Here is a 115343-nt window from a genome sequence, read left to right as displayed (position 1 = left end):
CATCCAGGACGTTGCCCGCCGCTTTGCCAAAGCCGGGTACGCGGCGCTGGCCCTTGACCTGCTCAGCAGGGAAGGCGGCACCGCCAGCCTTGACTCCGACGCCGTGTCGGGTGCACTGACCCGAGCCGGGGCACGGCGCCATGTCGCTGACTTCGCCGCTGCCTTTGGCTACCTTCAGGCCCAGGACTTCGTGGACTCCGGACGCATCGCCATGAACGGGTACTGCTTCGGCGGCGGCATCACCTGGCAGGCGGCAACCGAGCTGGCCGGACTGAAGGCCACCGCCGCGTTCTATGGGCCGGCGCCGGACCTGAACAAGGTGCCGGCCATCAAGGCGGCGGCGTTCGGCGTGTATGCAGAACGCGACCAGCGGATCACCGGTGCCATGCCGGCCCTCCGGGATGCCCTGGACGCCACCACAGTGACGCATCAGCTCACCGTTTACCCCGGCGTGGACCATGCCTTCCACAACGACACCGGCGAGCGCTACAACGAAACCCAGGCCACGGCCGCCTGGAACGACACCCTCGCCTGGTTCGGACAGCACGTCTGAGGGGTGACGCCAGTACGTCGGATCTGAGTAGCGCTATCTGACGTTTTGAGCCTCCAGAACGACAGATAGCGCTACTCAGCTGGGAGGGCGGGGCGCTCACCCGCGGCCACGGGTAGTCTTGAAGGATGAGCACCGCAATCCCACTAACGCTCACCTTCGGCGGGCGTTTCGCCCGCGAACTCGAGGAGCTGGCGGTTCCCTGGCAGGCGGAAGAAGCACCTGACCCGCAGCTGCTGGTCCTGAACGAGCCGTTGGCCGGCGAACTGGGCCTGGACCCGTCGTCCCTGCGGACGCCCGAGGGAACGCGGCTGCTCATCGGCAACCAGATTCCTGAAGGTGCCACACCGGTGGCCCAGGCCTATGCCGGCCACCAGTTCGGCGGCTACTCACCCCTGCTTGGCGACGGGCGGGCCCTCCTGCTGGGGGAGGTAACGGACATCCACGGGCAGCTTCGGGACATCCACCTCAAGGGCTCCGGCCGGACACCCTTCGCCCGCGCAGGTGACGGTCAAGCCGTCGTCGGTCCCATGCTGCGCGAGTACATCGTCAGCGAAGCCATGCATGCCATGGGCATCCCCACCACGAGGTCCCTCGCCGTGGTGGCCACGGGCCGGCCCGTCCGCCGCGAAACGATGCTGCCCGGGGCGGTGCTCACCCGGGTGGCGAGCAGCCACCTGCGCGTCGGCAGCTTTCAGTTCGCCCGCGTCAACGGCGAGACGGACCTTCTGCGCCGCCTGGCCGATCATGCCATCAGCCGCCATTACCCGGACGTGGCGCTCGCCGACAAGCCCTATCTCGCGTTCTTCGAGGCGGTCATAGCCGCGCAGGCGTCCCTCGTGGCGCAATGGATGCTGGTGGGCTTCGTCCATGGCGTGATGAACACCGACAACATGGCCATCTCCGGCGAGACCATCGACTACGGTCCCTGCGCGTTTATGGATGCCTTCAACCCCGGCGCGGTCTACAGCTCCATCGACGCGGACGGACGCTACGCCTACGCCAACCAGCCGGTCATCGCCGAATGGAACCTCACCCGGCTCGCCGAAGCACTCCTGCCCCTGCTCCATGAAGACCAGGACCAGGCCGTGGCGCTCGCCGTTGAATCCCTCGGCGCCTTCCGCGCCTTGTACAGCGCTGCCTGGTCAGCCGGCATGAAGTCCAAGCTTGGGCTGCGCCCGGACGCGCACGACGACGTCGCGTCGCCTCTGGTGGACGGCGTGTTGGCGCTGCTCCAGGACGGCCAGGTGGATTACACGTCCTTCTTCCGGAGCCTCGGCTCGGCGGCCCGCGGCACCCCGGAAACTGCGCGGTCCATGTTTGCGGACCCGGGCGCCTTCGACGCCTGGGCCGCACGGTGGCTGTCCCTGGCGCCGGACGCGGACCTGATGGACCGGGTCAACCCCGTCTACATCCCCAGGAACCACCTGGTTGAAGAGGCTCTGGACTCGGCTATCGCGGGCGAGCTGGACCCATTCAACCGGTTGGTGGACGTCCTGGCCGATCCGTACACGCGGCGCCCCGGGCTGGAACGCTACGCCGGCCCCGCCCCTGAAGACTTCGGGAGCTACCGGACCTTCTGCGGGACCTGAGCGAACACCAGGGATGGACGACGGCGGCGCGCGGCTGGGTGCCGCCCGCGGCCGTCGAGCATGGTCGGATCACGCTACGCGGACGAAGGACGCTCCGGCGAGCCAGCTGATGGAGTGCACTTCGGTTTTGTAACCGTCCACCCCGCCACTGACAACCTGGCCGTTGCCGGCGTAGACGCCCACATGGCCGGCCGTGATGACCAGATCCCCTGCGGCCGGTGTGCCCACCACCGGGCCGTACTGGAAGAACTGGCCGGGAGCCAGGTCACCCACGCTTTTACCCACCGAGCGCAGCGCCTTCTCCACCATGGCGGTGCAGTCCTGCTGGATGCCGAGCTGGGAGTTGGCGGAAGCCAGGATGGCCGCGCCCAGCGAGCCGGCCGGAGCCTGGGCCACCGGGGCAGAAGTGGAAGCCGGATAGACGCCGGTGTTGGCCGGCGCGGTGGGGGCTGCTGCTGCCTTCGCCACTGGAGCGGGAGCGGTGTAGCCGGCGCCCGGGATCTGGATCTGGTCGCCGGGGTAGATGATGGTGGTCATCGTCAGGCCGTTGACCGACAGGACGTCGTTGAGGGCAACGCCGTAGGACGCGGAAATCGCACCCAAGGTGTCGCCGGACACGATGGTGTAGACGGTGGCCGCAGCTGCCGGAGCAGCCACGGGAGCTGCTACCGGAGCGCTGGTCTGGCCCTGAACATGGACGGTCCCGGAATTGTCGGGTCCGTGGACGCCGGCCTGTGCGGGGGTGCCTACGCAGAAGAGCAGACCGGATGCGGCAACAGCAACGAGTGCAGGCCGGCCGAACGTCAATGCGCGGGCTTTGGCCATTGCGGACGGGCCGACGGGGACGGTGGAGCGGACAGGAGTCGCATGATGGCGTGCGGCAGTGAAGTTCTTTGACACGGGTGATCGCCTCTCCCATGCCTGCGGGGTGAGCTGTCGGGTTCGGGTCGGAGACACCCGGCCGGTTACGGCTCCGCACGGGACGGAGCGATACCGGCTTAACCCCAAGGCTTCGAACGAAAGCCGTGGAAACGCGGTTCCCCCGTCCCTGCCAGTGGAATGCGCTGGGGTCCCGGTCAGCGGCAGGGCTCGGCATACTGACGGGAATGTCCCGGCTTGAGCCAGGTCACGGGATGACCATAACTTCCAATTATCGGCAATGTCACATTCCGGTAACGGAATGTAGGCGTGAAATCCGCCCGTGCTTCTGCCCGGGTTTTCTCGCTCCTCGGTAACGATGTTGCAGGTCAGGCCCCATAATCCGTATATGCCCGGTAAGCTCACCAACTATGTCCCGGATTGCTCAAAAAATGAGGCTGCCCGCCCTCGCCGGCCTGCTGGCGGTCGCCCTGGTGGGGTCGGCTGCGCTGCTTCCCTCGCATGCCGCCGACGACGCGCCGCCTGGCGGGTATCCCTCGTGGCAGGACGTCCAGAACGCCAAGCAAAGCGAGGCCGGCAAAGCGGCAGAAGTCACCAGGATCAATGGGCTGCTGGGCGGTCTCCAGACTGAGGCAGAGGCGCTGGGCAATGCGGCCGTAACGTCCGCCGCGGAGTACGCCAAGGCCGAAGCGGCACTTCAGGCCGCCACTTCCACTGTGGACGTACTCACGGCCCAGACGGCACGCGCCGCGGCCGAACTGGGACAGTACAAGAAGGAAATCGGTGCCCTGGCGGCCCAGTCGTACAAGACCGGTGGAACCAACATGGGTTTCTTCGTTGCCCTCGACGCCGTGCAGAACAACAGCATCCAAGGCCTGAACATCGTCCAGATCGTCAGCGATAAGACTGCCGCCCTGGTCAACAAATCCGCAGCCGCCGAACGCATTTCCCGTGCCCTGGCCGAGCAGGAGCAGGCGGCCAGGGCCGAGCGCGAGCGCCTGTCCGGCGAAGCCAGAACCAAGCTCGACGCCGCCCAATCCGCCCAGCAGGCCATGTCCCGGCAGATCGCGGAGCAGCAGGAGCGCGGCCAGGAACTGACCGCGCAGCTGGCCTCCCTCAAGGGCACCACCGCTGCGGTGGAGGGGGAGTTCCGGCAGGGCCAGGTGGCCTTGGCCGCATACGAAACGGCGCAGGCCGCCAAGCGGGCCGCGGCGCAGGAACAGGCACGCCAACAGGCGGAGGCGGCAGCCAGGGCGGCGGCCCTCGCCGCTGCCCAGAAACCGGCTCCGTCCCCACCTGCTGTACCGGGCGTGCCCGCCCCGCCTCCAGTCCCGAGCCCGACGCCGGTCCCGCCGCCCGTCGTCGTCGTGCCTTCCGTGCCGGGAGGCGCTGTCAACGACCCCGCCGGCGCAAAAACCTACGCGGCCGGGCAGTTGGGCGCCTACGGCTGGGGCCAGGACCAGTTTCCGTGCCTGGCGTCGCTGTGGACCAAGGAGTCGAACTGGCTGACTACCGCCACCAACCCGTACTCGGGCGCATACGGCATCGCCCAGTCGCTGCCGGCCAGCAAGTATGCCAGCGCGGGAAGCGACTGGCTCACGAGCTACCGGACCCAGGTCAATTGGGGACTGTCGTACATCGCTGACCGCTACGGGTCACCGTGCGGCGCGTGGAACCATTCCGTGGCCAACAACTGGTACTGACCTGCCGGGGACGGCAGCCGGGTCATGTTCCCGGGGCCTTGGCGAATTCCGCGGCGCTGAAGAATTCAATGCCGACGAAGGCTTCGTCGCCGTCCACCCAGGCGTCATGCCCTGGTGGAATGGTGTAAGAGTCGCCGGCGCTGATGCTGATCCGGTTGCCATCGGTGGTCTCGACGTTGAGGGCACCGGCAACGCAGTATCCGACGTGGTTGTTCTGGCAGGACTCGGTCTGGACCACCGGCTTGATGCAGTCCGACCAGCGCCAGCCGGGACTGAACGTCAACCGGCCAACCGTGTAGTCGCCCAGGTTGACGACATCCACTTCGGTTTTCTCCGGCCGGCGCTTCTCATCCGGTGTGTTGTGGGACTTGACTGCCAGTTCTGTGACGATGTTTGTAGGCATGACACGCAGACTTTCTCTGTTGGTTTTGTGTCCGGCAGCTTTCTGTCCCTGGCTGCCAGACCGCATCTGAGGCGCTTACGCTTGCCAGCATCCTCCCGCCGGCGGCGCTTGTCGAGACCCGAACCACTAGGCTTTTCCCATGCCCGATTTTGAACGGTTCCGGGTTCTGCTGGAGGAAGAGCGCACCCGGAAACTCGCGCTCCTCCCCGCCCTCCGTGCGGACATTTCGTCGGCCAACGCCGCCCGCCAGGATTCCAATGTGGATGACGAGCACGACCCCGAGGGTTCCACCATTGCGTTCGAGCTGTCGCAGGCCTCGGCGCTCCTGAAGCAGAGCAGTGCGGGACTTGACCAGGTGGACGCTGCCCTGGCGCGGATTGCAGCGGGCACGTACGGAACGTGCGCCGTGTGCGGGGACCCCATCGCGGAGGGACGGCTCGAAGCCCGCCCGTCGACGCCGTTCTGCATCCTCCACGCGGCCACCGGTAGGGCGCAGTGAATGAGCGTGTGCAGGAGGCTGCCGGCTTCATCGACGCCACCCTGCAGAATGAGGGCGCCTGGTACCGGGCGGAAGACGTGGAGTCCCGGGTTGGCGGGGCACTGGGATCCTACGGATCGTCGGTGGGAGCCGTACGCGGCACCATCCGCGACGCCGGCAGGAAGTTCAAGGACCTTGGCCACGATGAGGTGACCGCTTTGGCATCTCTCCTCTGGGGCCGGCCCGGTCCCGGCAGGCGGCCGGTCTATGAGAGGCGGCTCGCGGCCGTGGTGCTGCTGCAGTCCCGGGTGGCCCTCCTCCGCCACTCTGACCTGACCCGGCTGGAGGGCTTCATCAGAACCGCGCAGACCGGTGAGCTGGTGGACCCCCTGATTGCCAACGTTGTGGTTCCGTTGCTGCAGGCACTGGGCGAAAGCGGCCGCCAGCGCGCCGACGTCGTCATCACCCGCTGGCACCGGGACCCCGACGATGCGCTGCGCCACGCTGCCCGGCTCATCGCGTCTCAGGGACCTGACCTGCAGCGTATTTCCGGGAACCGCGACGCGGAACGCGACTGACCCCTGTTCCGCGGTCCCCGTCAGTCGTACTCTGGGGCTTGGAGGTGATTGCCATGGAGGCAGCGCAGGGCGACAGGATTATCGTCCGGGGGAGGACCGTCGGGTCTTCGGACCGGCACGGCGTGATCGTGGAAGTCCGTGGGCAGGAAGGTCATCCGCCCTACCTGGTCAGGTTCGACGACGGACACGAAACCGTTATGTACCCGGGCGGTGATTTCGCCGTCGAACGCGGTCACGCGGGACAGGCCGGCTGACGCGCCGCGGGCGGCCGCGCGTCCGGGCCACCGGGCACGTGTCAGACTGGTGAAATGGATCACTCCTTGGCTGCCACGTCCCCTGACGCGAACCTCACGATTCCGCCGGTCCGGACCGGTCCGCGGGACCCCGGTGACGCCTGGGTGGACGGCGGGCGCGGCAAGTTCTGGGGCAGGTTCGGTGCCGCCGGCGTGCTGGCTTATGACCCCGGCAAGGGTGTTCTCCTGCAGCACCGCGCGCTGTGGAGCCATAACGGTGGTACCTGGGGTCTGCCCGGCGGAGCATTGCACCAGGGCGAGGACGCAGTCACCGGGGCCCTCCGCGAGGCGCACGAGGAAGCCGCGGTACCGGCCGCGGATGTGAGCGTCCTCTTCACGTCTGTGCTGGACTTCGGCTACTGGTCCTACACCACCGTTGTAGTGCTGGTGACCGTGCCTTTTGAGCCCGTAATCAGCGATCCGGAAAGCCTCGAACTCCAGTGGGTTCCGTTGGCTGCGGTGGACCTGAAGGAACTCCATCCCGGTTTCGCAACATCGTGGCCGGACCTGCGGACGCGCATGCTGGAGGGGTGAGATTAGGGTTGCCTAAGTGCGGTGCGCCATAATGGTGTTCCGACCCCCTGCTGCGCGTGAGGAAGAAAATGACCGCCCCGCTCTCCGTGTTGCTCAAACAGTCCACCAGTGCTGCCCACGAAGAAGCTGAGTCGTCCCCGTTTATGGGCGACCTGCTCGAGGGCAGGCTGGACGCGGCCGCCGTCGCTGCCCTCACTGCCCAGCTGTACACGGTGTACGGTGCCATGGAATCGGTGGCGCGGTCCGAGTACGGTTCTGATCCGCTGCTGGCAGGGTGCCTGGACCCCGCCCTGGAAGGCATGGCTGCCCTCGAGGCGGACATGGCGTTCCATTACGGTGCCGGCTGGCAGGACCGGCTGGCGGACGGCCGGATTGTCACCGTCCCGGCCACCACGGCCTACGCCACCCTGATCCGCGAACACCACAGTGCCGAGTTTATGCTCGCCAACCACTACGTTCGGCTGCTCGGGGACCTGTCCGGCGGGCAGATCATCCACCGCCTGGTCCAGCGGCACTACGGAATCCCGGACGACGGCCTGAACTTCTACATCTTTCCCGGCATCGGGAAGATGAAGCAGTACAAGGACGGCTACCGGCTACGGCTGGACGCCCTGCCGCTGGACAAGGACCGGACCGAGGAGGTGCTGGCCCACGCCGCCCACGCCTTCCGGCTCAACGGCAGCATCTTCGCGGACCTGCAGTCCGCCGTCGGGGCCCGACCGCAGCCCGCGGCCTGACCCATGGACCAGTTCCTGGATCTGCCCTTCGGCGTGGCAGCGGCCAGCCTGTTCGCCATTGTTATGCTGCGCGTCAATGTGACGTACTGGATCGGCCGGGGAGCGGCAGCCGGCGTGGAACACACGCGGTTCGCGTCGTCCTGGAACGGCCAGCGCGCCGGCCAGGCGAAGGCGCTCGTTCGCCGGTGGGGACCGTTCGCCGTGACCCTTTCGTTCCTGACCATCGGCCTGCAGACGGCCGTTAACCTCGCCGCCGGTGCTGCGAAGATGCCGCTGCGGCGCTACCTTCCCGCCGCCGTCGCCGGTTCCATCCTCTGGGCCCTGATCTATGCCACCGTCGGGCTCGCCGCGGTGGAGGCGTGGCTGGCGCTGGCTGCCGGGTCCCCGTGGGGGCTTGCCGTGCTGGCCGCCGCGGCCGCGGGACTTATCGCGTGGCTGCTGGTACGCCGGCGGCGCCAGCCGAGGGGGAGCGCTGCCGAGCAGGCGGAGGCGGGCAATGCGGATAGGGTGGGCTGAGCCGCACACGAACAAGCGAAAGGGTCAATGTTGACTGCTGCACTCCCGGAACTGGCCGACGGCGACTTCTACTACCAGGCGCTGGGCGGCGGCCACTTCCGCTCCACCATCCACGCCCAGGGGGCCTGGAACGAGCACGAACAGCACATGGCGCCCGCCTCCGGCCTGATGGCGGACAGCCTGGAGCGCCACGAGCCCCGCGCCGACATGCGGATGGCCCGGCTGAGCTACGAGATCCTGGGCCTGATCCCGGGTGGCGGGTTCCACATCGAAACCACCACCCTCCGCCCCGGCCGGACCATCGAGCTCCTGCAGGCAGAGCTGGTAGCCAACGGGCGGGTGGCCATCCGCGCCACCGCGTGGCGGATGATCACCAGCGACACGTCCGCGGTTGCCGCCGTCGAGGACACCACCATCCCGGCACCGGATGAATGCAAACCGTTCGACGGCGCCGCCATCTGGCCAGGCGGCTACATCCGGTCCCTGGAGATGCGCGTGGCCGAGGGCCACCGGCCCGGAGCCGGCATCGTCTGGCTCCGCACCCAGCACCCCCTGACGGACAAAGCCGACAGCGGCGACCTGGCCCGCCTGATGGGCCTCGTTGACACAGCCAACGGGATCGCGGCCAGGGTCCCGCCGGGCAAGGACAGCTATGCCTTCCCCAACCTGGACCTGCAGATCCACATGTACCGCAGGCCCGAGGACGAATGGCTGGGCCTGGACAACGCGGTCTCCTTCGGAACCGACGGGATTGGCCTCACGTCCACCGTCCTGCACGATCTTCAGGGTCCGTTCGGCCGCGCCGAACAGATTCTGACGCTTCGCCGGACCTGACGGCCTTGCCCGTGACTACCGGGACCGCTGTGGCTACCCGGCCTGTGTGACTATTCGGCGCCGGTAATGCTTTTGTAGCTGTGTACCGCATTGCGCAGGGTGGGGAAGAAATGGTCTTCTGTGAACCGTGCGCTCGCCCCGAACCGGATCAGGCGGTCCTTGATCGGTCCCTTCATTTCTGCGAAGACCAAGCTGATACCGTCCTGCGCCAGTTCATCGTCGAGCCGGATGAGCTCATCCAGCGCTGTCGTATCAAGGCCTGTGATCGGCTCGGCTGCCACAATGACCCACTTCACCGGCCAGGGCGCGGCGTCCACCAGGCCGTGGATGTGCTCGGCGAACACTTCCCCGTTGGCAAAGAACAACGGTGCATCGAAACGGGCAATCACCAGGCCCTCCACCCGCCGGCCTTCGGGATGCCGGTCCAGGTCATGGAAGCCCGGAACGTCCGCCACGCTGGCCAGCTCAGTGCGGTAGGGATCCCAGGCGCGCTGGACAAAGGCCAGAAGGGACAGTCCAATGGCCACGGCAATTCCCGGTAGGACCCCTATAAAGGCGACGCCGAGGAATGTGACCACCAGGAGGAGGGCCTCCAGCCGGCTCATCCTGACGAGGCGCACGAGCGTTCGCACGTCAACCAGCGAAGACGCCGCCACGATCACCACGGCGGCGAGCGTGGCGGTGGGAAGGAAAGCCGTCACCCCCGGTGCGGCGACCATAAAAAGGACCACGAGCAAGGCTGCCACCACACCGCTGAGCTGCGTCTTCGCCCCGGCGTCGAGCACAATCGGGGTGCGGGAGGAGCTTCCGCTCACCGGAAAGCCGCCCAGCACCCCGGTTGCCACGTTGGCGATGCCCAAGGCCCCCATTTCCTCATTGCCGTTGACCCTAACTCCGCGGCGCGCTGCGAGGCTCTTGGACAAGGTGGAGGTGTCCGCAAAGGCAATCAGCGCGATGCCTGCTGCAGGGCCCACGAGCGACAGGACGTCGTCCATGCCAATGCCGCCCAGCGCGGGCGCCGGGAGCCCTTGCGGCAGTGCGCCCACCATGGGCAGCTGTCCGGCCAGGCCCAGTACGGCCACTGCGGCGATGGAGCCGGCCACTGCGAACAGGACGCTGGGCACCTTCCACGGAAGAAAACGGCCGGCGACAATGACGGCCACGCTGCCCGCCCCCACAGCCAGGGAAACGGGATTGATACCGCCGCTGAAGACCGCCCCGGCCAGGGACGTGAGGCGTTCAAAGAGGCCGTCGGCGGAGACATCGATCCCCAGCAGCCGCGGAAGCTGGCTGACGGTGACGGCCAGTGCGATGCCGTTCAGGTATCCAACGCGAATAGGCCCGGACAGCAATCCCGTCACAAACCCCAGCTTAAAGATCCGGCCGGCTATCAGGAAGACGCCGATCAGGATGGCCAGCACTCCGGCCATGGCCACTGCCTGCTCCGGATCCCGCCCGGCCAGCGGAAGGATGGCGGCAGCGATCATGGGTGCCAGCGATGAATCCGGCCCCACGATGACAACCCGCGACGGCCCGAACACGGCATAGAAGATCATGGGCACCACGGAGGCGTACAGCCCGTTCACCGCAGGAAGCCCGCTTGCCTCAGCGTACGCCATCCCTGCCGGCACCAGGGCTGCGCTCAAGGCCGCCCCGGCCACCAGGTCCGACTTCAGCCAGGACCGTTTGTAGCCCCGCGCAACACCAACGCCCGGTAGCGCCTTGTTGATCCAGTCGTGCCGCACTCGGGCCTCCAAATTGGTGAAATCAGGACGCGGGGGGCTCCTGGAACGGTGTCGATTCCTGGCCATATTCGGCGGTCACCAGGATGGGCAGGTGGTCGGAGGCGCCGCGGGGCAGAGTTTCCACATTCTCGATGTTCAGTCCCAGGGACGTGGCAAAGTCGAAGTGGCCCTTGAATACTTTGTAGCGTGTATAGGTCCTGCGGTCACTGAGGGAGAGCTCGTAGCCGGTGTTCTTCATGTGTTCGTTGAGGTTCTTGGTAAAGAAGGGGTAGTTGAAGTCACCCACCATCAGAGTCATGAGGCCGGTGCCCATACCCAGGAGTTCCGCGTGGGCCGCGTGGATCTGGTTGCGCCGCAGCGAGTTGGTGGCGGTCAGCGGAGCGGCGTGGAACGAGGCGATAACCAGTTCGTGATCGGTCTCATTGTCCCGCACCCGCGTGCCGATGAGGCGCTCATGAGCGGGCGCAAGGACCATGTCGTGCAGGGACTTTTTGAGCGCGAAGGTCTTGGTGCCGTGGGCCGTGAACCGGTCAGGCCGGTAGTAAATGGCCAGCCCAAGGCGGTTGCCCTTGGTGGAGTCGGCGAGCTGCAGCGGACCCAGCGTGTCCGGCAGGTCCGAGGTATCACACTCCTGGAGGCATAGGGCATCGACGCCGAAATTCTGGGCAAGATCAACCAGTTCCCCACTGGCCTGGTGCTTGCGGAGGTTGTAGCTAATGACGCGTATCAGTGGATTACCTCTTCTGAGGAGTAGCGGGTGGACCCAGTTCCTGAGTTTAGCCACCCGATGGGGGACCGTGCAGCAATACATCGCTGGATGTCAGGTGGCGCGGAACACCAGCCAGCCGGCGAGGGTGGACAGTCCCGTCAGGACGGCACCCCACAGGATGTCCACAACAATGAGCTGCAGCGGCCACGTCTTGAGCGTGGCGGCATTCGTCAGGTCATACGTCGCGTAGGCAAAGGCGCCCAGTACGGCCCCATAGCCGACGGCGGTCAGCCAGCTGCCGCCGTCGAGCGCCGGCCGCAGCGCAAAGAAGACAATCCCCGCTATGTACATGACATAGAAAGCCACGGCGTAACCTAAGTGTGGCTTGTCTGCGAGCAGGTCACCGATGTGGCTGCGGTAGAACGGGTTCATGAGCTTGAGCCAGACGGCGTCGATGACCGCGAACGCAGCCGCGACGACAAGGAATTGCAATATGACCATAAGGGAGCTTAGCAATATGCAGGACGCCGAAGCGGGACTCCGGACGCTCACTGTGGTGCGGCAGGATCATTCCCTCGGCGCCGCACGTGACCTGGAATTCGGCCTCGAACTGCTGACCCAGGCGAAGACCGGCAGGATCGGCCCCACGCTGCGGCTGTACCGGCCCGCGCCCACTGTTGCCTTCGGCCAGCGGGATACCCGCCTGCCCGGCTTCGACGCGGCCGCCCGGGCCTGCCGCGGGCACGGATTTGAACCCCTGGTGCGGAAGGCCGGCGGACGCGCCGCCGCCTACCACGAGGGCACGCTGGTGGTGGACCACGTGATGCCCCATGCGGACGCCATTGCCGGTTCCAAGGGCCGGTTCAGCTTCTTTGGTGAGCTGCTGGCGCAGTCCCTGCGGGACGTCGGTGTGCAGGCAGCGGTTGGCGAAATTCCGGGGGAGTACTGCCCCGGGGAGTTCAGCGTTCACGGCACCCACCCGGCCGACCCGGCGCACCGGATCAAACTCGTGGGCACAGCGCAGCGCGTGGTGAGCGGCGGGTGGCTGTTCAGTTCCGTGATCGTGGTGGAAAATTCCGCCCCCATCCGCAGCGTCCTGACGGACAGCTATGCAGCCCTGGGCCTGGATTGGGACCCGGCCACCGCCGGCGCGGCCAACGATCTGGTGCCTGGCCTCACGGTCCAGGATGTTGAGGACGCCGTTATTGCCGCGTACGCGGGCCACGCCTCCCTCCGGCATGCAGACTTCAGCAGCTATGCAGGTTTGGATACTCGGGAGGCGTAGCCCGCGTTGGCGGGCTGGGCGGCCGGCTTGACTCAGGGTCCTTAGTGGCCCCGGGCGATCCATTCGTCCAGGTGCGGGGCTTCGGCTCCGATGGTGGTGCTGTCGCCGTGCCCGGTCCGGACCACCGTTTCGGCCGGGAGCGGCAGCAGCCACGTCCGGATCGACTCGATGATGGTGGGGAAGTCGCTGTAGGACCTGCCCGTGGCGCCGGGGCCGCCCTGGAACAGGGTGTCGCCGCTGAAGAGCGAGCCTTCGCCGTCGGGCCCGTCAGCGAGGTGGAAGGACACCGAGCCCGGCGAGTGCCCGGGTGTGTGCAGGGCCGTCAGGCTGGCCCCCGCTACCTCGATGACATCGCCGTGCTTGGTGGCGACGTCGGGCTCCACCTGCGGATACACGCTGCGCCACAGCATCCAGTCGTCCTGGTGGAGGTGGATCGGGGCCTGGACGAGGTCCCAGAAGTCACCTACCGAACGGATGTGGTCGTCGTGGCCGTGGGTCAGCAGGATCGCCTTGAGCTTCCGGCCGCCGACGGCGGCGGCAACGGCCTTGGCGTCGTGCGCGGGGTCGATCACCACGCATTCCTCATCGTTGCCCACGATCCATACGTTGTTGTCCACATCCCAGGTGCCGCCGTCGAGCGAGAATGTCCCGGACGTGACGATTCGCTCGATCCGGAGGCTCACAGTTCCACCACCGAACGCAGCACCGAACCGGAGTGCATCTTCTCGAAGGCTTCCTCCACCTGGTCGATGGTGATCCGTTCGGTCACGAACGCATCCAGGTCCAGCTTGCCCTGCTTGTAGAGGCTGATCAGCATGGGGAAGTCCCGGGACGGCAGGCAGTCGCCGTACCAGGAGGACTTCAGCGACCCGCCGCGGCCGAAGACGTCCAGCAGGGGCAGCTCCAGGGTCATCTCCGGCGTCGGGACGCCCACCAGCACCACGGTGCCGGCGAGGTCGCGCGCGTAGAACGCCTGCTTGTACGTTTCGGGGCGCCCGACGGCGTCAATCACCACGTCAGCGCCGAAGCCGCCGGTGAGTTCCCGGATTTTCTCCACGGGGTCCGTTGCGGAGGAGTCCACGGTGTGGGTGGCGCCGAGGCCCTTGGCACGGTCCAGCTTTTTCGCGTCGATGTCGACGGCGATGATGGTGGTTGCGCCGGCGAGCGCGGCGCCGGCGATGGCGGCCACGCCCACACCGCCGCAGCCGATGACGGCGACCGTATCACCGCGTTTGACGCCCCCGGTGTTGATGGCGGCGCCCAGTCCGGCCATGACGCCGCAGCCGAGCAGGCCTATGGCGGCAGCATCGGCGTCGGGATCCACCTTGGTGCACTGGCCGGCGGCCACGAGGGTCTTTTCGATGAACGCGCCGATGCCCAGGGCGGCGGACAGTTCGGTGCCGTCCTCAAGCGTCATCTTCTGGGTGGCGTTGTGGGTGTTGAAGCAGTACTGCGCCTGGCCGCGGTTGCACGCGCGGCAGTTGCCGCAGACGGCCCGCCAGTTGAGCACCACGCGGTCGCCCGGGGCGACGTCCGTGACGTCGGGGCCCACGGCGCTGACCACTCCGGTGGCCTCGTGGCCCAGGAGGAACGGGAAATCATCGCTGATGCCGCCCAGTTTGTAGTGCAGGTCGGTGTGGCAGACGCCGCTGGTGATGATGTCCACCAGGGCCTCGCCCGGGCCCGGTTCCGGGACCAGGATGGTCTCCAGAGTGACCGGGGCCCCTTTGGAGCGGGCTACGACACCTTTGACTTTATGGACCACGAAAGGCTCCCTCAATGCAGATAGACAGAACGGGACCAACACGGATGTTGGTCCCGTTCTGTCTACCACACGAGCTGCCGTGGTCAGGCTGCGAGTCGGCTCTTGACCTCGGCGGCGGAGGGGTTGGTGGCGGCGGTGCCGTCCGGGAAGAGCACGGTGGGGACGGTGCGGTTGCCGCCGTTGAGCTTCTCCACGAGGTCGGCTGTGCCCTCCACCTCTTCGATGTTGATTTCCGTGTAGCCGATGCCCTGCGCGTCCAGCTGCTTCTTCAGCCGGTTGCAGTAGCCGCACCAGGTGGTGGAAAACATGGTGATGGTGCCGTTCTCGGGGGTAAAGTCCACAGAGCTCTCCTGAAATCGTTGAGGGGGTTCGTTCCCGTCAACGGTAACCCGGGGCGGGCTATTCCCTGAGCCGGCCCGGCGGATGCGGTGCCGGATGACAGTACATAACGCGGATGGCATGCTGGAGCCATGTGTGGACGCTATGTGATGGCACGGGCCGTGGGTGACTTGCTGGCCGACTTTGACGCCCAGCTGGAGGAGGAAGTGCATCTTCCGCCGTCATGGAACGTGGCGCCGACCGACCACGTGCCGATCGTCCTGGAACGGCTGATCGACGACGGCCCCGTGCGGCAGCTGCATGTTGCCCGCTGGGGCCTGGTGCCGTCCTGGGCGAAGGATCCTGGTATCGGCCCCAAGATGATCAACGCGCGGAGCGAGACTGTGCTGGAGAAGCCGGCCTTCCGCAAGGCCGTGAAGTCACGTCGCTGCGCTGTCCCGGCGGACGGGTACTACGAATGGAAGCAGGGCGCCGGCAAAGCCAAGCAGCCCTACTACGTCCATCCGGGCAAAGGCAGCGGGCTGGTGTTCGCGGGCCTGTATGAGTGGTGGAAGGACCCGTCCAAGGCCGAGGGCGATCCCGGGCGGTGGATGCTCTCCACATCCATCCTGACGGCAGATACGCCGCCGCCCGGTGCCGAGTCCACAATTTTCGGCAAGCTCACCGCCCTGCACGACCGCGTGCCGCTGCCCATGGACCGGGCCACGATGGCGTCGTGGCTTGATCCGCAGATCGATGACGCCGCCTTCCTCGTGGACCTGGTCCGGGCCCACGTGAAGGAAGTCGCGGCCGACTGGCATGTGGATTCGGTCGGCACCGAGGTGGGCAACGTACGCAACAACTCCCCGGAACTGATCCGGCCGGTGGAAGCCTTGTTCTAAACCGGCACCCGGGGCGACGTCCCCCTAAACGGTGACCTCGCCGGCGTCGTCCACTGTCCACGTGGGGTTGTAGGCAACTTCCCAGCGGAAGCCGTCCGGATCGGCGAAATAGCCGCTGTACCCGCCCCAGGGCTGGGTGACCGGCGCGGCGACGATAGTGGCCCCGGCCGATGCCGCTTCCGCCATGACCCGGTCCACCGCCTCGGTGCTGGGCAGGTTGTGGCTGAGCGTGATGCAGGGGATCTGGCCGGGGACACCTACCCCCGCCTCGGCGTGCATTTGCGCGGCGTCCCACAGGGAAAGGATGAGGCCGTGGTTGACCTGGATGAACACCACATCACCGGGAAACTCGCGGTGGACAGGCCAGCCGAGGCCCTCCGCGTAGAACCGGCGGGAGGCGTGAACACTGCGAACGCCTAGTGAGATGAGGTCGACTCTGGGCTGCATGCTTCGATACTGTCAGAAGATGGCAACAATTCAAGGAAACGATAGGGACGCTTTGGCCGACAAGGAACAGCTCGCTGCCGTTCGGATTGCGGTAGACGAAGTTGACGAGCAGATTGTCACCCTCATTGCGCGGCGTGAACGCCTGATCCGGATCGCCGGAACCCTGAAGGGGGACGACGCCGAAGTCCGCGCCCCCGGCCGGGTGGAACGGGTGATCGAGCATGTCCGGGCTGCCTCGGAAAAGAAGGACATTGATCCGGACATTGTGGAATCAACCTACCGGGCCATGATCTCGGGGTTCATCAAACTCGAAATGAAGGTTCACAGAGAAAGCAGCTGACGCCTCCGCAGGTGCTGTCCGGACACGGTTCCGGCAGCACCTGCTCGGTGTTCCCTAAAGCGTTTCGTCGACTTACAGCGCTTCGTCGACTTACAGCGCTTCGTCGACGGCGACGCCCGACTGGAACTCCCGGCCGTCAGCCTCGCTGAAGGCCGACATGATGTGGCCCTTGCCCAGGCCATGGACGGCCGCGACGGGGAAGTTGCCGGTGATGGTGCTGCCCGAGTGCGTCACGCCGCCAAGATCATAGTTTTCCTCGGCGCTCTGGTCATGGCTGAACGAGTAGAAGGCAATGGCCTCCCCGTTCATGAACTCAATGCCCAAGCGTCTTTGCGATGAGTAATCAGGGCTCGCCGCCACCAGTCCCACTACGTACGCACCTGCCCCCGGGATGTTGCCGTCGATATCAAAGGTTGCCACGAGCTTTTCGTCCTGGGCCTTGATGCTTACGTGCTTGAGGAGTGCGTCATTGGTGCTCATGCCACAATCCTGCCTCCCTGCTGCCCGTCCGTCCACCCCTGTCTAGGTTTTGTCGGAGCGTCGTCGTAGACTCAAGGTATTCGAACATGTATTCGAATACCTTGCTTTTGCATCAGCATTTTGCATCAGCTCCGTTCAGTTCCGGGAGGCGCCCATGGGTATGTTCAGCGAGTCCGTGGACGTCGTCTGCAACCCCGCCGGGCAGCCGCTGAACCTCCAGTGGGCCGGACGGCACTACACGGTGTGCGCCGAGCCTGTCCGGTGGTATGAACGCCGGCAGTGGTGGGCTGAGGAACGCCGTGCGCCGCTCGGCAGCGGGCCGGGGCTGGTGGACCACGAAATCTGGCGCGTCCAAGTGCAGGCGGACCCGCGGAGTGCCGGCCCCCGGGATGCAGGAGAGCCGCTCACCCTGGACCTGAGCAGGCATGTCGGCAGCGGCCGCTGGAGGCTGCTGCGGATCCACGACGCCCTCCGGCCACAAACAGCATGAGCTTCTCCCACCTTCACGTTTCCACGGCCTTCAGCGCACACTATGGCGTTGCTTGGCCCGACGAACTGGCCCAGGTTGCCGCCGCGGACGGCGCAACCGCGCTCGCCTGCACGGACCGGGACGGCCTCTACGGCACCATCAAACACCTCAAAGCCTGCATGGAAGCCGGCATCGACCCCATCGTGGGGGTGGACCTTGCGGTTTTCGACGACGACGGCGACCACCGCACCCAGCTCGCCGGCAGGGTAGTGGTGCTCGCCCGCGGCCACAACAACGGAGCGGGCTACCGCGCACTGTGCCGGCTGGTGTCCGATGCCCATGCCCGCACCTCCGGCAAAGCCGGGGGAGCGGTGCCCGTGGCGGTCACCCGCGCCGAACTCGCCTCCCGCACGCTCGACCCCAAAACCCTGAAACCGGTCCTGACGGTCCTGATTGGCCCGGATTCCGACGTTGGACGGGCCATGAGCGGCCGGCGCTACCTTCGTCCGCGCACCCTTTTCAAAAGCTGGCTGGACGCCATGCCCCCAAGAACCCTGGTAGCGGAAGTCGTTTCCCAACTCACTGCCCCCGGAGCGCCCCTGAGCACTGCCCACGCAGTACGAATGCTCAAACTCGCGGAAGAACACCACGTACCGGCCGTCCTCACCAACGCGGTCCGCTACTGCGCAGAGGACGGGGCCGCCACAGCGGACGTGCTCGACTCCGCCCGGACGCTGAAGTCCCTCTCCGAACTCGCGGCCGAACCGCTGCTCCAGCCCAACGGGCAGGCCTGGCTCAAATCATCAGCGCAGATGCTTCAGCTCGGCAAGGAAATCATCCGCGCCGCAGGGTATGGCGCAGCGGACCTCAAGCAGCTGATGTCACAGACCGAGGCGCTCGCCGACTTCTGCCGGATTGACCCGGTGACTGACATGGGCTGGAAGCAGCCGGTGGTCCCCGAGGCATCGGTTATTGGCATCAGCCAGGACCCGCACGATGAACTGGTGCAGCGCTGTGAGGCCGGGATCAGCAGGCGGTTCCCCGGAATATCAGGCTCAGCCCACAAGGACATGCGCTCGCGGCTGGAGCACGAGCTGGGAATCATCAGGAACCTCGGGTTTTCCTCCTATTTCCTCACGGTCGCGGAGGTCTCCCGGATGATCATGGACATGGGGGTCAGGGCGGCCGCCCGCGGTTCCGGGGCCTCCAGCCTGGTCAACTACCTGATTGATGTCAGCCAGGTGGACCCCCTGCAACACGACCTGATCTTCGAACGCTTCCTGTCCCGGGACCGGGCCACGTTGCCGGACATCGACATCGACGTCGAAAGCGCCGAACGGCACAACGTGTACCGGCGGATCTTTGACCGCTTCGGTTCCGAGCGCGTCACGCTGATGAGCATGCAGAACGGGTACCGCGCCCGCGGTGCCGTCCGCGACGCCGGGATGGCCCTGGGGATGGACGATGACGACGTCGGTGAGATCGCCAAGCAGCTGTGGCGTTTTTCGGCCCGGAAATTCCGTGAGGCACTGGTTGAGAAACCTGAGTTGCGGGAGTTCGCTGGCCGGGTGGAACAACGGGACTTCGCCGAAAACCAGCAGCTTGACCTGCTGGTGGACCTGACGGAACGGCTGGACCGGCTGCCCCGCCATATCTCCATGCATCCCTGCGGGGTGATCCTGGGCGATGCCACGCTGCTTGACCGGACCCCTGTGCAGCCCAGCGGACTGGGGCTGCCCATGAGCCAGTTCGATAAACACGACATGGATCCCATGGGCATGCTCAAGCTTGATGTCCTGGGGGTCAGGATGCAGAGCGCGATGGCGTTTGCCGTCCGGGAAGTCATCCGGATCCACCCTTCCAAAGCGGAAGTGGTGGCGGCAGGGGCCCACCCTGCAGGTCCTGACGGGACCGGGCCGGACTACATCGCCGAGAACGGCCACATCGACCTCAACGCCGTGCCGCTGGATGATGAACCAACCTACGAACTGATCCGCAGCACCCACACCCTGGGCTGCTTCCAGATCGAGTCACCCGGCCAGCGTGAACTGATCGGCAAGCTGGCGCCGCGTGAGTTCAACGACCTCATCATCGACATTTCGCTGTTCCGGCCCGGCCCCATGAAATCGGACATGGTGCGGCCTTTCCTGGAGCACCGGCACGGCTTCGCGCCGGAGGTCTACCCGCACCCCGACCTGAAACCCGTGCTGCAGGAAACCCATGGCGTCACTGTCTTCCATGAACAGATCCTGAAAACCTTCCACGTAATGACCGGCTGCGGCCTGGCGCGCGCGGATGAGTTCCGCCGGGCGCTCGGCAACGAGGTCCACGAGCTGAAAGTGGAAGAGTTCTTCCGCAAGGAGGCCCGCGTCAAGGGGTGCACCCCGGAAGTAGTGGACAAGGTCTGGGGGACCCTGCAAGCCTTTGGCAGCTTCGGCTTCTGCAAGGCGCACGGTGCGGCATTTGCCGTTCCCACATACCAGTCCGCCTGGCTCAAGACGCACCACCCCGAGGCTTTCCTGGCCGGGCTGTGGGAACACGATCCCGGCATGTACCCCAAACGGCTGCTGGTGGCCGAGGCCCGCAGGCTGGGCATCCCCATCCTGCCGCTGGACATCAACCGCAGCCAGGCCGAGTACCGGGTGGAACGGGTGGCGGACGGGCCGGACGCCGGCAAGCTGGGGATCAGGCTGAGCCTTAACGGAATCTATGGCCTGTCCGGGACCGAGCTCAAGCGGATTGTCGCCGGCCAGCCCTACGACTCCCTGGCTGACCTCCGTGCCCGGTCCAGGCTGAGCAAGCCAAGCATCAAAAGGCTCGCACAGCTGGGTGCCTTTGACTCCCTGCACCGTGAATCGGGCGGCGCCGCCAACCGCGCGGACCTCGTCCAGCACCTGCAACAGCTCCAGGCCGCAGGCGGTACCCGGAAGGGCATCGACATCATGGACGGGCAGCTGTCCCTGCCGCTGGGGGATGTGGAGCTGCGGAACGTCAAGCCCGGGCTTCCCGCGCCCACCCTGGTGGAAAACGTCCGGGCTGAACTGGACCTGATGGCCATTGATGTCAGCGGCCACCTGATGGACAGCCACCGGCCCATGCTGGACCGGCTGGGTGTCACCACTGCAGACAAACTGTTGAGCCTGCGCAACGGCACCGAGGTGCTGGTGGCCGGGGTGCGCATCGCCACCCAGACACCGCCAATGCGCGGCGGCCGGCGGGTGGTGTTCATCAGCATCGACGACGGCACCGGCTGCGTCGATTCCGTGTTCTTCCATGAAGCCCAGGAGCAGGCGGGTCTGTTGCTGTTCGGCACCAGGCTGCTGCTGATCCGGGGCACCACCCGGCGGACAGGTCCCCGGGGAATCAGCCTGAGCGCCAGCATGGCCTGGGACCTGAGCCGGGTGGAATCCCTGCCGTTCGCGGCGGATCGGGTGGAGAGCACCGATGTGCCGCATCCTTTGGACGGGATCAGCCGGAGCCTTGCGATTACCGGAATGGGCGGCTGAAGGGCCGCGGGTCCCGTTGGTCGGCCTCCCGGGAAACCGATAGCATTGACGATGGCTGGCTGTGGTCCCCGTACGCCGCAAGCTATGAAGCCTAAAACTTTGAATAGGAGACACCCGTGTCAGATGCCCAGCAGATCACCCTCATCGTCGATGGCGAAGAGACCAAGGTGACTACCGGGACAACCGGTGCGGAACTCTTCTTTGAGCGCCGCGATGTTGTTGTTGCCCGCGTCAACGGCGAGCTGAAGGACCTGGACCAGGAGCTGCCCGAGGGCGCCGAGATCGAGGGCGTCACCATCGATTCCCCGGACGGCCTGGACGTCCTCCGCCACTCCACCGCCCACGTGATGGCCCAGGCAGTGCAGCAGCTGCGCCCGGACGCCAAGCTGGGCATCGGCCCGTACATCACCGACGGCTTCTACTTCGACTTCGACGTCGCCGAACCGTTCACCCCCGAGGACCTCAAGACCCTCGAGAAGATGATGCTCAAGATCGTCAACCAGAACCAGAAATTCGTCCGCCGGGTGGTCAGCGAGGACGAGGCCCGCGAGGCCATGAAGAACGAGCCCTACAAGCTCGAACTCCTGGGCAAGAAGAACAACGCCGCCGAAGCCGGCGAGGGCGTCAACGTCGAGGTCGGCGCCGGCGACATCACCATCTACGGCAATGTCGAGCGCAAAGAGGGCACCACGGTCTGGTGCGACCTCTGCCGCGGCCCGCACCTGCCCAACACCAAACTCATCTCCAACGCCTTCGCCCTGACCCGGTCCTCCTCCGCGTACTGGCTGGGCAACCAGAAGAACCAGCAGCTGCAGCGCATCTACGGCACCGCCTGGCCCACCAAGGACGCGCTCAAGGCCTACCAGGAGCGCATCGCCGAGGCTGAGCGGCGCGACCACCGCAAGCTCGGCGTCGAACTTGACCTGTTCTCCTTCCCGGACGAGCTGGGCTCCGGCCTGCCGGTGTTCCACCCCAAGGGCGGCATCATCCGCAAGGAGATGGAGGACTACTCCCGCCAGCGCCACGTCGACGCCGGCTACGAGTTCGTCTACACGCCCCACATCACCAAGGGCCACCTGTACGAAGTCTCGGGCCACCTGGACTGGTACAAGGAAGGCATGTTCCCGGCCATGCATGTGGACGCGGAACTCAACGAGGACGGCACCGTGCGCAAGCCCGGCCAGGACTACTACCTGAAGCCGATGAACTGCCCCATGCACAACCTGATTTTCCGCTCGCGTGGACGGTCCTACCGCGAACTGCCCCTGCGTCTCTTCGAATTCGGTTCGGTGTACCGGTACGAAAAGTCCGGCGTGGTACACGGACTGACCCGGGTCCGTGGCATGACACAGGACGACGCCCACATCTACTGCACCCGAGAGCAGATGAAGGACGAACTCACCAAGACCCTCAAGTTCGTGCTCGACCTGCTGAAGGACTACGGCCTGAACGACTTCTACCTGGAGCTGTCCACCAAGGACCCGGAGAAGTACGTCGGCGAAGATGCAGCCTGGGAAGAAGCCACCCGGACACTCGCCGAAGTGGCTGAGGAATCCGGCCTGGAACTCGTCGCGGATCCGGGCGGCGCGGCCTTCTACGGCCCGAAGATCTCCGTCCAGACCAAGGACGCACTCGGGCGAACCTGGCAGATGTCCACCATCCAGCTGGACTTCAACCTCCCGGAACGCTTCGAGCTGGAATTCCAGGCAGCCGACGGCACCCGCCAGCGTCCTGTGATGATCCACCGTGCGCTCTTCGGTTCCATCGAGCGGTTCATGGGTGTTCTCACCGAGCACTACGCCGGCGCGTTCCCCGCGTGGCTTTCCCCCGTGCAGGTGGTGGGCATCCCGGTGGCCGAAACGTTCAACGAATACATGTTCGACGTCGTTGACCAGCTCAAGGCGGCGGGCATCCGCGCCGAGGTGGATACGTCCTCGGACAGGTTCCCCAAGAAGATCCGCACCGCCAGCAAGGATAAGATCCCGTTTGTCCTGATCGCCGGCGGCGACGACGCCGAGGCAGGCGCGGTGTCCTTCCGCTTCCGTGATGGGAGCCAGGACAACGGCGTGCCGGTGGCAGAGGCCGTCAAGCGGATCACGGAAGCCGTCCGTAACCGGACCAGCTAGCGGAAACGGACAACACGGTGCAGGAGAACACAGGCGCAGGCTATCCAGGGGATGCCGGCGTGACAGATGACTTTGAGCTCGCGGGCGTGCCGGATGCTTTCCAGCGCCTGTGGACTCCGCACCGGATGGCCTACATCAAGGGCGGCCAGCACCAGTTCAAGAACGAGAACGACTGTCCCTTCTGCGTGGGTCCGGGCCGGACTGACGAGGAAGCCCTGATCGTCTACCGGGGGAAGACCTGTTACGTGGTCCTCAACCTGTTTCCCTACAATCCGGGGCACCTCCTGGTCTGCCCGTACCGGCATGTCCCGGACTACACGGACCTCACGGTGGAAGAGACCGCGGAATTTGCGGAGATCACCCAGACGGCCATGCGGGTCCTGCGTAAGGTGGCGAACCCGGGCGGGTTCAACCTCGGCATGAACCAGGGCGTAGTGGGCGGGGCAGGAATCGCCGCGCACCTGCACCAGCACATCGTGCCGCGCTGGGGCGGGGACGGCAACTTCTTCCCCATCATTGCCCAGACCAAGGCCATTACGCAGACCCTGGATGAAGTCCGCCAGCAGGTTGCAGAGGCCTGGCCCGGGGAGACGGATGCTGAATAGGCATGCGCGCGGGTTTTTCACCGCGCTTTTCACTCCGCTTGCGCGCTGGCTCCTGAAAATCGGTGTTTCCCCTGATGCTGTGACGGTCATCGGAACTGCCGGCGTGGTGGTGGGTGCGTTGGTCTTCTACCCCCTCGGCCAGCTCTGGTGGGGGACCCTGTTCATTACCGCGTTCATTTTCTCGGACGTGCTTGACGGCATTATGGCCCGGCTGCGGGACACCGGCGGCCGCTGGGGAAACTTCCTGGACTCCACCCTGGACAGGATCGCCGACGGCGCGCTGTTCGCGGGTGTGGCCATCTGGTTCTTCACCGGGGGCGCCGATTACGCCATCGCCGTCGCCGCCATGCTGTGCCTCGTTTTGGGCATGGTGGTCTCGTATGCGCGGTCCAAGGCCGAATCCCTTGGCTTCACGGCGAATGTGGGCATCGCCGAGCGCGCCGAGAGATTGGTTTCGGTGCTGGTGGTCACCGGATTTACCGGCCTGGGATTGCCCCCGGTGGTTCTTCTGGTGACGCTTGGACTCCTGGCCCTGGCCAGCCTCATCACGATCATCCAGCGCGTAGCCACCGTCCATCGCCAGGCCTTTGCGGAGTCCGCGGCTTCTGATTAAGCCCGCCGCCTGCCGTGGGACTAGTATTGTGACTGCCCGGTCAATGGATCCGGCAACCCGGTGCGTGTACTTTCGGTTTCTTGCCGCCCTCACGCCCGGCGAAGATCATCTATCTACCCATAGGGGTTTTTGTGTCTACACCTGATGTAAGCAGCGAAGCCGGTTCGTCCGCGAACAGCGTCACGGGCAGCAACCGCGTCAAGCGCGGCATGGCTGAGATGCTCAAGGGCGGCGTCATCATGGACGTCGTCAATGTTGAACAGGCCCGCATCGCCGAAGACGCCGGTGCCGTTGCAGTTATGGCCCTGGAACGCGTTCCGGCCGATATCCGTGCCCAGGGCGGCGTGTCCCGCATGTCGGACCCGGACATGATCGACAAGATCATCGAAGCCGTTTCCGTCCCGGTGATGGCCAAGGCGAGGATCGGCCACTTCGTGGAGGCCCAGGTCCTGCAGTCGTTGGGCGTGGACTACATTGACGAGTCAGAGGTCCTGACCCCGGCCGACTACGTCCACCACATCGACAAGTGGAACTTCAAGGTTCCCTTCGTCTGTGGTGCCACCAACCTCGGTGAGGCGCTGCGCCGCATCAACGAAGGCGCGGCCATGATCCGTTCCAAGGGTGAGGCCGGCACCGGCGACGTCTCCAACGCCACCGGGCACATGCGCCAGATCCGCGCCGAGATCGCCAAGCTGGCCGCCCTGGCCGAGGACGAGCTTTACGTCGCGGCCAAGGAACTGCAGGCCCCGTACGAACTGGTCAAGGAAGTTGCCGCCGCCGGCAAGCTCCCCGTGGTGCTGTTCACCGCGGGCGGCATCGCCACTCCGGCCGACGCTGCGATGATGATGCAGCTCGGCGCCGACGGAGTGTTCGTCGGGTCCGGTATCTTCAAGTCCGGAAACCCGGCCCAGCGTGCCGCTGCCGTGGTCAAGGCCACCACGTTCTTCGATGACCCCGACGTCATCGCCAAGGCCTCCCGCGGCCTCGGCGAAGCCATGGTGGGCATCAACGTGGACGAAATCCCGCAGCCGCACCGCCTCTCCGAGCGCGGCTGGTAACAGCTCTAAAAGTAGTACGACGGCGGCGGGTCACCCTTCAAAGGTGACCCGCCGCCGTCGTGCGTTGGCTCCCTCAGCCGCCTCTGGATTCGCTGGCAGGAACGGATGGGGCAATGTTGCGGTTGGTTCTGAACAAATTATCGGGATCGTACTTCGTTTTCACCTGAACCAGGCGTTCATAGTTGGTGCCGTAGGCGGCCCGGACCTGTTGTTGCCCCTCGTCCGCTGTCTGGAAGTTGATGTAACTGCGACCGGCTGTGAACGGACGTTGCCGCTCCCATGATTCTCGGATCCACGTTCGGTACGTGTTCGCGGCGGGATCGCCGGGGTCCCACATGCCATTGGATCCGATGACGTACCGGGCGTTTCGGTTGCCCACCGCACCGTCATCCTCAGGGTGCTCATTCAGGGCGCCGGCGAGGTGAAGGATACCGAGCTCGGCCCCCTCTATGGGGCAGCCATCGAAGAGCTCGCGGATGGTGGAGAGCAGACCGTCGCTCAGCCCGTCGGCATACTCCGTCTTCCAGTAGTAGTGGAGGCCCTTCGGCTCACTGTCATCCAGATAGGACTGGACCTGTGTGTACGGCTGCTCCGCCAGGAGATCCACGGCGGGATCACCAATTTCCCGGATGGATGCCATAACTTCCGGGACGTTTTGGAGTTCGCCGCTGTAGCAAACTGCCATGGCGCAGAGCTTCTTGCCCTGCCACCGTACAGGAATGAAAGGTTCCGCCGGGGCAGTCATGAGGATCAGCCACACGGCGAGCTCGCGTGGCGCGCGGGACGTGATTGTCCGGTACGTACCGAGGATTTCGTCGGTGCGTTCGAAAGGCCAGGCGATGAGGCCGCCATACACTGTGGGCCCCACTTGGTGCAGCCGGAGCGCGAAGCGCGTGACCACGCCAAGATTAGCCCCCGCGCCGCGGACGCCCCAGAACAGATCCGGGTTCTCTTTACGGCTGGCGGTGCGGACCAGCCCGTCGGATGTGACAATCTCAACGTCCTCAAGGTTGTCCACAGTCCACCCGAACCTGCGGGTCAGATAGCCGAGGCCGCCCCCGAGGGTCAGGCCGGCCACACCCACTTCGGAGATGAATCCGAGGACAGTGGCCAGCCCGTGTTCCTGCGTGGCCCGGTCTACGTCCTGCAGCAGGCAGCCCGGTCCAACCTGGGCGAGCCTGGCCGCCGGGTCCACTTCGACTGAGTTCATCCTCGACATATCCAACATGAGGCCTCTGTCGGCGATGGCGGTACCGGCGATGTTGTGGCCGCCGCCCTTGGTGCTGATCTGCAGCCTGTGTTCCGCGGCGAACATAACAACGGCCGAGACCTCCCGCGCCGATGTCGGCTGGACCACCAGGGCCGGTTCCTTTGTCACAAGACCGTTCCAGAGCAGGACGGCCGAACCCCAGCCGGAGTCGCCTGGGCGTAGCACTGGCTCTGCCAGCAGTGATGCGAGTTTGGCCAGATCCACCGATGTTAGGATCACCGGGAAGCCATCGAGCCCACCGACTTCTACCTCGGTGGGGCGGCTGCCCGCCTCGGCAGCCTTGTTCGATTCCCTGATCATCACGGCACCTCCATTGGTCTTTCAGACTTCTTAATTAGGATGCTATGGTTCTGCACCCCGCCTCCGCATCGGTAGAACTGCCCGTGATGGCAAGGTGGGAAATTTTGCCCAGTCTGCATCAGCTTCGGTTGATAAGTCCGTGCTCGTAGGCATAGGCAGTAGCGGCGGCACGTGACGTCAGATCCAACTTCGTGAAGATATTACTGGCGTGATGGGCTACCGTCTTTTCGCTGAGGAACAGTTCAGCTGCAATCTCGCGGTTGGACTTTCCACTGGCGACAAGGAGCAGCACCTGAGTCTCCCGGACGGTCAGCGGATTCGCCCTAATAGCCTGTCGCCGGTTCGAATATCTGTCCACGTTCGCTGCATCCGGCCCTGCGCCAAGATGGAGGAAAGCCCATCTGGCGGCATCAAACTCCAGTTCGGCCGAGTGCCCGTCGCCCAGCCCGCGATAAGCCCGTCCCATAAGCACCCTGGTACGTGCTGACTCATAGGGTGCGTCGAGCTGCTGCCATGCTGACCATGCCTGACGTGCCGCTCCCAAAGCCGCCGCGTATTCTTGCTCCGCGAGAAGTAGGGCTCCCTCCCACTGGGCAGTCTCCGCATTCAGCCACAGACTGCCCAAGGCCCCGGCCCTGGCCCCCAGTTCTTCGGCGGCGGCCCGTGCGCCGGAAAGGTCAGCCGATGCCAGCATGATCTCAACGGCACCACCGAGGAGCCGGGAACGCTCCGGCGGAGACGCGGTTTCCGCAAGGGACCGGCGGATCGCGGCCACGGCGGCCTCTGTCCGGCCTTGCGTGAGCAGCAACAGCGCGAGACCGGGCTGCGGATCCCTTACCCAGCGGCTGGCCTGCAGATAGGTGTCCTTGGCTTCGGTGAACTGGCCTCTCAGACGGTGCAGTTCGGCAAGCTGGTATAGCGCAGCACCGATTCCCGGCCGGGTAAGCGGTCCGACGAGCCGGCGGTAGGCATCCTGTGCAGCATCGAATGCATCGGGCCATGCTCCCTGAAATTGCATGATCCGTGCCCGGTGGATCTGGCAATTGCCTTGATAGGGGACCATATCCGGCTGGGCGGCGCACCACCGGGTGAATGCGGCCGTCCACTCCTGTGCCCGAGGCAGATCGAAGGCGTCCATACACGCTTCGATGACCGCGCAATACACAATCCCGGCGGTGACTGGGGAAAGTTCATGGGCGGTCACGCTCACAAAAACTTCATCCAACAGCGGCATTGCCTGCCGGGTATCACCCGTTGCGATCAGCGACTCGCTTAGGCCCGTCCTTGCAAGGGCTGCAAGGTCCTGATGTCCGAAGCGGTGGCCGATTTCCAGTGCGGTCCCGAAACTTGCGGTTGCTGTTGCGGCATCGCCCTGGGCGGCGCTTTCAAGGCCGGCCGGCACAAGTTGCAGTCCCTGCTCCACACAGTCCAGGTCGTCGGGAAGCACACGCCGTGCCCGTTGCAGCCACGCATTCGCCAGCGTTTCTTCGCCGCTGAGGATAAAGTGCAGGGCAAGCCAGATAGCGCTTCGCGCCGCCCCCGAATGGTCCGTGTGGGCCAGTCGTGCCCGATACTCGCGGGCCAGTAGCCTTGATCCTTCGTCGTCGTGGCCGACGAGGTAGGCCGCATTGGCCACGAGCTCGAGATCGTCGGGTTCGAGCAACGACTGGCGGTCAGCATCAGTCAGGAGGGCGTGTGCATTCGCCCATTCCTGTCGCCTGAAAGCCTCCCGGCCCAGACGGAGAGGGTCTGCCGCCATTGCTTCTCCACTGCCGCTGTTCGGTGCGGACGGCGCCGATACGTGAAGCTTAGCGCTTCGGCGTGGACTCAGGCAGAGGACGACGGCGGCGGGGGAGGTCAGTCTGCGCCTGCGGCTTCAAATGTTGCGGGCTCCGGATTGTCCACGATGGCCTGGAGCTCAGCGAGGAGCGGATTTGTCACAACGTCAGGGCTTTCATATCCGGGAGTGTTTCTCAATGAGCCAAATGCGGGCTTCCTGGGACTTCAAAACCTAGAATCACGTCTATGGGGAAAACTCGTGGCATTGTTGCCCGCTGCGCTGCTGCGGTGTCCGGCGGCATCCTGGCCGCGGCGCTGCTGGCGGGATGCGGCCTGATCGCCGAGCAGGGCGTTCCTTCCTCCGGTGCGGCCGCGAGTACCGGCGCCGGGACAGGGCGGCAAAGCCCGACGTCGACCCCCACCCCGACGCCCACGCCCACCCCGGGCGCGGGGCCAGCGTGTCCCACGTTGCGCTGCACGTCCGTGCTGGTGACCGGCGACATGCTGGTGCACGCCCAGCTCTGGCAACAGGCCCGCGATGACGCCGCCGCGGCAGGCAAGCCAGGCCTGGACTTCACCCCGCTCCTCGAAGGCCAGCGCAAGTACATCCAAGCAAGCGACCTCGCCATCTGCCACCAGGAAACTCCAGTGGCCGGCCCCGATGGTCCGTTCTCCGCGTACCCGTCGTTCAACGTCCCGCCCCAGATCATCACAGCATCCAAAGCAGTGGGTTACCAGGCCTGCACTACCGCGAGCAACCACACGATCGACCGGAGCACCGACGGAGTTCTGCGCACCCTGGACGCCCTGGATGCCGCGGGGCTGAAGCACACCGGTTCCTACCGCACCGCGACCGAGTCGCAGGGAATCCTGATCCTGCAGACCAGCGCCGCCAAGATTGCCATCATTCAGGGGACCTACGGCCTCAACGGCCAATATCCGGAATACGACTGGCAGGTGGACATGCTGGACGCGCCCACCATGATCGCCAAGGCCGTGAAGGCACGGGCGCTCGGCGCGGACATCGTGCTCGGTGCCATGCATGCCGGCGACGAGTACGAGAGCCAGGCGAACGCCCAGCAGCAGGATGTGGCCCACGCCCTGGTGGACAGCGGCCAGTTCACCATGATCTACGGCCACCACACCCACTCCGTGCTGCCCATAGAAAACTACAAGGGAACCTGGATCGTCTACGGGCTGGGCAACGGAGTCACCGAACTGTCGCCCTGGTATGTGGTGAACAACGAGGGTCTGCTGGTGCGGGCACAGTTCAGCCAGGACGCAGCAGGGAAGTGGACGGCGTCGGACCTCGCCTGGGCTCCGTCGGTGATTGTCCGCGACCCGTACCGCTGGTGCTCGGTGGCAACCGACGCGCCGCAGGGCGTGTGTGCAACACCCGAGGCCGATGCGGCCACCAGGGTGCGGACTTCCACCGTGGTGGACTCGATGGGCGCGGCTGCTGCGGGCGCGCATGAACTGCTAATCACGAAGGACCCCTGAGGCACTTCGACGGGGAAACCGTCAGCGCAGCGCTATTCAGCGAGGCACCGATCAGCGCGGCCGGCGGGCTGCGTGCTCCCGGGCCAGCACTGCGTAGCGGTCGTCCGGCGCGCCGGCCGTGAAGGTGCCGTATTTACGCTCGGCCGCGGTCCTGATGAGGAAGTCGGCGATGGCAGGGTTCTTGGGCAGCAGCGAACCGTGCAGGTAGCTGGCCACAACATTCTTGTAGCGTGCGCCCTCGTGACCGTCGCTGCTGTTGTTGCCGGTACCTTTCGCGGTGGTCCCCAACGGCCGGACGCCCGCACCCAGCGTGGTCTGCCCGCTGTGGTTTTCGTATCCCAACACCTCGCCGAACTCTTCGGTGGCCACCCGGACGTTGCCGATCAGGCGCTCGTCCGTGCCGTGTGTCTCCACGTCCAGGACACCGATGCCCGGTATGACCGAGCCTAAACGGGTTTTGAAGAAGCGCCCGAACAGCTGGTACAGCCCGCAGATCACCAGCATGGGTGCGCCGTCCTCGGCCAGCTTCGTGAGGACGCCGGCCTGCGACTGCAGGTCGTCCTTGATGACCAGCTGTCCGCTGTCCTGGCCGCCGCCCCCGACAATCAGGTCAACATCGGCGGGAAATTCGTCGCCGACGTTGTACTCCAACAGCTCCGGGGTGTAGCCGTGCCAGCTGATCCGCTGCTTGAGCACCAGGGCGTTGCCCCAGTCGCCGTAGATGTTCATGTCCCGCGGGTAGAGCTGCAGGACCCGGATGGTCCCCTTGGAATTCTGTTCGACGCCGTTCGGCCCGATGCCGGTTGATTCAGCGGTCATGAGACCACCTCCACTGTGGTGATTTTGGACAGCTCGCGGCGGATGGCCAGCATGGCTGTGTAGGTGCAGAAGATCCGCTTCGGTTTGCCCTTGGCGTCCCGGATGAACGCGGCGAGTGCGGGCCCGATCTCAGGCTGGACACCGCCGATCCGGACGTCGTCATACTGCAGCCGCAGCGCCATGTCGTAGGCGCGGGAACCTGTCAGCTGGTCCACGCCGCCGTCGCGGAGCGAATCGAATTCCACGTCCCAGAGCCAGGACATGTCCCGGCCGTCGGCGTAGTTGTCGTTGATGGCGATCATGGTGGCGTAACCGCCTGCGGGGAAGGACTTCAGTCCCAGCCGGAAACCGCTGGGGTTCTTCACCAGGACGAGGTCCAGGGGCTGGCCGTCCACCGTGAGGCTTTCGCCGCGGCCGAACGCCGGCTCCACCTGGGACAGCGCGGTGAGCAGGGTGGCGTGGTCGGCTGTGGCGGCACCGCCGCCGCAGATGCTGCGGGCCAGGGTCAGCGCCGCAGCCGCGTTAAAGATGTTGTAGACGCCGCGGAGCTTCATCGCGGTGGTGACCGTGGCGCCGTCGTACTCAAAATCGGCGGTGTCCGGCCCTACTTTGCGGAGTACGACGTCGGCCGCTGGCTTGTGGGGGAGCGCTGCGGGGGCGGGGCTGCCGGGCGCTGCCCGCATGTCGTCGTCGTTGGGGAAGGTGCTCAGGAGCGAATCGTCCAGGCCGAAGTACTGGACGTCCTGGCCGGTGAGGGTTTCCGCGATGCGGGCCACCCGCGGATCCTCCCGGTTGAGGACTACTGTTCCGGTGGTTTTGTCGGCGATGTGCTGCAGCAGCTGGGCCGTTTTGTCGATCTCGCCGAACCGGTCCAATTGGTCACGCAGGACGTTGAGCAGGAGGCTGTACCGCGGCGGAACACGGTTCACAAAATGCGTGGCGTGGGCTTCGTCGAGCTCCAGCACGGCGACGTCGGCCCTGAGCCTGCCGCGCCAGTCCACTTCGCCCAGCAGGGCGGCCGCCACGCCGCGGGTGAAATTGCTGCCGGTGCGGTTGGTGAAGACCTTCAGGCCCTGGCTTTCCAGGAGTTCCACCACCATCTTGGTGGTGGTGGTTTTGCCGTTGGTTCCGCTCACCACGGCGACGCCGTGGGGGAGCGTGGAGAGCGTCCGCTGCATAAAGCCGGGATCGATTTTTTCGACCACCAGCCCGGGCAGCGCGGACCCTCCGCCCCTGAGCCGGGACACCCGGCGGACCAGCTTGCCGAGCGGAACACTGATGTAAAGCATGCTCTGTAATATATCCCAGCAACGGCATAGAACCCTTCCCGGAAGCGCTTCCGGCGCCGCCCCGGGACCAGCGCACATTATGCTGATTGGATGACAAACCCCCTTTCGGCTGCTTCTGCACGCGTGGGCTCGGGCCTCCGGATCGGCGTCCTGGCACTTCAGGGCGACTTCCGCGAACACTTGCGGGCCGTGGAAGCCGCGGGTGCCGCCGGCGTCGGAATCCGCCGCCCCTCCGAACTGGACGGCCTGGACGGCCTCATCATTCCCGGCGGAGAATCCACGGCCATCGACAAGCTGGCCCGCGCCTTTGAGCTGGCCGGACCGTTGAAGGACCGGATCCGCGACGGACTGCCGGTCTACGGTTCCTGTGCCGGCATGATCCTCCTCGCCGACGAGATCGCCGATCCCGCCACGGACCTGGCCGGCCACCCGCAGCAGACCTTCGGCGGCCTGGACATCACAGTGCGGCGCAACGCCTTCGGCCGGCAGCGCGAGTCGTTCGAAACGGACCTGGATTTCAAGGGCCTGGACTTCAGCGCCACGGAATCCGGTGTCGCTCCAGTACACGCAGTGTTCATCCGCGGCCCCTGGGTGGAACGCGTCGGCGACGGCGTGGAGATACTGGCCCAGGTGGAGCCCGCAGACCCTGAGCACGCGTCCCACGCGGCGACTCTGCCGGGGACAGCTAGAATTGTGGCAGTGCGTTCCGGCCACCTGCTGGCCACCTCCTTCCACCCGGAAGTGACTGGGGAGAAACGCGTACATGAACTTTTTATCCGCATGATCAGAGGAGACGCGTAAAGCATGTCTGGACACTCCAAATGGGCAACAACCAAGCACAAAAAGGCCATTCTTGATAGCCGCCGTGCTAAATCGTTTGCCAAGCTGATCAAGAACATCGAAGTTGCTGCGCGTATGGGCGGACCGGACCTCCAGGGCAACCCGGGCCTGGAACTCGCTGTGACCAAGGCCAAGAAGACGTCGGTGCCCGCTGACAACATCGACCGCGCCATCAAGCGCGGCGCCGGCCTTACCGGCGAAGTGGTTGACTACACCGAGATCATGTACGAATGCCGCGGCCCGCAGGGTTCGGCGCTGCTGATCGAGTGCCTCACGGACAACAAGAACCGTGCCGCCTCCGAGGTCCGCCTGGCCATCTCCCGCAACGGCGGCACCATCGCCGATCCCGGTTCGGTCAGCTACCTGTTCAGCCGCAAGGGCGTTGTCTCGCTGCCGAAGAACGGCCTGAGCGAGGACGACGTCCTGATGGCCGTCCTCGACGCCGGAGCCGAGGAAGTCAAGGACAATGGGGAAAGCTTCGAGATCCACTCCGAGCCGACCGACCTCCAGGCCATCCGCGATGCCCTCAAGGAAGCCGGAATCGAATACGAGACCGACGAGGCCGAGTTTGTGCCGTCCATGCAGGTGCCGCTGGACCTCGATGCCGCCAAGAAGTTCATGAAGCTCGTGGACGCCTTGGAAGAGCTCGACGACGTCCAGAACGTGTACAGCAACGCCGACCTCAGCGACGAAGTCCAGGCCGCCCTGGAAGCTGAGTGACCTTCCGCTTTGTGGCCTAAGGCGGATGTCCCAGGGTGACCCTGCGCGTATTAGGTGTTGACCCGGGCCTCACCCGGTGCGGCATCGGCGTGGTCGACGTCGAGCGGAACAGGCGCGCCACAATGGTGGCAGTGGGGGTGGTGGGTACCTCTCCCGAAGAGACCCTGGACCAGCGCCTGCTGGTTATTGCCTTGGCCATCGACGAGTGGCTGGACCGCTACGAACCCCAGGTGCTCGCCGTCGAACGCGTTTTTTCCCAGCTCAACGTCAGCACGGTGATGGGTGTGGCGCAGGCTTCCGGTGTGGTGATTGCCGCCGCCGCCCGGCGCGGGATCCCAGTGGCTCTGCACACGCCGTCGGAAGTGAAAGCAGCGGTGACCGGCAGCGGCACGTCCAACAAGGAAGCCGTGACCAAACTCGTCACAAAAATCCTCAGGCTGGACGCGCCGCCGCGGCCGGCGGACGCCGCAGATGCCCTGGCCCTTGCCATCACGCATGCTTGGCGCGCGGGCAGCGGAGCCGCGGTGGCCACCACCGGCCCCGGCAGCCTGTCGCTGACGCCGGCCCAGCGCGCGTGGGCCGATGCCGAGGCGAAAGCGCGCCGCGCACGCTGAATGTCCGGGGCGCTTGCTAGGGTATTCGTAGATATGTTCGGATAGCCGGTCCTACCCCCAAGAGCCCGGCAGTACACCAGGAGCCCGGCTTTGATCAGTTTCCTTCGCGGAACCGTAGCGCACGTTGGCCTTTCCGCTGCCGTGATCGACCTCAACGGGGCGGGCATGAGCGTCAACGCCACGCCACAGACCCTCAGCCGCCTCCGCACCGGCGAGGAAGGCAAGCTCTTCACGTCGCTGATCGTGCGTGAGGATTCCCTCACCCTGTTCGGTTTTGCCACCGACGACGAACGCGAAGTCTTCGATGTCCTGCTCAGCGTCAGCGGCGTAGGTCCGCGGCTCGCACTGGCCGTGCTCGCCGTGCACGAGCCTGAAGCGATCAGGGTTGCCGCGCACACGAGTGACAGCAAGACATTCACCACGGTGCCCGGCATCGGCCCCAAAGTGGCCGGCCGGATCGTACTGGAACTGGCCGGCAAGCTGGTGCCCCACGGAACGGCAGGTGCCGCCGGCGCGTCCACTCCGGCCGAAGCGGCCTGGAAGCCCCAGGTAGTGGCGGCCATGACCAGCCTCGGGTGGTCGGAAAAGGATGCCGGTGCCAGCATCGAGAAGGCCCTTGCAGACGATCCCGAGGTGGAATTCCGTGGCAATGTGGCCGAGATACTGCGGACCACGCTGCGCTGGCTGGGCCAGGATGGCGCGCGGGCCGGTAACCGCGTAGGCAGCCGTGGCTGAGCCTTCGGTGGTGGCAGCAGGGGAGGAACCCGAGGAACGGGTGATCGAAGCCGCCCTCCGGCCGAAGAACCTGGATGACTTCGTGGGCCAGCACCGGGTGCGCAGGCAACTCTCGCTGGTCCTGCAGGCCTCCCGGATGCGGGGACGCAGCGCGGACCACGTGCTGTTTTCCGGCCCTCCGGGCCTGGGAAAAACAACCCTGGCCATGATCGTGGCAGCTGAAATGAACTCGCCGCTGCGGATCAGCAGCGGTCCCGCCATCCAGCACGCCGGGGACCTCGCCGCCATCCTTTCCTCCCTTTCCGAAGGGGAGGTCCTGTTCCTGGACGAGATCCACCGGATGTCCAGGCCGGCAGAGGAAATGCTTTACATGGCCATGGAAGATTTCCGTGTGGACATCGTGGTGGGCAAGGGCGCCGGGGCCACCGCCATTCCGTTGGAACTGCCGCCCTTCACCCTGGTGGGTGCCACCACGCGCGCCGGTCTGCTGCCAGGACCGCTCCGGGACAGGTTCGGGTTCACCGGGCATTTGGAGTTCTATAGCGTGGCCGAGCTCGAACTGGTGCTCAGGCGCTCCGCCGGCCTGCTGGACCTCAAGGTCAACTCTGCGGGCTTCAGCGAAATTGCCGGCCGGTCCCGCGGTACGCCACGTATCGCCAACCGCCTCCTCCGCCGGGTCCGGGACTGGGCGCTCGTGCATGGGATTGAGCAGATTGATGCCCGCGCCGCTTCCGCTGCCCTGGACATGTATGAAGTGGACAAGCGAGGCCTGGACCGGCTGGACCGCGCTGTCCTCGAAGCACTCATTACGAAGTTCGGCGGGGGACCCGTTGGGCTTTCCACCCTTGCCATTGCGGTGGGTGAGGAGACCGAGACCGTGGAAACGGTGGCGGAACCGTTCCTAGTGCGCGAAGGCCTGCTGGGCCGGACGCCCCGGGGCCGCATCGCCATGGCTCCGGCCTGGACCCACCTGGGCTTCGCCGTACCGGCCGGAGTTTTCGGGCAGGAGCCGTTGGATCTGTTCGAACCGGACCCGGACGGCGCCGAGTCCGCGGCCGAATGGGCACCGAACGGTCAATAGCACTGTCCTCCCAGCTTTTCCCTTTAGACTGGTATGACACCCGGCACGTTCGGGTCTGTGTTCCCGCGACGGCTCCGAGGAGCCGCTGCCTGCCAGGCAGGATTCTCTGCAACGGGGAACGACGCGGACGCTGCCAAACACCCGATACGCCAGTACAGAACGGAATCTTCCCTGTGGATCCAATGAACATCGTCTTGTTCGCAATGCTCGGAATCTTTATCTTCATGATGTTCCGCCGCAACAAGAAGACCAAGGAGCAGCAGGCAACGCTGCAGTCCCAGTTCGAGCCCGGTGTTGAGGTTATGACCAGCTTCGGGCTCTTTGGCCGGATTGTCTCCATGGACGACGCCGAGAACAAGGTTGTCCTTGAGCTCTCGCCCGGGAACCTGGCAACCGTCCACCGCCAGTCCGTGACCAAGATTGTGGAACCGCCCGTCGAAGCCGAGACTCCGGCCGTCCCGGATGACGCCTCCTCACTCACCACTGAAGAAGCAGGCACCCCGGCAGCATCCGCCGAAACCCCGGACGAGACCCTGAAGCGCCTCAACGACGAGGGCAAGAAGGACAACTAGTCCGCGCCGCACGGCAGCCCGCGTTACAACACCTCTACGGCTGGGGACAACCGCCGGTGGGACAGATAGCTCCCGCCGGTGGTTCCTCCGTAAATAAGAGAAAGATCGACAATGGCACGAACTGGCCCTAACAACTCAGGCCTGAGGGTACTGGTGTGGCTCGGCGTAGTCCTCGCTGTGCTGACCGCCGTCCTGGCCGGCGGCACCCTTGCCGGACAGGCAAGCTGGGCACCCAAGCTGGCACTGGACCTCGAGGGTGGCACTCAGATGATCCTGGCGCCCAAGGTTGAGGGCGGTTCGGACATCAATGAAGAGCAGCTCAACCAGGCCGTAGCCATCATCCGCCAACGTGTGGATGGTTCAGGTGTTGCCGAAGCGGAAATCAGCACGCAGTCAGGCCGCAACGTAGTGGTCAGCCTTCCGGGTACACCCACGAAGGAAACCCGCGACCTGATCCAGGCCTCCGCGGACATGAACTTCCGTCCCGTATTGCTGAATGGCGACGGCGCGCCCGTTCCCACGGAATCCCTCACCCCCGAAGACCAGCTTCCGAAGCCAACGGCGGAGCCCGCCAACGGCAGCGATATCAACTGGATTACCGCGGACATCTACCGACAGTTCGAAACCATGGACTGCAACAATCCTGCGCCGGAGAGCCCGGAGGCCTCCGATCCCACCAAACCCCTAGTTACCTGTGAACCGGCAACGGAGACCACGCCGGCCATCAAGTACATCCTGGGTCCGGTGGAGGTCAAGGGCGGCAACATTGTCACGTCCTCCTTCCAGCTGCAGCAGGGTGCGCAGGGCGCTGTGACCAACGACTGGGCCGTCAACATCCAGTTCGACGACGAAGGCACCGCCAAGTTCAAGTCGGTCACCGAACGCCTAAACCAGTTCTACGTGGCAGCCGGCGGCGAGACCGGCAACGACCCCAAGGCTCAGTTCGCCATCGTCCTCGACGACCAGGTCATTTCCGCGCCGCGCTCCTTGGCCGTCATCACCGACGGACGTCCGCAGATCACGGGCGGATTCACCGAACAGACCGCCAAAGTCCTTTCCGACCAGCTTCGCTTTGGTGCACTGCCCATCAGCTTCGAGATCCAGAGCGACCAGCAGATCTCCGCCACCTTGGGTGGCGAACAGCTCCGCATGGGCCTGCTTGCAGGCATCATCGGTTTGCTCCTGGTGGTGGTCTACTCACTCTTCCAGTACCGGGCCCTGGGCCTGGTAACCATCGCATCGCTGGTGGTGGCCGGCGCCCTTACCTATCTGGCCATCGCCCTCCTGGGCTGGACCGAAAACTACCGGCTTTCCCTGGCAGGCGTGGCCGGCCTCATCGTCGCCATCGGTCAGACCGCTGACTCGTTCATCGTCTACTTTGAACGCATCCGCGATGAACTCCGCGAAGGCCGTGGATTGGTCTCCGCGGTGGAGAACGGCTGGAAGCGGGCCAAGCGCACTGTCCTGGCCTCCAAGGCCGTGAACCTGCTGGCCGCGCTCGTGCTCTACTTTGTGGCCGTCGGCAACGTCCGCGGGTTCGCTTTCACGCTGGGTCTGACGGCCATTGCCGACCTCATCGTGGTCTTTATGTTCACGCACCCGACGCTGCAGCTCCTGGCGCGCACCAAGTTCTTCGGGGAGGGCCACCCGCTCTCCGGCCTGGACCCCAAGCGGCTGGGTGTTGTGCCGCTCTACCGCGGCGCCGGGCGCCTGCGCACGCCGGAGGCCAAGCCGTCCGTGGTCCGCGCCAAGAACACTGGCGCGGCAGCCGAGGCTGAACGACGCATGACCATCGCAGAACGCCGCCTCGCGGAAAAGCAGGAGCAGCTCACCGGCTCCTCCAAGAGCGCAGCCAAGGAGAACAAGTAATGTCCAGCAGCTTCGCCAATTTCGGCAACGAGCTCTACACCGGGAAGCGCTCGTACAACTTCGTCGGTGCCAAGAAACTGTGGTTCATCATCGCGGCGGTGGCGGTGGCGCTGTCCATCCTCATTCCGGTAGCCAAGGGTGGCTTCAACCTTGGCATCGAATTCCGCGGCGGTTCGGAGTTCACCGTCTCCAACGTGCAAAGCACCGACTCGGCCCTTGGTGAAAAGGTTGTCGAAGACGTTGTGGCCGGCAGCGTTCCGCGTGTGGCCAATGTCGCCGGTACCACCATGCGGATCCAGACGGACAAGCTCACGGATGACGAAACCCTCCGGATCAAGGACGGCCTCATCTCGGCCTACGGCGTCACCGACAACGAGGTGACATCCACGTTTATCGGACCCACCTGGGGCGCGGATGTCACTAAGCAGGCCCTGATTGGCCTGATCGTCTTCGTGGCCTTGGCCGCGGTGCTGATGGCGCTGTACTTCCGGACCTGGAAGATGTCGCTGTCCGCGATGGCCGGAATGCTGGTGACAATGTTCATCACCGCCGGCGTGTATGCCCTCAGCGACTTCGAGGTAACGCCCTCAGCCATCATCGGGTTCCTGACGGTGCTCAGCTACTCGCTGTATGACACGGTGGTGGTCTTCGACAAGATCCGTGAGAACACCGCTGATCTCGATGCGTCCACGCGCCGCACGTTCGGTGAGGAAGTCAACCTCGCCGTCAACCAGACCCTGGTGCGTTCCATCAACACCATGATGGTGGCCATCCTGCCGGTCGGCGCCATCCTGTTCATCGGTGCCGGCCTTCTGGGGGCAGGCACCTTGCGGGACCTGTCCCTGGCACTGTTCGTCGGAATCCTGATCGGCACGGCGGCCACCATATTTATCGCCGCCCCGATGTATGCCTGGCTGCGCCAGAACGAACCTGACCTGGTGAAGCAGGCGAAACGCGTTGAACACCGCAGGTCCGCGAACAACGCCAAGACCGAAGAATCGGCTGCGCCCGCAGGGGCCTGACCCATCGCAGCGCAGCGGGCCGGGCGGCGTCGGAATACCGACGCCGCCCGGCCCGTTTCGCATTTGAGCGCCGGTTACATAAGTGAACTGGCGGGGGAATAGACTGGAGTAATTAAACAGTCGTGAGGGGTGCTTCATTGGAAGAACGTTCGGCGTCGGTGCCAACGGCAGGTGGGGATGACAGTCCGGGCCACGGAGTTCAGACCGGACTGACCGCTTCCGTACGCCCGGCGCCGGTTGTTCCCGTGGACAATTCCGGCGCCCGCCCAACATTTCCCGGCCGCCGAGAGCGGACGCGCTCCCGTTTGGCCCGGCTGACCGGCCGCGGCACGGCAACCTATTCGCCCATTCTCGAGCCGCTGCTGCGTACCGTCCGTGCGAACAACCCCAAAGAAGATTTCGATCTTATCCAGCGCGCCTTCGAGGTGGCTGAGCAGAGCCACCGCGGGCAGAAGCGCAAGAGCGGTGATCCCTACATCACCCACCCCGTGGCCGTAGCCACCATCCTCGCTGAGCTGGGCCTCAGTGGAACCACCCTCGCCGCGGCGCTGCTGCACGACACGGTTGAGGACACCCCCTACACGCTGGCGGACCTCAAAAGGGACTTCGGTCCGGAGGTTGCCATGCTGGTGGACGGCGTCACCAAGCTGGACAAAGTCAGCTTTGGCGAAGCCGCGCAGTCAGAGACCGTCCGCAAGATGGTTGTGGCCATGGCCAAGGACATCCGGGTCCTCATGATCAAGCTCGCGGACAGGCTCCACAACGCCCGGACCTGGCGCTTTGTCTCCGCGGAGTCATCGGCCCGAAAAGCCCGCGAGACCCTTGAAATATTCGCGCCCCTTGCCCACCGCCTGGGCATGAACACCATCAAGTGGGAGTTGGAGGACCTGTCCTTCGCGGCCCTCTATCCGAAGGTCTATGAGGAAATCGTCCGGATGGTGGGCGACCGCACCCCGGAACGGGAAAAGAGCCTCGGCGTCATCCGGGACCAGATCACCGAGGACCTCCGTACCGCCCGGATCAAGGCCACCATTACCGGCAGGCCGAAACACTATTACTCGATCTACCAGAAGATGATTGTCCGGGACAAGGATTTCGACGACATCAACGACCTCATGGGCGTCCGGGTGCTCGTCGATTCGGTCCGGGACTGTTACGCCGCCCTGGGCACCATGCATTCGCGCTGGAACCCGCTGCCGGGGCGGTTCAAAGACTACATCGCCATGCCCAAGTTCAATATGTACCAGTCACTGCACACCACGGTGATCGGACCCGGCGGCAAGCCCGTGGAGATCCAGATCAGGACCCACGAAATGCACCGCCGTGCTGAGTACGGTGTGGCCGCCCACTGGAAGTACAAGGATCAGCCCAACCGTACGGCAGTGGGGCCGGGCAGCCCCCGTGAGGGGGACATGGGTTGGCTGAGGTCCCTGGTTGACTGGCAGCAGGAGACGTCCGATCCGGGGGAGTTCCTGGACTCGCTGCGGTTTGAGATCAACGCCCGCGAAGTCTTTGTCTTCACCCCCAAGGGTGAGGTCATGGCACTGCCTGCCGGATCGACTCCGGTTGATTTTGCCTACTCCGTTCACACCGAAGTGGGGCATCGCACCATCGGCGCGCGGGTCAACGGCAAGCTCGTTCCGCTGAACAGCGAGCTGAACCACGGCGACTGGGTGGAGATCTTCACCTCCAAGGCCGAAGGCGCCGGGCCCAGCCAGGACTGGCAGCACTTCGTCAAGAGTGCCCGAGCCCGGAACAAGATCCGTCAGTGGTTCAGCAAGGAACGGCGCGAAGAAGCAATCGACCGCGGCAAGGAACTGCTGACACGGGCCATGCGCAAGCAGAACCTGCCCCTGCAGCGCCTGATGACGCACGAGGCCCTGGCGGCGGTGGCCGCAGACTTCAAGTACCTTGACATCTCCGGCCTCTACGCCGGCGTAGGCGACGGTCATACATCAGCACAGTCGGTCATGGAGAAACTCGTTGAAAGCCTCGGTGGCAACGAGAGCACTGACGACGACATCACTGAAGTCAGCATCCCTACGCAGGTAGCCAAAACCAAGTTCTCCGATTCCGGCGTGGTAGTGCGCGGCGTTGGCGATGTCTGGGTGAAGCTCGCGCGCTGTTGCACGCCAGTTCCGCCGGACCCGATCCTCGGCTTTGTCACCCGCGGCTCCGGTGTTTCGGTGCACCGTACGGACTGCACCAACATTTCGGATCTCCGGGACCAGCCCGACAGGATTGTTGAAGTGGACTGGGCACCCACCCAGTCAAGTGTTTTCCTGGTGGAGATCCAGGTTGAGGCGCTGGACCGGAAGTCCCTGCTATCGGACGTCACCCGCGTCCTTTCCGAGAACCACGTCAACATTCTGGCGGCCAGTGTGAACACCTCCACCGACAGGGTGGCCATCTCCAGGTTCGCCTTCGAGATGGGCGACCCCAAGTACCTCAGCCACGTTCTCAGTGCCGTGCGGCGCATCGACGGCGTTTTCGACGTCTACCGGACCACCGGCAACAAGCGCCGGAGCTAGCAAGGCCAGCTTTTCCAGTGCGGCCCGTTTGTGGGGGACCCGGGGGCTGGCCTCAATGGCCAGGATCAGCAGGCGCAGGCGCACGTCCCGCTCCGGGCGGGCCAGCAACCCGGTCAGGGCCGGCAAGGCCCGGTGGACGTCAACGTGCAGGGCAATATCCACGGCGGTGCGCAGTGGGCTGGACACCATGAGCCCGCCCATGCTGACCACGTCGAACGGACCAAGCCGGACTTCATGGAGCGTACAGCCCCTGGTGTTGCGGAGGCTCGAAATCCGCCGCTTCGCGTCCACAAGCAAGGCCAGCCGGTCCGGTTCGGCCGCACAGCCGTAGATCCAGGCCGCCGTCATGCGCCCCGCCACCACGCGCTGCCTGACAGCTGCCGGAACCGCGTTGGCCACCGTTCTGGCCCGCACGTGGGGTGACGCTAGAGCGTCCGGCAACGTGAAGCCGTGATGGTGGAACTGCGCCAGGACACCGTCCGCTGCCAGTGACTGGAGTTCGGGCCACGCGAAAGGCTTCCCCGGCGAATATAGGTCCGGGTATTGGGGTGGTGAGGAGGTGGCCATCCCTCCATCCTGCCGCGTCTTCCCTTAACGCGCACAGGCCCGGTCCCGGTTATGTGGATAACCGGGACCGGGCCAGTACGTCGTGCGACAGGCGCCTTACAAAGGCACCCTACAAACTACTGACTAGGAAAGCTCGCTGGCCGAGCGCTGGATCTGGTCCAACCAGGCCTGCCTCGCCTCGAGGGCTTCGCGGGCCCCCTTGATCTTGCGCTGGTCGCCGGCTTTTTCGGCCTTGGCGAGGTCGTCCTGCAGGCCGGAAATGGCTGCTTCCAGCTGCGACAGGGCGCTGTTGGTGCGGGCCTTCGTCTCGGGGTTGGAGCGCTGCCAGTTTTCCTCTTCGGCGTTGCGTACAGCGTCCTCCACCTTGCGGAGGCCGGCTTCGATGCGTCCCATGTCGGCGCGGGGGACCTTGCCGGCTTCTTCCCAGCGGTCCCGGACAGACTGGAGCGCCTTCTTGGCCGCGGCCAGGTCCTTGACCGGCAGGATGGTGTTCGCTTCGACGAGGAGCGCTTCTTTCACCGTGAGGTTGGCAGCGTATTCCTGGTCGATCTCCTCGTTGGCTGCCTGCCGGTGCGTGAAGAACACATCCTGGGCGGCACGGAAACGGGCCCAGAGGGCGTCGTCGTCCTTGCGGCTGGCGCGCGGTGAGGCCTTCCATTCATCCATGAGCCGGCGGTATTCGCCGGCGGCAAAGCCCCAGTCTGTGGACGAGGACAGGGCCTCGGCTTCGGCGATGAGCTTCTCCTTGGCCGATTTTGCGGCCGAGTTTGTGCTGTCCAGCTGGGAGAAATAGGCGCGGCGGTGACGGTCGAAAACCGTGCGGGCGGCACGGAACCGCTTCCACAAGGCGTCCTCGTTGCTGCGGCCAAGCCGGATGCCGCCCTTCTGGGCTGTCTTCCAGCTTTCAAAAAGATCGTTCATCCGGGCGCTGGAGGTCTTCCACTGGATCTGGGCGGGATCCTGCCCCGAGATCTCTTCGGCTTCGGCCACGATGGCCTCACGGGCAGCGAGCTCGGCGGAGCGAACGGCGTCGTGTTCGGCCTTCTCTGCCTTTTCGAGTTCGGCGATCTGCGTGGAAACAGCGTCCAGCCGTGCTTCGGTAGAACGGAGGTCTCCCACCATGTTCCGCTCCGCCAGCTGCTCGCGCAGGTGCGTGACGGTCTTCTGCATATCGGTGCTGGGCGCCTTGGAGCTGATGCGCTGCTCCAGGAGCAGGACCTGCGCAACAATGTCGTCATGCTTCCGCGCGAAGTAGGCGAGGGCTTCGTCATTGCTGACACCGGGGTACTGGCCCACCGGGTGCTCATCGCCGTCGATCGTCAGGAATACGTGGCCGTCCCCCTCAACACGGCCCCACTTTGCAGCTTCCGCCAGCGAGGTCGCGGAAGCGACGGGTGCCGGTGCTGCCACAGGTGCGGCCGCTGCCGGCTTGGGCCGGGCGGCGAAGGCTGCCGGCGATGGGGCGGGTCGAGCTGCCGGAGCAGGCACGGGGGCCGGGGCCGGGGCTTCTTCAGCCGCGCTCCCGGCACCGGCCGCACTCTCTTCAACCGGGGCGGCCGGGACCTCGGCACGTTCCACCGGGGCTTCGGCATCTTCGGCCTGGACGGCCACGCCCTCTGGATCCACGTCCGCTTCAGCCACGGTTTCGTCAACCGGGGCCTGTTCGTCGGTTGCCTGGACAGCGTCTGCCTGGTCAGCCACGGGGGCCGTTGCCTCGGTCAGGTCTGCTGCTGTTTCGTCGGATTTCTGACTGTCTGTCACCGCTAAAAGTCTTTCGCTTGGAGGGAAATACTCACGTACTGCACCGTGGCCGTAAAGGCCTGGCTTCCTACTTCAGAGAAACCGAGTCTATCGTGACTGGTTGCACAGGTGCGCCGTCTGATGAGCTGGAGCCGGGGGTGATTCCCGCGGCGGCGATGGCGGTCACTGCCTCCATTCCGGAGGTCACCTTGCCCACCACCGTATAGCCCCCGGCAGAGTCGGCGGGAATCACTGTGTCTTTGTAGACCACAAAGAACTGCTTGCCGTTACCGTAGGCGTTGTCGCCGGACCGGGCTACGGCAATCGTGCCTGCAGGGTAGATGTTGTCTGCGGGGGTGTTTTCGAGGGGTCCCCAGGTGTAGTCCGGGTCGGCGGAGGCCGAGGCGCCGCCGCACTGCAGCAGGGCGAAGGTCTCGCCCGTGGTCAGGCGGTGGCAGGCGCTGCCGTTATAGAAACCTTCATCTGTCAGTGCCTTGAAGACCGCGGCGGCCTGGGGTGCCTTGGTGCCGTCGATTTCGACGCCGAGCACGTTCCCGTTCAGTGCCAGTTCACCAGTGAACACCTTGCCGGCGGCAGTGTCAGGGGCCGGGATGTTCGGACCGTTCGTGGCGGGCGCGGAAGGCGTGGGGGAGTCGGTTGGGCTGGTCAGGCCGGCCTCTAAGGCGGCAAATTCGTCTTCCGTGGGGTTGCCGGCAAAAGCAGTCAGCTGGAGCACGACGGCGAGCAGGACGGCGGCGGTTCCGGCACCGGCGGCGATGAGGTTGTCGCGCTTGCGCCGTTTCTCCTGGTCCCGCCGCAGCTCGCGCTTTGCCTCCATCTGCTGGATGCGCCGTTTGGCTTCGCGGGCGCTGCGTGAACTGGCCGCCACTGGTCCTCCTGTATGTCGGGCCGCGTCCGGTCGAAACTGAATCCGGAGGCGGTTGTCTGCCGGCAGCCCTCTGCTCTGCCGGCCGCCCCATTAGAGATGCCGGCGGATGACGCATAAACTGACTGCCGCACATAGTTTATGCATGAGTTGCCGGACTGCCGCCGTTCCCTGCCCGTTTCGGGCGGAATGCCGGGCAAAGTCCCAGGCACCCTTCATCAAGAGGAGAACATCCACCATGGCACGCACAGCCTCCCTGTCCGGATTCCCCGAGTGGCTTCCCGAGGAGCGGCTGGTGGAGCTGCACGTGCTGGACACCCTTCGTAAGGTTTTTGAACTGCACGGCTTCGCGTCTATCGAGACCCGTGCTGTGGAAACCGTCGGCCAGCTCCTGCGCAAGGGTGAGATTGATAAGGAGGTCTACGGCCTCAGCCGCCTTCAGGACGACGACGACGACACCTCCGACGCGGGCAAGGCCGGCAAATCGGACCCGAACGCCCTCGCGCTCCACTTCGACCTCACGGTGCCTTTTGCACGGTACGTCGTCGAGAACGCCGGGTACCTCGCGTTCCCGTTCCGGCGCTACCAGATCCAGAAAGTCTGGCGCGGGGAACGCCCCCAGGAAGGCCGGGCCCGCGAATTCACCCAGGCAGACATCGATGTGGTGGGCGACGGCGAGCTGCCGTTCCGCTATGACGTGGAGATTGCCCTGGTCATTGCCGAAGCATTGAGCGCATTGCCGATTCCGGACTTCCGGCTGCGGATCAACAACCGCAAGCTTGCCGAGGGCTTCTACCGCGGCATTGGCCTGGACGACACCGCAGGCGTGCTCCGCAGCATCGACAAGCTGGAAAAGATCGGCGCAGCCAAGGTCGCAGAGCTGCTCAAGAGCGAACTGGGTGCCTCCGATGAGCAGGCGCAGGCAGCGCTGAAGCTGGCAGGAATCCGTACCGAGGACACCTCGTTTGTGGCCCAGGTCCGCGCGCTCGGCGTGACGAATGACCTCCTTGAGGAGGGCCTGAATGAGCTGGAACAGGTGATCGAAGCCGCCGTGCAGCGCGCGCCGGGCAAGGTTGTTGCCGACCTCAGCATCGCCCGCGGCCTGGATTACTACACCGGCACGGTGGTGGAGACGGTTCTGGTGGGCCACGAACAGCTCGGTTCCATCTGCTCCGGCGGCCGCTACGACGCTTTGGCGAGCAAGGGCAACCGCAAGTTCCCCGGTGTCGGCCTCTCCATTGGTGTGACCCGGCTGGTGTCGCGGATCCTGAGCCAGGACCTCGCCAAGGCCTCGCGGTCGGTCCCCACCGCCGTGCTGGTGGCGCTCACCAACGACGACAGTTGGGGTGCGGCGCAGGACGTTGCCGCCCAGCTCCGCAGCCGGGGCATCGCCACCGAAGTGGCAGCCAAGGCAGAGAAGTTCGGGAAGCAGATCAAATTCGCGGACCGCCGCGGCATCCCGTTCGTTTGGTTCACCGACGACGACGGCAAGCACCAAGTCAAGGACATCCGGTCCGGCGAGCAGGCCGACGCCGATCCCGCAACCTGGACGCCGCCGTCGGAAGACCTTAACGTCCAGGTCACAACAGCCCAGGTGCCAGCGGCAGCAGCCCAGTCAGCCTGACCGGCTCGGTCTGGCGGCGAGGGGGCCCAGCGGCAGCCTGAACGGGGCACTTCGACACGGACTCACCGCACTCTGGGTGTGTTTCCCTGGGTTGGTGCCCCAAAGTGCCCCACGACGGCGGGACGGGGACCTGCGGGCGGTGTGGCGCTTAGCGGCAGCTAGCGGCGGAACCGAAGCACCACGAACCGGCCGGCCGCGCCGATGGCCAGCACAGCGGCCATCCCCAGCACTGAAGCGGGCGGCAGTGTGAAAGCCAGCAGCAGGCAGCTGGTGAAGCCAGCCACATTGAGCCACCTCGGGCCGTGCGCCGGGTGCTCCTCCAGGGTGTACGCCGCGGCGTTCGTCACCGCGTAGTAAATGAGCACACCGAAGCTGGAGAACCCCACCACCGTCATCACGTCACTGGTCAGGATCAGGAAGATCACGACGGCGGCCACCGCCAGTTCCGCCACGAACGGCACCGTGCGCCCCTCGCCCACGCGGGCGAGGGGCGCCGGCAGATCGCGTTCGCGCGCCATGGCCAAAGTTGTGCGGCCCACGCCGGTGATGAGCGCAAGCAGCGCACCCAGGCTCGCCGCTGCCGCGCCGGCCTGGACGAGCGGCGCACCGGCGGCGAGCTGCGAATTAAGCACAGCGTCCAGCAGCGGGGCCGTGGTGGCGGCCAGCCGGCCATCCGCCAAGTGGTTTTGCAGCAGCAGCGCCAACGCCAGGTAGATGACGAAGGCGCCGGCGAGGGCCGCCAGGATCGCACGCGGAATGGTCCTGGCCGGATCCTTGACTTCCTCACCGAGAGTGGCGATGCGCGCGTAGCCTGCGAAGGCGAAGAACATCAGGCCGGCGGCCGGCAGCACCCCTTCGATTCCGCCGGCCCCGCCAGAGCCGGACGTCCCGAGGGACGTTCCGCTGGCAGGATGCGGCCCCACGATCGCGGCCGCGGCAACAAACACGAGCGTGGCCAGGACAACGCACAGCAGGAGCCTGGTCAGGAGTGCTGTGCGGGTAATGCCAAACAGATTCACAGCCGTCAGCGCCACCACCGCAGCGATGGCGACCGGCACCGCGTAGCCCGGTGACACGTAGTGGCCGAATGTCAGGGCCATGGCGGCGCAGGAGGCCGTCTTGCCGGTGACAAACCCCCAGCCAGCCAGGAAACCCGGCCATTCCCCCAAGCGCTTCCGGCCGTACACGTACGTTCCGCCGCTGGCCGGATACCGTGCAGCCAGTTCCGCGGAGGCCACCGCGTTGCAGTAGGCCACGGCACCCGCGATCAGGACCGACAGGACCAGGAGATTTCCGGCCAGGCCCGCGGCGGGGGCGAAGACCACAAAAACGCCGGCCCCGAGCATGGAGCCCAGGCCGATGGACGTGGCGTCAAGCACGCCGAGCCTGCGTTGAAGCTGCTGGTGTTCGGGCATGGGGGAGTGGGGCCTTTCCAGCGGGTAAACTCAGACGGGATTGTTCCCGGAACGATCCTATGCAGTTTTATCTTTTGTTTTCCTGCTGTCGTCTTCAGAAAGGCGTGCTGTGCTGCGCACACATGACCTCGGATCCCTTCGCTCCGAGCACATTGGACAAACCGTAACCCTGGCTGGCTGGGTGGGCCGCCGTCGTGATCACGGTGGTGTTGCATTCGTGGATCTGCGCGATGCGTCCGGCGTGGCCCAGGTTGTGGTCCGTGAGGAAGAGGTCTTCCACGGCCTGCGCAACGAGTACGTCCTGCAGATCACCGGCACCGTCTCCAAGCGCCCGGAGGGCAACGAGAACCCCGCCCTGGCCACCGGCGCCATTGAGGTCATGGCGGACAAGGTGGTTATCCTCAACACTTCCGATCCGCTGCCGTTCCAGATCGACGAGCACGTGGAGGTCGGTGAGGAAGCCCGCCTGAAGCACCGCTACCTCGACCTGCGCCGCCCCGGCCCCGCCCGTAACCTCCGGCTGCGCTCCGAAGCCAACCGGATTGCCCGCGAGCTGCTCCACCAGGACGGTTTTGTCGAGATCGAGACGCCCACGCTGACGCGTTCGACGCCGGAAGGCGCCCGCGACTTCGTGGTCCCCGCCCGCCTGGCGCCGGGTTCCTGGTACGCACTGCCGCAGTCCCCGCAGCTTTTCAAGCAGCTCCTGCAGGTGGGCGGCTTCGAGAAGTACTACCAGATCGCGCGCTGCTACCGCGACGAGGACTTCCGCGCCGACCGCCAGCCCGAATTCACCCAGCTGGACATCGAAGCCAGCTTCGTGGACCAGGACGACATCATTGCCCTGGGCGAAAACATCGTCAAGGCGCTGTGGAAGCTGATCGACGTCGAGATCCCGACGCCCATCCAGCGCATCACGTACGCCGACGCCATGGCTCGCTACGGCTCGGACAAGCCCGATCTCCGCTTCGGCGTGGAGCTGACTGAGCTTACCGAATTCTTCAAGGACACCGGCTTCGGCGTCTTCAAGGCCCCGTATGTCGGCGCCGTGGTGATGCCCGGCGGCGCTTCCCAGCCGCGACGCACCCTGGACGGCTGGCAGGAATTCGCCAAGCAGCGCGGCCACAAGGGCCTGGCCTACGTCCTCTTCAAGGAAGACGGCGAACTGGCTGGCCCTGTTGCCAAGAACCTGAACGAAACCGAGCGTGCAGGCCTCGCCGACGCCGTCGGCGCCAAGCCGGGCGACTGCATCTTCTTCGCCGCAGGTGAGAAGTCAGCGGCCCGCGCCCTCCTGGGTGCTGCCCGCGTGGAGATCGGCCACCGCACCGGCCTGATCGATCCCAGCGCCTGGGCCTTCTGCTGGGTGGTTGACGCCCCCATGTTCGAACCTGCCGCCGCAGCGGTGGCGTCCGGCGATGTGGCTGTTGGCGCCGGCAAGTGGACGGCCGTCCACCACGCCTTCACCTCGCCCAAGCCCGAGTTCATGGACACGTTCGACAATGACCCGGAATCGGCCCTGTCCTACGCCTACGACATTGTCTGCAACGGCAATGAAATCGGCGGCGGCTCCATCCGTATCCACGAGCGTGACGTCCAGGAACGCGTATTTGAACTGATGGGGCTGGACAAGGCAGACGCCCAGACCAAGTTCGGCTTCCTGCTGGAAGGCTTCAAGTTCGGCGCTCCTCCGCACGGCGGCATTGCGTTCGGCTGGGACCGTGTGGTGGCATTGCTGGCGGGCGTTGAGTCCATCCGCGACGTCATTGCCTTCCCGAAGACGGGCAACGGTTACGACCCCCTGACGCAGGCTCCCGCGCCGATCACGGCGCAGCAGCGCAAGGAAGCCGGCGTGGACTTCAAGCCCCAAACGAAAACGGAAGAGCCCAAAAAGGCCGAGTAATCCAAGCACCGCCGTCGAGAGGCTTCCCGGGAAACCGGGGGGCCTTTCGCATTGGAAGAGTGGTACGCCATGACAGTTTCACGTCCTGCACCAGCCCTGGCCCTGCCTAGGCTCGAGGCGCTGATGGATGCTGCCTGGCCGGCCCCGGACCGCGAGGAATCCGACGGCTGGGTGCTTCGCGCAGCCTCCGGCGTGACCCAGCGCGCCAACTCCGTCTGGCCGCGCGAGCCGGAGGGCGCCGCACGCCAGCAGCACGAGGCCTTGCGTGCGGCGCGGCTCTGGTACCGCGGCCGGCGCCTGCCGCTGATTTTCCAGATCTTCGATGATCCCCGCTCCGCCGGACTGAATGCCATCCTCGACGGGGAAGGCTTCACCCGGCAGTCCGAAACTCTGGTGATGTGCCGGGATGCCGGGGCAGACCGCACTGGGCCGGAGCGCGCGGCTCCGCCACCCGGCGTCGAGATCTCCACGGATCCCAGCGATGAGTGGCTGGAGCTGTGGTGGAGTGTGGATGGCCGTGGAGGTCCGGGCGAGCGCGAAACCGCACGCAGCATCCTGCCAGGTTGCCCGTCGATTTATGCCCTAGTGAGGTCCGACAACGGCGTTCCCGCCGCCGTCGGCCGGCTGGCCGTCCCTGCCGGTGCGGCAGCTAGCGGTCGGGGCGGGCTGTACTGCATGGCTACCCGTCCGGACGCCCGACGGCGCGGCTATGCCCTGCGGATCATGCAGGCACTCCTGCATGAAGGTGCCGCCCGCAGGCTGGCAGGCTATTGGCTGCTGGTCACCGCAGCGAACTCCGGGGCCCAGCAGCTCTACGCCAAGGCGGGATTCCAGGAAGCCGGCCGCTACCTCTACCGGCAGGAACGGCCCAAGCGCCATCTGACCGGCTGTTAAGTGGCCCGGGAATCCGGGTTGTTGGACGGGTTGTTCGCCGGCGCGTCCGCGACCTGGATCCTGACGGCGCAGACATCCGCGGCGGCCTTCCTCAGCACCGAGCCGTTGGGATCGGGCACATCCAGGAAGTCCAGCCGGGGGACTGAGGCGTACAGCTTCATGGCAGGTTGGTCCATGACGAGTCCCGCAAGGGTCCGGTCCCCGCCCGGAGCAAGATACTCGATCGGCTGGCCGCCGAAGACTGCTGCGGCGTGGGCCGCCACTTTCTCCACCAGCTCATCAGCCTGGTTGGCCCGGCGCCGTGCGAACCGCTGCTGCGACTGGCCGCCGGCCGCGGTGCGGGACTGCACGTAGCGGGAGCCCGTCTTGGACGCGAGCATGATGCCTTCCCTGGCCACGGCCGCCGCGTAGCCGCCGCGCCGCACGAGCACCAGTCCGGCCGTCCGTGGCTGGGTGGCGACGGAGGCCAGGCGCTCCAGCGGATCGGCGCCGCGTCCAGGGCGTCCGTCCGGTGGCCAGGGCGCCTGGAGCAAGGCGGTGGTGCCGTCGGCCGCCAGCAGCCGCAGGCCGTCGTCGTCATCGCTGATCCGGAAGCCGCCGTGCGCGGCTCCGAAGCGGTCTGCCCAGCCGGCCAGGCGTCCGCCGGACACAAACGCGGTCCTGACGGACCCCGGACGGCCGGCGCCGGGGGTGCTGCGTGCGCTCATGGCGGGATCCCTTGGGTGGCGGGCGGAAAATGGAGGGCGGAAGTGGGGCAGTGAACTAATGAGTAGCCTATCTATGTGGATGATCTCTTCGCCCAAGGGCATGGCAATGACGACGACGACACTGACGAACCGTCGTCGTCCGGCCGTACCGCCGCGCCCCGCAGTCCGTTGGCCGTCCGGATGCGGCCACGCACCCTGGATGACGTGGTGGGCCAGCAGCACCTGCTGGGGCAGGGATCGCCGTTGCGGCAGCTGGCGGCCGGCACCGACGCCCTGGGTCCCGCAGGCCCCAGCTCGCTGATCCTCTGGGGTCCGCCCGGGACCGGAAAAACCACGCTGGCGCACGTGATCGCCAAGGGCAAGGGGCGGAAGTTCGTGGAGCTGTCCGCCATCACCGCGGGCGTCAAGGACGTCCGGCGGGTTATGGACGAAGCCCTGACAGCGCGGGACCTGTACAAGACCACCACTGTGCTTTTCCTCGACGAGATCCACCGCTTCAACAAGGCCCAGCAGGATGCCCTGCTGCCCGGCGTCGAAAACCGATGGGTGGTGCTCGTAGCGGCAACCACGGAAAACCCGTCCTTTTCGGTGGTCTCGCCGCTGCTGTCCCGCTCCCTCCTGCTCACCCTGAAACCGCTGACGGAGTCGGACATTGAAGGGCTGCTGCAGCGCGCCGTGGCGGACGAACGCGGCCTGAACGGGAAAGTGGAGCTCAGTGCCGAGGCCGTGGCGCACCTCGTCCGGCTCGCAGGCGGCGACGCCCGGCGCGCCCTGACGGCCCTCGAAGCCGCAGCGGGCGTGGCCTTCGGCGATGCGGACGACGCCGCTGCCGACTCTCTGGTTACGGTGGAGCTCAAGCACACCGAACGCGCCCTGGATGTGGCTGCCGTGCGCTACGACCGCGCCGGGGACCAGCACTACGACGTCGCCAGCGCCTTCATCAAATCAGTGCGCGGGTCCGACGTCGACGCCGCACTGCACTACCTGGCCAGAATGCTGGAGGCAGGGGAGGACCCGAGGTTCATTGCCCGGCGCATCGTGATTTCCGCGGCGGAGGACGTGGGAATGGCGGACCCCACAGCCCTGCAGACGGCGGTCGCCGCCGCCCAGGCAGTCCAGCTGATCGGCATGCCTGAGGGGCGGATCGTCCTGGCCGAGGCCGTGGTGCATCTGGCCACGGCCCCCAAGTCCAACGCCGCGTACATGGGAATCAACAAGGCCGTCGCGGATGTCCGTGCCGGCCTGGGCAACGGGATCCCGGCGCACCTGCGTGATGCGCACTACCCCGGCTCCAAGCAGCTGGGCCACGGGCTCGGCTACAAGTACGCCCACGATGCCCCCCATTCCGTGGCCAGCCAGCAGTACCCGCCGGATGATCTGGTGGGTCGGGACTACTACGAGCCCACCGCCAACGGCGCGGAACGGGACATCGCCGTGCGCCTCGAACGCCTGCGCAAGATCATCCGCGGCAACTGACCGGCGTCGTCGGTGGAGTGGCCCGGGCAGTGACGCCACGGGAGTGACCGGGGGAGCAGCGGCCGGAGCGGCCGGCGGAGTGTGGGAATGCAGCCGAATCCTGCTAAGATTGTTCGTTGTCTGGCAAGGCGCGGACGCAATCTCCCCATCCTTCAGTATTTCTGCTGTTTCGTTGGGGTAGCCCTGTGCCCAGTAGCAAAAGGCAGCGGTTGGCCGATGCTCTCCATTATGGAGGCCAGTAACACTGACACACCGCAGATATTGGAAGGACACAAGTGGCTAACAACACTCGTGCTCGCCGTACAGCACGCCTCTCGCGTGCACTCGGCATTGCTCTGACCCCCAAGGCCGCCAAGTACATGGAGCGCCGCCCGTACGGCCCCGGTGAGCATGGCCGTGCCCGCAAGAAGCAGGACTCCGACTACGCCGTACGTCTGCGCGAAAAGCAGCGTCTGCGCGCCCAGTACGGCATCCGCGAAGCCCAGATGACCCGCGCCTTCGAAGAAGCCCGCCGCACCAAGGGCCTGACCGGTGAAAACCTGATCGAACTGCTCGAAATGCGTCTTGACGCCCTCGTGCTGCGTGCCGGCTTCGCCCGCACCATCGCCCAGGCCCGCCAGCTCGTTGTGCACCGCCACATCATGGTTGACGGCATCCGCGTTGACCGCCCGTCCTTCCGCGTCGGCGAAGGCCAGCTTGTCCACGTCCACACCCGCAGCGAAACCATGGTTCCGCTCCAGGTTGCAGCAGCCGGCGCACACCGCGACGTACTGCCCCAGGTTCCGGCCTACCTGGACGTCAAGCTTGACGCCCTGCAGGCCCGCCTGGTCCGTCGCCCGAAGCGCTCCGAGGTTCCCGTAACCTGCGAAGAGCAGCTCGTCGTCGAATTCTACGCACGCTAAATCCCAGCAGCGTATCCAAAGAAGCCCGTGGCAAGCGCCACGGGCTTCTTTGTATGTAAGGTACTTGGGGGACATCTGCGGAACGCATCAAGGCAGCGTACGCCGAGGTAAAAGATCCACGTCAGTTTCAAGGAGTTGAACGTCTATGTCTGGTGGCGATATTGCCGGCCTGATCGCGGCCGGGGTGTTCGCACTCCTGGTGCTGCTGCTCGCCGTGCCCATCCTGAAGCTCGGCAGTGTGCTGGAAGAAATACGGACTTCCATCCGCGCCCTCAGCGACGGCGCCACGCCCCTGATGGACGAAGTCACGGCTACTGTCTCCACCACCAACCAGCAGCTGAAGAAAGTGGATGGCATCGCCTCCAACGTTTCGGATGCGTCGGCAAACCTTTCCGCGCTGTCATCACTCGTAGCAGCGACGGTCGGTTCACCGCTGATCAAGGTAGCGGCCTTCAGCTACGGCGTGCGTTCAGCACTGGCCAACCGCAAGAAGCCCGCACCCGGCCGCCGCAGCCGCTAAGCCACCGGAGAACTGAAATGAAACGATTTGTCTGGATGGGAATCGGCGTGGCCATTGGTGTCATCGCGTTCCGCAAGATCAGCGAAGCCCAGTCCAACCTGGGGCCCGAGGGCCTGAACCGCGCGGTGGGCCGGCTGGCTGACGGCGTGTACGACTTCGCCGACGCCGTGCGTGCCGGAATGCATGAGCGCGAGACGGACCTTCGGGCCGCCCTCGGGGTCGACTCCCCGGCCGTCCCATCGCGGGATCCTGCCCGCCGCTGAACGCGCGGGAAAAACGCGCGAGAATTAAACCAGCAGTCCCGTATGCCGGGGCTGCCCACTGAATCAACACTGTCACGCAGCAGAGACGCGTGAACCAAGAAGGGTAAGTAAACAGCTCATGAAGTCGCAGGAGATCACCAAGCGCTGGATCGACTTTTTCGTCAGCAAAGGCCACACCGCGGTTCCCTCCGCCTCGCTGGTCTCCAGCGACCCCTCCCTCCTGTTCACCGTGGCCGGCATGGTCCCGTTCATCCCTTACCTGACTGCCCGCGAGGAAGCCCCCTTCGCCCGGGCCACCAGCGTTCAGAAGTGCATCCGCACCGGTGACATCGAGGAAGTGGGCAAGACCGCCCGCCACGGCACCTTCTTCCAGATGTGCGGCAACTTCTCCTTCGGTGATTACTTCAAGGAAGACGCCATCAAGTACGCCTGGGAGCTGCTCACCACGAGCGTGGACGACGGCGGCTACGGCCTTCCGCCGGAACTGCTGTGGGTGACTGTCTACGAAGAGGACGACGAAGCCAAGGAGCTGTGGCTGACGAACACCGGCGTCCCGTCCGAGCGCATTCAGCGCATGGGCAAGGCCGACAACTACTGGCACACCGGCCAGCCGGGCCCGGCAGGCCCCTGCTCGGAGATCTACTACGACAGGGGCCCTGCCTACGGCGTCGAGGGCGGCCCCATCGCCGACGAAAACCGCTACGTTGAAATCTGGAACCTGGTGTTTATGCAGTACCAGATCGACAACGTCCGGTCCAAGGACGACTTCGACGTCGTCGGCGAGCTGCCCAAAAAGAACATCGATACCGGCCTCGGCATGGAGCGCCTCGCGATGATCCTGCAGGGCGTCGAGAACATGTACGAAACCGACCAGGTCCGGCCTGTGATCGACAAGGCTGCCGAGCTGTCGGGCCGGGAGTACACCTCGGCCGAAACACCCGAGGATCCGCACCACACGGATGACGTCCGCATGCGCGTTGTGGGTGATCACATCCGTTCGGCCCTGATGCTGATCGCCGACGGCGTGACCCCGTCCAACGAGGGCCGCGGCTACGTCCTGCGCCGCCTGATCCGCCGCGCCGTGCGTTCCATGCGCCTGCTGGGCGTCGAAAAGGCCTGCCTGCCGGACCTGCTTCCCGCCTCACGCGATGCCATGAAGGGCGTCTACCCGATCGTGGCGACGGACTTTGACCGCATCAGCCGGATCGCCTACGCCGAAGAGCGGGCCTTCCTGCGCACCATCGCTTCCGGTACTGCCCGCCTCGAAGACGCCGTGACGGAGTCCAAGGCCGCCGGCACGCCGCTGTCCGGTGCCGATGCCTTCGCCCTGCACGATACCTACGGCTTCCCGATCGACCTCACCTTGGAGATGGCGGAAGAAGCCGGCCTCAAGGTCGATGAGCCGGAATTCCGACGCCTGATGCTCGAACAGCGCCAGCGTGCCCAAGCGGACGCCAAGGGAAAGAAGGGCGGCCACGCCGATCTCAGCGCCTTCCAGGAACTGCTGGCCCAGGGCGAGACCGTCTTCACCGGTTACACCGAACTGGACGGTGAGTCCCGGGTCCGGGGTATCCTCAGCCGCGGACAGAACGTGGGGCACGCCGCCACCGGCGACGAGATTGAACTCGTCCTGGCGGAGACCCCGTTCTACGCTGAGGCAGGCGGCCAGTCGGCTGACACCGGCCTCATCACAGGTGACGGATTCGTCGTCGAGGTCCTGGACGTCCAACGCCCCATCAAAGGACTGAGCGTCCACAAGGCAATCGTCCGCGAAGGCGAGATCGGCTCTGACTCACTGGTCCGCGCAGCCGTGGACCGCGAGCGGCGTCACGCCGCCGAGCAGGCCCACACCGGCACGCACATTGTCCACGCCGCCCTGCACCAGATCCTAGGCCCCGAAGCCACCCAGCGTGGTTCCTACAACAAGGCCGGCTACCTGCGCTTCGACTTCGCCTGGGGCGAAGGCCTCAGCACCGCCACGCGTTCGGAAATCGAGGAAGTCTCCAACCTCGCCATCCGCAACAACTTCCGCGTGGACACGAAGATCATGGGCCTGGCGGAGGCCAAGGCGCTGGGCGCCATGGCGCTCTTCGGCGAAAACTATGGCAGCGAAGTCCGTGTTGTGGAGATCGACGGCGCGTGGTCCCGGGAACTCTGCGGCGGCACGCACGTACCCAACACGTCCTTGATCGGCAGCCTGTCGCTGCTCGGCGAGCAGTCAGTCGGTTCAGGAAACCGCCGTGTGGAGGCGTTCGTGGGCATGGATGCTTTCCGCCACCTGGCCGCCGAGCGCGCCCTGGTGACTGAACTGACCGAGATGCTCAAAGTGCCTTCCGGTCAGCTCGCCGACAGAATCGCCAGCACGCTGAACAAGCTCAAGGCCACGGAGAAGGAACTCGACCGCCTGCGCAAGGAACAGATCGCCGCGGCGGCCGGAAACCTCGTGGGCACAGCCCGGGACGCAGCCGGCGTCCAGGTCATCGCACACGACGCCGGCCAGATCGGCGGCGCTGACGACATCCGCAACCTTGCCCTCGACCTGCGCAACCGCCTCGGTTCGGGAGCGTCCACAGTGGCAGTGGCCGGTGTGAGCAATGACCGGCCCATGATCCTCGTGGCCACCAACGAGGCAGCCCGGGAAGCCGGCGTGAAGGCCGGTGCCCTGGTCCGGCTCGCGGCCGGGATCCTCGGCGGCGGCGGCGGCGGCAAGGACGACGTCGCCCAGGGTGGCGGCACGGACGCCGCCAAGGTCGCACCGGCGCTGGCCGCCGTTGTGGACGCCATCTCCCGGCGCTAGGGAACCTGTGACAGAATCCGCTGGCGCCGCCGTCTACCCTCAGGGCATCAAACTGGGGGTAGACGTCGGCACCGTCCGCGTGGGCGTCGCCATCTGCGACCGGGACGAAATCCTGGCCACTCCGCACAAGACCCTGGACCGCAACGTCAAGAAGAATTCCGACGTGCGTGTCATCGCGTCCCTCGCTGTGGAACTGGGCGCCGTCCAGGTCTTCGTGGGGCTGCCACGCACCATGAAGGGCGAGGAACACGCCTCTGCCAGGATGGCCACCGACTACGCCGAACTGCTGGTTGCGGAGTTCGTTGCCCGGGGGATGGATGTTCCCGTCAACCTCGTGGACGAACGCCTGAGCAGTGTTACGGCGCACCGTAACCTGCACGAAGCTGGCATGAGCAGCCGGAACCACCGTAAAGTGGTGGATCAGGTCGCGGCGGCAGGCATCCTCCAGCACGCCATCGACATGCAAAAAGCCAGGGGAACGGACGTTGGCAGCCGCGTGACTGCGCCGCCCCGTACTCGGCCATCCGGAGCAGGTTCGGCAGTTCAGCCCGAGCATGCGGCCCCGGAAGGCATGATTCGATCTCAGAACACGGAAGGCTACAGTGAGCCCGTCCAATAACGACGACACCTCAGGCGCCACGAGCAACGATGGCGCCAGGCCGCTGACCCGAAAAGAGCTCCGCGCACTGGAGAAGCACACGGGAAGCAGCGATGTGGTTCCCGAGCAGGCCTACGAAACGGGCCATGATGCGCCGGCACCTGCCACGGCTCCTGTTCCCGAAGCTGCACCCGCTCCGGGGCCTGCCGCAGTTCCGGAGCCGCAGCCGGAACCGGTTCACGCTCACGAACCGGTTCACGTGCCCGAACCCGCTCCGGAGCCGGAGCCGGCTATCCCCACAGCCCCGGACACGCCGCCTTCCATCCAGCACGCCGGTCCGGCCGCAGACCACCATCCGGATGACGCCCAGGTTCAGGAACACCACCCCGAAGACCAGCACTTTAATGAAGCGCACGACGCCGGGCACCACCACTTCCCTGACGAAGCGCACGACGCCGGTCACCACTACCCTGACGAAGCGCACCATGACGCCGGGCACCACTACCCGGGCCAAGCCGTCCACGACGCCGGTCACCTTGATGATCACCATGTCGATGACCACGATCCGGATGATCACCATGCCGCCTCCGGCCTGTTCGCCGGCGCAGCCGCGGGTTCCGTAGTGACAAAGCCCTCCAAGAAGGTGCGGCGCCGGCGCCGCCTCCTGGCCCTGTTCCTGACTCTTGTGGTCTTCGTGGCAGCGATCGCCGTGGGTGCGCAGTTCCTGAAGCCCCTGCTGGGAAACGATAAAGCGGCAGACTACCCCGGCCCCGGCACTGGCGAAGTAATAGTTTCCGTCCAGCCAGGTGAAGGTACCCGCTCCGTGGCCACCAAACTGGAGAGCGGGAAAGTTGTGGCCAACGCTGACACATTCCTCCAGGCATTTGCTTCTTCAGGTGGAACGCTGTCGCCGGGGGACTACACGTTCAAGACGGAGATGAAGAACTCCGACGCCGTCAGCATCCTGCTTGGCACCGACAAGAGCAAGGTCATCTACTTCGCCTTGAATGCCGGACTCAGGATCGGCGAGTCGCTGCAGGCCATCTCAGAGGGCTCCGGCGTGTCGCTGCAGCAGCTTAAGGAACTCAGCAACGCTCCCGCTCAGTTTGGCCTTCCGGCCAACGCCAAAAACCTTGAGGGCTTCCTCGCTCCGGGCGAGTACCGCTTCCCGCTCGGCACACCGGCGAAGGAGATCCTCCAGTCGCTGGTCAAGGGAACCACCGACGAACTGGTGGCACAGGGCATCTCCGATCCGGCGAAGCAGTACGAAGCCGTGATTGTGGCGAGCATTGTGCAGGCTGAGGGCGGACAGGCTGAGTACGGTGACGTTGCCGGTGCCATCTACAACCGGCTCAAGCCGAATGACCAGACCTACGGCTACCTGCAGGTGGATTCGGCCGTGACGTACGGGCTGGGCACCAAGAGCTTCAACTTCACCGATGAAGAGCGCCAGGACAAATCCAACCTCTACAACACCTACGCAAACCCGGGCCTGCCGCCGGGCCCCATCGGCTCCCCGGGCAAGACCGCCATCGACGCGGCGGCGAAGCCCAAAACCAACGACTACCTGTACTGGGTAACCATCAACCTGGACACGAAGGAGACAAAGTTCTCCAAGACGCTCGACGAACACAACGTCTACGTCAACGAGTACAACACGTGGTGCCAGGCCAACGTGGGCCGCTGCACATGAGTCTCCGGGCCGCCGTCCTGGGCCATCCGATCAGCCACTCCAAGTCCCCCGCCCTGCACCTGGCGGCCTACCGCAAACTCGGGATGGACATCGGCTACACGGCCCTGGACCTGACCGAGCAGGCGCTGCCCGCGTTTATGGAACAGGTCAGGACGCAGCAGGGCTGGCGCGGCCTCTCAGTGACCATGCCCCTGAAATCAGGCATGTTTGCCGAAGTGGACGAAGTCCGCGGCGTGGCACGGACACTGGGCGTGGTCAACACCGTCGCCTTCGAGGAAGACCTCGGCTCCGTCAGGAGCATCGGCTACAACACCGACGTCGCCGGCATCGTCAACGCTGTCCGTAACGCCGGAGTGGCAGCCAGCCCCGCTGCCGTGGTCCTGGGCGGAGGCGGTACAGCCGCAGCCGCAGTGGCCGCGCTGAAGGATCTGGGCACGCAGCACGCCCAGGTGTTCGTCCGGGATATCTCCCGGGCCGACGAAGCACGCGCCGCCGCGGCCGGAGTAGGCCTTTCCATCGTCGTCCGGCCGCTGACCGAAGCCGCCGTTCCAACAGCAAGTGCCGACGTCGTAATTTCCACGCTCCCGCCGCGCGCAGCGGATGGACTGGCGGTGGAGATCGCCGCTTTGGGAACCGGAACACCCGGTGTCCTCCTGGACGTGGCCTATGATCCGTGGCCCAGCCAGATTGCGTCGGCGTGGCAGTCCGGCGGCGGTGCGGTGGTGCCCGGACTCGAAATGTTGTTGTACCAGGCGGTGGAACAGGTACGCCTGTTCACCGGCCGCGGTGACGACGTTAATGCAGCTGTCATAGATGTGATGTGCGACTCAGTCGGCCTTCCCCGACGGGCGTTCTGACCGCCATACGTGGCAGGATGGAAATTATGTTGCGTTGGTTGACTGCCGGTGAATCCCATGGTCCGGCCCTGATGGGAATTATTGAAGGCGTCCCCGCCGGTGTTGAACTCACCAGCGGGCAGATCGCCGATTCATTGGCACGCCGCCGCCTTGGCTACGGCCGGGGCGCCCGGATGAAGTTTGAGCAGGACGTCGTGACCATTCTCGGCGGCGTCCGCCACGGCCTGACCCAGGGCGGTCCAGTGGCCGTCCAGATCGCCAACACCGAATGGCCCAAGTGGGAGCAGATCATGGCTGCCGATCCGGTGGATCCGGAAATCCTGGCCGACCAGGCCCGCAACGCACCGCTGACCCGGCCCCGTCCGGGCCACGCAGACTTCACCGGGATGCAGAAGTACGGGTTCACCGAGGCCCGGCCCGTCCTGGAACGCGCCAGCGCACGGGAGACCGCCACCCGGGTTGCCATGGGCACCGTGGCGTCCCAGTTCCTCAAGGCGCTCGGCATCGAACTGGTCAGCCACACCGTCTCCATCGCCAGCGTGACCGTGCCCGAGGGCCGTCCGCTGCCCGTTCCGGCCAACGTGATTGCGCTCGACGCCGATCCTTTGCGCTGTTTTGACCGCGAGACCTCCGATGCCATGGTGGCCGAAGTTGACGCCGCCCACAAGGAAGGCGAAACCCTGGGCGGTGTGGTGGAGGTCCTCGCGTACGGACTGCCGCCGGGACTGGGCAGCTATGTCCACTGGGACCGCAGGCTTGATTCGCGCCTCGCCGCCGCCCTGATGGGCATCCAGGCCATCAAGGGGGTGGAAGTCGGCGACGGTTTCCTGACAGCTGCGCGCCGCGGCTCCGCTGCCCACGACGAAATCGTCAAAGACGCGGACGGCAAGATCATCCGGACCAGCAACCGGGCCGGCGGCATTGAAGGCGGCATGAGCATCGGCGACGTCCTGCGCGTGCGGGCGGCCATGAAGCCCATCGCCACGGTGCCCCGCGCCCTGCGCACGGTTGACGTCAGCACGGGGGAGCCTGCCAAGGCGCACCACCAGCGCTCCGACGTCTGTGCCGTGCCGGCTGCCGGCGTGGTGGCCGAGGCGATGGTCGCGCTGGTTCTGGCGGAAGCCGTCACCGAAAAGTTCGGCGGTGACTCCGTGGCGGAGACCGCCCGCAACATCAAGGGTTACCTGGACAACATTCCGGCATCCCTGGACTCGATCGGCCACTAGTGCCCGGGAGCCGTAAGGCCGGGGTGCCTGGCAACCGGCCCATTGTCCTCATCGGACCCATGGCGGTGGGAAAGTCCGCGATCGGGCACGAGTTGGCCAAGCTGCTGGACGTGCCCTTCGTCGATACGGACAACCTGATCGTGGACGCCCATGGCAGCATCGCCTCCATTTTTGCCGGCCGCGGCGAGCACGCGTTCCGGGAGATCGAGGCCCGGACCGTTGCCAGCGCGGTGGAGCATGCAGAAAGCGCGGCCAGCGTGATTTCCTTGGGTGGCGGCGCCGTGCTGGATTCCGGCACGCAGCAGCTCCTGGGCCGCTGCACCGTGGTGTACCTCGAATGTGATGAGGAAACCGTGGCCGCCCGCATCGCCCGGAACTCGGGCCGGCCGCTGCTCGCCGGCGATGCCATGGCCCGATGGTCCGCTCTGTTTATTACCAGGAAACCCGTTTACGAACGGCTGGCCGACCTTGTGGTGGATGTCCGCCAGGGCTCGGTCAGCGAGCTGGGACACCGGCTCGAAGTTGCGCTGCGTGACTACGCGGCCGCCAAACAGGAAGTTGAAAATTGAGCGTCGATTCAACAGTCATCAAGGTCACCGGCGAATCCGCTGGGCAGAATTACGACGTCGTAGTTGGCCGCGGTCTGCTGGGGAACCTTCCGGCGTTGCTGGGGGAGCGGGTCCGGCGTGTGCTGGTCATCCATCCCCGTGCGTTGCGGCTCACCGGGGATACGGTCCGCGATGAGCTGGCTGCAGCGGGTTTCACCTCACTGACCGCGGAAATCCCGGACGCCGAAGAAGGCAAACACATCCAGGTCGCCGCTTTCTGTTGGCAGGTCCTGGGCCAGAACGATTTCACGCGCTCGGACGCCATCGTGGCAGTGGGCGGCGGGGCCGTCACCGACCTGGCCGGTTTTGTGGCGGCTACCTGGCTCCGCGGCGTCAAGGTCATCCACATGCCCACCAGCCTGCTGGGCATGGTGGATGCTTCCGTGGGTGGAAAGACCGGTATCAACACGGCTGAGGGCAAGAACCTGGTGGGCTCCTTCCACCCACCGGCCGGAGTGTTGGTGGACCTGGACACCCTCAACACGTTGCCCAGGAACGAAATCATTTCCGGCATGGCTGAAGTCATCAAGTGCGGCTTCATCGCAGATCCGGCCATCCTTGACCTGATCGAAAAGGACCCCGCGGCGGCCACCGACCCCGGATCGGACGCCCTGCGCGAACTCATTGAACGCGCCATTGCGGTCAAGGCCAAAGTGGTCTCGGAAGACCTCAAGGAATCCGGGCTGCGCGAAATCCTGAACTACGGCCACACCCTGGCCCACGCCATTGAACTCGTGGAGCGGTACTCCTGGCGCCACGGCGCGGCAGTATCGGTGGGCATGATGTTCGCCGCTGAACTGGCCCGCAGCGTTGGCCGGCTCAGCGATGCCGACGCCGACCGCCACCGCAGCATCCTGGAAACACTGGGACTCCCGGTCACGTACCGGCGGGACCGCTGGCAGGGGCTGCTGGACGGCATGCGGCGCGACAAGAAATCACGCGGGGACCTCCTGCGCTTTGTGGTCCTGGATGGCATCGCCAAGCCGGGCATCCTGGATGTCCCGGACACGTCCTTGCTCTTCGCGGCCTACCAGGAAATCGCCTCCTGATGCAGGGCGACGTGGCGGGCACCAGCGACTGGCCCGAGGGTGGCTTCCCCGGAATCCGGATCAACCCGGAGTCCCTGCTGCCGGAGATCGTCAACGAGGATGCCTGCCGCGAGGCCCTCGCGGCGTCCACGGACCCGTCGGACCAGATCTTCGTCCTGATCGTGGAGGGACATGCTGCGGAGGCGGCCGAACTGCTTGCGGAGGCCCGTTTCAAGGACCCTGAGTCCTTCCGCCTCCGTACGTTCGAGGCCGAGGTGCTGCGTGTCTCTCACCGTACGGACCGTGCCCTGGACCTGTTCCGCCAGTTGCTTGCGGAGTTCCACGGAACTGACCGTGAAGCCCTGGTCCTGCAACACCTGGGCAAGACCCAGTACGCCGCCGGACACACGTCGGCCGCGGTGGAAGCCTTTGCCCGGGCACTGGATCTTCGGGTTGCGCAATCGGCTGATGCCGCGCAGATCTACTCATCCACCGTTGCCCTTCAGCGGGCCCGCGACGTCCTGGATCTCGCCTGCTGACACGCCTATCCGGTTCTGAGGTGGGTGGCCGGGAGGCCCGGACGCAAGCCGCCCGGGTTTTACCGGTAGAATGGTTCTTGGATTTTTGATAAACACGCGCTGGCAGGCCGTTCGGCATGCCTGGCCGGCATAGAACGTCTGACAACTGAGCAGACAGATAGAAACCAGAGGATACCAGTGGCAACCACTAACGACATCAAGAACGGAACGGTCCTGAAGCTCGAGGGCCAGCTCTGGAACATCATTGAATTCCAGCACGTCAAGCCCGGCAAAGGCGGCGCGTTTGTGCGGACCAAGATGCGGAATGTGATGTCCGGCAAAGTTGTAGACAAGACGTTCAACGCCGGTCTTAAGATCGAGACCGCCACGGTTGACCGCCGGGACTACCAGTACCTGTACCAGGACGGTGCCGACTTCGTGTTTATGGACACCTCGGACTTCGACCAGCTCACCGTCTCCGGCGCCACTGTTGGTGACGCCACCAACTTCATGCTGGAGAACCAGATGGTGAACATCGCCATCCACGAAGGCAACCCGCTCTACATCGAACTTCCGCCCAGCGTTGTCCTCGAGATCACCTACACCGAGCCTGGCCTGCAGGGCGACCGCTCCTCGGCCGGCACCAAGCCCGCAACGCTGGAAACCGGCTACGAGATCCAGGTTCCGTTGTTCGTCGAGAACAACACCAAGGTCAAGGTCGATACTCGCGACGGCAGCTACCTCGGCCGGGTCAGCGAGTAGTGAGCGCACGCGGTAAGGCCCGTAACAGGGCACTGGATGTCCTCTTCGAAGCCGAGCAGCGCTCGGTTTCCGCCTTCGATGTACTCAGGTCCCGGCGCGAATTGACAGACCAGATCGTGAACCCGTACACCTTGGAAATCGTGGAAGGCGTCGTCTCACAGCAGACCGCCATCGACGAATTCCTCGAGACCTATTCCCAGGGCTGGACCCTGGAACGTATGCCTTCGGTGGACCGCATCATCCTGCGGATCGGCACCTGGGAACTGCTGTACAACGACGACGTTCCCGACGGTGTCGCGGTCAGTGAGGCAGTGGCACTGTCCAAGACGCTCTCAACGGATGAATCGCCGTCGTTCATCAACGGCCTCCTCGGCCGGCTGCAGCAGCTGAAGCCCTCCCTCTTGGCCTGAGCTGCTACGCCGCGGGCCAAGAGCCCGCGCACGGCGTCATAAAGAGCCCCGGCCAGGTCCACCTGGCCGGGGCTCTTTATCTCTCCGGAAACGATCGCTGACCGGCGCTTCCTATAGGATCTGACTATGCAAAACGCGTCCACAGGCCCCCGCGCCGGCAGCAGCACAGATGACCAGACCGGCCCCCGCAGGACCGGCCGCGCGGTCAGCCGCGAGGTGCTGGCGGACCACGTTTACGCGGAGCTCCTGGCCTCCCTTATGGATGGCCGGCTGGCGCCCGGCGCCGTAGTCAGCATTGACGGGACGGCCCGCGAACTGGACGTTTCTCCCACTCCGGTCCGCGAGGCCCTTGCTCGGCTTGAGCACACCGGAATGGTCCGGAGAGTGGCGCTGAAAGGCTACCGCGTGGCTCCCGTTTTTACGCAGGAGGATTTTGCCGAGCTGATGGAGGCGCGGTTGGCAATCGAGCCCGTCAACGCCCGGCTGGCTTGTGAACGCATCAACCAGCACGGCCTGGCCGAGCTCGGGAAGGCCGTCGAGGACCTGAAATCTGCGCCCCGGGGACCTTCGTTTGCCGAGTTCAAGGACTACTTCGAAGCGGACGAGCGGTTCCACCAGCTGATTGCGCGGCAAACCGGAAACCAGTTTATGGAGGCCGCCTACTCAGCCCTCGGGGGACAGGTCCAACGGTTCCGCCTCTTCGGCGGCGTGGGCATTACGGATGCCGAGCACGCCATCGCGGAACACGAGGCAGTCCTGGCTGCCGTCACCACCGGCGATCCCGACAAAGCAGCCGCAGCCATGGCGGACCACATCCGCAAGGTCCGTTCCCGGGCCATTGCCGACGCCGCGGAAAGCTAAACCCGGCGGCGACTAGGTAACAGTAAGTGTCGTTTTGAACCCTCAAAACGACACTTACTGCTACCCGGATGGGATGGGCGGGGCCACTCAGGGAAGTGATCTTGACAACTCTTTTTTGGTAGTAGATCCTATAGGAAAGAGGATTACGAAGGAGTAAAGCACCGTGGCTTACACAGCTGAGAATTGGCCCATCACCGCAGCACTGCTGCAGTTTCCGGGAACTGATGCCAAGGGCACGCAGATCAACGACGCCGACGCGTCCAGTTGGGCGGAAGTCCTGACCGAGGTCAAGGAAGCCGGCTTCGCCAACGCTGACCTGACCGACAGCTGGGTCCGTCCAGGCGATCTGAGCAAAGAGCGGCTCGCCGAGTTCAAGCAGACCGCAGGGAATGTAGGCATCGGGATCCCGGTCATTTCCGCCATCCGCCGCAGCGTGATCCACCAGACGGACTGGGCCGACAACCTCGCCTACAGCCACCGGACCATCGACGCAGCCGCCGAGCTCGGATGCGAAGTAGTGTCCATCGGACTGCACCAAGCCATTACCCCGGAGCAGCAGAAGCAGCTGTGGTTCTGGACCGTTGAGGGCTACAAGGACCCGGTGGGGGACAAGGAAGTGTGGGGCAATGCGGTCTCCCGCATCCGTGAGCTGGGCCAGCACGCAGCAGACGCCGGTGTCCTGCTCTCCCTGGAGATGTACGAGGATACCTACCTCGGCACGGCGGACTCCTCGGTACAGCTGGTGCAGGACATCGGCCTGGCCAATGTTGGGCTCAACCCGGACCTCGGCAACCTGATCCGGCTGCACCGGCCCATCGAGGACTGGCGCGAAATGGTAGCCAAGACCATGCCGTACTCGAACTACTGGCACATGAAGAACTACATCCGGGACGAGGACGTGGCGCGGGACAGTTACATCACCATGCCCGCCCCGATGGAGAGCGGCCTCATCAACTACCGCGAAGCCTTCAAGGTTGCACTGTCCGTAGGCTTCCAGGGCATCCTGTGCACCGAACACTACGGCGGAGACGGGCTCAGCGTTACGGCCAGCAACCAGGAGTACCTGCGCCGCCACATCCTGCCCAAGTCCGATGGCTATGCGCTGGGCCAGAGCCAGGTTGCCCAGGGCCGGCAACTGCCCGCCGCGGAACTGGCAGGAGTCTAGGAAGAGCCATGACGCAGATCTTTGACAATCCCGCTGATTTCGCGGATGAGGCACTGGACGGCTTCGTCGCTGCCAACCGCGCATACGTTGCCCGCGTGGACGGCGGTGTGGTCCGCTCGACTGAGGTGCCCGCCGGCCAGGTCGCACTCGTCGTCGGCGGCGGCTCCGGCCACTACCCGGCCTTCGCCGGTCTGGTTGGGCCGGGGCTGGCAACAGCCTCCGCCTGCGGCAACATGTTCGCGTCACCGGCCGCCGGGCAGATTTACCGCGTGGCCAAAGAGGCAAATGCCGGCGGGGGAGTGCTGCTGAGCTACGGCAACTACGCGGGCGACGTCCTGCACTTCGGCCAGGCGCAGCTGCGCCTGAACGCCGAAGGCATCGAGACCCGCACGGTCACCGTCACGGACGACATCGCCAGTGCACCACTGGACCAGATCGGAAAGCGCCGCGGCATCGCCGGCGACCTCACGGTGTTCAAGATCGCCGGTGCCGCCGCCGAGGCGGGCCTGAGCCTGGACGAGGTGGAACGGCTTGCCATCAAGGCCAATGACCGCACGCGTTCCCTGGGCGTGGCCTTCGACGGCTGCACCCTGCCCGGCGCCAGCGAACCGCTCTTCCACGTCCCGGCAGGCCAGATGTCCCTGGGCCTGGGCATCCACGGGGAACCGGGCATCTCGGAACATCCCATGCCCACGGCGTCCGAACTCGCCGAACTGCTGGTCTCGCGCCTCCTCGCGGACACCCCGGATCACCGCGGAAGCCGCGTGGTGGCCATCGTCAACGGCCTCGGTACCGTCAAGTACGACGAACTTTTCCTCCTGTTCGGCAAGATCGAGAAACACCTCGTCAACGCCGGACTGACCGTGGTGGAACCGGAATGCGGCGAGTTGGTCACGAGCCTGGACATGTCCGGGCTTTCCCTGACGCTGCTCTGGCTGGACGAGGAACTCGAACACTACTGGGCCGCGCCAGCAGACTCACCGGCCTACCGCAAGGGCAACCTGGCTCCGCGTGCCCGCCGCCAGCTGACCGGACCGGAAGACGCCGTGGCCGGCGAAGTGGAAGAAACGACGGCGGCAGCAGCGGACCTGGGCCGGCTGGCAGCCGCCGTGCTCGCCCAAGTGCGGGACGTCGTCGTCGATCACGAAGAGGAACTGGGCAACCTGGACGCCATTGCCGGCGACGGCGACCACGGCCTCGGCATGCGCCGCGGCGTGGAGGCAGCTTCCGACGCCGCGGCACAGGCCGCAGCGTCCGGCGCGTCGGTGGGACGCGTGCTTGAAGCAGCCGGTGAAGCCTGGAGCGAACGGGCCGGCGGCACCTCAGGAGCACTGTGGGGATCTGCGGTCATCGCGTCCGGAGTTGCCCTGGGCAGCCGGGCAACCTACACCAATGAGGACGCGATCGCCGCCGTGGCCGCATTCGTGGGCGCCGTCACTGAGCTCGGCAAGGCCGAGCCGGGCGACAAGACCATGGTGGACGCGCTCCTGCCTTTCCGGGAGGCGTTCCTCCGGGAGTTCGACGGCGGCACCACCCTGGCCCAGGCCCTCACCGTTGCCGCCTCCGCTGCCAGGGCGGCGGCTGCGAAAACGGCGGAACTGCGCCCGCTCAAGGGCCGCGCCCGTCCGCTGGCCGAAAAGAGCCTCGGGCACCCCGACCCCGGCGCGGTCTCCTTTGGGCTGATCGCCGAACGGATTGCCGCATACATCCACTCTGGCCTGGCGGAGCCAAACTTCACGGAGCCAGGGCTGGTCCATTCTGAACTGGCTTACGCGGCCGGAAAAGGAGCAACAACATGAACACCCACGCAGGTTGGCGCATCGTCATCGGCAACGATGAGGCCGGCGTCGAGTACAAGGAAGCCCTGAAGGCGCTGCTCACGGCAGACAGCCGCGTTGCCTCCGTGCTGGACATCGGGGTTGCGGCCAACGATGCCACCGCCTACCCGCACGTCGCGGTCAAAGCCGCCCGCAAAGTGGCGGACGGCGAGGCGGACCGCGCACTCCTCATCTGCGGAACGGGACTGGGTGTGGCCATCGCGGCCAACAAGGTACGCGGAATCCGCGCGGTGACGGCCCACGACAGCTATTCCGTAGAGCGATCCGTCCTCAGCAACAATGCACAGGTCCTCACGCTGGGCCAGCGGGTCATCGGCCTGGAACTCGCCAAGAAGCTCGTGGGCGAGTGGCTCGAGTACCGCTTTGATGAAAGTTCAGCGTCTGCCGACAAGGTCGACGCCATCTGCTCCTATGAGCCCGAATACACGAAGGCAGTCTGATCATGACCACAACACCTAACAGCGCACGCAAGATCGCCGTCGTCGGATCGGGATACATGGGTGGCGGTATTGCCCAGGTCCTGGCACTGGGCGGAGCCCGGGTTGCCCTGGCCGATGTCTCCGCCGAGGTGGCGCAGAACAACTATGAGCGGCTGCTGGCCGAATCGGACCAGTTCGTCGCCGACGGCCTGTTTCCGGCAGGCTCCACGGAAATCCTCAAGCAGAATCTGTGGGCCGCCAAGGACATCGAGGAAGCCGTGGCGGATGCCGACTTCATCGAGGAAGCCGTACCCGAAGTCATCGCCATCAAGCACCAGACGCTGGCACGGATCAGCGCAGCCGCCCGACCGGACGCCATCATCGGTTCCAACACGTCAACCATCTCCATCGCGGAACTGTCCGAGCCGGTCGCCAACCCGGAGCGGTTCCTCGGCGTGCACTTCTCGAACCCGTCCCCGTTCATCCCTGGCGTGGAAATCATCCCGCATGCCGGCACGTCGGCCGCCACCATCGGAGCCGTCCGGGACCTGGTCCATGCCGCCAACAAGCAGACCGCGGTGGTCAAGGACGTCACCGGATTCGTCCTCAACCGCCTGCAGTACGCCCTCTTCCACGAGGCCGCGCAGCTCGTGGAGCAGGGAATCGCCACCGCTGAGGACGTGGACACCCTGGTCCGCACCACCTTCGGCTTCCGCCTGCCGTTCTTCGGTCCGTTTGCGATCGCAGATATGGCCGGCCTGGACGTCTACAACTTCTGCTACAAGTCACTGCAGACCGAATTCCCGGAACGCTTCGCCACGCCCAGGATCCTGAGTGACCTGGTGGAAGCAGGCAAACTCGGCACCAAGACCGGCGCCGGCTTCCTCAACGTCCCGGCCGAACGCACCCCGGAACTCATCGCCTACCGCAACAGGGCCTACGTGGCCATGCAGAAGCTCATCGACGAGCTCGGCCCGGCCCCCATCAACTAAGGAGCATTTCCATGGCCACTTTCCCGGCTGAACGCACCGCCATCATCACCGGCGCCGTCTCCCAACGCGGTATCGGCGGCGCCACGGCCGGCTACCTTGCCGCCCAGGGCTGGAACATCGGCATCATCGACCTGGATGACGCCCAGTCCCAGGCCACCGCCAAGGAAGTCGCCGCCCAGTACGGCGTGAAGGCCCACGGCGTCGGCGCCAACATCGGCGACGAAGCCTCCGTCCGCGCAGCCATCGACTCGATCGAGGCTGAGCTGCCGCAGGTCGTCGCACTGGCCAACGTGGCCGGCGTCAGCTCACCTGTTCCGTATCTTGAACTGGACGCCGCTGAATGGGACCGCGTTATGAGCATCAACCTCAACGGTGTCCATTACGCCACCCGCCGCGTTGCCGAATCCATGGCGAAGAACCGGATCGGACGCATCGTTAACATCTCTTCCGTCTCCGCGCAGCGCGGCGGCGGCACCTTCTCCAAAACGCCGTACTCCGCGGCCAAGGCGGGGGTCATCGGCCTGACCCGCGCCACCGCCCGCGAGCTGGGGGAGTACGACATCACGGTGAACGCCATTTCCCCCGGCCCCGTCGACACGGACATCATGGGCGGCACCCTCAGCCAGGAACGCAAAGACGAACTCACCAAGGACCTCGTGGTCAACCGCGTCGGTTCCACCCGCGACATCGCAGCAGCCATCGCCTTCCTCATCAGCGAGGACGCCGGATACATCTCCGGCCAGACGCTGAACGTGGATGGCGGACTCTACATGCACTAGGAAGGACCACCATGGGCTCCTGGACCAAGGAACGCAGAATCTACCTGGCCGTGGGCGTGTTCGCCTGCCTGGCCGGCGCAATACTCATCGCCTTCTCGCTCTAATCGCTCCACCTTCCACTGATTTGCTCACCTGCTTACTCAACGAGGAGTTTGAATGACTGTCACCACTGGAACAAACGCCACCAAGGAATTACTGGATTCACCGGTCCTCAAATCGGCGATCTCCAAAGCCTCCTTCCGGCTGATGCCGATGCTCGTCATCCTGTACGTCGTGGCCTTCCTGGACCGCACCAACGTGGGCTTCGCCGAGGCAGCACTTGAAGTGGACAGGGGCATTACCGCCGGCGCTTATGCCCTGGGCGCCGGTATCTTCTTCATCGGCTACGCCTTGTTCGAGATCCCTTCCAACCTGCTGCTGACCAAGTTCGGGGCCAAAGTGTGGCTGGCCCGCATCGCCATCACGTGGGGCATCGTCTCCGCCTGCTTCGCCTTCGTCCAGGGCGAGACGTCCTTCATCATCCTGCGCTTCCTGCTGGGCGTTACCGAGGCCGGCCTGTTCCCGGGCGTCATCATGTTCCTGGCCGCCTGGTTCCCCAACAAGGTCCGCGTCAAGATGTTCGCCATCTTCTACCTGGCCCAGCCGTTCTCCCAGATGATGGGCGCCCCGCTGTCAGGGTGGCTCATCAACATTGGTGACCAGGTTCCCGGCGTTGCCGGCTGGCAGGTCATGTTCTTCGTTGAAGGCATGCTGGCGGTACTCGCCGGTATTGCGGCGTACTTCTTCCTCATCAACTCCCCGCAGGACGCGAAATTCCTGGACAAGGACGAGAAGAAGGCGCTTCTGGACGTTATGGCCCTCGAAGACGGGGTCAAGGAAAAGGACGGCCCGCGCGGTGTCCTCGCCGCCATGAAGAACCGCAAGGTCTGGTACTTCACCGCCATCTACTTCTGCCTCCAGATCGCCGTTTACGGCGTGACGTTCTACCTGCCGCAGCAGGTGGCACAGCTCACCGGGCAGAAGGTGGGCATCGAAGTGGGCCTGCTGGCGGCCATCCCATGGTTCTTCGGCATCTTCGCGTGCTACTTCATCGGCAAGGCGGCCAACACCATCGTCCGCCGCCGCGTTTGGGGCACGGGCCTGTTCATCTCCACCGGCCTGTGCATCTTCGGCTCCGCCTGGGCGGGCTCCAATCACCTCCCGGCGCTGGGCATCATCTTCATCACCCTGGCGGTGTGCAGCTTCCTCTCGATCGGTCCCATCGCGTGGTCCTACCCGACGGCGTTCCTCACCGGAACGGCGGCCGCTGCGGGCATCGGCCTGATCAACTCGCTGGGTAACCTGGGCGGTTTCGTGGCCCCCATCCTGCGGACCACGGTCAACCAGGTCACCGCATCGGATACGGGCACCATGGGTGTGTACGCCCTGGGCGTGCTTCCGTTCGTGGCGGCCATCATGATGTACGCCACCAAGAGGTTCCGCAACAAGGCCGACGATCTGCTCGACAACAAGTGACCGGACACCATGACTGACTGCAGCAGCGCTGACCAAAGCGGCACACCGGATATCCTCTACATCGGCGTCAGCACCAAGATGTACATGGGATACCGGGACTGCCTGGACTGGCTCGCCCGCATACAGCATGAAGTGGACTCCCGTCCGGCCCTTGCGGCCGGGCGGGTGGTCCCGTTTGTGATCCCTTCCTTCCCGGTCCTTCCGGCCGTCGGCGGCGTCATCTCAGGATCACCGCTTCTGCTTGGGGCCCAGAACTGCGGCTGGGCGGACGGCCCGTGGACAGGTGAGGTGTCGCCGTCGCTTCTGGCCGAGCTTGGGGTAAGCCTCGTGGAGATCGGCCACGCCGAACGGCGGCGGCACTTCGGCGAGGACAACACCATGATCGCTCGGAAGGTCAGGGCAGCGGACCGCGCCGGCATCACGCCGCTGCTGTGCGTGGGCGAGGAAACACGCAAAGAAAAAAGCGGAACCGGAGCCGACGGAGCGGCTGCGTTTGTCCATCAGCAGATCGACGAGGCGGTCGGCGGTGACTGGGCCTTGGCATCCCGGCTCGTGATCGCCTACGAACCGGTCTGGGCCATTGGCGCAGCGGAGCCCGCCGACGCAGGCTACGTCGCCGCCGTCGTGCGTTCACTGCGAACGCTGCTGGCTGCACATTCTCAAGAGGCAGGCAGCGCGTTGGGGGAGCTGCCGGTCATCTATGGGGGGGCGGCAAAGCCAGGGCTGCTGCCCGTGCTCGACGGCGTCTCCGGGCTCTTCCTGGGCCGGTTCGCCCACGATGCGGCGAACTTCGGCAAAGTCCTTGATGAGGCACTGTCAATGACGGCTTTGCAGGAGGCTCGCCGGGGAACCTGGCCGGAGGAACCGAACGGCGCCCGAGTCAGCCCGCGACGGCGGCGCGCAGGGACAGAATCCGCTGCAGCTGCTGCTGCTCCTCCAGCTGGTGAAGCCGGACGTCGCGGCCGCTGAGGATGCGCTGCCGGATGAAGGCGAGCTGGGTGGCAGCGTGGAGGAACGCCTTCATCTGCGGGCGGCGGTGGTAGCCGGACGCCCACTGCAGGGCGGTCCGCCGGCCGCGCGGGGTGGCCAGCAGTTCCACCTCGGCGGGGCTGAACCAGCCAGCCGCGGAGTATTCCATCAACCGTTGGCGGGTGAGCCGGTTTTCTGCGACGCGGAGCAGGATGATCCCCATAACGGCCAGCACAAAGATGGGCACCTGGATCAGGATGTACTCCGCCAGGAACCCCGCGCCCATGCTGTTCCATCGGTTGTGCAGCAGCATGGCCGGGATCAGTCCGATGACAAAGGCCAGCACCGAGGCCCCGGAGTGCCAGCGGCGGGCGGCGAAACCCATGATGAGTCCGGTGGTTCCGGTGAATATGGCATGCGCGAAGGGCGACATCACCCCGCGGAGCAGGAAGACCTGGGCCAGGTCCGTTCCAGGGTTGGCGGATTCGGCGATGGCCCGGCCAAAGTAGAGGATGTTTTCGGTGAACGCGAAACCGCCGGCGATGGTGAAGGCGAACACCACACCGTCCACCGGCCCGTCGAAGTGTTTGCGCGCCAGCAGCAGGATCAGCAGCAGGCCCAGGGACTTGGCGAACTCCTCCACCACGGGCGCCTGGACAGTGGCCATGAACGTCCGGAAGTCAGCCACGTCGCTGAACTGGAAGGTCAGGGCGAAGAACGGCTGGATGAGCAGCGTGACCGCGATGGACACCGCAGCGCCCCAGGTAAACGCGAAGAACAGGAGCCGCTTGGGTTCCGGTTCCCACCGGTCGATCAGGTAGACAGCCAGGAGCACCGCGGACAGCGGAATCAGGGACAGCACAAACCCCACCAGAAACCCGCCCACGCCGGTGTTGGCCAGCAGGAACGGGACCACCAGGAACAGGCTGAGGAAGACGAGGGCGGCGCCTCCCACCGTGAGTGCCAGAAGGCCGTTGGGCCGCCTGCCCGCCAGACTTGCCGGCGGAGGCCCCAGGGGCGGCAACCGAGCTGCGTTGGTTCCGGGTGCGGGCCGGTAGTACTCCGGTTCAACCCGGCCCATCCAGCTGGGGTTGGCCTGCGTGGGGAAGGGATCCTGTGGACCGGCCGGTCCGCCGGCCTGGCCGGAACCCGGAGGATGAGGGTGCATGGACATACTGGAAGCCTATGATGCCCTTGCCGATGTGGTAATTTTGAAACGCAAATGATCCTTTTTTAATTCCGTCCCGTGAGGCGGGGAAAGGGGAGACGAGAGTTTGACTTCTGTCACAAACGCACCGGTTCCAGCCAGGGTTGTCCTCAACCAGGCGGACATTGACCGTGCACTCACTCGAATCGCCCACGAGATCCTTGAGGCCAACAAAGGGTCCAAGGACCTGGTCCTGCTGGGCATTCCGCGCCGCGGCTACCCGCTGGCCGTCCGCCTCGCCCACAAGATTGCCGCCGCGGACCCCACGGTGGACGCCACCGCCATTGTCGGGCAGCTGGACGTCACCATGTTCCGCGATGACCTTTCCCACCAGCCCACCAGGCCGCCATACCCCACCCAGCTCCCGCGCACGGGAATCGATAACAAGGTTGTGGTGCTCATCGATGATGTCCTGTACTCCGGCCGCACCATCCGTGCCGCCCTTGACGCCATCATCGACCTCGGCCGCCCCCGGATCGTCCGGCTCGCTGTGCTGATCGACCGCGGTCACCGTGAGCTGCCCATCAGGGCCGACCACGTGGGCAAGAACCTGCCCACGTCGTCCGCCGAGAAGGTCCGGGTCCGCCTTGAGGAAACCGACACCGCCGCCGACGGCTCCGTTGTCAACGAAGTGGTTATCGAGGGCGGCGCGTGAAACACCTCCTCTCCACTGAAGACCTCAGCCTGGCCAACGCCATCCGCATCCTCGACACCGCCGAGGAAATGGCTGCCGTCGGGGACCGCGAGGTCAAGAAGCTCCCGGCCCTCCGCGGCCGCACCGTGGTGAACCTCTTCTTCGAAGACTCAACCCGCACGCGGATCTCCTTCGAAGCGGCCGCCAAGAGGCTGTCCGCCGATGTCATCAACTTCGCCGCGAAGGGCTCCTCCGTCTCCAAGGGCGAATCCCTCAAGGACACAGCCCAGACGCTGGCAGCCATGGGCGCGGACGCTGTCGTGATCCGGCACTGGGCCTCGGGTGCGCCGCACCGGCTCGCCGCCACGGACTGGATCGACGCCGCCGTCATCAACGCCGGCGACGGCACCCACGAGCACCCCACGCAGGCCCTGCTGGACGCCTTCACCATGCGCCGGCACTGGTCAAAGCTGGCGGGCTCCTCGTCCATCGGGGCAGACCTCAAAGGCATGCGCGTGGCCATCGCCGGGGATGTCCTGCACTCCCGCGTGGCCCGCTCCAACGTCTGGCTGCTCCGCACGCTCGGCGCCGAAGTCACCCTGGTGGCGCCACCCACCCTGCTGCCCATCGGCGTCGAACACTGGCCGTGCAAGGTCAGCTACAACATGGATGACACCCTGGCGCAGGGTGTGGACGCCGTGATGATGCTGCGCGTTCAGGGCGAGCGGATGAACGCCTCGTTCTTCCCCTCCACCCGCGAATACTCGCGCCGCTGGGGCTTTGATGACAACCGGCTCCGGGCGCTGGACAGCCTGGGACTGAAGGACACCATCATCATGCATCCCGGACCCATGAACCGTGGCCTGGAGATTTCCTCCGCCGCCGCCGACTCGCCCCGTTCCACCGTGCTTGCACAGGTGCGCAACGGCGTCTCGGTCCGGATGGCCACCCTCTATCTGCTGCTCTCCGGGGACACCCGCGAACCAGCCGCCTCCGCGGGCGCGGCCACCAACACAGCCCGCACCAACACAGCCCACACCAATGCAGCGCGTTCGAACGCCGCCCATTCCACCAAGGAGAGCAACTGATGGCAGAGAACAACGGAACCTACCTGATCCGCGGTGCATCGATCCTGGGCGCCGGGGCCGAGGACCTGCTTATCAGTGACGGCATCATCGCCGCCCGGGGCGCAGCCGCTGCCACCCACAAAGACGCGGACGGCGCCACCGTCATCGAAGCAACAGGCCTGGTGGCACTGCCCGGCATGGTGGACGTGCACACACACCTGCGCGAACCCGGCCGCGAAGATGCCGAAACCGTAGAAACCGGCACCCGCGCCGCCGCCCTGGGCGGCTTCACCGCGGTCCACGCCATGGCCAACAGCAACCCGGTGGCGGACACCGCCGGTGTGGTGGAACAGGTCCACAGCCTGGGCCGCGCGGCCGGCTGGGTGGACGTCCGTCCGGTCGGCGCCGTGACCGTCGGCCTGGCCGGCGAGCAGCTCGCCGAACTCGGCGCCATGGCAGATTCCCGCGCCCAGGTCCGCATGTTCTCCGACGACGGCATCTGCGTTCACGATCCCGTGCTGATGCGCCGCGCCCTGGAGTACGTCAAAGCGTTCGACGGCGTGGTGGCCCAGCACGCGCAGGAACCCCGCCTCACCGCAGGGGCCCAGATGAACGAGGGCGCCGTCTCCGCCGTCCTGGGACTCACCGGCTGGCCGGCGGTCGCCGAGGAGAGCATCATCGCCCGCGACGTCCTGCTTACGCAGCACGTGAACTCCCGCCTGCACGTCTGCCACGTCTCCACCGCGGGCTCCGTGGAGATCATCCGCTGGGCCAAGGAACGCGGCATCAACGTCACGGCTGAAGTGACCCCGCACCACCTTCTGCTCACTGACGACCTGGTCCGCAGCTACAACCCGGTCTACAAGGTCAACCCGCCGCTGCGGACGGATGCTGATGTGCAGGCGCTGCGCGCCGGCCTGGCTGACGGCACCATCGACGTGGTGGGCACCGACCATGCGCCGCACCCGAGCGAGCACAAGGAATGCGAGTGGGCGCAGGCCGCGATGGGCATGACCGGGCTGGAAACCGCGCTGTCCGTGGTCCAGCACACCATGATCGAAACCGGCCTCATGACCTGGGCCGATTTTGCCAGGGTGACCTCCACGGCCGCGGCGCAGATAGGCCGCGTGACGGACCAGGGCCGTCCACTGGAAACCGGCGAGCCCGCCAACATCATCCTGGTGGACCCGGCTGCCCGTTGGACCGTTGACCCCGCCAAGATGGCAACCATGGGCCGCAACTCGCCGTTCGCCGGCCTGGAGCTGCCGGGCAAGGTGGTGTCCACCTTCTACAAGGGCCACCCCACCGTCCTGGACGGCAAGCTCAACACGCCGTACCGCGAACCGGCTACGGCAGGCGCCTCCTGATGGACACCAAACTACTCACCGGCCTTATTACGGCCGCGCTCATCGCCGTCGTCCTGGTGATGATCTGGGCAGGCTGGCGTAACCGCCTCAGGCGGCAGGCCGACGTCGGCCGGTTGCCCGACGTGCCAGAGGCGCCCGGCGTGCCGCTCGCCGGGGCCGACGGCCAGTACGTTGCGTCCACCACCGCCGGAGACTGGCTGGACCGCATCGCGGTACACAGGCTCGGCATCCGGACCAACGCGGTTCTCAGCGTGTACCCCCATGGCGTCCTCTTCGACAGAACCGGCGCCCCGGCGATCTACATCCCGGCCGGCAGCCTGACCGCCGTCCGGCAGGAAAGCGGAATGGCCGGCAAGTTTGTTGAAAAGGACGGCCTCCTGGTCCTCACCTGGGACCTCGGGACCCACGAACTCGACACCGGCTTCCGGACCCGCCGGGCCGCCGACAAGGACGCCCTCTATGACTCCCTTCAGCAATTGATCGCCGCAGCCCCCCAGGAACATTCCCAGGATCCCCAGAGTGGAAAGTAAGACAGTGACAGAAACAGCGACAGCAAAAGCAGAGACTGCGGCACCAGCAGCCCTTTCCACCACAGTTCCCACACCGGCGGTACTGGTCCTCGAGGACGGCCGGATGTTCCGCGGCACCAGCTACGGCGCGCAGGGCACTGCCCTGGGCGAGGCAGTGTTCGCCACCGGCATGACCGGCTACCAGGAAACCATCACCGATCCTTCCTACGCCCGCCAGCTGGTGGTGCAGACGGCGCCGCACATCGGCAACACGGGTGTGAACAGCGAGGACGCCGAGTCCCGCCGCATCTGGGTGGCCGGCTACATCGTCCGCGACGCCGCCCGCCGCCCCTCCAACTGGCGCTCCGAACGCTCCCTGGACGAGGAGCTCATTGAGCAGGGGATCGTCGGCATCCAGGGCGTGGACACCCGCGCCATCACCCGCCACCTGCGCGAGCACAAGACCATGCGCGCCGGCATCTTCTCGGGTGAGGCCGCCAAGGCAACGGACAAGGAACTCCTTGACGCGGTCCTGGCCAGCGCCCCGATGGAAGGCGCCCGCCTGGCCGAGGAAGTCAGCGTCAGCGAAGCCTATGTGGTGGACCCCAAAGACCACGGCTGGGACGGCGAGCCGCGCTTCAGCATTGCCGCGATCGACCTCGGCATCAAGGCCATGACCCCCATCCGCTTCGCCGAGCGCGGCGTCCGCGTCCATGTCCTGCCGGCAACCTCCACCCTCGAGGACGTCAAGGCCGTCAACCCGGACGGCTTCTTTATGTCCAACGGCCCCGGCGACCCCGCCACGGCAGACGCCCAGGTCAAGCTGCTGCGCTCCGTCCTGGACCAGAAGCTGCCGTACTTCGGCATCTGCTTCGGCAACCAGATCCTGGGACGCGCCTTGGGCTTCGGCACCTACAAGCTCCGCTACGGCCACCGCGGCATCAACCAGCCCGTCCTGGACCGCCGCACCGGGAAGGTGGAGATCACCTCGCAGAACCACGGCTTCGCCGTGGACGCACCGCTCGACGGCGCCACGCAGGCTCCCGAGGAGCGCTACGGCCGCGTCGAGGTCAGCCACATCAGCCTCAACGACGACGTCGTCGAAGGCCTCGCGTGCCTCGACATCCCCGCCTTCTCGGTGCAGTACCACCCGGAAGCCGCAGCCGGCCCGCACGACGCCGCCTACCTGTTTGACCGCTTCATCGACCTGATGGCCGTCACCAAAACCGGCTCAGAGAACACCACCGATTCCAAGACTGAGGACAAGAAGTAATGCCCAAGAGAACTGACCTTAAGAGCGTCCTGGTCATCGGTTCCGGCCCGATCGTCATCGGCCAGGCCGCGGAGTTCGACTACTCCGGCACCCAGGCACTGCGTGTCCTCAAGGAGGAGGGCCTGCGGGTCATCCTGGTGAACTCGAACCCGGCCACCATCATGACGGACCCCGAGTTCGCCGATGCCACCTACATCGAGCCCATCACCCCCGAGGTGGTGGAGAAGATCATCGCCAAGGAGCGCCCGGACGCGATCCTGCCCACCCTCGGCGGGCAGACCGCACTGAACACGGCCATCGCGCTGGACAAGAACGGCGTGCTGGCAAAGTACAACGTGGAGCTCATCGGCGCGAACATCGCGGCCATCGAGCTTGGTGAGGACCGCGAAAAGTTCAAGGGCGTGGTGGAACGCTGCGGCGCCGAATCTGCCCGCAGCCACATCATCCACACCATGGACGAGGCGTTCACTGCCGCCGAGGACCTCGGCTACCCGATGGTGGTCCGGCCCTCCTTCACCATGGGCGGGCTGGGCTCCGGCCTGGCGTACAACGAAAACGACCTGCGCCGCATCGTCGGCCAGGGCCTGCAGTACAGCCCCACCAGCGAGGTGCTGCTCGAAGAGAGCATCCTCGGCTGGAAGGAATACGAGCTTGAGATGATGCGCGACAAAAACGACAACGTCGTGGTGGTCTGCTCTATCGAGAACTTCGACCCCGTGGGCGTGCACACCGGCGACTCCATCACCGTGGCACCGGCGCTGACCCTGACGGACCGCGAATACCAGCGGCTGCGCGATATCTCCATCGCCGTCATCCGTGAGGTGGGCGTGGACACCGGCGGCTGCAACATCCAGTTCGCCATCGAGCCGGACACCGGCCGGGTAGTGGTCATCGAGATGAACCCGCGCGTCTCCCGGTCCTCCGCCCTGGCGTCCAAGGCCACCGGCTTCGCCATCGCCAAGATCGCCACCAAGCTCTCCCTCGGCTACACCCTGGACGAGATCCCGAACGACATCACGCAGAAGACCCCGGCGTCGTTCGAGCCCACCCTGGACTACGTGGTGGTCAAGGTTCCGCGCTTCGCCTTCGAGAAGTTCCCGGCTGCAGACGACACCCTCACCACTACCATGAAGTCCGTGGGCGAAGCCATGGCCATGGGCCGCAACTTCACCGAGGCCCTGCAGAAGGCCCTCCGCTCCCTGGAACAGAAGGGCTCCCAGCTGGACTTCACCTCCGTCCCCGAATGGGAAGTCCCGGAGCTGATCGAGAAGGCCAAGCGGCCCACCACGGAACGCCTGCACCAGGTCCAGCGTGCCCTGCTCGGCGGCGCCACCGTGGAACAGCTCTTCGAAGCCACCAAGATCGACCCCTGGTACCTGGACCAGCTCCAGCTACTCAACGAGATCTCCCACGAGATCCGCCAGGCCGGAGCCCTGACCGTGGAGATGCTCAAGCGCGCCAAGCGCCACGGCTTCTCCGACGAGCAGATCGGTTCCCTCACGCACAACTCCGAAGCCGTGGTCCGCGGTGTCCGGCAGGCCCTCGGGATCCGTCCGGTCTACAAGACCGTGGACACCTGCGCCGCCGAGTTCGCCGCCTACACCCCGTACCACTACTCGTCCTATGACGAGGAGGACGAGATTGCGCTGCACTCCAAGCCGTCCATCCTGATCCTCGGCTCCGGCCCCAACCGCATCGGCCAGGGCATCGAGTTCGACTACTCCTGCGTCCACGCCTCCATGGCGCTGCGCAAGGCCGGCTACGAGACCGTGATGGTCAACTGCAACCCAGAGACGGTCTCCACGGACTACGACGTCTCCACCCGGCTGTACTTCGAGCCGCTGACCCTGGAGGACGTCCTCGAGGTGATCGCCGCGGAGGAACGCACCGGCGGCGTGATGGGTGTCTTTGTGCAGCTCGGTGGCCAGACGCCGCTGAAGCTGGCACAGCAACTGGCCGACGCCGGCGTCCCCATCCTGGGCACGTCCCCGGAAGCGATCGACCTCGCCGAGCACCGCGGCGAATTCTCCCGCGTGCTCGACAACGCCGGGCTGATCGCCCCGAAGAACGGCACCGCGGTGTCCTTCGACGATGCCAAGAAGATCGCCGACGAGATCGGCTACCCCGTCCTGGTCCGCCCGTCCTACGTGCTCGGCGGCCGCGGCATGGAAATCGTCTACGACGAGGCCAACCTGTCCCGCTACATCGCCAACGCCACGGAAATCACCCCGGACCACCCGGTGCTGATCGACCGGTTCCTGGAGGACGCCGTCGAAATCGACGTCGACGCGCTCTTCGACGGCACCGACATGTACCTCGGCGGCATCATGGAACACATCGAGGAGGCCGGCATCCACTCCGGCGACTCCGCGTGTGTCCTGCCTCCCATCACCCTGGGCAACAACGTGATCGAGCGTGTCCGCACGGCAACCCGTGCCATCGCCGAGGGCGTGGGCGTCCGCGGCCTGATCAACATCCAGTTCGCGCTGGCCTCCGACGTTCTCTATGTGCTCGAAGCGAACCCGCGTGCCTCCCGCACCGTGCCGTTCGTCTCCAAGGCGACCGGCGTCCAGATGGCCAAAGCCGCCGCGCTGATCGGCACCGGCGTCACCATCCACCAGCTCCGGACCGCCTACAAGATGCTGCCGGAAACCGGTGACGGCTCCACGCTGCCGCTCGACGCCCCCGTCTCGGTCAAGGAAGCTGTGCTTCCGTTCAGCCGCTTCCGCACCCCGGAAGGCAAGGTAGTGGACTCGCTCCTCGGCCCGGAGATGCGTTCCACCGGCGAAGTCATGGGCATCGACAAGCACTTCGACACCGCCTTCGCCAAGAGCCAGGCAGCCGCCAACAACGCCCTGCCCACCGAAGGCAAGATCTTCGTCTCCGTGGCCAACCGGGACAAGCGGGCGGTCATCATGGCCGTCAAGCGCCTCTCGGACCTCGGCTTTGAGATCGTCTCCACCGGCGGCACCGCCGACGTCCTGCGCCGCAACGGCATCCAGGCCAGCACGGTCCGCAAGGTCGCCGAGGGCAGCAGTGCCGAAGGTGAGGGCACCATCGCAGACCTCGTCATCGCCGGCGAGATCGACATGGTCTTCAACACCCCCTCCGGCGGCGAAGCCCGCAGCGACGGCTACGCCCTGCGTGCCGCCGCGACCTCCATCGGCATCCCCTGCATCACCACGGTGGCCGAGTTCAACGCGGCGGTGCAGGCCATCGAGGCCATGCGCACCTACGAGTGGTCAGTGACCAGCCTGCAGGAGCACGCCGCCGCTCTGGTGGCGTCCCAGAAGGCAGCTGCGGAGAACGCCGCGGCCGAGTCTGCGGTTTCGCAGAATGCCTGAGGCCGCCTCCACACCATCAAGCCCCGCCCGGGAGTCCTTCGGCTCCCGGCTCGGGGCGGCCATGGCGGCCCGCGGGCCGCTGTGCGTTGGCATTGACCCGCACCCGGCCCTCCTGAAGGACTGGGGACTGGCCGACGACGCCGCAGGGCTGAGGCGGTTTTCGCTGACGGTCCTGGAGGCTGTCGGTTCGCTCGCTGCCGCGGTGAAGCCGCAGGTGGCGCTCTACGAGCGCCACGGGTCGGCCGGGATGGCAGTCCTGGAAGAGGTCCTGGCCGCGGCAACGCAGGCGCAGGTCCTCACCATTGCCGACGCCAAGCGGGGGGACATCGGCTCCACGATGGCTGCCTACGCGGATGCCTGGCTGCGGGACGGCTCGTCCCTGGCAGCCGACTCCGTGACCCTCAGCCCGTACCTGGGGTTTGAGTCGCTCCGCCCGGCCCTTGACCTGGCAGCGGACAACGGGCGCGGCGTATTTGTCCTGGCGCTGACCTCCAATCCGGAGGGGGCTTCCGTACAGCATGTGGGCGGAGCCGACTCCGTGGCCCGGCGGATCGTCGAGGCGGCGGCGGCGGAGAACAGCCGTTATGCCGGCAGCCTGGGGTCCGTCGGACTCGTCGTCGGCGCCACCGTGGGGTCAGCGTTGACTGACCTGCACCTGGACCTCCCGGCAGTGCGCGGGCCCATCCTGGCTCCCGGGCTGGGCGCCCAGGGCGCCACCCCGGCAGACCTGCGCCGGACCTTTGGGGCGGCGTACCCGCAGGTCCTGGGGACGTCCAGCCGGGATATCCTGGCTGCCGGTCCAGGGACCCAGGGTCTCCGTGATGCTGCGTTGCGCACGCTTGCAGGCCTCCGCGGCGAATAGCGGCCCGAAGCTGGCATCCATTGATTCACCGCCCACCAAGGGGTAGGTTTCAGGACAAGTCCAATGGCGGTCGCCGTGGACTCAGCCGATGAATCCGGGGGTGTCCTCCATGAGCCTGCGACCCTTATCTCCTTCGGAACGCGCGGCCGCCCTGAACAAGGCGGCCGCCGCGCGGGCCACCAGGGCGGCCGCGAAAGAGCGCCTCAAAAACGGCAAGACGTCGGCAGCGGACCTTATCGGTGCCGCCGCCGGGGATGACGCCCTGGCCCGGATGCGGGTGGTGGAGCTGTTGGAGGCCCTGCCGGGCATCGGAAAAGTCAGGGCTGCAGCCATTATGGAGCAGCTGGGCATCGCGGCGTCCCGCCGCCTCCGCGGCCTGGGCATTCACCAGCGCCAGGCGCTGGTAGATTTTATAGACGAGAAATAGGGCGTTCCCAGAGGCGCCCGAACCCAAACTCCGCCGCAAAGGAATACGTGAGCAAGAAACCGGGACTGACAGTCCTCGCTGGTCCGACGGCTGTTGGCAAAGGCACCGTGTCCACCTACATCCGGGATAACTACCCCGAAGTCTGGCTTTCCGTATCGGCCACCACCCGCGCTCCGCGGCCCGGTGAGCAGGACGGCGTCCACTACTTCTTCAAGTCCAAGGAAGAGTTCGAGTCGCTCGTTGCAGCCGGCGAGTTCCTCGAGTGGGCCGTAGTCCACGGACAGAACACCTACGGCACGCTGAAGAGCACCGTAAACGAGGCCATCGCCGCCGGCCGGTCCGTCCTGCTGGAGATCGATCTGCAGGGTGCACGCCAGGTCAAGAAAGCCGTTCCGGACGCCCAGTTTGTGTTCCTGGCACCGCCCACGTGGGACGAAATGGTCCGCCGACTGGTGGGCCGCGGCACGGAAACCGAGCAGGAGCAGCAGCAGCGGCTGGAAACAGCTAAACTGGAACTTGCCGCTGAACCGGAGTTTAACCACACCGTCATCAATGATGACGTTCGCCGGGCAGCGGACGAGCTTGTTTCACTCATGGGGCTGACCCCGCACCCGCACTAGTAGCCCGTACCAGTCAGCCCGTTAGAATTTGGAGAATTCGTGTCCACGAACCTTGAAGGCATCATCAACCCGCCGATCGACTCACTGCTTAAGGCAGCTGATTCCAAGTACGGCCTGGTGATCTTCGGTGCCAAGCGTGCACGTCAGATCAACGCTTACTACGCCCAGCTGCACGAGGGCCTGTTCGAGTACGTCGGCCCCCTGGTCGACACCAAGCTGAACGAGAAGTCGCTGTCCATCGCCCTGCGCGAAATCAACGAAGGCAAGCTCGTTTCCACGCCGATCGAAGCCGCAGAGTAAGTTCAGACTGCCCTGTTGACGGAGGTCACGTGCGCATAGTCCTCGGAGTCGGGGGAGGGATTGCGGCCTACAAGGTCGCATCGCTCCTCCGGCTTTTTACTGAAGCCGGCCACAATGTCACGGTGATTCCCACTGAGGCAGCCACCCGCTTTGTGGGTGTCGCCACGTGGGAGGCACTGTCCGGGAACCCGGTCAGCAACAGCGTCTTCGACGACGTGCACCAGGTCAACCACGTCAGGCTTGGCCATGAGGCCGACCTCATTGTGGTGGCACCGGCGACCGCGGACCTGCTGGCGCGCGCGGCCACCGGACAGGCCAACGACCTCCTCACCAACACGCTGCTCATGGCCAGCGGCCCGGTACTCTTTGCCCCCGCCATGCACACGGAGATGTGGCAGCACGCCGCCACCCGCGCCAACGTTGAAACGCTGCGAAGCAGGGGCATCGCCGTCCTCGAACCGGCCAGCGGCCGGCTCACTGGCACCGACTCCGGTCCGGGCCGCCTGCCTGAGCCCGAAGCCATCTTCGACGCCGCCATGGCACTCGCCCAGGGCCAGTCCGATTACCAGCTTCCGCTGGCCGGGCGGACCGTCACAGTCAGTGCAGGCGGAACTCGGGAACCGCTGGACCCCGTCCGCTTCCTGGGCAACCGGTCCTCCGGTAAGCAGGGCGTGGCGCTGGCCGTCGCCGCCCGCAACGCGGGTGCCACGGTCCGGCTGGTCGCCGCCCATATGGAGGTCCCGGCGCCGGCCGGGGTCGACGTGGTGACCGTTGAGACCGCCCTGGAGTTGCGCCAGGCCATGCTGGCAGCCGCGGCGGATTCCGACGTCGTGATCATGGCTGCGGCCGTGGCGGACTTCCGCCCCGCGGAGATCTCCGGCACCAAGATCAAAAAACGTGATGACACCGCGGACCCCGTCATTTCCCTGGTCCGGAACCCGGACATCCTCCAGGAACTGGTCGAGGTCCGGGACCACGCTCCCGAAAACCAGGCCAGCCGCCGCAGCCAGCTGATTGTGGGCTTCGCAGCAGAGACCGGTGACGGCCAGGGCGACGTCCTGACCTACGCGGAGGCAAAGCTCAAGCGCAAGGGCTGCGATCTCCTGGTGGTCAATCATGTGGGATCGGACAAGGTTTTTGGCCAGGACAGCAACTCGGTAGTCATCCTTGCCCGCTCCGGCGCCGAACCACAACTGGCCGCCGGAACCAAAACAGAGGTTTCGGCCGCCGTCATCACGCGGGTCGGCTATGAGCTGAACCACGTTTCGCCACGCGCCTGACCGAAAGCCACGCACCGTTTCCTTAGCACGGGGACACACGCCGCCGGACGTCCGATTCCCAACCAGTAAGGTAGTTGAGTGACTTTACCGCTGCACATTCCCCACACCCACGGGGCCACGCCCTCCGCCCTCCGACTCTTCACGTCCGAGTCGGTCACTGAAGGCCACCCGGACAAAATCTGCGACCAGATCAGTGACGCCATCCTGGATGCACTGCTCGCCGCGGACCCCGAGTCCCGCGTTGCCGTGGAGACCATGGCCACCACCGGCCTGGTCCACGTTGCCGGTGAAGTCACTACCGACGCCTACGTCGAAATCCCGCAGATCGTCCGCGAAACCATCCTCGGCATCGGCTACGACTCCTCGGCCAACGGCTTTGACGGTGCCCGCTGCGGTGTGTCCGTCTCCATCGGACAGCAGTCCAACGACATCGCCGGGGGTGTCTTCAACTCCCTCGAAGCCCGCGAAGGCCGCCAGGAGGACGACTACGACCTCCAGGGCGCCGGCGACCAGGGCCTGATGTTCGGGTACGCGAGCGACGAAACCCCGTCCTACATGCCGGTGCCGATCTGGATCGCGCACCGCCTGTCCGAACGCCTCACCGAGGTACGCAAGTCCGGAGAACTGTCCTACCTCCGCCCCGACGGCAAGACCCAGGTCACCATCGGCTACGACAAGGACGTCCCGGTTTCCGTCGAAACCGTCGTCATCTCCAGCCAGCACGCCGCAGGCACCAGCCTGGACCGGCTGCGCGCGGACCTCGCCGCCTTTGTCATTCGGCCCGTCTTGGCTGCAGCCAACCTGGACATTTCCCGGGCTGCCAACATCTTGAACCCGGCCGGTGAGTTTGTCATCGGCGGGCCCGTCGGTGACGCCGGCCTGACCGGACGCAAGATCATTGTGGACACCTACGGCGGCATGGCCCGGCACGGCGGCGGCGCCTTCTCGGGCAAGGACCCCTCCAAGGTGGACCGTTCCGCTGCCTACGCCATGCGCTGGGTTGCCAAGAACGTCGTGGCGGCCGGACTGGCAAAGCGCGCCGAGATCCAGATTGCCTACGCCATCGGCCAGGCCCGTCCCGTGGGCACGTACGTCGAGACCTTCGGCACCGAGACGGTGGACCCGGCCAGGATCAGCGCCGCCATCGCAGAGATCTTCGACCTCCGCCCGCGTGCCATCATCGATGCCCTGGACCTCAAGCGTCCCATCTACGCGAAGACCGCCGCGCACGGACACTTCGGCCGTGACGATCCCGACTTCACCTGGGAGCGCCTGGACCGCGTGGAGGACCTGAAGGCCTTCTTCAACGCGTAGGCCAGTCCGCCATGGCCTCTGATGAGTCTGTCCCTCCCGGCGCCGTCCAGTTGTCGCTGCTGCAGGGCTTCCCGGCGAAGGCCAGGCCGTCCGGGCCCCCGCTGGCCGCGAACCTTCCGGTGGCCAGGGTCCTCGTGGAGACGCCGCTGCCGCATCTGGACCGGCCTTTCGACTACAGCGTGCCGGCCGAACTGGACACGGCCGCACAGGCCGGCGTCCGGGTCAAGGTCAGTTTCAACGGCCAGGACCTGTCCGGGTTCATCATTGAACGGACTGAAGAATCCGACGCCGGCCACACCCTGGTACCGCTGCAGAAAGTGGTCTCTCCGGTCGTCGTTCTGACGCCGGCTGTCCGGGATCTGGTGTCCGCCGTCGCGGCCCGGTATGCGGGCACGGTCAGTGACGTCCTTCGCGTCGCGGTGCCTCCGCGGATGGCGAGGCTCGAGAAGGACTTCCTCTCGTTGCCGGGAGCAGAGCCTGCGTCACCGGATCCGCACGCCGACGCCGGGGCCTTGACCGGCCCGGACGTCCCCGCCGGGACTGGAGCAGACTGGACCGGGTACCGCAACGGCCCGGCATTTGTCCGCCACCTGAGGGGCGGCGGATCTCCACGGGCGGTCTTCAACCCGCTCCAGGGATTCGGCCCGGCAGCTTGGCCGCACCTGATGGCAACGGCCGTGGCAGCAGTCCGTGCCTCCGGCCGCGGCGCCGTGGTGGTGGTGCCGGACTACCGGGACCTGGACCAGTTGGAAAAGGCGCTCCTGGCGGTGCTGCCCGCCGACGATATCGCCCGCCTGACATCCGACGACGGCCCCACTCCCCGCTACCGGAACTTCCTGCGCCTCCTTGCCGGGTCCGCGCGCGTAGCCATCGGCACGCGCTCGGCAGCGTTTGCCCCGGTCCGGGATCTGGGCCTTGTTGCCTGCTGGGACGACGGCGATGACCTCCACATCGAACAGCGTGCCCCGTATGCCCATGCCCGCGACGTGCTGCTGCTGCGCGCGGACCAGGAAGGGACAGCTTGCCTCATGGCCGGTCATTCCAGGAGCACGGAACTCCAGCGGCTGGTGGAGGCCGGCTGGGCCATGCCCGTTGAGGCCGATCGGGCGTTCGCACGACGGACCGTGCCCCGGGTACTGAACACGGCGGACAGCTTCGAACAGGAACGCGACCCCCTGGCCCTGGTTGCGCGGCTTCCCGGTGCCGCGTGGCGGGCTGCCAAGGACGGGCTGGAACGTGGGCCCGTCCTGGTGCAGGTGGCCCGCGCCGGCTATGCGCCGTCGCTCGTCTGTGAGACGTGCCGCGAACCCGCCCGCTGCCAGGCCTGCCAAGGTCCCCTTGCCCTGGCCGGAGCCACCGGCAGCTCTGCGGTCCCGCAGTGCCGCTGGTGTTCCACGCCGGCGCCGGAGTGGCAGTGTGCCCATTGCGCGGGGCACAAGCTCCGTAAGGGCGCCACCGGCGTCCTGCGCACAGCCGAAGAGCTGGGCAGGGCATTTCCCGGAAAAACCGTCATTACGTCCTCGGGCGGCAACATCAAGGCCGGCGTTGGCAGCGCCAAGACCTTGGTGGTGGCCACCGTCGGGGCCGAGCCCGTGGCGGAAGGTGGTTATGCTGCGGCGCTGCTCCTCGACGGTGACTCCCTGCTCCGCCGGGAGAACCTCCGCGCCGGGGAAGACACGGTGCGCCGCTGGTTCAACGCCGCGGCTTTGGTGCGCCCGGCGTCCGACGGCGGACTGGTGGTCATCACCGCGACGGAAAGTGTTGCTGTTGGCGCGTTGCTGCGGTGGGACCCGGCCGGGTACGCCAGGCGCGAGCTGGAACTCCGGATGGAACTCCAGCTGCCGCCGGCGGTGAGGATTGCCTCGGTCACCGGCCCCCGGGCCGCCGTCGTACATTTTTCCGGGACCGTTGAGAAGGAGCTGGCCGCCGCCGGCGTGACGCTGCGGACCGCAGGACCGGCGCCGCTGGTCCTCACCGGTCCAGCGGCCGCCGGGGGAGCCCAGGGGGCCGGGGAGGATGCGCGGGCCCTGCTGTTCTTCGCGTACGGGCAGGCGGCCACGGTCGCCCGGGTGTTACGTGCAACAAAGGCTGCGGCCGCCGCCAAGAGGACCACGGAACCGGTCCAGGTCAGGCTGGACGGCGTGGACGTCCTCTAACGGCTTCCTTTGGAGGCATCAGTCAGCGGCTGCGCCGCGCCATGATGTCGTGGGCCACGTCCACCAGCTGCTGCGCGGATTCGTCCCAGCTGAACTCCTGCGCACGTGCCACGGAACGGCGGGACACCTGTTGCCAGTGGGCGTCGTCCCGCAGTTTCTGCACGGCAGCGGCGAACTCTGCCGGGGATGCGGGATCAACGTAGGTTGCCGCGTCGCCGCCCACCTCGCGGAATATCGGGATGTCGCTGGCGATGACCGGCGTGCCGAGGGCCATGGCCTCCACCAGCGGAAGACCGTAGCCTTCGGCGCGGGAGAGGCTCACCAGTGCGGTGGCCCGCATGAGCAGGACGGCATATTCGTCATCGGTGACACCGTTGTGGAAGACCACGGTGGCACCCTGCGGCACCATGATCTCCAGCTCGGCCCGGCGCTCGGCGGTGATCCTGCTCAGCAGGTGCAGGGTGAAATCTGGCAGCTCGGACATGCCGGCCACCATTGTTTCAACGTTCTTGTAGGGCATAAACGAGCCCATGTACACCAGCGAATGGTCCGCTCCGGCGGCAGGGTCGCGCGGTTCCTGGGCGGGCTGCGGGGCGTTGCTGATGATCCGCACGGGCCTTTTGGTGAGCCGGTACTTGGCCATCAGCGCTTCCGTGGTCCGGCTGATGGTGGCCACGGTGTCCGCCCGGTTGAGGAGGACGCGCTGCGGCCAGAACGCCTTGTGGTAGAGCCGCCAGAGCACGCGGACGGGTGCCGGCAGGAATCCCGGGGGCGCAGGGTGCTCGTAGTAAATGAGGTCGTGCAGGGTCAGGACCAGGCCGTACTTGCGCCGCCAGCTGCCCATGGTCTGCATGGGGCACACCACAACGTCTGCCCCCAGCGGGTTGATCCTGCGGGCCACGAACAGCTCCAGCGGGGACAGCGGACTGTTTATCAACGTGTACGGAACATCCGGGAGCAGCGCCAGTTGGCGCGTGTCGCTGATAAGCATGGAAACGTCGGCCACCTTTGCCGTGGCGGCGATGAGGCTGGCTCCGTAACGGCTGATGCCGTCGTGATGATCGGTCCGGGTGAATCGTGCATCGATAACAATCTTCACGCGGCGTGGTCCTTAAGGAAGCTGCGGATGAAGCCGGCGGCGGGGCCGGGCGTTTCGTAGTGGATCAGGTGGCCGACGCCGGGAATGACTTTGAGGACGCCGTCGGGGAGGAGCGCGGCGAGACGTTGCTGGTCCGGGAGGGTGGCAATCTCGTCGTTTTCGCCGGCGACCAGGAGCACCGGCAGGTTCAGCTTCCCGGCAACCTCGGCCACATGGCCGCTGACCGACGCCGTGAACGATTCGAGGAGGCTTTCCCGGTCCGCGAACGCGCTGAAGTAGGCATGGTGCTGGCCGTGGACGAAGCGGCGCAGCTCTTTGTCGGACGTCTTGGCCATGGCCTCGCTCATGACCCTGACAATCAGCGGACTGCGCAGCAGTGCCAGTCCCAGCGGGCGGGGGAGCCGGGCCGCCAGCCGGTAGTAGAGGACGGCCAGCTTGGTCATGATGCCCTTGGGGCCTTCCAGGGCAGGCGCGGCGATGGGGTTGATCAGGATCAGCGGTGTGACGGTACCCGGGTGGGTGGCGACAAAATGGGCGGCGACGATCGAGCCGAAGGAGTGCCCCAGCAGCACGGTGTCCGGGCCGAGGCCGAGCGCCGCCATAAAGTCGGTGACAAAGGTGCCGTACTGCTCCACCGAATGTCTCCCGGACACAAACGCGGCGGAGTTGCCGAACCCCGGCAGGTCCGGCATGATGATGCGCATTTCCGGCAACAGGTCTGCAACCCGGAGCAGGCCGTGGTGATCGCCGCGGAAACCATGGATGACCAGAATGGTGCGGGTGTCCGGTGTGGCCTGGATCGGTTCGTAAGTCCAGTACGCCACGGTGCTGCCGTTAATCACGATGTCGGCGGCCCGGGTGCGGGCGGCCAGCCCGGCGCTGAAGAAGGAGGGCGCAGGGGATGGCTGTTGATCGGCGGTTTTCATGACCCTCGGTCCTAGTTGACGTTGTCGGGGTGGGACCCGGTGCGCTGACCGCGGTCAAGCTCGGCAAGGGCTGCCATGTCGCGGTCTGAAAGTTCAAAGCCGAAGACGTCCAGGTTTTCCCGGATCCGGGATTCGGAGCTTGCCTTCGGAATGGCGATGTTCCCCAGCTGGATGTGCCACCGAAGAATGACCTGGGCTGCTGTCCTGCCGTGTTCGGCGGCCAGGGCGAGGACCACCGGATCCGACAGAACGTGTCCGCGTCCCAGGGGACTCCAGGCTTCCGTCCGGATGCCCAGGGCGTGGTGCTTGTCCCTGAGCTCCGCCTGCTGGAGCCAGGGGTGCAGTTCAATCTGGTTCACGGCGGGCACCACTTCGGCGCTATCGAGCAGGCGGTCAAGATGCGCGGGTTGGAAGTTGCAGACACCGATGGCCCGGACTTTGCCTTCGCGATACAGCGTTTCGAGGGCGCGGTAGGTGTCGGTGAACAGCTCCCGCTTGGCGCAGGGCCAGTGGATCAGGTACATATCCACATAGTCCAGGCCGAGGTTGACCATGGAGGTATCGAAGGCACGGAGGGTTGAGTCGTAGCCCTGGTCATCGTTCCAGACCTTCGTGGTGATGAAGACGTCCTCGCGCCGCAGGCCGGGCGAGGATTCCCCGGAGCCGCCGCTTCTGCCTTCGGAATCCATGGCGGGGCCGAGCCCCCGCGCCACGCCGGTTTCGTTTCCGTACATCGCTGCCGTGTCAAAGTGGCGGTATCCGGTGCCGAGGGCTGTGGCCACCAGGCCGGATGCTTCCGCTGCCGGAACTTTGTACAGCCCGAATCCCAACTGGTCGATCAGCACGCCGTTGTTGAGGCTGAGCCGGGGTGAGGTTTTCATAGCATTGACTTTACCCATTGGGTCAGGCGACACCGCCAAAGCCCACCAGGCGGCGCGCGGTGGCTTCATCCACGATCAGGTCGGTGGCAAGGCCAGCGGAGAGGGCGCCCCGCAGGCCGTTGATCTTGGATGCCCCGGAAATCACGCAGATCCGCCGCCGGACCTGACGCAGCTGGGCGAGCGCCGGACCCGTGGAGCGTTCGTTCAGGACGATGCCGTCAGAGGATCCGTCACGCCGGAAAAAGACCGTGGCAACGTCACCCACCACATCTGAATGGGCCAGCATCTGCAGATCGCTCTCGTCCAGGTATCCACCCGCGTAGACGTGGCTCGGGTAATCGGCATGCACGGATCCAACGCCGAAGATCGCGATGCTCATCCGGGCCTGCAGGTCCAGGATGCGCTGCACGCTGCGCTCATTCCACATGGCGGTTTTGGTGGCCGCATGGTCAAAAAACGCGGGAACAGGGAACTGCTCCACGCGTGCGCCGTAGGCACTTCCGAAGCGGCGCATGATGTCACTCGCGTACGTGATACCGGTGGTGTGCATATTGCCGGCGCCGTTTAACTGGACCACCACGGTGTCGTGCGTGATCTTGCGGGTGAGGTGCCTGCTGACGGCACTGAGCGTTGATCCCCATGCGACGCCAATGATCGCATTGGAGTCCACGAGTGGGCCGATGGTGCGTGCTGCCTGAATGGCCACACGGTCCAGGGTTTCCGCCTCGTTCAACGACTCCAGCACCGGAACAACATGCACGTCCACGTTGTACTCGCGCCGGATCATGCTTTCGAGTTCGGGGCCGGTATCCATGGGGTTGCGGATCTGGATCTGGACCAGGCCCGTGTCCCTGGCGGCCGAGAGAAGCCTGGAAACAGTGGACCGGGAAGTCCGCAATTCCCGGGCGATTGCGTCCATGGTCAGGTCCTGGAGGTAATACATCTGTGCAGCCCGCAGCGCATCTGAGTGCCGGGAAGGCGTCATTCTGACTCCATTCTGCACGTTTGTGCATAGTGCTTGACTCCATTTTCCATTACTCCAAACAATAGTTGAAGAACGACGGTGCGTCCGGCGGATGCCGGCACGCCAATAACCCAGGGAGCAGTGTTGGGACTCAAAGATTCATTCGGCCACAGCGGAGCCACGCCCGCCCACAGCCCCGTGCCGCGGGCATCGGTGCAGGGACTTCGGAACCGTCCGCATGCCAAGGTACTGATCGTCGGCGGAGGCATCAACGGCGTGGGAACTTTCCGTGACCTCGCCCTGCAGGGAGTGGACGTTGCCCTGGTGGAGCGTGGCGATTACTGCCAGGGTGCCAGCGGCGCGTCCTCCCATATGATTCACGGCGGCATCCGTTACCTGGAAAACGGGGAATTCCGCCTCGTCCGCGAATCCGTGGTGGAACGCAACCGCCTCCTGCGGATCGCACCGCACTATGTGAAGCCCCTCCAGACCACCATCCCGATCTTCAGCACATTTTCCGGCGTCCTGTCCGCACCCTTGCGGTTCCTCACGCACAAACAGCAGGGCAAGCCCAAGGAGCGCGGCGCCTTCCTGATCAAACTGGGGCTGAGCATGTACGACTCGTTCTCCCGGGATGGCGGCTCCGTGCCGCGCCACCAGTTCCGCGGACGCAAGCGTGCCCTCGCCGAGCTGCCGCAGCTGCACCCCGGCATCAAATACGCAGCCACCTACTTCGACGCGTCGGTCCACAACCCCGAGCGCCTTACGCTCGATGTGCTCCAGGACGGTGAGAAAGCCGGGCAAGTCAGCGGCGGGCCGGAAAGCTCAACAGCACGGGCGAGCAACTACCTTGCACTCCATTCGCTCGGCGGGGTTGCCACGCAGTCCGGCACAACAGAGTCTGGCACCACGGTCCAGCTCCGCGACGAACTGACCGGCGAGCTGTTTGATTTCACCGCGGACGTCATTGTTAACACCACCGGCGCCTGGGTGGACCTGACCAACGAAGCCATGGGGGCGGCGTCGGCCTTTATGGGCGGCACGAAGGGATCGCACATAGTTCTGGACCACCCGGGCCTGCTCGAGGCCTGCAAAGGCCGGGAGATCTTCTTTGAGCACACGGACGGCCGGATCGTCCTCATCTATCCCATGGGCGACCGGGTCCTGGTGGGAACCACTGATGTCCTTGCCGACATGACGAAGGACGCTGTGTGCACGGAGGAGGAGATCGAGTACTTCTTTGACCTGATCGGCCACGTCTTCCCGGACATCACCGTGCAGCGTGACCAGATCGTCTACACGTTCTCGGGTGTCCGCCCGCTGCCACGCCACGACGCCACGCAACCGGGGTTTGTGTCGCGTGACTACCGGATTGAACGGCGCACGCCGGCTGCCGGGGCACCCGGCGCAGGAACCGCCGTCGTACTCAGCCTGGTGGGCGGCAAATGGACCACTTTCCGGGCTCTGGCCGAGCACATGGCAAATGATGTACTCGCCGAGCTGGGGATGGAACGGAAGGTCTCGACGGCGAAACTCGCCATCGGAGGCGGCGCCGGCTTCCCCGAGGATGACGCCGGAATCCAGAAATGGATCAAGGCGCATATGGGTGCCGGCCGGGATGCAGACCGCTCCGCCGTCCTGCTGACCCGCTACGGTACGAGGGCTGACGACGTGATCCGCTATCTTGATGCCGGCCCGGACAGGCTGCTCCGTTCCACCCGTGAACTCAGCGTCCGTGAGCTGGAGTTCATGGCCCGGAATGAGCAGATCGGACACCTCATCGATGTCCTGGTCCGGCGCACGTCGCTTGCCTTCCGGGGGCTGGTGACCGGTGAACTCCTCGTCGAGATGGCCGATGTGCTTTCCGCACCGCTCGGCTGGGACGCGGCAGCGAAGGCTGGCGAGATCCAACGTGCACGGGAGGTGCTGGAGCGCTTCCACGGCGTGCAGATCCACAGCCTGGTGGCCTAGGCAGGCCAGGCTGCATCCGGGGCGTCAAAGCGCTCCGGTTCAACGGTCCTTCAACCCGCGAAGGACCGCACAATAGAAAATAGAGGAGTCAATGATGTCTCTTGGAATTGTTTTTCTTTCCGAAGTCTTCGGAACGGCGATGCTCACCCTGCTGGGTTGCGGCGTCGTGGCCAACGTTGCCCTGAAGGGCACAAAAGGCAACAGCGGCGGGTTCCTGATGGTGACCTGGGGGTGGGGGATCGCCGTCTTCGCGGGTGTTTTTGTTGCCGCCAAATCCGGCGCCCACCTCAATCCCGCCGTCACGCTGGGCCTACTCGCCAAGCAGAGCAAGGAGTATGCCCCCGGCGTCCCGGTAGATGTGGCCTCAACTTTCACCTACTTTGGCGGTGAAATGCTCGGCGCATTCCTGGGTGCTGTCCTTTGCTGGGTCGCATACAAGCAGCACTTCGATGCCGAACCCGTGGAAGCCAACAAGCTGGCGACCTTTTCCACCGGTCCGGCCATCCGCTCCACCCCCTGGAACCTGCTCACGGAGATCATCGGCACGTTTGTCCTGGTCTTCGTCATCCTGACGTTCGGCGGGACGCCCTCGGGCCTGGGGCCGCTGGCGGTGGCACTGCTCGTGGTGGGCATCGGCGTATCCCTGGGTGGACCCACGGGTTATGCCATCAATCCGGCCCGTGACCTCGGGCCCCGCATCGCCCACGCAATCCTGCCCATCAAGGGCAAGGGCTCCAGTGACTGGGCCTACTCCTGGATCCCCGTCGTAGGGCCGCTGGTCGGCGGTAGCCTTGCCGGCCTGGTGGCGTTCTGGGTTCCCGCGATCATGCCTGCCGTCGCCGGCTAGTAACCATTTCAAACTCACACAAAAATACAGACAAGGACGTCACCATGAACCAATACGTCATCGCCATTGACCAGGGCACCACCAGCTCCCGCGCCATCATCTTTGACCACAGCGGCGCTATCGTGTCCTCGGGCCAAATGGAGCACGAGCAGATCTTCCCGCAGGCGGGCTGGGTGGAGCACAACCCGGCCGAGATCTGGAACAACACCCGCGAGGTGATCGCTTCCGCCCTCTCCAAGGCGAATCTGACCCGGCACGATATCGCCGCCGTCGGGATTACCAATCAGCGCGAGACCGCCGTCGTCTGGGACAAAACCACCGGCGAGGCCGTCTATAACGCAATTGTCTGGCAGGATACCCGCACGCAGGACATCGTGGACGAGCTGTCCAAGGACGGCGGCCCGGAGCGGTTCAAGCAGAAGGTGGGCCTGCCGCTGGCCACGTATTTCTCAGGGACAAAGATTAAGTGGATCCTGGACAACGTCGACGGCGCGCGGGCCAAAGCGGAAGCCGGTGACCTGATCTTCGGCAACACCGACGCCTGGGTCCTCTGGAACCTGACCGGCGGCGTGGACGGCGGTGTGCACGTCACCGACGTCACCAACGCCTCCCGCACGCTTTTCATGGACCTCGACACGCTGACCTGGGACGAGGAAATCCTGGGCATCTTCGGCGTGCCGCTGAGCATGATGCCGGCCATCAAGTCCTCCTCTGAGGTCTACGGCACCGTGCACACCTCTCAGCTGCTGCGCGAAGTTCCCGTGTCAGGCATCCTGGGTGACCAGCAGGCCGCCACGTTCGGGCAGGCGGCGTTCGAGGCCGGTGAAGCCAAAAACACGTACGGCACCGGCTGCTTCCTGATCTTCAATACCGGCGAGGAGATTGTTCATTCGAAGAACGGCCTGCTCACCACGGTCGGGTACAAGCTCGGCGATGCCCCAACGCACTATGCGCTGGAAGGCTCCATCGCGGTCACCGGTTCCCTGATTCAGTGGCTCCGGGACAATTTGGGCATGATCAGCAGCGCGCCGGAGGTGGAAACGCTGGCGGCGGCCGTGGAGGACAACGGCGGCGTCTATATTGTGCCGGCCTTCTCGGGGCTCTTCGCGCCGTACTGGCGTTCGGATGCCCGCGGCGCCATCGTGGGCCTGACCCGGTTCGTCAACAAGAACCACATCGCCCGGGCGGCGCTGGAGGCCACAGCCTTCCAGACCCGCGAGGTGCTGGACGCGGTCAACGCGGATTCCGGCGTTCCGCTCACTGAACTGAAGGTCGACGGCGGCATGGTTGCCAACGACGCGCTGATGCAGTTCCAGGCGGACATCCTGGGCGTTCCGGTGATCCGGCCGAAGGTAGTGGAAACCACCGCACTGGGCGCCGCCTACGCAGCCGGCCTCGCCGTCGGCTTCTGGAAGGACCTCGGCGAACTCTCGTCCAACTGGTCCGAGGACAAGAGGTGGGAACCGAAACTTGACCAGGCCGAGCAGGACCGGCAGCTGCGCCTGTGGAGGAAGGCCGTGACGAAGTCCATGGATTGGGTCGACGAGGACGTGCGCTAAGCACTCCGAACCGGTCTCCGGACTGCAACGAAGAGGGAGGGTGGCCCGAGGAGTGCCGCCCTCCCTCGTCTTGTGCGGGTCGGGACCCCCGGTCACCAACCCTCGCCAGCACGGTGGTCAGGGTCCGTCGAGTTCAGCCGGCGGTGTCTTCGCATAGACGCTTCTGCTGACCGAGTATGCCCGCCCATCCAGTTCCAGCGCTTGGGTGTTGACGGCCGCGAACTGCGCGGCGCCCAGCTTCTTCACTTTCACCAGGTCCATGAATTCCTGGTCGGGACCGCCGACGGCGGTGACTTTCACCAGCCCTGTTCCGGCTGAGTAGAACTTCCGCTGGTGGCCTGCCTCAGGCGGTTCCAGCGGGTTGTATTCATCGATCACCAGTACATCGTCGTAGCAGCCAGTCGGGACGCAGACGTGCTGGTTCTTCTTGAACACTGTCCCGCAGTCAAGGAAGTCAACCTTGGGTGCATAGGCCTGGACATAGTCCGGCGTGCCGGTCCGGGGCCTGGCCTGAATGGCGATGCCGGCCTGGGCCCTGGCAAGCCCGCTGATGAAAGTGCTGGGCGCACCAACGAACTCGCCGTTTTCGTATTCCTCCGGATATTCGCCGAAGAGCCAGACCGTTCCCTTTCCAGTCTGCGCAAAGAAGGCCAGTTCGGATTCCACCAGTTCGCCGTCCGAGTAGTCGCGGTCCCACAGGACACGGGTCTTGACGCCGTCAATTACCTTGGTCAGCCCGGTGACTGTATGCACGACGGTGCGTTTGCTGGTCCCTTCGGCAGAGGTCACGGTCCCCGTCGTCGTGTACTGCATGCCGGGCTTGAGCGGGAACCATGTGTTATCGATCCGCGGGGAAGCCTGGAAATCCGAACGGTCAAAGTTGATCGCGGAGCCGGGCCCGCAGAGTTCCGGGGCCGGCGGCGCGGCACCCGCTGTGGGTGCCGACACCACCGTCAGCGATCCGAAGGCCAGCAGTAATGCGGACCCGTATGCCGTAAAACGATGGGCTCGAAAAGCCATCTCACGTGCCTTTCACACTCGTGGCGGATCCAGCTAAACCGAAGGCGCGGGTTCAAGCTCATGTGCCCTGTGCCGGTGGGCGCGGCCACCTTTGGCGAATCGCAGGTACAGCGATGGGACGATGAACAGGTTGACCAGCGTTGACGTTACCAGCCCGCCCAGAATCACCACGGCCATGGGATGTTCAATCTCGTGGCCCGGGATGTTCCCCATCACCACGAGCGGAACCAGGGCAAGGGCAGTAGCCAGTGTGGTCATGAGGATCGGCGACAAGCGCTCTGCAGCCCCCCGAAGCACCAACGCAGGTCCGAAAGGCATGCCCTCGTACTGCTCCAGGTGCTGGCAGTGGTTGATGAGCAGGATGCCATTGCGTGCCGCGATCCCCATGAGTGTCAGGAAGCCAACCAGCGAACCCAGTGACAGGATTCCGCCGCTGAGGTGGGCGGCGATCACCCCGCCCACGAGCGCCACCGGCAGGGTCAGGATGGCCAGGGTGGCCAGCCTCCAACTCTTGAAAGCCGCCTGCAGGAGAAGGAAGACGACGATGACCGCGCCAATGGAGTAGAGCAGCAGCCGTTGGGATGCGGCCTGGCGTTCGGCGTATTCGCCGAGGACAACCGCGCTGTAGCCGACAGGGAACTGAACAGATTCCATATCGGTCTTGAGCTTCTCCACGACCTTCGCCAGATCACCTTCCTTGACGTTGGCACTGACATCGATGCGCCTGGATCCCTCCGAACGCTCAATGACGTTGGGCGTGGGCTTCACCGAAATCGTGGCGACATCAGCCATCCGGATCTTGACCCCGCTCGGCGTATCGAGGGGAAGGTTCTCAATGTTCGTGACACTCGTCCGGGCCTCCGGCGGGCTCCACACCTGGACGTCGTAGGCCTTCCCGTCCCGGTAAATGTCGCCTACCTCTTCACCGGCAACGAAGGTCGCCGCGGCACGCCGCACATCGCCCGGCTTCAGCCCATAGCGGTTCGCCGCTTCCAGGTTCACCTCCACATTGATCTGCGGCACGCTGGCCTGGAGGGCAACCTTCGCGCCGATGGCTCCCTCAATGCCGCCCAGGATGGTCTTAATCTTGTCGGCTTCCTGGCGCAGCGTTGCAAGGTCGTCTCCGTATACGCGGACGACGACGGCATAGCCGGTTCCGGTGAGTACCTCACGGATGCGTTCCTTGAGGTACGTCTGCACATCCCGTGTGATTCCGGGGTAACCGTCCACTACCTGCGAGACTGCTGCCAGGGTTTGGTCATAATCCACCCCGGGGTCGACGCTGATCCAGTTCTCGCCGAAGTAGACGCCCACCACCTCATCGGCGTTGAACGCCTGTCCCGTGTGGGACCCGCAATTGTTGACACCCGGAATGGCAATGAGTTCAGCGCAGGCGAGCTGGCTGACGCGGACTTCCTCGGCGTTGGATGTGCCGGGCTGTGTGAGCCAGTGCATCAGGAAATCGCGCTCCTTGAAAGACGGGAGCAACGATTGGCCCAGCAGCGGCGCCGCTACGATGCCGATGACGCCGACGGCGGCCAGGGTCAGGTAGCCGGGAACAGGCCGGCGGACGATGGGCCGGAGCGCGTTGGCGTACCAGCGCTTCAGGACCCTGACCACGGGCGGATCCCGGTCCTCCAGCTTGGCATTTCGCAAGAAGATGTATGCCATTGCGGGAGTGACCGTCAGCGCCACGAGCATGGATGCGATCACCGCGAGGGTGTAGGACGTGGCAAGCGGCCGGAAGAACGCGCCCGTGAGCCCGTCCAGGAAGAAGATCGGAACCGTTGCGGCGACGATGATCAGCGTGGCGTAAACGATTGGTCCGCGGACCTCAAGCGACGCGTTGACCACCACCCTGGCGGTGCTTCCGGGCGCTCCGCTTGCCCTGTGGTGCCGGAGCCGCCTGACGATATTTTCGACGTCGATGATGGCATCGTCCACCACCACTCCGACGGCAATCACCAACCCCGCAAGCACCATGGTGTTGACCGTGCCGCCGGTCCAATACAACACGAGGGCCGCCGCCACCAGTGACAAGGGGATGGCCAGAACGCTGACCAGGGCCGTCCGCCACTGGAAGAGGAAGACACTCAATACCAGGATCACCAGCAGGCATCCCAGCAGCAGGGCTACGCTCAGGTTGTCGAGGGATTCCTCAATGAAGGTCGCTGGCCGGAAAATGGCAGTGTCCACAGCGATTCCGGTCAAGCCGGGCTCGAGTTGCTTCATGGCCTCTTCCACCCCCCGAGTCACTTCGAGGGTGTTGCCCCAAGGCAGTTTTTCCACGATCAGCATCAGGCCCGGTCCGCCGTTGATGACGGCGTCACCGATCAGCTGCTGGTGGTCCTCCACCACATTGGCCACGTCGCCCAGCTGGAGCGGGGGCTGTCCCTCACGATCCTCCAGTGCCACCTTCGCGAGTTCCGCAGGCGTGGTGATGGGCTGGACGTGCCTGATCCCAATTGTCTGGCTGGGTGTGTCCAGGGAACCGCCGGTGCCGATCAGGGCACCGGAGGAATACTGGAGCAGGCCGGCGTCGAGGGCATTGGCGGTGGTGCTCATGACGGTTTCCAGGCTGACCTTGTTTGCTGCCAGCTTGGCCGGGTCAGCCTGGACCTGAAGCATCTGGAGACGTTCACCCCAGATTGCCACGTTTGCCACGCCGGGAACGCGGAGCAGATGGGCCCTGATGTTCCAGTAGGAAATCATTGACATCTCGATCAGGGACCGGGTGTCCGAGGACAGCCCGATCTTCATGACCCGGCTGGTGGAGGACAGGGGCTGCAGCATGACCGGCGGCGCCGCCCAGGTGGGCAGCGTCGGAATGACCGTCGCCATCCGCTCGGACACAAGCTGTCGGGCCGTGAGCAGATCCGTGCCATTCTCGAATTCCATCACAATCGAGGACAGCTGCGGTACCGACTTGGACCGCATGTGGTGGAGGCCGTCGATGCCGTTGAAGGCTTCTTCCATGGGAACCGAAACGAGTTCTTCCACCTCAGCGGCGGTAAGTCCCAGGCAGGCTGTCTGGACCTCCACTTTCGGCGGCGCGAATTCAGGGAACACGTCCACCGAGGCACTGCTGAGCTGGGCGCCGCCTACCATCAACAGCGCCGCCGCCATCGCAATGATGATCGATCTGAACCTTAGGCTTGCCGCGACTATCCGGCGCATGTCATTTGCCCGTAACGAACTCTGCGCCGAACAACTCAGCCGCGGCTACTGTTACCACAGGCGTTCCAACAGCTGGGCCGACACTGGCTGTGACCGCGCCCGCTTCGATTTTGGTCACCGTGACGGACTGGCGCTCGTACACCCGTGGCTCGGCGTTGATGTAAACCCACGTCTTCCCCTGCGCGTCGTACAGCAGCGCTGCGTATGGGAACAGGACGCCTGCGCCCCCCGCACCCGGCTTGACCGTGTCGGTGGCCAGCTCCAGCCGTTCAATGGCCCGCTGGCTCAGCGTGATGCGTGCTATGCCGGTGGTGGCATTCTTCTCCACCTTGGCAGCCGCTTCAGATGCGGTTTCCGCCATGGCCGAGGGTTGAGCACAGGCGGGCAGTGAAAACAGCAGTGCTGCGCAGACAGCGGCCGCCACTGGCAGGCGCCGCAGGGTCCTTTTGCTGGTCATGATACTTCCACCTTTTCCGGCATAACAGGGGTGACTGGAACTTCCGATTCGTAGACCTCTGACCACTCTTCCGGCTCGGTGCGGGGACCGAACCAGAGTGCGAGCAGGGGGAGCACAAAGATCCCCACGAGCGTTGTGGTCACGAGCCCGCCGGCTATGATCAGCAGCATGGGCACGATCAGGGTCTGGCCTACCGCGCCGCCGAGGAAGGCGGGCGGTATCAGCACGAGGAACGTAATGAGGGCGGATTTCAGGATCGGCGATATCCGGTCCCGGGCCGCCGTCATGACCAGGTCAGTGCGTGACATCTGTTCGGACTCCCGCCAGAGTTCGTCAACACGCGCGGACAGGAGCGCCGCATTACGTGCAGCGATGGCCACCACGGCCGCAAACGCCGTCAGCGACAGCCAGGACAGGGACTCCGCCCCGATCCATGCGGCGACCGCTGCTCCCGCCATCGCGGCGGGAAGCGTCAGGAAGACGGCTAGGGCAAGCTTCCAGCTCCGCACTGCAGTCTGAAGCAGAAGCAGTACAGCCAGGATGGCCGCGATTCCGAGTCCATGAACCAGGGTGTCTGCGGCCTGCAGCTGGCTGTATTTCGTGGGGATCTCGGCGTGGTGTTCGAGCGGGAACTGGATTTGTTGGATGGCCGCCTCGATATCCCGCTGGATATCTGCCAGCGGGCGTCCGCTGACATCAGCCACGACGTCGATCCGCCGCGAGGTGGCATCGTGCTGGATAACAACTTCGCTGGGGACCATGCGAACGTCGGCGACCTGGCCCAGTTGGACGTGGCCGCCATTAGGAGCGTCAAGGAGCAGCTCACGGATGCTGGTCAGGTCATCCCGGATGCCAACCGCGCCGCGGACAACCACTTCGAACACCTTCTGCTCCTCAAAGAGGTTCCCGACGACGATGCCCTGCATCAGTGTCGCAGCGGCGCGCCTCGCGTCACCGGGCTTGATGCCGAACTTTTGGGCAGCCTCGAGATTGACCTGGACCTCTACGATCGCGGTCATGGCAGCAGCGTCGATCGTCGGGTTGTTCACACCGTCAATCTTCTGGAGGGCCTGGCGGACCTCTTCTGCCTTTTCACGGAGCACCGGCATTTCAGTTCCGTAGACGCGGACCGCGAATCCCGGCTCCAGGCTGGAGCGCATGTCGCCGACGGTCTGCTGGGAGTAGTTCAGTACGTTGTGCGCGATGCCCGGGTAGCCCTGGACCACGTCCCGTACCGCCTTCTCCGTTTCGCCAAAGTTGGCGTCCCGTGCGATCGACACCCACAACTCAGCAGAGCTGTTGCCAACCACCTGATCTGCAGAGATAGCGCGTCCCACGTGACCGCCGACGCCCGAAACCCCTGGGAGGGCCCTGAGTTCATCGGATGCCAGGGCAGCGATCCGCCGGACTTCGTCATTGGACGTCCCGGCCATGGTGTCCCACTGCACCAACAGGGTCCGGTCGGGCATGGTGGGAACGAGCGGCCGGTTTCCTGCCAGTTGCGAGCCGGCGGCGACGCCAAGGATCCCCACGACCACGATGGCCACAATCGCCAGAGGCTTCCGGGAGTTAACCCCGGCCAGTGCGCGGTCGTAGTGCGCCTTCCCACGTCCGACGGCGGGAAGTTCCCTGTCGGTGGCGGGCTTGGACGGAAGGAGGAAAAACGCCAGTACCGGTGTGACGGACAAGCCTACGATCAGCGCGGCGGCCAGCGTCAGCGCCAACGACCAGAAAAGCGGCGAAAGAAACGAGCCGCCTACTCCGGTCACGAAGAGGGTCGGAACAAGGACAACCACCATCATCAGCGATGCGTGGAACAGCGGTGTGCGGACCCCGCGGACGATGTAGCTGCTGCGCGACCTCGGGGTAGCCTCGGCGTCCGTCGACTCGCGGACGGCGCGCTGTCGTCGGTGGGCCTGAACGTCTTCCACGATGTCGCCCACGATCACGGACGTGCCGAGCAGAATTCCCATCAGGACGGTGACGTTAAGTGTTGCATTTTGGGCGAACAGCGCCGCCGCCGCCGTCGTGACGGTAGTGGAGATGGCCACGAGTGCGATCACGGCGACCCGCCAGGACCGGAACAGCAGCCAAAACAGTGCTACCGCAATCAGCAGGCTGATCAGGAGCGCCAGGCCGAGGCTGTTGACGGAGTCCTGAACGCCGGTCGCAGGCCTGAATACGGAGGTGTCGATCTGGACGCCCGTGAGGCCCGGCTCCATGTCCTTGAGGGCCGCCTCAACACTACGGGTGACCTCCAGGGCGCTGATGCCGGGGAACTTTTCGATCACCAGCATCAGGCCGGCGTCTGCCCCAACGGCGTCTCCGATCAGCGGCTGGTGGTCTTCCTTGACCTGGGCAATGTCGCCCAGGAGCAACTGCGGGTCCGTGTCCTCCACGCTGACCTTGGCCAGGTCGGCCGGCGTGCGGATGGGAAGGACGTGCTGGATGCCAAGGCGCTGGTTGGGCGACTCAACGAAACCGCCGGTCCCGGGGGTCGAAGCCTCCAGGAAGCTCAACGGCGATACCCAGACCGCGTTGCCTGTGGTCTTAATTAGCTGCTCCAGGGTAATGCCTTTGTCGCGCAACTGCGTCGGAGTGACCTCAACCTGCAGCTGCTGTTCGCGCTGGCCCCAGATGGACACGTTCGCCACGCCTGGGATACCGATCAGCCGCGGCTTGATTTTCCATCTGGCCAGGACCGACATCTCAATGCCGGAGAGCTCCTTGGAGTTCATTCTGACCATCAGCACGCGGCTGGTGGAGGACATGGGCTGCATGATCAGCGGCGGCGATGAGACGTTAGGCAGCGCGTGCGCCTGCGTCATCCGTTCCGCGACCAACTGGCGTGCGCGGAGGAGGTCCGTGCCGGGCTCGAACACAAGTTCGATGGACGACAGCCCCGGGACGGATTTCGAGCGGATCTCGTCCAGCCAGGCCACCCCGTTGAGGAGGTCTGCTTCCATCGGTGCGGTAATAAGCTGCTCAACTTCAACCGCGGAGAGCCCTAGGGCCTCAGTTTGGATCTCTACCTGTGCGGGGGCGAACTCCGGCATGGTGTCCACGGCCATATGTGGAACGTTCACGATGCCAAAAGTAATAAGGCCCGCCGCGAGGGCGAGAACCAAGATTCGGAACTGCATGCTGAACCGGGTAACCCAGCCAAACACAGTTAGTCCCTCGCTAATTCTTCGCAGAGGTTAAGTGCGGATTCTTCAGTCCATCACAACGTTGTGCGGGACATAAACGCCAAGAATACATGTCAGGCTCCTCGACCTGAGACCGTCTTGTTTCCCCACAGACTTGACAATACTGTGGACTGATTGCGCGGGGTTGGCAAGGGTAGAATCTACCCCATTGAGCCGCGCCGTTTCAGGGTTCTCTTTGGCGAAGAGATCCGGGCTACCTAATGGACCCGGCAGCACTGTCCACTTCGACGGTGCCGGCACTGGCCATGAGGATCTCGCCGGTCTGGAACTGGAGAAATCCTCGGTGCCCTTGACCACCCGCACTTGCCCATGGCCCGGCCCGGACTGGCGCGTTCCCCTAGCCGGGGCCAGCCCACCTGCAGTGGGTAGGCTAAAGTAGTCCTATGCGTGCGATCCTTCTGCTTAGCTAGCCGCCCGGTGTCCGGAAACAACCGGATTGCCGTGCGGCTGCCCCTCCATGGAGAGGGGCTTTTGTGTGTCCGGGCATGTTTCCGGGCCGGCAGCAGAGGGGATCAGACCGTTGTGGCAGCACCGATGCCACAACAGAACAGAAGAGGGCAGCAGTGAGCGTTCAGCCGGAGACAGAGACCGGAACAGCAGCAGTGGCGGCGGAAACACCCGAAGAGGGCGCCTACAGCTTCGCGGCGATGGAGGCCAAGTGGCCGCAGGTGTGGGAAGACCTTAAGGTTTTCACCCCTGTGGATGATGGTTCCCGCGAACGCCGCTACGTGCTGGACATGTTCCCGTACCCCTCGGGTGACCTGCACATGGGCCACGCCGAGGCTTTTGCCATGGGCGATGTTGTGGCCCGGTACCTGCGGCAAAAGGGCTTCGACGTCCTGCACCCGATCGGCTGGGACTCCTTCGGCCTGCCGGCGGAAAACGCCGCCATCAAGCGCAATGCCCACCCGAGCGAGTGGACCTACGCCAACATCGACACCCAGGCAGCGTCGTTCAAGCGTTACGCGATCTCCGCGGACTGGTCCCGGCGGGTGCACACCTCGGACCCCGAGTACTACCGCTGGACCCAGTGGCTGTTCAAGCGCTTCTACGAGCGGGGCCTGGCATACCGCAAGGACTCGCCGGTTAACTGGTGCCCCAAGGACCAGACCGTCCTGGCCAATGAACAAGTGGTCAACGGTGCCTGCGAACGCTGCGGCACCCCCGTCACCAAGAAGTCCCTGAACCAGTGGTACTTCAAGATCACCGAGTACGCCGACCGGCTGCTCGATGACATGGACGAGCTGCGCGGCCACTGGCCCGAGCGGGTTCTGGCGATGCAGAAAAACTGGATCGGCCGCTCCGAAGGTGCCCACGTCAACTTTGTGATCGAGGCCGTCGGCGGCAAGCCCGCCAAGGACGTCACCGTCTTCACCACCCGCCCGGACACGCTGTACGGCGCCACGTTCTTTGTTGTCGCAGCTGACGCGCCGATCGCCGTCGAACTCGTCACCGGGGAGCACGCCGCCGCCTTGGACGCCTACCGCGAACAGGTGAAGGCACTCACGGAAATCGAACGCCAGTCCACCGAACGCGAAAAGACCGGTGTCTTTACCGGCCGCTACGCTGTCAACCCGCTGAACGGCGAAAAACTTCCGGTCTGGGCCGCTGACTACGTCCTGGCCGACTACGGCACCGGCGCCATCATGGCAGTCCCCGCCCACGACCAGCGCGACCTCGACTTCGCCAAGACGTTCGACCTGCCCGTCCGTGCGGTGCTGGATACCGGTGAAGAGGATCCCAGTGTTTCCGGCAAAGCCACCTCGGGTGAGGGCACCCTGATCAACTCAGGCGTCCTCGATGGGTTGCCGAAGGCCGAGGCCATCCCGGCTGCCATCGACATTCTGGAAGAGCAGGGTACCGGCGAGAAGTTCGTGAACTTCCGCCTGCGGGACTGGCTGCTGAGCCGCCAGCGTTTCTGGGGCACGCCCATCCCGATCATCCACTGCCCTGTCTGCGGCGAGGTTCCGGTTCCCGACGAGCAGCTGCCTGTCAGGCTGCCGGCGGACCTGCGCGGCGAGGACCTGTCCCCGAAGGGTACGTCCCCCCTGGCCGCCGCCGAGTCCTGGGTCAACGTTGACTGCCCCAACTGTCACGGGCCGGCAAAGCGCGATACCGACACCATGGACACCTTCGTGGATTCGTCCTGGTATTTCCTGCGGTTTGTTTCCCCGCAGTACACCGAGGGGCCATTCGATCCGGCGAAGATCAACGAGTGGATGCCCGTGGGCCAGTATGTGGGCGGCGTGGAGCACGCCATCCTGCACCTGCTGTACGCCCGGTTCTTCACTAAGGTCATCCACGACCTGGGCATGATCGACGCCGACGAACCCTTCAGTGCGCTGCTGAACCAGGGTCAGGTCCTCAACGGGGGCAAGGCCATGAGCAAGTCGCTGGGCAACGGCGTTGACCTCAGTGAGCAGCTGGACAAGTTCGGCGTGGACGCCGTGCGCCTGACCATGATCTTCGCGTCCCCGCCGGAGGACGACGTCGATTGGGCGGACGTTTCGCCGTCGGGCTCCGCAAAGTTCCTGGCCCGTGCCTGGCGCCTGGCGCAGGACGTCAGCAGCGAGCCCGGTGCCGATGTGACCGCCGGTGATCGTGCCTTGCGCTCCGTCACGCACCGCACCATCGCTGACGCCGCCGCGCTGCTGGACACCAACAAGTTCAACGTGGTGGTGGCCAAGCTCATGGAGCTGGTCAACGCAACACGCAAGACCATAGATGCAGCTGCCGGTGCCGGCGGTGCGGATCCCGCCGTGCGCGAGGCTGCGGAAGCCGTTGCCGTCATCCTGAGCCTCTTCGCTCCGTACACCGCGGAGGACATGTGGAACGTCCTGGGGCACCCGGCGTCCGTGGCGAACGCCGGCTGGCCGCTGCACGACGAAGCGCTGCTGGTCCAGGAGACCGTCACCGCGGTGGTCCAGGTCCAGGGGAAGGTCCGTGACCGCCTCGAAGTTTCGCCCGGGATCGGCGAAGATGAACTGCGGGAACTGGCGCTGGCCAGCGAAAACGTCCAGCGCGCGCTCGACGGCCGCGGCATCCGCACGGTGATCGTGCGAGCGCCTAAACTGGTCAACATCGTCCCGGCATAGTCCGGGGCACCGGCCGCCGGGCCCAACCGGCGGCCGGCCCTAAACCAGGAGGCGCTCTTGCCCGACCGTGACGCCGCTGCGTGGCTCTGGCTCCGGGAGCGTCTGGCTGCTCTCCGTCCCGCGCCGCGCGCCGGTGCGGCAGCACCCTCCACCCCGCCCGTCGTCGTCGTCCGTACCGCAGTGGTGACCGATTCGGCCTCCGCACTGCCGGCGGACTGGGTGCATTCCTGGGCCGGTGACGGCCGGCTGACTGTCATCCCGATGCCTGTTATGGTGGGCGCGGAAATCTACGGCGAGGGCGAAGACGACATCACCGAAACCATTGCGCTGGCACTCGCCAGTGGCACGTCGGTCAAAACGTCCCGCCCGTCCCCCGGGCAGTTTGAACAAGCCTTCCTGGCCGCCGAACGCCTGGGTTACGAAGGGGTGGTCTCCATCCACATTTCCGGCGGCTTGTCCGGAACGGCGGATGCGGCGCGGCTCGCGGCCACCCGGGTGACCATTCCCGTGGAAGTCCTCGACTCGTCCACTGTGGGCATGGCACTGGGCATGGGTGTGCAGGCCGCGGTGGCAGAAGCCGCGGCAGGCAGCGACACCACAGCCGTAGCCGCCGCGGCGGCGGAGCAGTTCGCGCGAACCAAGGTCTATTTCTACGTGCCCAGCCTTGAACAACTCCGCCGGGGCGGGCGGATCGGCGCGGCCGCGTCGCTGCTGGGGACCATGTTCGCCATCAAACCCATCCTCGCCGTCGACGACGGCAAGATCGTGCCGCTGGAGAAGGTCAGATCGGCTGCAAAGGCTGTCGCCAGGCTCGAGGAGATTGCCGCCGCGGACGCCGCGGCGCGCCCTCACGGCCAGGCCCGCCTCGCCGTCCACCACTTCGGGAATCCGGCCGAGGCAGAAGCTTTGGCAGCCAGGCTGGCCGCGGCCCTGCCAGGCTGTCCGCCGGCCCAGATCAGCTCTTTGCCTGCTGTCCTGGCAGCCCACGCTGGACTCGGCGTGCTGGCCGTGATTGTGGGGGAGAGCGGCCCGGATGTCCCGGAGCCGGAGTCCGAGCTCCCCGCGGTTTCCACGTAGACGTGTTTCCCGGCTGTCATTTTCGCAAGACGGCGTCCGGGGCTTGAGGTGTGGTGATCGGGTCTGCGTGCCGGTGCACGAGCGCCCAGGTGTCGCCTTCGAGGCGATAGATACTCGTTACGCGCAGATCAAACGGCGACATTTTGTCGGCTCCTCCCACCTTGGCCTGCCAGTGTTCTATGTCCAGGAAGCAGGCGAGATCGGTTGTGACGTGCTTGGTGAGGGCGTCAAAAGCCGTGACGCGTCCAGATTTGAATCGTGCCGCCGCTGAGTCGAGGGCCCCTGATACCCGCTCCCAGCCCACCACGGGAGGGCCCCAGGGATTAGCAAGGGAGACATCTCTGCTGTGGGAGAAGATGGCCTTGGCGGGTTCCGGGTTGCCTTTGGCAAACTGATTTACCGCTTGATGAAACTGGTCGATGACATCGTCAAGCTGCATTGGTCCCACCTTCTGACTCATAGGGCGTCTAATGTATGCGAATCCTAGCGGCTCCATGCCAGCCCGTCACCGGCCTCCTGAATCTTCCCAACGGGCGGTGGCTGCAGCCCCGGAGTCGGAGCTCCCGGCACTTTTACACCAGTTTCCACATAGGTGTAGCCGGGACTGTCACCCGCGGCCCTGCTTGCCTAGCGTTGGGTGCATGTCACGCCGGGACGCTGGAGCAGCACGCCAGGGGGCCCGGCATGCCCGCGACCGGCTGCGGTCCACGCTCGGAGCCGGCCCGGGGCTTCTGCTCACCGACGGTGGCGAAAAGGTCTTTGAGTACGACGGCGGTAATCATGTTCCGGGTGACGCCTCCGCTTCGGGGGCTGCTGACGAGTCCCCTCCCGGTACCGGCCGGACGGGACCGGCCCTGAGATGGCGGGTGGGCCTGCGGGTCGCCCTGCTTATTGCCGCACTCGCGGTGCTGGGCGGCGCCTGGTTCTGGTCACAGGTGGCTTCCGGCCAGCCCGAAGTCATCCCACTGAGTGACATTGCCGCCCAAGGCAGCCTGCCTGCGGAGGACGGAACCCAAGGCCAGGAGCCGCACGGGGCAGGACCGCCTGAACTGCCGTCGGAAAGTCCACCGGCCGGAATAGTCATTATTCATGTGGCCGGGGCCGTCGCTGTGCCCGGGATTGTGCAGTTGCCCGCCGGCAGCCGGGTTCACGAAGCAGTCGCCGCGGCGGGCGGCGGTACACCCTTCGCAGACCTGAACCGCCTCAACCTTGCTGCTGTGCTGACGGACGGACAAAAGCTCTACGTTCCCCGGACCGGCGAAGAAATCCCCGCCGGGTCCTCCGGCACACCCGGGGAAACGGGGGAGGGGACTGGCGGCGGCGGGACTGCGTCGGCAGGAGAAAAGGTCAACCTCAACACTGCAGGCATTGAAGAACTGGATGCCCTGCCGAAGGTCGGGCCCGTGCTGGCGCAGCGGATCGTGGACTGGCGCAAGGAACACGGCCCTTTCAAATCGGTCGAGGAGCTCGACGCCGTGGACGGTGTGGGGCCCAAGATGGTCGAAGCACTCCTTCCCCTGGTGGGCGTCTGAGATGGCAGGGAGCAGCCCGTGGAGCCGCTTTGTTGACTCAGCCGTGCAGGGCCAGGGGGCACCCGCGGCCCTCCCGGCTCCCGTGGATACGCCCGCCATGACTACGCCCACCGGGGTCCAGGCCGCGGGGCTGAAGGTCCGAAGGCTGGGTGACCGCGTCGGGACGAAACTCCGGGGCCAGGAGCCATCGAGTGCACCAACGGACGCGCCGCGCCGGCGCACCGACGTCAGGCTGGCACTGCCTGGCCTCCTCGTCTGGAGTGCCGCCGTCGCCGGCGTCTGGCTTAGCCCTGTGGCGCTGGTGGGGCTCTGTTGCGGCTTGGTGCTGGTGGCCACGTGCCTGTTGATCCGGGCCACGCGCGGCCGGGCGCTGGTGGCAGGCCGGCGGAGCTTTTTTATGACCACCGCGGTTGCCCTCGTGCTGGCCGCGACCGCCGCTGCCCATTCGGCTGTCTCCTCGTCACAACGCCACGATGGGCCGTTCGCCGAAGCTGCCGCCGCCGGCAACTCTGTGGTGGCCATCCTCGAAGTTACCGGATCCCCGCGGGCCATGACCATTCCGGGAACTTCGGGGCCGCCCGCACGGTGGTCGGTAACGGCGCAGACGGAGGAGGTCACTGTAAGCAGCCGGGTCATCCGCACGCGGGCCCCGGTGGTGGTCATGGGCGGCAAGGGCTGGGGAGACCTGGTGCCCGGCCAGGTGGTCCGGACTGCCGGCAAGCTGAAGCCCCCGGACGCAGGCAAGCAGGAAGCCGCTGTCCTGTCGGCCTCCCTGCCACCCCGTGCCGGCTCCGGGACCGGCGGCAGCGCCGGAGTCGATGATGCCGACGCCCCGGGCTGGCAGCTCGTGGCGAAGGATCTGCGCGTCAGGTATGTTTCCGCTGCGTCCTTCCTTGCCGCCGATCCGGCCGGCCTCCTCCCGGGCATGGTCACCGGAGATACCAGCGCCCTGGACGAGGGGCTCAATGCGGCGATGAAAACGGTGGGCATGACCCACCTGACCGCGGTCAGCGGAGCCAACTGCAGCCTGGTCCTGGGCGCACTGCTGATCGCTGCACGCAGCCTTCGCCTGCACCGGCTCGCGTCGGCAGGACTGGCGCTGACCGGCTTGGCGATGTTTGTGGTGCTTGTGGGCCCGGACGCCAGCGTCCTGCGTGCTGCGCTGATGGGTTCAATCGCCGTGGCATCGCTGGCAGGCGGCCGGATGGGCCGCGGACTCAGTTTCCTCTGCCTCGCCGTGATGGGCCTGCTGCTGATCGACCCCGGCCTTGGTACCAGCTTTGGGTTCCTGTTGTCAGTACTCGCAACTCTGGGCATCATCGTCCTGGGCCGACGGATGATTGACTGGACACCGGCAGCTATTCCACGCTGGGCAGCCGCCGCCTGGGCCGTTCCGCTGTCCGCGCAGTTGCTGTGCGGCCCGGTGATTGTGCTCCTGCAGCCCCAGTTCTCGACGTACTCGCTGCTTGCAAACCTGATGGCAGCCCCGCTCGTGGCACCCGTGACATTGCTTGGAACGGCAGCTGTCCCTCTGGTGGTCGCCGCACCGTGGCTGGCCACCGTCCTGATCGCCGTGGCAGGCACTTTCAGCGCCGGAGTCGCAGGAACCGCGCGGCTCACGGCCGGATTGCCGGGATCCGCGCTGCCCTGGCCCGAGGGCCCGTTCGGCCTCCTGACGATGGTGCTGCTCTCCATGCTGACCTTTGCCGGTGTGTGGCTGGCCGTCCGGCCCCGTCAGGTGTTCAGGTGGGTCCTTGCACTGCACGCCCGGACGGAATCGGTGTTGGAGCTCTTGGAACGGCATTTGGGGGCCACATTGGCCCGGTGCTGGCCGGACCGGCGCGGGCCAGGCCAGCGCGGCGCGAACCGACGCGGGCCCGGCTTGGTGGCGGCGGCCCACCGTGGCAGGCTTAGACACTGCAGCAGAATTTCCGGGAGGAATCCACCATGGCCGCAGCCCAGAACACACGAACCAAGACTCCGGCGTCCAACACGGCCACCTGGCGGGACGTGACGCCAGCCGAAATTGTCCTGGTGGGCGGACCGGAGGAATACCTCGGCATCCGTGCGATGGACCATATCCGCACCCAGGTGCGCACGGCGTTCCCCGACGTTGAAGTCAGCCGCCTCGCGGCCGGCACCTACGAAGCCGGGACCCTCGCCATGAACGTCAGTCCCTCACTCTTCGGCGAGCGCAAACTGATCGAGGTCGAAGGCGTTGAAGGCATGAACGACGCCTTCCTGGCCGACGCACTGACCTACCTGGCCCGCCCGGAGCCGGATGCGGTGCTCGTCCTGCGCCACGCCGGGGGAGTCCGCGGCAAGAAGCTCCTCGATGCCGTCAAGGCCGGCGGTTGGCCGGTAGTTGACTGCCAGCCCCTGAAGAAGGATGCGGATAAGGCCACTTTCGTGGCAACGGAATTCAGGGGCGCTGGACGGAAGATCAGCTCGGACGCCGTACAGACGCTGGTCAATGCCGTCGGCGCCAACCTTTCGGAACTCGCGGCGGCATGCAGCCAACTCATCGCGGATGCCACGGGAGCAGTGACCCCGGAGATGGTGGACCGCTACTACGGCGGCCGGATCGAAGCCACGGCCTTCAAGGTCGCGGACGCTGCCATGGCCGGCAACGGGCCAGTGGCGCTCTCCACCCTTCGCCACGCACTGGCCACCGGGGCTGATCCCGTTCCGCTGGTGGCGGCACTGGCAGCCAAGCTGCGGACGGTGGCAAAAGTTGCCGGCGCCCAGGGCTCCCCGGCGCAGATCGCCCGGGATTTGGGCATGCAGCCCTGGCTCGTGGAGCAGGCCCAGCGCGATGTGCGCCGTTGGACCCCGGA

The 115343-nt window shown here is 65.6% G+C and carries 103 protein-coding genes and 1 riboswitch (2 of these 104 running past the window's edge); of the genes, 75 read left to right on the top strand and 28 right to left on the bottom strand.

The genetic code is table 11. The annotated features are described in order from the left end of the window. A protein-coding gene (locus ASG77_RS01840) for a dienelactone hydrolase family protein (RefSeq protein WP_056340432.1) crosses the window boundary here: on the top strand, positions 1–553 show its 3' portion. It extends 425 nt beyond the left edge of the window; 553 of the gene's 978 nt are visible here — the last part of the coding sequence; its start codon lies beyond the left edge, outside the window; it ends in the stop codon at positions 551–553. A 125-nt stretch (positions 554–678) separates the two neighbouring features. Continuing rightward, positions 679–2142: a protein adenylyltransferase SelO gene (locus ASG77_RS01835; RefSeq protein ID WP_056340429.1), complete on the top strand. Its 1464-nt coding sequence runs from the start codon at positions 679–681 to the stop codon at positions 2140–2142. A gap of 69 nt (positions 2143–2211) precedes the next feature. On the opposite strand, the gene ASG77_RS01830 is transcribed toward ASG77_RS01835, so the two are convergent. Further along, on the bottom strand, positions 2212–3042 hold the full coding sequence (locus tag ASG77_RS01830) for a LysM peptidoglycan-binding domain-containing protein (RefSeq protein ID WP_056340426.1): 831 nt from the start codon (positions 3040–3042) through the stop codon (positions 2212–2214). Positions 3043–3045: 3 nt separating this feature from the next. After that, positions 3046–3218, bottom strand: a riboswitch (cyclic di-AMP (ydaO/yuaA leader). A 234-nt stretch (positions 3219–3452) separates the two neighbouring features. On the opposite strand from ASG77_RS01830, the gene ASG77_RS01825 reads away from it, so the two are divergent. Then, positions 3453–4724, top strand: a complete 1272-nt coding sequence (locus tag ASG77_RS01825) for a lytic transglycosylase domain-containing protein (RefSeq protein WP_235564233.1) — start codon at positions 3453–3455, stop codon at positions 4722–4724. A gap of 22 nt (positions 4725–4746) precedes the next feature. Here the strand turns inward: ASG77_RS01825 and ASG77_RS01820 are convergent, their stop codons facing one another. Further along, positions 4747–5127 (bottom strand): cupin domain-containing protein, encoded by a 381-nt coding sequence (locus tag ASG77_RS01820; RefSeq protein WP_056340420.1) that lies wholly within the window; start codon positions 5125–5127, stop codon positions 4747–4749. A 139-nt stretch (positions 5128–5266) separates the two neighbouring features. Between ASG77_RS01820 and ASG77_RS01815 the strand changes: the two genes are divergently transcribed. The 7 genes from ASG77_RS01815 (at position 5267) to ASG77_RS01785 (ending at position 9097) form a co-directional block, all read left to right on the top strand. Beyond that, positions 5267–5626, top strand: coding sequence for a TraR/DksA family transcriptional regulator (locus tag ASG77_RS01815; protein WP_056340417.1), 360 nt, complete (start codon positions 5267–5269; stop codon positions 5624–5626). Positions 5627–5634: 8 nt separating this feature from the next. Beyond that, entirely contained in the window at positions 5635–6183 is a 549-nt protein-coding gene (locus ASG77_RS01810) for a DNA alkylation repair protein (RefSeq protein WP_056340413.1), read from the top strand. A gap of 53 nt (positions 6184–6236) precedes the next feature. Then, positions 6237–6437 carry a DUF1918 domain-containing protein gene (locus ASG77_RS01805; protein WP_056340407.1) on the top strand — a complete coding sequence of 67 codons (201 nt, stop codon included), beginning with the start codon at positions 6237–6239 and terminating at the stop codon, positions 6435–6437. 54 nt (positions 6438–6491) lie between these two features. Further along, a complete protein-coding gene (locus ASG77_RS01800; protein WP_082575777.1) occupies positions 6492–7010 on the top strand; it encodes an NUDIX domain-containing protein in 519 nt (172 codons plus the stop codon). A 68-nt stretch (positions 7011–7078) separates the two neighbouring features. Then, complete coding sequence (locus ASG77_RS01795; RefSeq protein WP_056340405.1) at positions 7079–7747, top strand: biliverdin-producing heme oxygenase; 669 nt, start codon at positions 7079–7081, stop codon at positions 7745–7747. A gap of 3 nt (positions 7748–7750) precedes the next feature. Next, positions 7751–8263, top strand: a complete 513-nt coding sequence (locus ASG77_RS01790; protein WP_056340403.1) for a DedA family protein — start codon at positions 7751–7753, stop codon at positions 8261–8263. 30 nt (positions 8264–8293) lie between these two features. Next, positions 8294–9097: a thioesterase family protein gene (locus tag ASG77_RS01785; RefSeq protein WP_056341512.1), complete on the top strand. Its 804-nt coding sequence runs from the start codon at positions 8294–8296 to the stop codon at positions 9095–9097. A 50-nt stretch (positions 9098–9147) separates the two neighbouring features. Here ASG77_RS01785 and ASG77_RS01780 read toward each other — a convergent pair whose 3' ends face one another. The 3 genes from ASG77_RS01780 to ASG77_RS01770 form a co-directional block, all read right to left on the bottom strand. Next, positions 9148–10842 carry a SulP family inorganic anion transporter gene (locus ASG77_RS01780; protein WP_056340400.1) on the bottom strand — a complete coding sequence of 565 codons (1695 nt, stop codon included), beginning with the start codon at positions 10840–10842 and terminating at the stop codon, positions 9148–9150. Positions 10843–10864: 22 nt separating this feature from the next. Continuing rightward, complete coding sequence (locus tag ASG77_RS01775) at positions 10865–11569, bottom strand: endonuclease/exonuclease/phosphatase family protein (RefSeq protein WP_056341509.1); 705 nt, start codon at positions 11567–11569, stop codon at positions 10865–10867. Positions 11570–11662: 93 nt separating this feature from the next. Beyond that, positions 11663–12052, bottom strand: a complete 390-nt coding sequence (locus ASG77_RS01770; RefSeq protein WP_056340397.1) for a DUF2177 family protein — start codon at positions 12050–12052, stop codon at positions 11663–11665. On the opposite strand from ASG77_RS01770, the gene ASG77_RS01765 reads away from it, so the two are divergent. Further along, complete coding sequence (locus tag ASG77_RS01765) at positions 12045–12836, top strand: lipoate--protein ligase family protein (protein ID WP_442854227.1); 792 nt, start codon at positions 12045–12047, stop codon at positions 12834–12836. The genes ASG77_RS01770 and ASG77_RS01765 overlap by 8 nt on opposite strands. Positions 12837–12877: 41 nt before the next feature. Here the strand turns inward: ASG77_RS01765 and ASG77_RS01760 are convergent, their stop codons facing one another. The 3 genes from ASG77_RS01760 to ASG77_RS01750 all read right to left on the bottom strand — a co-directional run bounded on the left by ASG77_RS01760 (position 12878) and on the right by ASG77_RS01750 (position 14942). Continuing rightward, positions 12878–13519 carry an MBL fold metallo-hydrolase gene (locus ASG77_RS01760; protein WP_056340392.1) on the bottom strand — a complete coding sequence of 214 codons (642 nt, stop codon included), beginning with the start codon at positions 13517–13519 and terminating at the stop codon, positions 12878–12880. After that, a complete protein-coding gene (locus ASG77_RS01755; RefSeq protein ID WP_056340389.1) occupies positions 13516–14601 on the bottom strand; it encodes an S-(hydroxymethyl)mycothiol dehydrogenase in 1086 nt (361 codons plus the stop codon). The genes ASG77_RS01760 and ASG77_RS01755 overlap by 4 nt, the downstream gene beginning before the upstream one ends. 83 nt (positions 14602–14684) lie before the next feature. Next, entirely contained in the window at positions 14685–14942 is a 258-nt protein-coding gene (locus ASG77_RS01750) for a mycoredoxin (RefSeq protein WP_056340387.1), read from the bottom strand. Between the two features lie 147 nt (positions 14943–15089). On the opposite strand from ASG77_RS01750, the gene ASG77_RS01745 reads away from it, so the two are divergent. Further along, positions 15090–15821: an SOS response-associated peptidase gene (locus ASG77_RS01745; protein ID WP_056340385.1), complete on the top strand. Its 732-nt coding sequence runs from the start codon at positions 15090–15092 to the stop codon at positions 15819–15821. 24 nt (positions 15822–15845) lie between these two features. Here ASG77_RS01745 and ASG77_RS01740 read toward each other — a convergent pair whose 3' ends face one another. Next, positions 15846–16268, bottom strand: coding sequence for a VOC family protein (locus ASG77_RS01740; RefSeq protein WP_056340383.1), 423 nt, complete (start codon positions 16266–16268; stop codon positions 15846–15848). 19 nt (positions 16269–16287) lie between these two features. Here ASG77_RS01740 and ASG77_RS01735 point away from each other — a divergent pair, with 19 nt between their 5' ends. Continuing rightward, positions 16288–16608, top strand: a complete 321-nt coding sequence (locus ASG77_RS01735) for a chorismate mutase (protein WP_056340380.1) — start codon at positions 16288–16290, stop codon at positions 16606–16608. 90 nt (positions 16609–16698) lie between these two features. Here the strand turns inward: ASG77_RS01735 and ASG77_RS01730 are convergent, their stop codons facing one another. Further along, positions 16699–17088 (bottom strand): hypothetical protein, encoded by a 390-nt coding sequence (locus ASG77_RS01730; protein WP_056340376.1) that lies wholly within the window; start codon positions 17086–17088, stop codon positions 16699–16701. Positions 17089–17242: 154 nt separating this feature from the next. Between ASG77_RS01730 and ASG77_RS01725 the strand changes: the two genes are divergently transcribed. From ASG77_RS01725 to pdxS, 6 genes are all read left to right on the top strand, one after another. Next, on the top strand, positions 17243–17578 hold the full coding sequence (locus tag ASG77_RS01725; RefSeq protein ID WP_056340373.1) for a DUF6504 family protein: 336 nt from the start codon (positions 17243–17245) through the stop codon (positions 17576–17578). Beyond that, positions 17575–21063, top strand: a complete 3489-nt coding sequence (locus ASG77_RS01720; RefSeq protein WP_056340370.1) for a DNA polymerase III subunit alpha — start codon at positions 17575–17577, stop codon at positions 21061–21063. The genes ASG77_RS01725 and ASG77_RS01720 overlap by 4 nt, the downstream gene beginning before the upstream one ends. Positions 21064–21179: 116 nt before the next feature. Then, a complete protein-coding gene (thrS, locus tag ASG77_RS01715) occupies positions 21180–23189 on the top strand; it encodes a threonine--tRNA ligase (protein ID WP_056340367.1) in 2010 nt (669 codons plus the stop codon). Positions 23190–23206: 17 nt separating this feature from the next. Then, positions 23207–23794, top strand: a complete 588-nt coding sequence (locus ASG77_RS01710; protein ID WP_056340364.1) for an HIT family protein — start codon at positions 23207–23209, stop codon at positions 23792–23794. Further along, the gene (pgsA, locus tag ASG77_RS01705) at positions 23784–24407 is read left to right on the top strand and encodes a phosphatidylinositol phosphate synthase (protein WP_056340363.1); all 624 of its coding nucleotides are present in this window, start codon (positions 23784–23786) and stop codon (positions 24405–24407) included. The genes ASG77_RS01710 and pgsA overlap by 11 nt, the downstream gene beginning before the upstream one ends. Before the next feature lie 131 nt (positions 24408–24538). Beyond that, positions 24539–25465 (top strand): pyridoxal 5'-phosphate synthase lyase subunit PdxS, encoded by a 927-nt coding sequence (gene pdxS, locus ASG77_RS01700; protein WP_056340360.1) that lies wholly within the window; start codon positions 24539–24541, stop codon positions 25463–25465. Positions 25466–25538: 73 nt separating this feature from the next. On the opposite strand, the gene ASG77_RS01695 is transcribed toward pdxS, so the two are convergent. After that, positions 25539–27035, bottom strand: coding sequence for an FAD-binding oxidoreductase (locus ASG77_RS01695; RefSeq protein ID WP_056340357.1), 1497 nt, complete (start codon positions 27033–27035; stop codon positions 25539–25541). A 118-nt stretch (positions 27036–27153) separates the two neighbouring features. Continuing rightward, positions 27154–28794, bottom strand: coding sequence for a helix-turn-helix transcriptional regulator (locus tag ASG77_RS22880; protein ID WP_056340354.1), 1641 nt, complete (start codon positions 28792–28794; stop codon positions 27154–27156). Between the two features lie 266 nt (positions 28795–29060). Between ASG77_RS22880 and ASG77_RS01685 the strand changes: the two genes are divergently transcribed. Next, positions 29061–30314, top strand: coding sequence for a CapA family protein (locus tag ASG77_RS01685; RefSeq protein WP_056340350.1), 1254 nt, complete (start codon positions 29061–29063; stop codon positions 30312–30314). A gap of 51 nt (positions 30315–30365) precedes the next feature. On the opposite strand, the gene ASG77_RS01680 is transcribed toward ASG77_RS01685, so the two are convergent. Continuing rightward, positions 30366–31133: a type 1 glutamine amidotransferase gene (locus tag ASG77_RS01680; RefSeq protein WP_056340347.1), complete on the bottom strand. Its 768-nt coding sequence runs from the start codon at positions 31131–31133 to the stop codon at positions 30366–30368. Then, on the bottom strand, positions 31130–32422 hold the full coding sequence (locus ASG77_RS01675; protein ID WP_056340344.1) for a Mur ligase family protein: 1293 nt from the start codon (positions 32420–32422) through the stop codon (positions 31130–31132). Before ASG77_RS01675 ends, ASG77_RS01680 begins: the two co-directional genes overlap by 4 nt. A gap of 90 nt (positions 32423–32512) precedes the next feature. On the opposite strand from ASG77_RS01675, the gene pdxT reads away from it, so the two are divergent. The 9 genes from pdxT (at position 32513) to ASG77_RS01630 (ending at position 42406) form a co-directional block, all read left to right on the top strand. After that, complete coding sequence (gene pdxT, locus ASG77_RS01670) at positions 32513–33223, top strand: pyridoxal 5'-phosphate synthase glutaminase subunit PdxT (protein ID WP_056340341.1); 711 nt, start codon at positions 32513–32515, stop codon at positions 33221–33223. Positions 33224–33226: 3 nt separating this feature from the next. Next, positions 33227–33982 (top strand): YebC/PmpR family DNA-binding transcriptional regulator, encoded by a 756-nt coding sequence (locus tag ASG77_RS01665; RefSeq protein WP_056340338.1) that lies wholly within the window; start codon positions 33227–33229, stop codon positions 33980–33982. A gap of 35 nt (positions 33983–34017) precedes the next feature. Then, positions 34018–34596: a crossover junction endodeoxyribonuclease RuvC gene (gene ruvC, locus ASG77_RS01660; protein ID WP_056340336.1), complete on the top strand. Its 579-nt coding sequence runs from the start codon at positions 34018–34020 to the stop codon at positions 34594–34596. 90 nt (positions 34597–34686) lie between these two features. After that, positions 34687–35331: a Holliday junction branch migration protein RuvA gene (gene ruvA / locus ASG77_RS01655; protein WP_056340333.1), complete on the top strand. Its 645-nt coding sequence runs from the start codon at positions 34687–34689 to the stop codon at positions 35329–35331. Next, positions 35324–36412: a Holliday junction branch migration DNA helicase RuvB gene (gene ruvB, locus ASG77_RS01650; RefSeq protein ID WP_056340330.1), complete on the top strand. Its 1089-nt coding sequence runs from the start codon at positions 35324–35326 to the stop codon at positions 36410–36412. The genes ruvA and ruvB overlap by 8 nt, the downstream gene beginning before the upstream one ends. Positions 36413–36594: 182 nt before the next feature. Next, entirely contained in the window at positions 36595–36984 is a 390-nt protein-coding gene (gene yajC, locus ASG77_RS01645) for a preprotein translocase subunit YajC (RefSeq protein WP_056340327.1), read from the top strand. Between the two features lie 111 nt (positions 36985–37095). Next, positions 37096–38853, top strand: a complete 1758-nt coding sequence (gene secD, locus ASG77_RS01640) for a protein translocase subunit SecD (protein ID WP_056340325.1) — start codon at positions 37096–37098, stop codon at positions 38851–38853. Then, positions 38853–39875, top strand: coding sequence for a protein translocase subunit SecF (secF, locus tag ASG77_RS01635; RefSeq protein WP_056340322.1), 1023 nt, complete (start codon positions 38853–38855; stop codon positions 39873–39875). Before secD ends, secF begins: the two co-directional genes overlap by 1 nt. A gap of 137 nt (positions 39876–40012) precedes the next feature. Continuing rightward, entirely contained in the window at positions 40013–42406 is a 2394-nt protein-coding gene (locus ASG77_RS01630) for a RelA/SpoT family protein (RefSeq protein WP_056340319.1), read from the top strand. A gap of 690 nt (positions 42407–43096) precedes the next feature. On the opposite strand, the gene ASG77_RS01625 is transcribed toward ASG77_RS01630, so the two are convergent. Together ASG77_RS01625 and ASG77_RS01620 are read right to left on the bottom strand one after the other, a co-directional pair. Further along, entirely contained in the window at positions 43097–44734 is a 1638-nt protein-coding gene (locus ASG77_RS01625) for a DUF349 domain-containing protein (protein ID WP_082575774.1), read from the bottom strand. Between the two features lie 67 nt (positions 44735–44801). Then, positions 44802–45602, bottom strand: coding sequence for a peptidylprolyl isomerase (locus tag ASG77_RS01620; protein ID WP_056340316.1), 801 nt, complete (start codon positions 45600–45602; stop codon positions 44802–44804). A gap of 235 nt (positions 45603–45837) precedes the next feature. On the opposite strand from ASG77_RS01620, the gene hisS reads away from it, so the two are divergent. Next, entirely contained in the window at positions 45838–47223 is a 1386-nt protein-coding gene (gene hisS / locus ASG77_RS01615) for a histidine--tRNA ligase (protein WP_056340313.1), read from the top strand. Between the two features lie 158 nt (positions 47224–47381). Here the strand turns inward: hisS and ASG77_RS01610 are convergent, their stop codons facing one another. Then, a complete protein-coding gene (locus tag ASG77_RS01610) occupies positions 47382–48638 on the bottom strand; it encodes an APC family permease (protein ID WP_056340310.1) in 1257 nt (418 codons plus the stop codon). Positions 48639–48747: 109 nt separating this feature from the next. Between ASG77_RS01610 and aspS the strand changes: the two genes are divergently transcribed. Together aspS and ASG77_RS01600 are read left to right on the top strand one after the other, a co-directional pair. Beyond that, positions 48748–50535: an aspartate--tRNA ligase gene (gene aspS / locus ASG77_RS01605; RefSeq protein WP_056340307.1), complete on the top strand. Its 1788-nt coding sequence runs from the start codon at positions 48748–48750 to the stop codon at positions 50533–50535. A gap of 69 nt (positions 50536–50604) precedes the next feature. Beyond that, positions 50605–51429: a GNAT family N-acetyltransferase gene (locus ASG77_RS01600; RefSeq protein ID WP_056340305.1), complete on the top strand. Its 825-nt coding sequence runs from the start codon at positions 50605–50607 to the stop codon at positions 51427–51429. Here ASG77_RS01600 and ASG77_RS01595 read toward each other — a convergent pair. Continuing rightward, positions 51426–52136, bottom strand: coding sequence for an acVLRF1 family peptidyl-tRNA hydrolase (locus tag ASG77_RS01595; RefSeq protein WP_056340302.1), 711 nt, complete (start codon positions 52134–52136; stop codon positions 51426–51428). The two genes, ASG77_RS01600 and ASG77_RS01595, sit on opposite strands and share 4 nt — an antisense overlap. Before the next feature lie 75 nt (positions 52137–52211). On the opposite strand from ASG77_RS01595, the gene ASG77_RS01590 reads away from it, so the two are divergent. The 22 genes from ASG77_RS01590 (at position 52212) to ASG77_RS01485 (ending at position 74332) form a co-directional block, all read left to right on the top strand. Next, the gene (locus tag ASG77_RS01590; protein ID WP_056340299.1) at positions 52212–53612 is read left to right on the top strand and encodes a replication-associated recombination protein A; all 1401 of its coding nucleotides are present in this window, start codon (positions 52212–52214) and stop codon (positions 53610–53612) included. Between the two features lie 275 nt (positions 53613–53887). Next, positions 53888–54514, top strand: coding sequence for a 30S ribosomal protein S4 (gene rpsD / locus ASG77_RS01585; RefSeq protein WP_056340296.1), 627 nt, complete (start codon positions 53888–53890; stop codon positions 54512–54514). Positions 54515–54659: 145 nt separating this feature from the next. Beyond that, positions 54660–55034 (top strand): DUF948 domain-containing protein, encoded by a 375-nt coding sequence (locus ASG77_RS01580; RefSeq protein WP_056340293.1) that lies wholly within the window; start codon positions 54660–54662, stop codon positions 55032–55034. Positions 55035–55051: 17 nt separating this feature from the next. Next, entirely contained in the window at positions 55052–55297 is a 246-nt protein-coding gene (locus ASG77_RS01575) for a DUF6167 family protein (RefSeq protein WP_235564231.1), read from the top strand. Between the two features lie 118 nt (positions 55298–55415). Next, positions 55416–58094, top strand: coding sequence for an alanine--tRNA ligase (gene alaS, locus ASG77_RS01570; RefSeq protein WP_056340286.1), 2679 nt, complete (start codon positions 55416–55418; stop codon positions 58092–58094). Between the two features lie 7 nt (positions 58095–58101). Next, the gene (gene ruvX / locus ASG77_RS01565; RefSeq protein ID WP_056340283.1) at positions 58102–58713 is read left to right on the top strand and encodes a Holliday junction resolvase RuvX; all 612 of its coding nucleotides are present in this window, start codon (positions 58102–58104) and stop codon (positions 58711–58713) included. Further along, entirely contained in the window at positions 58697–60385 is a 1689-nt protein-coding gene (gene mltG, locus ASG77_RS01560; RefSeq protein ID WP_056340281.1) for an endolytic transglycosylase MltG, read from the top strand. The genes ruvX and mltG overlap by 17 nt, the downstream gene beginning before the upstream one ends. Further along, positions 60382–61242, top strand: a complete 861-nt coding sequence (locus tag ASG77_RS01555) for a shikimate dehydrogenase (RefSeq protein WP_056340278.1) — start codon at positions 60382–60384, stop codon at positions 61240–61242. The genes mltG and ASG77_RS01555 overlap by 4 nt, the downstream gene beginning before the upstream one ends. Positions 61243–61268: 26 nt before the next feature. Beyond that, complete coding sequence (aroC, locus tag ASG77_RS01550; protein ID WP_056340275.1) at positions 61269–62468, top strand: chorismate synthase; 1200 nt, start codon at positions 61269–61271, stop codon at positions 62466–62468. 23 nt (positions 62469–62491) lie between these two features. Next, positions 62492–63037, top strand: a complete 546-nt coding sequence (locus ASG77_RS01545; protein WP_268760631.1) for a shikimate kinase — start codon at positions 62492–62494, stop codon at positions 63035–63037. After that, positions 63034–64125, top strand: coding sequence for a 3-dehydroquinate synthase (gene aroB / locus ASG77_RS01540; RefSeq protein ID WP_056340272.1), 1092 nt, complete (start codon positions 63034–63036; stop codon positions 64123–64125). The genes ASG77_RS01545 and aroB overlap by 4 nt, the downstream gene beginning before the upstream one ends. Beyond that, positions 64125–64643: a tetratricopeptide repeat protein gene (locus ASG77_RS01535; RefSeq protein ID WP_056340269.1), complete on the top strand. Its 519-nt coding sequence runs from the start codon at positions 64125–64127 to the stop codon at positions 64641–64643. Before aroB ends, ASG77_RS01535 begins: the two co-directional genes overlap by 1 nt. A gap of 177 nt (positions 64644–64820) precedes the next feature. After that, positions 64821–65384: an elongation factor P gene (efp, locus tag ASG77_RS01530; RefSeq protein WP_056340266.1), complete on the top strand. Its 564-nt coding sequence runs from the start codon at positions 64821–64823 to the stop codon at positions 65382–65384. Next, complete coding sequence (gene nusB, locus ASG77_RS01525) at positions 65384–65794, top strand: transcription antitermination factor NusB (RefSeq protein ID WP_056340263.1); 411 nt, start codon at positions 65384–65386, stop codon at positions 65792–65794. The genes efp and nusB overlap by 1 nt, the downstream gene beginning before the upstream one ends. 126 nt (positions 65795–65920) lie before the next feature. Then, positions 65921–66655, top strand: coding sequence for a GntR family transcriptional regulator (locus tag ASG77_RS01520; protein WP_082575773.1), 735 nt, complete (start codon positions 65921–65923; stop codon positions 66653–66655). Between the two features lie 163 nt (positions 66656–66818). Continuing rightward, positions 66819–67820, top strand: a complete 1002-nt coding sequence (locus ASG77_RS01515; RefSeq protein ID WP_056340261.1) for a sugar phosphate isomerase/epimerase family protein — start codon at positions 66819–66821, stop codon at positions 67818–67820. A gap of 8 nt (positions 67821–67828) precedes the next feature. Continuing rightward, on the top strand, positions 67829–69619 hold the full coding sequence (locus ASG77_RS01510) for a dihydroxyacetone kinase family protein (RefSeq protein ID WP_056340258.1): 1791 nt from the start codon (positions 67829–67831) through the stop codon (positions 69617–69619). Then, entirely contained in the window at positions 69616–70098 is a 483-nt protein-coding gene (locus tag ASG77_RS01505; protein WP_056340254.1) for a ribose-5-phosphate isomerase, read from the top strand. Before ASG77_RS01510 ends, ASG77_RS01505 begins: the two co-directional genes overlap by 4 nt. A 2-nt stretch (positions 70099–70100) precedes the next feature. Beyond that, positions 70101–71069, top strand: a complete 969-nt coding sequence (locus ASG77_RS01500; protein ID WP_056340252.1) for a 3-hydroxyacyl-CoA dehydrogenase family protein — start codon at positions 70101–70103, stop codon at positions 71067–71069. Positions 71070–71080: 11 nt separating this feature from the next. After that, on the top strand, positions 71081–71848 hold the full coding sequence (locus ASG77_RS01495; protein ID WP_056340249.1) for an SDR family NAD(P)-dependent oxidoreductase: 768 nt from the start codon (positions 71081–71083) through the stop codon (positions 71846–71848). A 156-nt stretch (positions 71849–72004) separates the two neighbouring features. Next, entirely contained in the window at positions 72005–73363 is a 1359-nt protein-coding gene (locus ASG77_RS01490) for an MFS transporter (protein ID WP_056340246.1), read from the top strand. 9 nt (positions 73364–73372) lie between these two features. Further along, positions 73373–74332, top strand: coding sequence for a triose-phosphate isomerase family protein (locus ASG77_RS01485; RefSeq protein ID WP_082575772.1), 960 nt, complete (start codon positions 73373–73375; stop codon positions 74330–74332). Here ASG77_RS01485 and ASG77_RS01480 read toward each other — a convergent pair. Next, complete coding sequence (locus ASG77_RS01480; RefSeq protein WP_056340245.1) at positions 74244–75506, bottom strand: PrsW family intramembrane metalloprotease; 1263 nt, start codon at positions 75504–75506, stop codon at positions 74244–74246. The two genes, ASG77_RS01485 and ASG77_RS01480, sit on opposite strands and share 89 nt — an antisense overlap. Before the next feature lie 100 nt (positions 75507–75606). On the opposite strand from ASG77_RS01480, the gene pyrR reads away from it, so the two are divergent. From pyrR to ASG77_RS01415, 13 genes are all read left to right on the top strand, one after another. Then, the gene (gene pyrR, locus ASG77_RS01475) at positions 75607–76194 is read left to right on the top strand and encodes a bifunctional pyr operon transcriptional regulator/uracil phosphoribosyltransferase PyrR (protein ID WP_056340241.1); all 588 of its coding nucleotides are present in this window, start codon (positions 75607–75609) and stop codon (positions 76192–76194) included. Further along, on the top strand, positions 76191–77261 hold the full coding sequence (locus tag ASG77_RS01470) for an aspartate carbamoyltransferase catalytic subunit (RefSeq protein ID WP_056340239.1): 1071 nt from the start codon (positions 76191–76193) through the stop codon (positions 77259–77261). Before pyrR ends, ASG77_RS01470 begins: the two co-directional genes overlap by 4 nt. Beyond that, positions 77261–78607: a dihydroorotase gene (locus tag ASG77_RS01465; RefSeq protein ID WP_056340236.1), complete on the top strand. Its 1347-nt coding sequence runs from the start codon at positions 77261–77263 to the stop codon at positions 78605–78607. The genes ASG77_RS01470 and ASG77_RS01465 overlap by 1 nt, the downstream gene beginning before the upstream one ends. Further along, positions 78607–79137, top strand: a complete 531-nt coding sequence (locus ASG77_RS01460; protein ID WP_056340233.1) for a PH-like domain-containing protein — start codon at positions 78607–78609, stop codon at positions 79135–79137. Before ASG77_RS01465 ends, ASG77_RS01460 begins: the two co-directional genes overlap by 1 nt. After that, positions 79118–80389, top strand: a complete 1272-nt coding sequence (gene carA / locus ASG77_RS01455; RefSeq protein WP_056340230.1) for a glutamine-hydrolyzing carbamoyl-phosphate synthase small subunit — start codon at positions 79118–79120, stop codon at positions 80387–80389. Before ASG77_RS01460 ends, carA begins: the two co-directional genes overlap by 20 nt. Further along, positions 80389–83733: a carbamoyl-phosphate synthase large subunit gene (carB, locus tag ASG77_RS01450; RefSeq protein ID WP_056340227.1), complete on the top strand. Its 3345-nt coding sequence runs from the start codon at positions 80389–80391 to the stop codon at positions 83731–83733. Before carA ends, carB begins: the two co-directional genes overlap by 1 nt. Further along, positions 83726–84595 (top strand): orotidine-5'-phosphate decarboxylase, encoded by an 870-nt coding sequence (gene pyrF / locus ASG77_RS01445; RefSeq protein WP_056340224.1) that lies wholly within the window; start codon positions 83726–83728, stop codon positions 84593–84595. The genes carB and pyrF overlap by 8 nt, the downstream gene beginning before the upstream one ends. A 109-nt stretch (positions 84596–84704) precedes the next feature. Continuing rightward, positions 84705–85022: an integration host factor, actinobacterial type gene (gene mihF / locus ASG77_RS01440; RefSeq protein WP_200950605.1), complete on the top strand. Its 318-nt coding sequence runs from the start codon at positions 84705–84707 to the stop codon at positions 85020–85022. Positions 85023–85069: 47 nt separating this feature from the next. After that, positions 85070–85642: a guanylate kinase gene (gmk, locus tag ASG77_RS01435; RefSeq protein WP_056340220.1), complete on the top strand. Its 573-nt coding sequence runs from the start codon at positions 85070–85072 to the stop codon at positions 85640–85642. A 39-nt stretch (positions 85643–85681) separates the two neighbouring features. Continuing rightward, positions 85682–85942, top strand: a complete 261-nt coding sequence (gene rpoZ, locus ASG77_RS01430) for a DNA-directed RNA polymerase subunit omega (RefSeq protein ID WP_056340218.1) — start codon at positions 85682–85684, stop codon at positions 85940–85942. Between the two features lie 29 nt (positions 85943–85971). Further along, complete coding sequence (gene coaBC, locus ASG77_RS01425) at positions 85972–87222, top strand: bifunctional phosphopantothenoylcysteine decarboxylase/phosphopantothenate--cysteine ligase CoaBC (protein WP_056340214.1); 1251 nt, start codon at positions 85972–85974, stop codon at positions 87220–87222. 78 nt (positions 87223–87300) lie between these two features. Then, the gene (metK, locus tag ASG77_RS01420) at positions 87301–88536 is read left to right on the top strand and encodes a methionine adenosyltransferase (protein ID WP_056340211.1); all 1236 of its coding nucleotides are present in this window, start codon (positions 87301–87303) and stop codon (positions 88534–88536) included. A gap of 11 nt (positions 88537–88547) precedes the next feature. Continuing rightward, complete coding sequence (locus tag ASG77_RS01415; protein ID WP_056340207.1) at positions 88548–90692, top strand: primosomal protein N'; 2145 nt, start codon at positions 88548–88550, stop codon at positions 90690–90692. A 22-nt stretch (positions 90693–90714) separates the two neighbouring features. Here the strand turns inward: ASG77_RS01415 and ASG77_RS01410 are convergent, their stop codons facing one another. From ASG77_RS01410 to ASG77_RS01395, 4 genes are read right to left on the bottom strand one after another with little or no spacing between them, the layout of a single operon-like run. Continuing rightward, positions 90715–91791 carry a glycosyltransferase family 4 protein gene (locus tag ASG77_RS01410; RefSeq protein WP_056340204.1) on the bottom strand — a complete coding sequence of 359 codons (1077 nt, stop codon included), beginning with the start codon at positions 91789–91791 and terminating at the stop codon, positions 90715–90717. Continuing rightward, positions 91788–92717 carry an alpha/beta fold hydrolase gene (locus ASG77_RS01405; RefSeq protein WP_056340201.1) on the bottom strand — a complete coding sequence of 310 codons (930 nt, stop codon included), beginning with the start codon at positions 92715–92717 and terminating at the stop codon, positions 91788–91790. The genes ASG77_RS01410 and ASG77_RS01405 overlap by 4 nt, the downstream gene beginning before the upstream one ends. An 11-nt stretch (positions 92718–92728) precedes the next feature. Then, entirely contained in the window at positions 92729–93598 is an 870-nt protein-coding gene (locus ASG77_RS01400) for an aldo/keto reductase (protein WP_056340198.1), read from the bottom strand. 22 nt (positions 93599–93620) lie between these two features. Then, entirely contained in the window at positions 93621–94583 is a 963-nt protein-coding gene (locus ASG77_RS01395) for a sugar-binding transcriptional regulator (protein ID WP_056340195.1), read from the bottom strand. 123 nt (positions 94584–94706) lie between these two features. Between ASG77_RS01395 and ASG77_RS01390 the strand changes: the two genes are divergently transcribed. From ASG77_RS01390 to glpK, 3 genes are all read left to right on the top strand, one after another. Beyond that, positions 94707–96533 carry a glycerol-3-phosphate dehydrogenase/oxidase gene (locus tag ASG77_RS01390; RefSeq protein WP_056340192.1) on the top strand — a complete coding sequence of 609 codons (1827 nt, stop codon included), beginning with the start codon at positions 94707–94709 and terminating at the stop codon, positions 96531–96533. A gap of 94 nt (positions 96534–96627) precedes the next feature. Beyond that, positions 96628–97380 carry an MIP/aquaporin family protein gene (locus ASG77_RS01385; protein ID WP_056340190.1) on the top strand — a complete coding sequence of 251 codons (753 nt, stop codon included), beginning with the start codon at positions 96628–96630 and terminating at the stop codon, positions 97378–97380. A 44-nt stretch (positions 97381–97424) separates the two neighbouring features. Continuing rightward, positions 97425–98939 carry a glycerol kinase GlpK gene (gene glpK / locus ASG77_RS01380; protein WP_056340187.1) on the top strand — a complete coding sequence of 505 codons (1515 nt, stop codon included), beginning with the start codon at positions 97425–97427 and terminating at the stop codon, positions 98937–98939. 117 nt (positions 98940–99056) lie between these two features. Here glpK and ASG77_RS01375 read toward each other — a convergent pair whose 3' ends face one another. Genes ASG77_RS01375 through ASG77_RS01360 form a run of 4 tightly spaced genes read right to left on the bottom strand, consistent with a single transcriptional unit; the run spans position 99057 to position 106736 of the window. Beyond that, a complete protein-coding gene (locus ASG77_RS01375; RefSeq protein ID WP_056340184.1) occupies positions 99057–99959 on the bottom strand; it encodes a hypothetical protein in 903 nt (300 codons plus the stop codon). 33 nt (positions 99960–99992) lie between these two features. Then, entirely contained in the window at positions 99993–103136 is a 3144-nt protein-coding gene (locus ASG77_RS01370) for an efflux RND transporter permease subunit (RefSeq protein ID WP_056340181.1), read from the bottom strand. 1 nt (position 103137) lies between these two features. After that, positions 103138–103593, bottom strand: coding sequence for a hypothetical protein (locus tag ASG77_RS01365; RefSeq protein WP_056340177.1), 456 nt, complete (start codon positions 103591–103593; stop codon positions 103138–103140). Beyond that, a complete protein-coding gene (locus ASG77_RS01360; protein WP_235564228.1) occupies positions 103590–106736 on the bottom strand; it encodes an efflux RND transporter permease subunit in 3147 nt (1048 codons plus the stop codon). Before ASG77_RS01360 ends, ASG77_RS01365 begins: the two co-directional genes overlap by 4 nt. A gap of 629 nt (positions 106737–107365) precedes the next feature. Between ASG77_RS01360 and leuS the strand changes: the two genes are divergently transcribed. Further along, positions 107366–109897, top strand: a complete 2532-nt coding sequence (gene leuS / locus ASG77_RS01355) for a leucine--tRNA ligase (protein ID WP_056340172.1) — start codon at positions 107366–107368, stop codon at positions 109895–109897. A 57-nt stretch (positions 109898–109954) separates the two neighbouring features. Then, the gene (locus tag ASG77_RS01350; protein WP_056340168.1) at positions 109955–110974 is read left to right on the top strand and encodes a DegV family protein; all 1020 of its coding nucleotides are present in this window, start codon (positions 109955–109957) and stop codon (positions 110972–110974) included. Between the two features lie 16 nt (positions 110975–110990). Here ASG77_RS01350 and ASG77_RS01345 read toward each other — a convergent pair whose 3' ends face one another. Beyond that, positions 110991–111413 carry a YybH family protein gene (locus tag ASG77_RS01345; RefSeq protein ID WP_162254910.1) on the bottom strand — a complete coding sequence of 141 codons (423 nt, stop codon included), beginning with the start codon at positions 111411–111413 and terminating at the stop codon, positions 110991–110993. A gap of 202 nt (positions 111414–111615) precedes the next feature. Here ASG77_RS01345 and ASG77_RS01340 point away from each other — a divergent pair, with 202 nt between their 5' ends. From ASG77_RS01340 to holA, 3 genes are all read left to right on the top strand, one after another. Further along, the gene (locus ASG77_RS01340) at positions 111616–112506 is read left to right on the top strand and encodes a ComEA family DNA-binding protein (RefSeq protein WP_056340162.1); all 891 of its coding nucleotides are present in this window, start codon (positions 111616–111618) and stop codon (positions 112504–112506) included. 97 nt (positions 112507–112603) lie between these two features. Next, the gene (locus ASG77_RS01335; protein WP_235564226.1) at positions 112604–114520 is read left to right on the top strand and encodes a ComEC/Rec2 family competence protein; all 1917 of its coding nucleotides are present in this window, start codon (positions 112604–112606) and stop codon (positions 114518–114520) included. Next, a protein-coding gene (gene holA / locus ASG77_RS01330; protein WP_056340156.1) for a DNA polymerase III subunit delta crosses the window boundary here: on the top strand, positions 114454–115343 show its 5' portion. The gene runs 127 nt beyond the window's last position; only the first 890 of its 1017 coding nucleotides appear in the window; the start codon lies at positions 114454–114456; its stop codon lies beyond the right edge, outside the window. Before ASG77_RS01335 ends, holA begins: the two co-directional genes overlap by 67 nt.

The sequence above is a fragment of the Arthrobacter sp. Soil762 genome, assembly GCF_001428335.1.
GTDB lineage: Bacteria > Actinomycetota > Actinomycetes > Actinomycetales > Micrococcaceae > Arthrobacter.
The sequence above is the reverse complement of the archived record's forward strand: the minus strand, read 5'-3'. Positions and strand labels throughout refer to the sequence as shown.

Bases quoted from the DNA above. Each gene is read 5' to 3' on its own strand.
- secF (WP_056340322.1), top strand. From the start codon at position 38,853: ATGTCCAGCAGCTTCGCCAATTTCGGCAACGAGCTCTACACCGGGAAG.
- ASG77_RS22880 (WP_056340354.1), bottom strand. From the start codon at position 28,794: ATGGCGGCAGACCCTCTCCGTCTGGGCCGGGAGGCTTTCAGGCGACAG.
- ASG77_RS01485 (WP_082575772.1), top strand. From the start codon at position 73,373: ATGACTGACTGCAGCAGCGCTGACCAAAGCGGCACACCGGATATCCTC.
- ASG77_RS01580 (WP_056340293.1), top strand. From the start codon at position 54,660: ATGTCTGGTGGCGATATTGCCGGCCTGATCGCGGCCGGGGTGTTCGCA.
- ASG77_RS01395 (WP_056340195.1), bottom strand. From the start codon at position 94,583: ATGACGCCTTCCCGGCACTCAGATGCGCTGCGGGCTGCACAGATGTAT.
- ASG77_RS01765 (WP_442854227.1), top strand. From the start codon at position 12,045: ATGACCATAAGGGAGCTTAGCAATATGCAGGACGCCGAAGCGGGACTC.
- ASG77_RS01505 (WP_056340254.1), top strand. From the start codon at position 69,616: ATGAACACCCACGCAGGTTGGCGCATCGTCATCGGCAACGATGAGGCC.
- ASG77_RS01745 (WP_056340385.1), top strand. From the start codon at position 15,090: ATGGCACGGGCCGTGGGTGACTTGCTGGCCGACTTTGACGCCCAGCTG.
- ASG77_RS01820 (WP_056340420.1), bottom strand. From the start codon at position 5,127: ATGCCTACAAACATCGTCACAGAACTGGCAGTCAAGTCCCACAACACA.
- ASG77_RS01740 (WP_056340383.1), bottom strand. From the start codon at position 16,268: ATGCAGCCCAGAGTCGACCTCATCTCACTAGGCGTTCGCAGTGTTCAC.
- pyrF (WP_056340224.1), top strand. From the start codon at position 83,726: ATGCCTGAGGCCGCCTCCACACCATCAAGCCCCGCCCGGGAGTCCTTC.
- ASG77_RS01490 (WP_056340246.1), top strand. From the start codon at position 72,005: ATGACTGTCACCACTGGAACAAACGCCACCAAGGAATTACTGGATTCA.
- ASG77_RS01835 (WP_056340429.1), top strand. From the start codon at position 679: ATGAGCACCGCAATCCCACTAACGCTCACCTTCGGCGGGCGTTTCGCC.
- ASG77_RS01805 (WP_056340407.1), top strand. From the start codon at position 6,237: ATGGAGGCAGCGCAGGGCGACAGGATTATCGTCCGGGGGAGGACCGTC.
- mihF (WP_200950605.1), top strand. From the start codon at position 84,705: ATGAGCCTGCGACCCTTATCTCCTTCGGAACGCGCGGCCGCCCTGAAC.
- ASG77_RS01600 (WP_056340305.1), top strand. From the start codon at position 50,605: ATGACAGTTTCACGTCCTGCACCAGCCCTGGCCCTGCCTAGGCTCGAG.
- ASG77_RS01415 (WP_056340207.1), top strand. From the start codon at position 88,548: ATGGCCTCTGATGAGTCTGTCCCTCCCGGCGCCGTCCAGTTGTCGCTG.
- ASG77_RS01770 (WP_056340397.1), bottom strand. From the start codon at position 12,052: ATGGTCATATTGCAATTCCTTGTCGTCGCGGCTGCGTTCGCGGTCATC.
- ASG77_RS01360 (WP_235564228.1), bottom strand. From the start codon at position 106,736: ATGCAGTTCCGAATCTTGGTTCTCGCCCTCGCGGCGGGCCTTATTACT.
- ASG77_RS01675 (WP_056340344.1), bottom strand. From the start codon at position 32,422: ATGCTTTACATCAGTGTTCCGCTCGGCAAGCTGGTCCGCCGGGTGTCC.
- ASG77_RS01465 (WP_056340236.1), top strand. From the start codon at position 77,261: ATGGCAGAGAACAACGGAACCTACCTGATCCGCGGTGCATCGATCCTG.
- ASG77_RS01695 (WP_056340357.1), bottom strand. From the start codon at position 27,035: ATGATCAGGGAATCGAACAAGGCTGCCGAGGCGGGCAGCCGCCCCACC.
- ASG77_RS01575 (WP_235564231.1), top strand. From the start codon at position 55,052: ATGAAACGATTTGTCTGGATGGGAATCGGCGTGGCCATTGGTGTCATC.
- ASG77_RS01385 (WP_056340190.1), top strand. From the start codon at position 96,628: ATGTCTCTTGGAATTGTTTTTCTTTCCGAAGTCTTCGGAACGGCGATG.
- ASG77_RS01510 (WP_056340258.1), top strand. From the start codon at position 67,829: ATGACGCAGATCTTTGACAATCCCGCTGATTTCGCGGATGAGGCACTG.
- aroC (WP_056340275.1), top strand. From the start codon at position 61,269: ATGTTGCGTTGGTTGACTGCCGGTGAATCCCATGGTCCGGCCCTGATG.
- ASG77_RS01400 (WP_056340198.1), bottom strand. From the start codon at position 93,598: ATGAAAACCTCACCCCGGCTCAGCCTCAACAACGGCGTGCTGATCGAC.
- hisS (WP_056340313.1), top strand. From the start codon at position 45,838: ATGGCACGCACAGCCTCCCTGTCCGGATTCCCCGAGTGGCTTCCCGAG.
- ASG77_RS01800 (WP_082575777.1), top strand. From the start codon at position 6,492: ATGGATCACTCCTTGGCTGCCACGTCCCCTGACGCGAACCTCACGATT.
- ASG77_RS01730 (WP_056340376.1), bottom strand. From the start codon at position 17,088: ATGAGCACCAATGACGCACTCCTCAAGCACGTAAGCATCAAGGCCCAG.
- ASG77_RS01555 (WP_056340278.1), top strand. From the start codon at position 60,382: ATGAGTCTCCGGGCCGCCGTCCTGGGCCATCCGATCAGCCACTCCAAG.
- ASG77_RS01335 (WP_235564226.1), top strand. From the start codon at position 112,604: ATGACTACGCCCACCGGGGTCCAGGCCGCGGGGCTGAAGGTCCGAAGG.
- ASG77_RS01815 (WP_056340417.1), top strand. From the start codon at position 5,267: ATGCCCGATTTTGAACGGTTCCGGGTTCTGCTGGAGGAAGAGCGCACC.
- ASG77_RS01520 (WP_082575773.1), top strand. From the start codon at position 65,921: ATGCAAAACGCGTCCACAGGCCCCCGCGCCGGCAGCAGCACAGATGAC.
- ASG77_RS01370 (WP_056340181.1), bottom strand. From the start codon at position 103,136: ATGCGCCGGATAGTCGCGGCAAGCCTAAGGTTCAGATCGATCATCATT.
- pdxT (WP_056340341.1), top strand. From the start codon at position 32,513: ATGACAAACCCCCTTTCGGCTGCTTCTGCACGCGTGGGCTCGGGCCTC.
- ASG77_RS01610 (WP_056340310.1), bottom strand. From the start codon at position 48,638: ATGCCCGAACACCAGCAGCTTCAACGCAGGCTCGGCGTGCTTGACGCC.
- ASG77_RS01405 (WP_056340201.1), bottom strand. From the start codon at position 92,717: ATGAAAACCGCCGATCAACAGCCATCCCCTGCGCCCTCCTTCTTCAGC.
- ASG77_RS01680 (WP_056340347.1), bottom strand. From the start codon at position 31,133: ATGACCGCTGAATCAACCGGCATCGGGCCGAACGGCGTCGAACAGAAT.
- ASG77_RS01685 (WP_056340350.1), top strand. From the start codon at position 29,061: ATGGGGAAAACTCGTGGCATTGTTGCCCGCTGCGCTGCTGCGGTGTCC.
- ASG77_RS01375 (WP_056340184.1), bottom strand. From the start codon at position 99,959: ATGGCTTTTCGAGCCCATCGTTTTACGGCATACGGGTCCGCATTACTG.
- pgsA (WP_056340363.1), top strand. From the start codon at position 23,784: ATGCTGAATAGGCATGCGCGCGGGTTTTTCACCGCGCTTTTCACTCCG.
- ASG77_RS01345 (WP_162254910.1), bottom strand. From the start codon at position 111,413: ATGCAGCTTGACGATGTCATCGACCAGTTTCATCAAGCGGTAAATCAG.
- ASG77_RS01480 (WP_056340245.1), bottom strand. From the start codon at position 75,506: ATGTCCATGCACCCTCATCCTCCGGGTTCCGGCCAGGCCGGCGGACCG.
- ASG77_RS01825 (WP_235564233.1), top strand. From the start codon at position 3,453: ATGAGGCTGCCCGCCCTCGCCGGCCTGCTGGCGGTCGCCCTGGTGGGG.
- glpK (WP_056340187.1), top strand. From the start codon at position 97,425: ATGAACCAATACGTCATCGCCATTGACCAGGGCACCACCAGCTCCCGC.
- carB (WP_056340227.1), top strand. From the start codon at position 80,389: ATGCCCAAGAGAACTGACCTTAAGAGCGTCCTGGTCATCGGTTCCGGC.
- yajC (WP_056340327.1), top strand. From the start codon at position 36,595: ATGAACATCGTCTTGTTCGCAATGCTCGGAATCTTTATCTTCATGATG.
- ASG77_RS01735 (WP_056340380.1), top strand. From the start codon at position 16,288: ATGGCAACAATTCAAGGAAACGATAGGGACGCTTTGGCCGACAAGGAA.
- ASG77_RS01790 (WP_056340403.1), top strand. From the start codon at position 7,751: ATGGACCAGTTCCTGGATCTGCCCTTCGGCGTGGCAGCGGCCAGCCTG.
- secD (WP_056340325.1), top strand. From the start codon at position 37,096: ATGGCACGAACTGGCCCTAACAACTCAGGCCTGAGGGTACTGGTGTGG.
- ASG77_RS01460 (WP_056340233.1), top strand. From the start codon at position 78,607: ATGGACACCAAACTACTCACCGGCCTTATTACGGCCGCGCTCATCGCC.
- ASG77_RS01340 (WP_056340162.1), top strand. From the start codon at position 111,616: ATGTCACGCCGGGACGCTGGAGCAGCACGCCAGGGGGCCCGGCATGCC.
- ASG77_RS01665 (WP_056340338.1), top strand. From the start codon at position 33,227: ATGTCTGGACACTCCAAATGGGCAACAACCAAGCACAAAAAGGCCATT.
- ASG77_RS01365 (WP_056340177.1), bottom strand. From the start codon at position 103,593: ATGACCAGCAAAAGGACCCTGCGGCGCCTGCCAGTGGCGGCCGCTGTC.
- ASG77_RS01720 (WP_056340370.1), top strand. From the start codon at position 17,575: ATGAGCTTCTCCCACCTTCACGTTTCCACGGCCTTCAGCGCACACTAT.
- alaS (WP_056340286.1), top strand. From the start codon at position 55,416: ATGAAGTCGCAGGAGATCACCAAGCGCTGGATCGACTTTTTCGTCAGC.
- ASG77_RS01795 (WP_056340405.1), top strand. From the start codon at position 7,079: ATGACCGCCCCGCTCTCCGTGTTGCTCAAACAGTCCACCAGTGCTGCC.
- ASG77_RS01495 (WP_056340249.1), top strand. From the start codon at position 71,081: ATGGCCACTTTCCCGGCTGAACGCACCGCCATCATCACCGGCGCCGTC.
- ASG77_RS01535 (WP_056340269.1), top strand. From the start codon at position 64,125: ATGCAGGGCGACGTGGCGGGCACCAGCGACTGGCCCGAGGGTGGCTTC.
- ASG77_RS01595 (WP_056340302.1), bottom strand. From the start codon at position 52,136: ATGAGCGCACGCAGCACCCCCGGCGCCGGCCGTCCGGGGTCCGTCAGG.
- ASG77_RS01500 (WP_056340252.1), top strand. From the start codon at position 70,101: ATGACCACAACACCTAACAGCGCACGCAAGATCGCCGTCGTCGGATCG.
- ASG77_RS01725 (WP_056340373.1), top strand. From the start codon at position 17,243: ATGGGTATGTTCAGCGAGTCCGTGGACGTCGTCTGCAACCCCGCCGGG.